The organism is Streptomyces sp. YIM 130001 (genome assembly GCF_003574445.1).
In the GTDB taxonomy this organism is placed as follows: Bacteria; Actinomycetota; Actinomycetes; order Streptomycetales; family Streptomycetaceae; genus Streptomyces.
Genome location: NZ_KZ984551.1, coordinates 189,007 through 301,522 on the forward strand (window position 1 = coordinate 189,007; position 112,516 = coordinate 301,522).

The following is a 112,516-nucleotide window of genomic DNA, read 5'->3' on the forward strand; positions in this document are numbered from 1 at the left end:
CGTCCCGCATGGTGTACGCACCCGGGATACCCGTACCCGGCTGCTCCACCGTGCCCGCGTCCTGAGGCAGTCCCTCGCCCGGGACCTGGCCGGTGTCGGTCATGCGTACCCCTCGCCCATTGGTCGTGCTCCACTTTCGGCCGACTCGCCCGGGGCGGCTCAGCGGCCACCCATGGACAAGAACGAGCGCGCGCGCCGTGCGGCACGAACAACCCGTCCGCAAGACGCCGAAGCGCCATGACGACAAAACGCCAAAACGCCGAGTCCATTGTCGTGGCCGCACTGGCATCACAACGGAAGATCCGTCACGACCCCGTTGTGGGCTGCGCCACGTTGCGCACCCGCCGGCCACTGCCGTACCACAGTCACCCCAAACCGGGCGCTCTTTCCGGGACATTGACGTACGAAACGACGAACGTCCGGGCGCAGTACAACGATCGGCCAGCCTACCGCGCGCACCCGTCGGGCAAGGGCACGGGGCGCATCGCCCCACCCGCACGAGGACGCGTCGCCGGCAGGGGCACAGGCGGCCGGAATCCGGTCAGGAGTCCGGTCGGTCCAGTTGGGCGGAGATCAGGAAGGCGACCGACCGGTCGCGTTCGGTCCAGACGCGGGTGTCCAGCTCGACGGACTGCAGCAGTGCGCACTCGACGACGTACCCGTGCTCGACCAGATCGCGGCCGATCAGCTCGGCCTGGTCCCGGGTCGCGGCATGCGTGACGATCCGCTCGGGACGCCGGTCGGCGACAGCTGCGACCACCGGAGCGCCGCCTCCGCCGATCCGTACGACATCCGGTTCCGGCAGGTCCTCGAGTACGTGCGGGGCGCTTCCGTGCACGACCTGCAGCTGCACCCCGAACCGGCGGGCGGACGCGGTGGTGCGGCCGCAGGCGTCGGCGTCCCGGTCGACGGCGATCACCGCGGCGCCGAACCGGGCGGCCTCGACGGCGTAGGCGCCGATTCCGCAGCCGATGTCCCAGACCAGGTCGCCCACTCGCGGTCCGAGGCGGGCGAGTTGGGCGGCGCGCAGCCGTTCGTTCTCGCCCTCGCCGGTGCCGCCGCCGTACGCCTCGACCGGCAGCGCCCAGCCGCGTGGTTTCGAGCCCGGGTCGCGTCCGGCGATCCAGCCGGTCTCGGCCGCCACCGGGCCGCCGATGACGATGACGACGTTGGGGTCGCGCCAGGAGCGGTCGGCCGCGTTGTCGGAGGTGATGACGCTGACCTCCTCGCGTTCCGTGCCGAGTTCCTCGCAGACCACGAAGGTGCGGTGCACCCCGGCGAGCAGCAGGGCGAGTTCGGCGGGGCCCGCGCCGGGCGAGGTGAGCACGGCGACCTTGCTGTGGGCTCGGCAGACGTTCACTGCGCGGCGCAGCGTGCGGCGGTGGGCCACGACGACCTGGGCGTCGTCCCACGGCATCCCGGCCCGGGCGAAGGCCTGGGCGACGGAGGAGACGGCGGGGACGACCTCGACCTCGAGGCCGTGCTCGGGCGCGCGCAGGGTCCGTACGACACCGAAGAAGCCGGGGTCGCCGTCGGCGATGACCACGGCCGTGCCGCGGTGTGCGGCGATTCGGCGGGCGGCGAGGCCGAGGCTGCCGAGCCGCACGCGCTCTGCGTGGGCGGGTACTTCGGGGAGTGCCAGATGGTGTGCGGCGCCCGCGACGAGAGTGGCGGCGCCGAGCGCGGCCCGTGCGGCCTCGGTCAGCGGTGGTCCGTCCCAGCCGATCACCGTCACGCGGTCGGCCATGGTCGTCAGTCTCCTGGTGGTTCTCGCCGGGCTTCCTGGGGGCTGCCGCACAGCCGACACCGGGAGCCTACCTGCCGGAACCGTTGCGGAACCCCGGGCCACCGTCGCACACCAGCTGCAACCAGGACGAACCCGCGGCGGGCCCAGGCGTCAGTTCCACTCCGGGAAGGACGTATACCCGGATGCCTCCGCGAACTGCTCACTGACGCCGTCGAGGTCCTCGGGCAGCAGGCTCCAGACGATGAGGTCGGTACGGAACTCGCTCCACACCCCGGCGCCGTCCCTGGCGCGCGCTATCCAGGCGCCCCTGAGCACTCCCTCACTGATGCAGCCGATCTTCTGCGCGACCTGCTGGGCAGCGGTGTTGTCGGCGGCGGTGCGCAGTTCGACGCGCTCGAAGCGCTGGTCGTCGAAGAGCCACTGCACGGCGGCGAGTGCGGCCTCGCTCGCGTACCCCTCACCGCGCGCCCAGGGGGCGACCAGATAGGAGAGTTCGGCGGAACGCACCCGCCAGTCGGTGTGGCTCAGGCTCACGACGCCGACCAGCCGCTGGGTGAGGAACTCGGTGACGGCGAAGACGATGCCGTGCCCCTGGGACCGCTCGGCGGGTGCCTGCCGGGTGATCCACGCCTGTGCGTCGTCCCGGGTGTAGGGCTGCGGGACCGTGGTCCAGGAGGTGATCAGCTCGTCGTTCATCATCTCGGTGCAGGCGTCGACGTCCACGTCCTCGAACGGTCGCAGCACCAGCCGATCGGTGCTGATGGAGATGTCCGGGAAGGTGGTCGTCATCGCGCCGCTCCGTCACTACAGGCTGCTGAAGTGCCCCAGCATGCAGCATGCACGCGTACAACTGCACCACGGGGCCCGCACCTTCGCCGGTGCGGACCCCGTGGTAGACGGCTTCGAAGTGAGCGGTGCGCGGGGCGCGTTCGGCCGCCGCGTACTCGGTGTCCGCTCAGAACGACGGGAGGATGGCGCCGTCGAACTCGTCGTCGATGTACTTCTTGACCTCGGGCGAGTTCAGCAGCTTGGCGAGCTTCTTCACGCGCGGGTCATCCTCGTTGCCCTTCTTGACGGCGAGGAGATTGGAGTACGGGTTGCCCTTCGCCTTCTCCTGGACGATCGCGTCCTTGGCGGGGCTGAGCTTGGCCTCGACCGCGTAGTTGCCGTTGATCACCGCGGCGTCGACGTCGCCGAGCGAGCGCGGGACCTGGGCCGCCTCGAGCTCCTTGAACTTGATGTTCTTCGGGTTCTTGGCGACGTCCTTCGGGGTGGCGGCGTTGCCGGCGCCCTCCTTGAGGGTGATGACGCCGTTGTCGTCGAGGAGCTGGAGGGCGCGGGCCTCGTTGGTGGTGTCGTTCGGGACGGCGACCGTGGCGCCCTTCTTGAGGCCGCCGAGGTCCTTGGTCTTCTGCGAGTACAGGCCGAGCGGCTCGAGGTGGACGTCGACGACGGGGACGATGTCCGTCTTGTTCTTCTTGTTGAAGTCGTCGAGGTACGGCTTGTGCTGGAAGAAGTTGGCGCCGACAGAGCCGTCCTGGGTGGCGGTGTTCGGCAGGACGTAGTCGGTGAACTCCTTGACCTCGAGGTCGAGGCCTTCCTTCTTCGCCAGGTTGTCCTTGACGTAGCCGAGGATCTTGGCGTGCGGGGTGGGGCTGGCTGCGACGATCAGCGGACCGTCCTTGTCGCCGGCGGCGGAGTCCGAACCGGAGTCGGAGCCGCAGGCGGTGAGCCCGAGGGTGAGGGCTCCGGCAGCGAGGACAGCGGTGGTGATCTTGGCGGTGTTACGCACGAAAAGTGCCTTTCTCCATGGGTGGTACGACCCCGAAACGGGTGTCGGGGCGTTTCAGGAAGCCTTGGTGGGCTCTGCGGCGGCCGGTGCGGGGGTGCGCAGCAGCCGCAGCCTGGGAGTGGTGGAGCCGCGTCCGCGCCGTGCGAGGGCGCGGGCCGCGAAGTCTCCGGCGAACTGGATGGCGGAGATGACCACGGCGAGCACCGCCACGGTGATCCACATCATCCCGGTCTCGAAGCGCTGGTAGCCGTAGCGGATGGCGATGTCGCCGAGTCCGCCCGCGCCGACGGTGCCGGCCATCGCGGAGTAGCCGATGAGCACGACGATCGTGGTGGTGGCGCTGGAGATCAGCGAGGGCAGCGACTCGGGGATCAGGACCTTGCGTACGACGGTCCAGGTGTTGCCGCCCATCGCCTGCACGGCCTCGACGAGCCCGTGGTCCACCTCGCGGACCGCCGTCTCGACCAGCCGGGCGAAGAAGGGGATGGCCCCGATGGCGAGCGGCACGATCGCGGCTTCGACGCCGATCGTGGTGCCGGTGATCCAGCGGGTGAACGACATCAGGGCGACCATCAGGATGATGAAGGGCATCGACCGCGCGATGTTCACGATCTGCCCGATCACCTTGTTGACGACCGTGTTCTGCAACTGGCCGCCCCGGTCGGTGAGGACCAGGAGCACGCCGAGCGGAAGGCCGCCGACGACGGCGATCAGGGTGGACCACCCGACCATGTACAGGGTGTCCCAACATGCCTGTTCGAGCAGGGGCTGCATCTCCGACCAGGTCACTTGGCGCCCTCCTTGACGAGCTGGGGTGCGGCTTCGCCGTCGCGGCCGGCCACCTCGACCTGGAGGCCCTGCTCGCGCAGGAAGCCGATCGGCACCACGTTCTCCTCGAAGCGTCCGGGCAGTTCGATGCGCATCCGCCCGACCTGCCGGCCGGCCACGGTGTCCATCGCCGCACCCAGGATCGAGATGTCGATGTTGTACGTACGGGAGAGCTGGGAGATGACCGGCTGGGTCGCGGCCTCGCCGTGGAAGGTCACGTCGACGACCGTCCGCTCCTCCCCGGACGCCTCGCCGCTGACCGGGAAGAGCGCAGCGGCCAGTTCGGAGCCGGGAGTGGCGAGCAGTTCGTCGACCGTTCCGGACTCCACGATCCGGCCGTGCTCCATCAGGGCCGCCGAGTCGCAGATGGTCTTCACGACGTCCATCTCGTGCGTGATGAGCAGGACGGTGAGACCGAGCTGGCGGTTGAGGTCGCGCAGGAGCTCCAGGATGGAGCGGGTGGTCTCCGGGTCGAGGGCGCTGGTCGCCTCGTCGGAGAGCAGCACCTTGGGGTCGCCGGCCAGCGCGCGGGCGATGCCGACGCGCTGCTTCTGGCCGCCGGAGAGCTGGCTCGGGTAGCTCTTCGCCTTGTCGGCGAGGCCGACCAGGTCGAGGAGCTCGAGTGCCTTGCGGCTGCGCTCGCGGCCGGTCTTCCCCAGAATCTCCAGGGGAAGTTCGACGTTGTCCTGCACGGTCCGCGAGGACAGCAGGTTGAAGTGCTGGAAGACCATGCCGATACGGCTGCGCGCCTCGCGCAGTTCCCGGCCGGCCCGGGGGCCGCGGCCGGCGAGCGCGGTGAGGTCGACGCCGTCCACGGTCACGGAGCCCGTGGTGGGCTTCTCCAGGAGGTTGACGCAGCGGATGAGCGAGGACTTGCCGGCGCCGCTCTGGCCGATGACGCCGTACACCTCGCCCTCCGGCACATGCAGGTCGACGCCGTCGAGGGCGGTGACCTCGCGGCCGCGAGAGCGGTAGACCTTGGTCAGGCCCGTAGTGGTGATCACTGGGTTTCCGTCACTGTCGAGTGCGCGGCGCAGAGTGCACCGGGCACGGGGGCGTTCGTCTTCTTCGGCGCAGGCGGAGTGCTCCCCGGGGTTCACGGCGGGGAAGGCGGTCGGCGCGCATGCGCGGGGCAGGCTCGGTCCGACGGGTGCTGCGGTCCGGACACGGCTCGCGTTCTCGCTTCGGGGCGCGAGGCGGTGGTGCGGGGGCCCTCAGAAGGCGCGCATTCGACACATACAACGAGCACCGGGCGCGGTGTACGCCTCGGTCGCAGGGATGCGGTTGCTCGTCGTGGTCATGTCCCCCAGTAAAACAGACAGCACGACGAGCCGATCAACGCTGTCCGCATAACGGACGCGAGGTGCCCGGCATCCGGACGCCCCGCTCGGAGCCTCAGGCCCCGGCGGTGATCTCCAGACCGTCGCCCGTGACCTGCACGGACACCGCGGACAGGTCGGGTACGACGACATCGGCGGTGAGCTGGTCCGCGCGGTGCGTTGTGGTCAAGGCCACGGTCCGCATCCCGGCCGCACGTCCCGAGGCGAGCCCCGCGGGAGCGTCCTCGAAGACCACGCAGCGCGCCGGGTCGACACCGAGACGCTCGGCGGCGAGCAGGAACGGCTCGGGGTCGGGCTTGCCGCGGGTGATGTCGTTGGCCGCGATCATCACCGGGAAGTCGATGCCGACCTCGTGCAGCCGGGCTGCGGCGAGCGGGCGGGTGGCGGAGGTGACGACGGCCCAGCGGTGGGCGGGCAGCGGCTGCAGGAGTTCCTTGGTCCCGGGCAGCAGCACGACGCCGCCGGGTACGTCCTCCACCTCGAGGCGCTCGATACGGGAAACGGCCTCGGGCACCTTGTCCACGGGGAGGACCTCGGCGAGGATCTCCGCGGCGGGGCGGCCGTGCAGATCGACCGAGGCCATGGCCTCGGTGACGCCGTACTCCTGCGCCAGACGGGTCCAGCAGCGGTAGACGGACTCCATGGAGGAGATCAGGGTGCCGTCGTTGTCGAACAGCAGGGCTTCGGCATGGATCTTCATGATGCTCGACCCTACGGGCAGCCCGAGGCCGCGCGCATCGGGCCATGTGTCCCGTAATAGGCTCACGGCATGCTTGCTGCCCTGACGTTCGCGACCGGTGTGGCCGCGCTCGTGCTCGCCGCGTGGTGCGGTTTCGCGGCCTACCGCGACCAGCCCACGAAGGACTGGCACTTCATCGGCATGGCCGTGGTGTCCCTGCTCGCTGTCGCGCAACTGATCGTGGGCATCGTGCAGTTGGCGCGGGGCGAGCAGCCGGAGCAGGGCACCGTGATCTTCGTCGCCTATCTCGTCGGATCCGCTGCGTGCATTCCGGCGGCGGGCTTTCTGTCGCTGGCCGAGCGCACCCGCTGGGGCTCGGTGACGGTGGCCGCGGGCGCCGTGGTGCTCGCCGTGCTCGAAGTCCGGCTGCACGACATCTGGGGAGCCTGAGATGACCGACGGACCGGCGGAGCCCGGTATGGCCGACGAATCGAACGTGGCGGGGGCGGCCGACGGCACGAGCCCGCAGGGTGAGGCCGACGGGCAGCGCGGCACCGGCCGCTCGCGGCTGATCACCGGCCCCGGTCTGCTGCTGCTCTGGCTGTACGGAGTGATGGTGGTCGGCGCCCTTTCACGCTCGGTGTACCAGATGTCCACCGAGCTCGACCGGGCGCCGCTCGCCTATTCGCTGTCCGCGCTCGCGGCCGTGGTCTACGCGTTCATCACGTACACCCTGGTCCGCGGCGGTGAGAAGGCCCGCAAGGCCGCCTTCGCGTGCTGTGCGGCGGAGCTGGCCGGGGTGCTGATCGTGGGCACCTGGACCCTGGTCGAGCCCTCCGCGTTCCCGGACGCCACGGTCTGGTCCGACTTCGGGATGGGGTACGTCTTCATCCCCGTCCTGCTGCCGGTGACCGCGATGTACTGGCTGCGGAAGGCCAGGAACCAGGCGCTCGCCGCCCAGGGCGGGCAGCACACCTGACGCTTCAGGCGCTCGCCGCGTACTCGGACGGAGCGGCCTCCTTGGCGAGCGTGATCAGGGTGAGGCGGCCACTGACGACCTCCGTGGAGACCGGGGCGTAGCCGTGCTTGCGGTACAGCTGCAGGTTGTTCTCGCTGCGGTGGCCGGTGAAGAGCTGGAAGCGCTTGACCGACGAGGAGCCGCCGAGGCGTGCCTCGATCGCGATCAGGAGCCGTCCGCCCAGGCCGTGCCGCTGCATCCGGGGATGGACGACCAACTTGTCGATCCGGGCGGTGCCGTCGGTATCGACGCTGCCGCGTACGGCGGCCACCACCTCGTCGCCGAGCCGGGCCACCAGCACACCGCCGGCGGCCAGTTCTCCCCTGATGGAGTCGAGCGGCTCGGTGAGCGGCTCGATCGTGTAGTCGCCGTACAGTTCCGCCTCGCTCTGGTAGCAGAGGAACTGCAGCTTCAGGATCTGCTCGGCGTCCTGCTCGGTCGCCGCAGAGATGGTCACGCTCATGCCCATGTGTGCATGCCTCTCGCTCACCTGTCCACGAATTGCCTATCTCGCACTGTTCCCCATGCATCGTGTGGCGCAACCTCCGCCGCCAGCATTCTGCGCAGGCATCCCAGGCACCGGGAACGTTCCGGCCCCAGACTGCCCTGTGACATTCCCAACTGCCCTGCGATTTCCCGGTAGGTGAGGTCCTCGGGGGACAGCAGGGCACCCAGGAGACGGGGGCAGCGACCGGGCAGGCGGCGTACGGCCGCCCGGATGACCCGGCCCTGCTCGGCGGCGAGCGCGAGCCGCTCGGGGCCTCCCCCTTCGGCCGGTGGTGCGGCCTGGCGCGGCACGTCTCCCACGGCGGGACCGGGGCGGCCGTACCGGTGTCCCGCGCGGGCGCCCGGCCCGTCGGCGTCGGGCCCTTCCTCCGCGTACGGCAGCTCCTCGGCGTACGGCACCTCGCGGCGGGCCCGGCGGCGGGCGATGCGGGCTTCGGCCCGTACGACGGCTCGCAGCCAGCGCGGCGGGTCGGTGACCGGATCGCCCGCGCCCGCGCGCTCGAACAGCCGCAGCCACACGGTCTGTTCGAGGTCGCCCGGGTCGATGCCGGCCGCGGCCGCTTCGGCCGCCGCCTCGGCTCTGAGCAGCGGGTGCAGACGTTCGACGGCGGCCGGGAGCAGGGATTTCACGCGGGTCATGCCGATCTTGACGAGCGAGTCGTGCTCCTGGTTTCCGGAAGCGGCCGACAGTCATCCCGAACGGTGAATCAGGGGCGGGACGGTGACGCCGCCGCGGTGCGGCGGCCTTCTTCCGTTGTCGTCCCGCCCCTGGTCACCGCGGCCTCAGCGGCCCTTGATCTCGGCGGCGGCGAGCAGCGCGGTGTCCGGATTGTCGGAGAAGATTCCGTCGATCCCGGTGTCGAGGTACGCCTTGAGCGCGCCGAACACGTCCCCGTAGGCGTTCGGATCCGTGCCGCGCCGGTAGTCGGCCGGCAGGAAGGTGTTCTCGTTGCGGAAGGTGTACGGGTGCAGGACCAGGTTCTGCGCGTGGGCGTCCCGCACCAGCGTGCTGGGCTCGAGGAGCTTGTCGTCCTTGTCCCGCGGGATGACCAGGTCGAGGGTCGGTCCGATGCCCTGCGCGAAGGAGGCGATCCACTTCAGGCCGTCGGGCTTGATCAGATCGGCGACCGTGCGCGGGTCGCCCGCCTCGACGAAGTCCCAGGGCTGCGAGGAGGCGGCACCGAGCAGCACCACGACCGGCCCGTCCACCAGCTTGCTCAGACGCTCGACGCTGGACGGCTCGAAGGACTGGAGGAACGTCGGCGAGTTCCTCTTGTGCCGGCCGTACTTGCGCAGCAGCTTGACGAGCGGTTCCTCGAGGCCGAGTCCGAGGCCGCGGAAGTACGTGGGGTGCTTGGTCTCGACGTGCAGCCAGATGCGGCGGCCGCGCTTCCTGCCCTCCTGCTCGGCCCACTGCAGGACCTCTTCGAAGGTGGGCACGGACCAGCGTCCGTCGAAGACGGTGTTGCGCTGGCGGGTCTCGGGGATCCGCTCCTTGGCCCGCAGCGTCCGCAGCTCGGCGAGCGTGAAGTCCTCGGTGAACCAGCCGGTCAGCGAGACGCCGTCCACCGACTTGGTGGCCTTGCGGTCGGCGAACTCCGGGTGGTCGGCGACATCGGTGGTGCCCGTGATGTCGTTCTCGTGACGGCATACGAGATGGCCGTCCTTGGTGGGCACCAGGTCCTGCTCGATGACGTGCGCGCCCATGTCCAGGGCGAGCTGGTACGAGCCGAGCGTGTGCTCGGGCCGGTAGCCGCTCGTCCCCCGGTGAGCGACGACCAGGGGCACCGGCAGGTCGTGGTGCGCGTGGTCGCGTCCGCGCTCGGCGGCTCTCGCCGTGCCGGGCAGCCCGAGGGCCGCGCCACCTGCACCGAGGACCGCCGCCCCCAGTAGTGCGCGCCGCCCCGGACCTGTGCCCGGCTGCTGCTCCTTCGTCCTGCCCTGCGTCATGGGACTCCTCCCGGATCGCTGTCCGCGGTGCCGACCGCGGTGTCCCGCACCTGTCAAAGCGGGTGCCCGATGCTAGGACGCTACGGATGACGGCGGGGAGACCCTTGAACAAACGCAGTGCAAAGGCGTGTCAACACTGCGTATCCGGTCCGTGAACCCGATGTGCAATCGGCGCCGACGCGCGAGTATCGTCGTCACCTGCACATACCTCATACCCGCTGCTTGACACCGGAGGGCTCGTTGTCCCGCTTTGCGTTCATCAAGGCAGTACTCGGACCGGTCCTGCGCCTGATGTTCCGACCACGGGTGGAGGGCATAGAGAAGATTCCCGCCACCGGTCCGGTGATCCTCGCGGGCAACCATCTGACGTTCATCGACTCGATGATCCTGCCGCTCTTCTGCAACCGGCAGGTCTTCTTCATCGGCAAGGACGAGTACGTCACCGGCAAGGGCATCAAGGGCCGCCTGATGGCCTGGTTCTTCACCGGCTGCGGCATGATCCCGGTGGACCGGGACGGCGGGCGCGGCGGGGCCGCCGCGCTGATGACCGGACGCCGAGTCCTCGAAGAGGGCAATGTGTTCAGCATCTACCCGGAGGGCACCCGCTCCCCCGACGGCCGGCTGTACCGCGGCCGTACCGGCATCGCGCGGCTGACCCTGATGACCGGCGCCCCGGTGGTGCCGTTCGCGATCATCGGTACGGACAAGCTTCAGCCGGGTGGCGCCGGGCTGCCGCGGCCGGGCCGGGTGACGGTCCGCTTCGGCGACCCGATGGAGTTCTCCCGCTACGACGGTATGGGCCGCGACCGCTACGTCCTGCGGGCCGTGACCGACTCGGTGATGAGCGAGGTCATGACCCTGTCCGGCCAGGAGTACGTGGACATGTACGCCACCAAGGCCAAGGCCGCCTGACGGCCTCCACCGGCTCGGGCCGGTGTGCACGACATGGATGGGGCGCCCCGATTCGGGGGCGCCCCATCCGCGTCTCAACTCCCGGCGCGTATACGGGTCATGGGTGCTCGACGCCGTCCTCGAGGCGGCTGTGGCGGAGCAGGAACCAGGCGGCGACCGCGGCGGCGAGCAGCACGGCGGCGCCCACTCCGGCCGCCACCCGGAGACCGTCCACGAAGGCGACCTGCGCGGTCCCGAGGAGCTCCGCGCCCTGCGCGGCGGGCAGCGCGTGCGCCGATTCCACCGCCCCGCCGAGGGATTCCCGGGCCGCGTCCACGGCTGAGCCCGGAATGCCGTCCGGAGCGGCGAAGTCGCGGTAGATGCCGGTCACGATGGAGCCGAGCAGGGCGATGCCGAGGGCCGTGCCGAGTTCGTACGCCGTCTCGGACACGGCCGATGCCGCACCGGCCTGTTCCTTGGGGACGCTGGAGAGAATCACGTCGGCCGTCACGGTGAAGGCGAAGCCGGCGCCGATGCCGACCACGAGCAGGACCGCACCGAGCAGCGGGTATCCCGTGGACCGGCTGAGCATCGTCAGTACGCCGAGTGAGAGGCCCACCGCCGCGAGTCCGCCGGCCACGACGAGACGTACCGAGTAGCGTCGCGCGGCCCGGCCGGCGAGCAGACCAGCGGTCACCGCGCCCACGGCGGCGGGCAGTTCGGCGAGGCCCGCCTCGAGCGGTGCGCGGCCCTGGACCAGCTGCAAGAACTGCGACAGGAAGAAGACCAGGCCGGACAGTCCGAGGATGGTGAGCAGGTCGGCGAGCACGGCCCCGGAGAAGCTCTTGTTGCGGAACAGTTCGACGTCGAGCAGCGGCGTATCGAGGGCCCGCTGCCGGCGTACGAACCAGACCAGGGCGACCACGCCGAGCACCGCCGTCGCGCCGACGTCCCAGCGGACTCCGTGCGCGGCGGCCTCCTTGATCGCGTAGACCACCGCGACCATGCCGATCAGGGACAGGCCGACGCTGGGCAGGTCCCAGGGACCGGGCGACGGGTTCTTCGACTCGGGCAGCAGCTTGACACCGACGACCACGAGGACCGCCATCACGGGCAGATTGATCAGGAAGACGCTGCCCCACCAGAAGTGCTCCAGCAGGAATCCGCCGACGACCGGGCCCACGGCCGCACCGGCCGATGCGGCCGCGCCCCAGATGCCGATCGCGAGCGAGCGCTCGCGCGGGTCGTGGAAGATGTTCCGGATCAGCGCGAGGGTGGACGGCATCAGAGTCGCACCGGCCACTCCGAGCAGTGCCCGCGCCAGGATCATCAGTGCGGGCGTGGTGGCGTACGCGTTCAGGATGGACAGCGCGCCGAAGGCCGCAGCGCCGGTGAGCAGCAGCTTCTTGCGCCCGACCCGGTCGCCGAGACTGCCCATGGACACCAGCAGGCCGGCGATGACGAACGAGTAGACGTCACCGATCCACAGGAGCTGGGTGCCCGAGGGCTTGAGGTCCTCGCTGATGTACGGGGTGGCGAGGGCCAGGACGGTCGCGTCCACCGCGACCAGGAGGACGGCAAGCACCAGCACGGCGAGTGCGAACCACCGTCCGGGGCGGCTCAGGGCCCCCTCGTCAGCGGTCGCCCGCTCCTTGATGCCGGTCATTTCTTCACGCTCCGTCTTGCTCCGCCGAGCAGCAACTCGACGATCATGTACTGGAAGTCCTTGGCGGCGAGCCGCCCGTCCTGCACCGCCCAGGCGCCCGAACTGATCAGCCCGTACAGGGCTTCGGTCAGCCAGGCGGGGGTGAGGTCGATCCGGAACTCGCCGGATTCCTGGCCCCGGCGGAACAGCGCCGCGACGCGGCCGTCGATCCGGGACCAGCCCTCGTTCATCTCCTCGGCCTCGAAGAGCTGGTTCTCGGTGATCAGGAAGGCGAGTACGCCCGCGACGGGTTCGGCCTCGGCGACCAGCCGGCGCAGCGCTTCGGAAGCCGCGTCCTCGTCGAGCCGGGCGGCGTCCAGTGCCTCCTCGAAGCGCCGCAGGCTCATGTCCTCGATCGCCCGCACCAAGGTGTCGCGCCCGGCGAAGAGACGGTGCAGTGTGGCCCGGCTGATACCGGCCGCCCGTGCGACCTCGTCCATCGTCGAGGTGGCCTTCCTGGTGAGGAGGGCGGCCGCGGACTCGAGTACCTGCTCTCGGTCGGTCGTCATGAGACGACCATAACCCGAATGAGACATGCACGTCTCATTCGAAGCAGAGTAGTTCCACAGCCGCGTGGGGCCGGCCGTGCGGTGGGGCGGTCAGAGCCGCGTGGCCGTGCGCACCAGGCCGGCGAGCGCGAGGGAGCGGCTGTGCGCGGGCCAGGCGATATGGGTGACGACGGTGGCCGCGTCGGACAGCGGTACGGCGGCGTGCTCGGCCCACAGCCAGGCGCGCGCCGAGTCCGGATAGACGGCCACGGTGCGCCCGAGGGCGATCAGTTGGGCCAACTGTGTCTGGTCGTGGATCTCCGGTCCCGGGCCTGGCGGGTAGACGCCGTGGCGGGACCAGCGTGCGAGCGGCAGATCCGGGATGCCGGTGACGTCGGCCAGGGTCAGCGTCCTGCGTGCCGCGAGGGGATGCGCGGCGGGCAGGATGGCGATCTGGCCCTCCGTCATCAGCTCCTCGCTGTCGAACCCGGCGAGGGAGTTGAAGGGCGCGTGCATGAGCGCCGCGTCGGCGCGTCCGTCCCGCAGCATCCCCTCCTGCTCGCAGGTGCCGCTCGGCAGTACCTCGATCTCCGCGGCGTCGGGCTCGGCGGCATAGGCGTCGAGGAGCTTGTGCAGCAGCTCGTGGGACGCGCCGGCCTTCACCGCCAGGACCAGGCGGTTCCGGTCACTGCCGTGGAGGCCGGCACGACGCGTGCGGCGAGCGGCGGCGGACGCCGCGTCCAGGGCCGCGCGGCCCTCGTGCAGCAGCATCTCTCCGGCCGTGGTCAGCGCGACACCGCGGCGGTCGCGGTCCAGGAGCGAGACGCCCAGGCGCCGCTCGATCCGCTGGATCGCCCGGGACAGCGGCGGCTGAGCCATCCCGAGACGCTCGGCGGCGCGACCGAAGTGCAGCTCCTCCGCCACAGCGAGGAAATACCTGAGTTCTCGGGTCTCCAGGGTCTCCATGGATCCAGCGTACGGCGGTGATACCCAGCGGGTATGAGACGGCACCGGATCGGTATTGGATGCCCGGCCCGTCCACGCGTGAGCATCGACGGCATGAACACGCACTCAGCGCCGCTGCCCGGCGGCACCTGGAATCTGGGCGACCGCGCCGTCACACGCTTCGGCTACGGCGCCATGCAGCTCGCCGGCCCCGGGGTCATGGGCCCGCCCGCCGACCACGACGGCGCGCTCGCCGTCCTGCGCGCGGCCGCCGACCTCGGGATCACCCATATCGACACCGCCTCCGCGTACGGACCGCAGGTCACCAACCGGCTGATCCGAGAAGCGCTGCACCCCTACCCCGCATCGCTGCGCATCGCCACGAAGGTCGGCGCGGTCCGTGACCAGCACGGCGGCTGGCCCCCTGCCCGTAAGCCCGAGGAGCTGCGCCGCGCGGTCCACGAGAACCTCGACGAGCTCGGCCTGGACACGCTCGACGTCGTCAACCTCCGGCTGGGCGACGCCCAGGGACCTCGACCGGGATCACTCGCCGAGCCCTTGGAAGCTCTCGCCGAACTCAAGGAGCAGGGCCTGATCCGGCACCTCGGCGTCAGCAACGCGACACACGAACAGGTCACCGAGGCTCAGACCGTCGCCCCGATCGTCTGCGTGCAGAACATGTACAACCTCGCCCACCGCCAGGACGACGAGCTCATCGACGACCTCGCCGGCAAGGGCATCGCCTACGTGCCCTTCTTCCCGCTCGGCGGCTTCACTCCGCTGCAGTCAAGCGCCCTTTCGGCCGTCGCCACCCGGCTGGACGCGAGCCCGATGGCGATCGCCCTGGCCTGGCTCCTGCGGCGGTCACCGAACATCCTCCTCATCCCCGGCACCTCTTCCGTGGCGCATCTGCGGGAGAACGCCGCCGGCGCGGGGCTCCCCCTCTCGGACGGGGACCTCGCCGAGCTGGACAGGATCGCCCCGTAGCGCGGGCCCCCACACACGGAACGCGCGAGGGCCCGGCCACCGTGACGGCGGCCGGGCCCTCGCAACCGACTGCTCCGGCTACTTCTCGGCCTCCGCCCAGGCCTTCTGCACGCCCAAGTCCTGCTTGACCTCGGCGAGTTGCGCCGCGACGGCCGAGGGAGCCGTGCCTCCGCGGCCGCTGCGCGAAGCGAGCGCGCCCTGCACGTTGAGCACGCCGCGCACCTCGGGGGTGAGATGCGGCGAGATCTTGGCGAACTGGTCGTCGGTGAGTTCGTCGAGCTCGATGCCGTGCGCCTCGCACTCCTTGACGCACTCCCCCGCGACCTCGTGCGCGACCCGGAACGGCACGCCCTGCTTGACCAGCCACTCGGCGATGTCGGTGGCGAGCGAGAAACCCGCGGGCGCCAGCTCCTGCATCCGCTCCCGGTTGACGGTGAGCGTCGCCATCATCCCGGTGAACGCGGGCAGCAGTACCTCGAGTTGGTCGCAGGAGTCGAAGACCGGCTCCTTGTCCTCCTGCAGATCCCGGTTGTACGCGAGGGGCAGGGCCTTGAGGGTGGCGAGCAGCCCGGTCAGATTGCCGATGAGGCGGCCCGACTTGCCTCGCGCAAGCTCGGCGATGTCGGGGTTCTTCTTCTGCGGCATGATCGACGAACCGGTGGAGAAGGCGTCGTGCAGGGTCACGAAGGAGAACTCCTTCGTGTTCCAGATGATCACCTCTTCGGCGATCCGCGAGAGGTTCACTCCGATCATGGCCGTGATGAAGGCGAACTCCGCGACGAAGTCCCGCGAGGCCGTGCCGTCGATCGAGTTGGCCGCCGATCCGTGCTCGAAGCCGAGGTCCTTGGCCACGGCTTCCGGGTCGAGCCCGAGCGAGGAGCCGGCGAGCGCCCCGGAGCCGTACGGCGAGACCGCGGTCCGCTCGTCCCACTGCCGCAGCCGCTCGGCGTCCCGGGACAGCGACTGGACGTGGGCGAGCACGTGGTGCGCGAAGAGCACGGGCTGGGCGTGCTGGAGGTGCGTGCGGCCGGGCATCGCGACGTCCGGATGGGCCTCGGCGAGGCCGACCAGTGCTTGCTGGAGCTCGGCGAGCAGCCCGCCGATGATCCGCGCGTGGTCGCGCAGGTACATCTTGAAGAGGGTCGCCACCTGGTCGTTGCGCGAACGTCCGGCCCGCAGCTTGCCGCCGAGGTCGGGGCCGAGACGCTCCAGGAGGCCCCGCTCGAGAGCGGTGTGGACGTCCTCGTCGGCGATGGTGCCGGTGAACGAGCCGTCCTCGACGTCCCGTTCGAGCCGGTCGAGTCCGGCGAGCATGCCGTCCAGCTCCTCGACCGTCAGGAGACCTGCTCCGTGCAGCACGCGCGCGTGGGCGCGGGAACCCGCGATGTCGTACGGGGCCAGACGCCAGTCGAAGTGGACGGACGCGGACAGTTTCGCCAGGGCCTCGGCGGGGCCGTCCGCGAAGCGGCCGCCCCAGAGCCGGACATCGCCGGTGTTGCTGCTCAACTCGTGCTCCTCGGGTGTGGATGTACGACCGCCGGACCGATGGTGTGCCCCTGCGGTGCAATCTCCGTCATGCATGAGTATGCATGACTCTGCATGACTCGTCAATCCGGAGGTCGCGGCGGGGAGACGGGGCGGCGAGGGGAGCCGAAGTCATTAGACAAGCGAAAGGTGAGCGTGGACAATCGTTAGCTGTGGGAAAGACTTACGAACGGATCGACGGCAGGCTGCGCACCTTTATAGAGGCCCAGCCCATGTTCTTCACCGCGACCGCCCCGCTCTCCGCGGACGGTACGGTCAACCTCTCGCCGAAGGGACTGACCGGGTCCTTCGCCGTACTCGACGAACTCACGGTCGCCTACCTGGACTTCGCCGGAAGCAACGCGGAGACGGTCGCACACCTACGGGAGAACGGCCGCATCACCCTGATGTGGTGCGCCTTCCAGGGCCCGCCCAACATCGTCCGGGTACACGGCCGCGGTGAGCCGGTCTTCCGCGACGACCCGCGCTTCGTGGAACTGCTCGGGCACTTCCCGGACATCGACCACACACAGCACGGCCTGCGCGCGATCATCGTCGTCAGCGCTGAACTGGTCCGCGACACCTGCGGATACGCCGTGCCGTTCATGTCCTACGACAGCGACCGCGATCTGCACAGCAGGCGCTTCGCGCGCGACGACGACGCCTCGCTCGACGCGTACTTCACCAAGAAGGACGACATCGCGACGAGCATCGACGGTCTGCCCGGCCTTCCCCTGCCGCTGCCTCCGACCCCCTGACATGCGACGGCCCGCCCCGCACATCCCTCCGGGGGTGTACGGGACGGGCCGGAGGCACAGGTCAGTGCGCGTCCTGTGCCAGGTGCAGCATGTGGTCGGCGAGCGCCTGGCCGCCGTCCGGCTCCCGGCTGATGAGCATGAGGGTGTCGTCGCCGGCGATGGTGCCGAGGATGTCGTGCAGTTCGGCCTGGTCGATGGCCGAGGCCAGGAACTGCGCGGCACCGGGCGGTGTCCGCAGGACCACGAGGTTCGCCGACGCCTCCGCGGAGATCAGCAGCTCCCCGGACAGCCGCCGCATCCGCTCCTCCTTCGCCGACTCCCCCAACGGGGCGCGCGGGGTGCGGAATCCGCCCTCGCTCGGCACCGCGTAGATGAGATCCCCGTCGTTGTTGCGGATCTTGACCGCGTTCAACTCGTCCAGGTCGCGCGAGAGCGTGGCCTGGGTGACGGTCAGCCCGTCGTCCGCGAGCAGCTTCGCCAACTGGCTCTGGGAGCGCACCGCCTGCCGGTTGAGGATGTCCACGATCCGGCGGTGGCGGGCGGTACGGGTCTGCGGCACGGCCGCTCCCGCTTGCTCGTTCTCCTGCAGACTCATCGTCGTCCCATTCTCCGGATCATCCTTCCCCGTCGGCCTGCTGGGCCCTCGCGGCCCGCTCGGCCCGGTCGAGGACGCCGGGCAGCGCCCGCAGCAGCGCGTCCACGTCGTCGTCGCCGATCGTCAGCGCCGGCATCAGCCGGACGATGTCGGGCGCTGCCACATTCACCAGGAACCCCGCGTCCTGAGCCGCCGCCCGCACCTGCTGTGCCAGCGGTTCGGTGAGCACGATACCCAGCAGCAGCCCTGCGCCACGGACTTGGCCGACGAGTGGGTGGCCGATCGACTCGATTCCACCGCGCAACCGCTCGCCGGCCCGCTTGACGTGGTCGAGCAGCCCTTCGCCGGCGATGGTGTCGAGCACGGCGAGACCTGCCGCGCAGGCGACCGGATTCCCGCCGAACGTCGTGCCGTGGTTGCCGGGCTTCAGCAGTTCGGCAGCGGCGCCGAAGGCGACGGTGGCGCCGATCGGCAGCCCGCCGCCGAGCCCCTTCGCGAGCGTCACGACGTCGGGCAGCACACCCTCGTGGGCCTGATGCTCGAACCAGTGCCCCGTCCTGCCGATGCCGGTCTGCACCTCGTCGAGCACCAGGAGGGTTCCGGTGGCCTCGGTGATCTCACGGGCCGCCCGCAGGTAGCCGGGCGGAGGCGGCAGCACACCGATCTCACCCTGGATCGGCTCGAGCACGACCAGGGCGGTGTCCTCGGTCACCGCGCCGCGCAGCGCCTCCACGTCGCCGTACGGCACATGCGTCACGTCACCCGGCAGCGGTACGAACGGAGCCCGCTTGTCGTCCTGCCCGGTCAGTGCGAGCGCGCCCATCGACCGGCCGTGGAATCCGCCCTGCGCCGCCACCATGTGCGAACGGCCGGTAAGGCGGCCGATCTTGAAGGCCGCCTCCATGGCCTCGGTGCCCGAGTTGCAGAAGAAGACCCGGCCCGCGCGGCCGAAGTGCTGGAGCAGCCGCTCGGCGAGTGCGACGACCGGCTCGGAGGCGAAGTAGTTGGAGATCTGGCCGAGCGTCGCGATCTGGTCGCTGACCGCACGGACGACCGCCGGGTGCGCATGTCCGAGGGCGTTGACCGCGATGCCGCCGACGAAGTCGGTGTACTCGGTGCCGTCGGCGTCCCACACCTTCGTGCCCTCGCCGCGCTCGAGGGAGAGCTGCGGGGTTCCGTAGGTGTTCATCAGGGAGTCCTGCCACCGCTTGGCGTACGTGCCGTTCTCGGTGGTCGTCATGCGTCCACACCTTTGCTCGTGGGGTCGGCATCGGGCACGACCATGGTGCCGATGCCCTCGTCGGTGAAGATCTCCAGCAGGATCGAGTGCTGCACCCGGCCGTCGATGACGCGCGCGGTGTGTACGCCGTTGCGCACGGCGTGCAGACAGCCCTCCATCTTCGGGACCATGCCGCTGGCCAGGTCCGGGAGCAGCTTCTCCAGTTCCTTGGCGGTGAGGCGGCTGATCACCTCGTCGCTGTTCGGCCAGTCCTCGTACAGCCCCTCGACGTCGGTCAGGACCATCAGCGTCTCGGCGTCGAGCGCCGCAGCGAGTGCCGCAGCCGCCGTATCAGCATTGACGTTGTAGACGTGTCCGTCGTCCTCGGAGCGGGCGATCGAGGAGACGACCGGGATACGGCCGTCGGCGAGCAGGGCCTCGATCGCGCCGGTGTCGATGCCGGTGATCTCACCGACCCGGCCGATGTCCACCAACTCGCCGTCGATACGCGGCTGATGCTTGGTCGCGGTGATGGTGTGCGCGTCCTCGCCGGTGAGACCGACGGCGAGCGGTCCGTGCTGGTTGAGCAGGCCGACCAGCTCGCGCTGCACCTGGCCGGCGAGCACCATGCGGACCACGTCCATGGCCTCGGGTGTGGTGACCCTCAGGCCCGCCTTGAACTCGCTGACCAGTCCGTGCCGGTCGAGCTGCGCGCTGATCTGCGGACCGCCGCCGTGCACGACGACCGGCTTCAGGCCGGCGTGCCGGAGGAAGACGACGTCCTGTGCGAAGGCCGCCTTCAGGTCCTCGTCGATCATGGCGTTGCCGCCGAACTTGATGACGACCGTCTTGCCGTGGTGGCGGGTGAGCCAGGGCAGCGCCTCGATGAGGGTCTGGGCCTTGGGCAGTGCCGTGTGCTTTCGCGTACTCATGAGCTGTACGCGCTGTTCTCGTGGACGTAGTCGGCGGTCAGGTCGTTGGCCCAGATGACCACCGGCTCGGTGTCTCCGGCGGCGAGGTCGGCGGTGATCCTGACCTCGCGGAAGCGCATGTCGACGCCGGTGCGGTCCTCGCCGACGGAGCCGTTCTTGCAGACCCATACGTCGTTGATGGCGACGCCCAGCCGGTCGGGGTCGAAGGCGGCGGACGTGGTGCCGATCGCGGACAGCACCCGGCCCCAGTTGGGGTCCTCGCCGTGGACCGCGCACTTGAGCAGGTTGTTGCGGGCGATGGAGCGGCCCACCTCGACGGCGTCGTCCTCGCTCGCGGCGTTCACCACCTCGATCCGGATGTCCTTGCTCGCGCCCTCGGCGTCGCCGATCAGCTGCCGGGCGAGGTCGGCGCAGACGGTACGGACGGCCTCGGCGAACTCGTCGTACTCCGGGGCGACTTCGGCCGCACCTGAGGCGAGCAGGAGGACGGTGTCGTTGGTGGACATACAGCCGTCGGAGTCGACCCGGTCGAAGGTGGTCCGGGTGGCGTCGCGCAGGGCGCGGTCCAGGGTGGCTGCCTCGACATCGGCGTCGGTGGTGAGGACGACGAGCATGGTGGCGAGACCGGGGGCGAGCATGCCCGCGCCCTTGGCCATGCCGCCGACGGTCCATCCCGCGCCGCCCGCCACCGCCGTCTTGTGCACGGTGTCGGTGGTCTTGATGGCCATGGCCGCCTTCTCGCCGCCGTGCGCGGACAGGGCCTCGGCGGCCTTCTCCACTCCCGGCAGGAGCTTGTCCATCGGCAGCAGTTCGCCGATGAGTCCGGTCGACGCGACGGCGACCTCGCCGGCGCTGTGACCCGGCAGGACGTCGGCGGTCTTCTCGGCGGTGGCGTGGGTGTCCTGGAAGCCCTGTGGTCCCGTACAGGCGTTGGCGCCACCGGAGTTGAGGATCACTGCGGAGATCCGACCGCCCTTGACGACCTGCTCGGACCACAGGACGGGCGCGGCCTTGACGCGGTTGGAGGTGAAGACGCCGGCGGCCTCCAGGCGGGGGCCGTTGTTGACCACGAGGGCCAGGTCCGGGTCCCCGCTCTGCTTGATGCCTGCTGCGATGCCGGAGGCGGTGAAGCCCCCTGCTGCCGTCACACTCACTGTGTCTCCTCGTTCACTTCCGCGTTCATGCTGGCGGGCGGCGCCGGTGTGGTGGTCGTGGCTCCGGGGGCGTTCACGGCGCCACGCCGGTGGCCGGCAGGGCGCTCTCCTCGGGCAGGCCGAGCGCGATGTTCATGCTCTGCACGGCGCCGCCCGCGGTGCCCTTGGTCAGGTTGTCGATGGCGCTGATCGCGATCACACGGCCCGCGCTCTCATCGAGTACGACCTGGATCTGGACCGCGTTGGAGCCGTACACAGCGGCGGTCGTGGGCCACTGCCCCTCGGGCAGCAGGTGGACGAACGGCTCGTCGGCGTAGGCCTTCTCGTAGGCGGCGCGTACGGACTCGGCCGTGACACCCTCCGTCGCCTTCGCACTGCAGGTGGCGAGGATGCCGCGGGGCATCGGGGCGAGCGTCGGCGTGAAGGAGACGGTGACCGGCTCCCCCGCGGCGGCACTCAGGTTCTGGATCATCTCCGGGGTGTGCCGGTGCACACCGCCCACGCCGTACGGGGACATCGAGCCCATCACCTCGGAGCCGAGAAGATGCGGCTTGAGCGCCTTGCCCGCGCCCGAGGTGCCGGTCGCGGCGACGATCACGGCCTCGGTCCCGGCGAGCCCCGACGCGTACGCCGGGTAGAGCGCGAGCGAGACCGCCGTCGGATAGCAACCGGGCACCGCGATGCGCTTGGACCCCTCCAGCGCGGCGCGGGCGCCCGGCAGTTCGGGAAGTCCGTAGGGCCAGGTGCCGGCGTGCGGCGAACCGTAGAACTTCTCCCAGTCCGCCGCGTCCTCGAGCCGGAAGTCCGCGCCCATGTCGACGACGAGGACGTCGGGGCCGAGCTCCGCGGCGACCGCGGCGGACTGTCCGTGCGGCAGTGCGAGGAAGACCACGTCGTGTCCGGCGAGGACCTCGGTGGTGGTCGGCTCCAGGACGCGGTCGGCGAGCGGCAGAAGGTGGGGCTGCAGTGCACCCAGGCGCTGTCCCGCGTTGGAGTGCCCGGTCAGGGCGCCGATCTCGACTCCCGGGTGCCCGAGCAGCAGGCGCAGGAGTTCCCCACCCGCGTATCCACTCGCTCCGGCCACTGCTGCACGTACCGCCATCGGATCCTCCTCATCGATGGCATGACTATACGCAAGCATGCAGTTTTATACAACGCGATACGGGGGCGCCGCCTCGCGCGCCCGGGAGGCAGCGTCCCAGGCCTCGGGGGCGCTCGCCAGGCGACGGATTCCGGGCACGCCGCGCGGCAGCCTCCCCGACGGCGACCTGGCCGTTCGGGACGAGCGCCCGGTCCGGGGCCCGCACCCCGCACCCCGCACCCGTGACGGAGGAAGACGAGAACGGCCGGACGGCCAGGTCGGAGGCAGTAAGGGCGGCGAGGTCTTCCTGCGCTGCCACCGATTGTCACGCACCTGTCCGGAATGGCGCGGCGACCCGATTCGCGACTTCCTCGTGACGGCTCGGGGCCAGTCGGTGCATGTCGAGACGACGGTGACGACCTGGGCCGGTGACCGTCCCGGCATCTTCCCTGCCGAGCCGGCGGAAGCGTTTCGAGGATGGACAGGCGCCCGGACATGGCGCGCCTGGAGGGCGACCTGACCCTGGCCAACGAGCACGCCGGGGCGCGCGTCCGGTTGCCGTGGGGGCTCCACGACCCCGTGCCCGCGGCCGTTTGGCGCTTGGCGCTTGGCGCTTGGCGCTTGGCGCTTGGCGCTTGGCGCTTGGCGCTTGGCGCTTGGCGCTTGGCGCTTCAACGTGATGACCACGCATGCCGCTGGGGATGACATGCGCCGTCTCACCGGACACATGCACGCCTTCCTGGAGTCCCGCCCACAGCAGCGAGCGGAGGCGGTTCGGCCGGCGGTCATCAGCTCACATCCGCTCAACCCACCGAGCGGGGCGGCCGGACACGCTGGATCACGTGACCGGCCGCCGGGTACCGAATTCAGAAAGCGGAATTCAGTGAGCGAAGTTCAGCGCGTGGAATTCAAGGAACTCAGAGCATGATGAGGAGACGGGTCTTCGGCTTGAGTTTCCGGTTCACCGAGCGGCTCTGGACGTAGACCTCGAGTTTCGGGTTGTTCCCCGCCTTGACCGAGACGGTGCCCTGGATTCCAGTGCCGAAAAGAAGGCTGCGGGCGGCGTCTCCGGTATAAGCGCGGTCGGTGTCCTTTTCCACCACGACGACTTCCTTGTTCGCCTGCACCTGGGCGCGCGCACCCAACTGGTAATAGCACGCGCCGCGTTCGTACGTGACGCCCGGGTGCGAGTCGACGAAGGGGCGGATCTCGGCCTCCTTGTCGACCTTCAGGAGCCGATAGCGGTCGGCGGGAATCGGTTCGAGATTCGCCCGCACCTCGTCCACCGATATGTCCTGGCCGACGGCGAACAGGTTCTTCGTCCCGCGCACGCCCTGTTCCCGCCCGCGCAGGAAGCTGGTGGCGGCGGCGCGCACGGTGCCGATCGCCTCCTCGACGCCCTCCTTGGAGTCCGCGTCCCAGATCGCGATGTTCCCCGCGGGGAAGCCGTAGTTCTGCGCGGTGCGCTTGGCCAGCGAATTCGGCACGAGGATCGCCGAGGTCCAGTGACCGGGCAGCGCACCCATCTTCGCCGCGATCCTGTCCAGCCAGGGGCCGAGGATCGCCATGTCACCGTCGTGCCGCCGGTCGCCTCCCGAGGCGTTCTCCTCGCCGTCCGTCACCACGATCTGGAGGAAGCTGTGCTCGCCGTACTCCTCCCATATGTGGCCCAGGTCGTCCAGGGACTTGAGTGATGCCTGAATCAGGGCCGTGGCGCCGTTGTCCACGTGGTACAGGCCGCGCATCGACGGCAGGTGTTTGACGTCCATGTCCCAGACCAGGTTTTCCACCCTGTGGTCGAAGGAATAGAGACTGATCCGGGTTTCGTGACCGAGACTGTCCGATTCCGCCTTGAGGCCCGCTACGAACTCGTCTACCACACGGACGAGTTGATCCTGGTGCGGGCGCATGGAACCCGAACAGTCCACTACCAGCGCTACGTGATTCACCTTGTGCTGGATCTTCTTGACGGACACGACTTGGCTCCCCCTCCGGAGTTCCCGAGTGACGTATTCACTCTATGCGGAGGCACTGACAACGGAGTTGGGAGCGAGAACCGCACCTCTCAACGGCCGCCGGACACCGATTCCGGCGGTGCAACCTCGCGCTCGAACCCGGACAGCAGCGCGCCGAGCGCGAAGTCGAAGCGCTCCGCGGCCGGCGCGGCACCCGACTCCTGCGCGGCTCGGACAAGAAGCGGATAGGTCTCCGCGTCCACGTCGGCGAGGTCGGCACTCTCCCCCTCGACGGCGCCCGCCTGCGTCGCGGCATGGCCGATCACGAAGCTCGTCACGGCGTACACCACGTCCAGCGCCCTGCGCAGGCTGAACCCCGCCCCGTACAACGCACCGACCACGTCCTCCATCAGTTGCAGATTGCGCGGCGTCACCGCGGGCCGGGACATCAGCAGGGGGACCACGTGCGGATGCTCGGCGAGTGCCGCCGTGAGTGACTCCGCGTAAGTACGCAGCCCCTCCTGCCAGTTGGCGGTCTCGAACCCTCCGGGCACCGCATCAGCCACCACCTGCTCGACCATGCCGTCCAGGAGCGCAGCCTTGTTCGGAACGTGGTGGTAGAGGGTCATCGCCTCCACGCCCAGTGCCTCGCCGAGCCGGCGCATCGACAGAGCCTTCAGGCCCTCGCGGTCGGCGAGAGCCAGCGCCGCCTCCAGAATCGCCTGCCGCGTGAGCCCTGCGCTGTGACCGCGCGCCCTCCTGGCCGCCATGTCACCGCCTCCTTCCGTGCTGGACGCACCGGCGCCGGGCGCCAGGGATCCAGGTTGACCATTCTTACGGCGTAAATATAACCTGGAGGCGAAATTTACGACGTAAGAATCCCTGTGACCCGAAGGGGCGACGACCGTGAACTCCCGTACCGTCATGCAACTGGGACTGGCCCTCACCGCCGCAGTGGCGGCGGTTCCGCTGGTCGACCTGGCCACCGCGGACAGCATCGCCGGTCACGTACGCGACGCCTATCCGAACTGGCCCGCCACGGAGGTGGCCAAGGACCGCACCGCGATCACCGTCTACCTGGGCACCGTCGGACTCCTCGGCATTCCCTGCTGGCTGTGGGCGATCCGCTCCGCGGGCCGCGGTTCACGCCGCGCTCCGGTGCTCGCAGGCACCCTGTTCACCGCGGGGATGTGCATGGCGCTTTTCGGCCTGACCTACGCCTCGGCGCCGTACGAGCGGGTACTGCCACTCCCCTATGGACTGCTCGGCCTGCTGCCCTGCCTGGCGGGGCTCGCCGCGGTGGTCCTGCTCCGCAGGGAACGCGCCGACACCCCGCCCTCCGTCACCGACGAGGCAACGGCGGGAGCCGGCCGGAGGGCACCATCGCGCACCTCCTAGCGCCTCGGCGCACGGCCGGATGGGCGCCCGGCAACTCGCCTGCGCCAAGCCGGAGTTGGCCAAGAGGGCTCCGTCAGCCCTCGGAGCTCGTGTGCGGGGCAGCGGCGGGCGGGACGCCCTCGGCCGTACGGCCGCGCTGCGCCGACTCGTCGGCGTCCGCGAGCCAGAACAGCACCGGGGACATCACCAACTCCAGCGCTCCCAAGGCGAGTTGGAACCAGTGCGGGCGCCCCTCCACGGCCAGCGAGAGCAGTCGGCCGAGCGCACCGAGAAAGAAGACCGCGGTCAGCAACCGCACCGCCGCAGCCGGAACGGTGGACTGCCGGCCCGCCCAGAGCCAGGCGATCCCGTACCCGGCGAAGATCGCGCCGAGGAACCGGCCGAGGCTGTCGACCGTGGCCCCCGCCGAGGTCGCGCCGGGGATCGCCAGATTTCCGCCCAGGACATGGAAGAGGCCGATCGCCACACAGGCGTACCCCATCACCGACGCGAGCAGTCGCAAAGCCCTGACCTTGGACATGACCGCCACACTCCTCGCTGGTTGACACGTGTCTATTAGCATAGGCGGCACTAGTAGACACGTGTCAAGTAGAGTGCGGACGTGCCTCCCCGCCAGCGACTGACCCCCGACGCCCGCCGTGACCAGATCCTCACCGTCGCCGCCCGGCTCTTCGCCGAACGGAGTTACGACGACGTCCTCATGGAGGACGTGGCCACCCGGGCGGGAATCTCCCGCGCGCTGCTCTACCGCCACTTCCCTGGCAAGCGCGAACTGTTCGCCGCGCTCTACCGGCAGGTGGCCGCGCAACTGCTCGAGCGGACCAGGCTCGATCCCGCGGACACCCTGGTCGAGCAGCTGACCCAGGGCCTCGACGCACACATCGAGTACTTCGCCGAGAACCGCAACACGGTGCTGGCCGCGAACCGTGTGCTCGCCGGCGACCGCGCCATCCAGACGATCATGACCGACGAGCTGGCCGCGCTCCGCGAGCGTCTGCTCGGCGCGCTGCCGCTGATGGACGACGGATCCCGCCGCGCGGTGTCGGGCGTGCTGAACGGCTGGCTGGTCTTCGTTCAGGTGCTGTGCGTCGACTGGCTGACCGAAGAGACCTGCACACGCGCCGAATTGCGCGATGTCTGCATCGGGGCGGTACTGGGCGCGATCCGGCCGCTCCTGGACGAGGATCCGGCGCCGGACTGGCCGCGATCGGGCATGCGGGCAGGTACGGATTCGGGGACGGGCTCCCCGGAGGCGTGACCCGGCCGCCGAGCGGCTCAGACCCGGTCGAGAGGCCGATGCGGTCCGGCCGGCAGTTCCGCCAGGATCTCGTCGCCCGGGCGCACCACGCCGCCCTCCACGACGACGCTCATGATCCCGGCCCTGCGTACGACGTTTCCGCTGTCGTCGCGACCGACGACCTGCTTCAGCAGCCCGTCGCGGAAGGCGTCGATCTGTACGCACGGATTGCGCAGCCCGGTGACCTCCACGACGGCCTCCGTGCCGATGCGCAGCAGCGTGCCGGCGGGCAGGCCGAGCAGGTCGATGCCGCGCGTGGTGACGTTCTCGCCGAGGGCTCCGGGTACGACGTCGAAGCCGGCGGCCCCGACCTCGGCGAAGAGCTCCTCGTGGATGAGGTGGACCTGCCGGAGGTTCGGCTGGGTGGGGTCCTGGGCGATGCGCGAGCGGTGCTTCACCGTCACGCCGGCGTGCACATCGCCCTCCACGCCGAGGCCGGTCAGCAGTCTGATCCACTCCCGGTTCGGCTTGGTGAACGAGTACTCGCCGTTGCTGCTGACCGCCGTGACTGTCCCGCCCATGTCCTACGCCCCCACGCCTCGACACACCCGATCACCGCCAACTCTAGGGCGTGTCCAGGGAGGTTGGTGACGCGGCAGGCTGGGGTGCGGCCTCGCCGGTGGCGCGTCCCGGTCAGCCGACCGGCGGCCTTGCGATGATCCCGAACGCGGTGCCGAGCGGGTCGACGATCTCGGCCGTGCGGCCGTACGGCGAGTCGGTGACCGCACTCACCTCGGCTCCCGCCGTGCGGGCGCGCTCCGCCGAACGGTCCGCGTCCGCCACTTCGAACACCGTGTGCCAGGCGGCCGTTCCGGCCTTCGGGTTCCCGAAGATGCCGCCGACCTCGTGCCCGTCCGGGCGGCGCAGGAAGGTGAAGTCGAAGTCCGGCAGATCGTCGTTGCGGTCCAGGGTGTAGGTGAAGACCTTTGGGTAGAACGCACGGGCGGGACCGGCGTCGGGGGTGACGAGGTCCTGGCGGACCAGGGTGTCCGGCTCGTTCACCAGCTCGCAGCCGGGCGAACGGCGCCCCTGCCACAGCCCGAACTCCGCGCCCTGAGGGTCCGCGACGAGCGCGTGGCGCCCGAGTTCGCCGGCCTCGTTGGGGCCCTCGGCGAGGCTGCCGCCGGCCGCGACGATACGGGCGGTCGCGGCGTCGCAGTCGTCGACCGCGAAGTACATGCGCCAACGGCGCGGCTCCGAAGGGGCGTTGAGACCTGCCGGACCGGATCCGTGCCCGGAGGCGCTCGGCCTGAGTCCCGCGACGGCCCGGCCCCGGAGCAGACAGATGACGTATCCGGCGCCCCGCTCGGGGCTCGTGCGGAACTCCCAGCCGAACAGGGAGCCGTAGAAGTCCTGGGCGCGTGCGGTCTCGTCGGTGAAGACATCGAGATCGGTCCAGGTGGGAGTGCCGTCGGGCTGGTTCACATCGATGACGCTCATGGGGATTGTCCTCTCACGGGGCCCTGGGTGGTCGTCGTCGCTGAACGGTAGGCATCATCTAGGCCAGTTCCCGTCCGCTTTGCCGATGGGTCGGCGCGCGTCGGCTGCGGGCCAGCAGGAGTGCTGCGCTCAGGGCCGCGAGCGTGTGAACGCCCGCCGCGGCGAGGAGCGCGCCGGGCAGCGAGCGGTCCGACAGCGGGCCGGCCGCGGCGGCGCCGCAGGCGTATCCGGCGAGCTTCAGGCTGGCGCCGGTGGTGAAGACCTGGGCGCGGAGCCCGGCGGGCGCGGCGCGGTGCCTGATCGCGAACAGGGCGGCGAGCTGGGGCCCTTCGGCCGCGCCGGCGAGCAGCATGGCCAGGACGACCACCAGCGGATCGAGTACGGCGGTCAGCATCACGGCCAGTGCGAGGACGAGCGGGGTGACGGTGAGGATCCGCTCGGGGTGCAGGAGTCGGGGTCTGCGGGCGAGCACCCCGTTGGCCGCCAGTGCGGGCAGGGCCGTGGCGGCGATGAGCAGTACGCCGTGCGGAGCCGCGCCGAACACCCGCTCACCGAGCACCGGAAGACTCGCGACGAACAGCCCCTCCGCGGCGCAGGACAGCGTCGTGGCCACGGTGGCCCCTGCCAGCACCCGGCTCCGGCCCACGGCCGCGAATCCGTCGCCGAGCTCCCGTACAAGGGCGCGCACCGAACGCCGCACCTCGCCGCCCGGACGCGCCGCCGCACGCCACCGCGAGGTCTCGCCGGGCCGCCTGCGCTTCTGACTGCCGTACCGGCGAAGGGAGTTGGCGCCTCCACCCGGGCCGGGCCACCGGGCCACCGACGCCGCGGCGCAGACGAGGGCCGCGGCCACCAGCAGACCCGGCGCCGCGCCGTGTCGGGCCGCCACGACGGCAGCGAGGGCGGGACCGGCGAGGGACGCCACGTGGAACGTCATGGCGTCCACCGTCGCGGCCCGGCCCAGACGTTTTTCCGGTACGACGTAGGGCAGTTGCGAGGTCCAGCCCCCGGACAGGGCGGGCCTGAGCAGCCCCGCACCGAAGGCAACGAGCACGGCGACCGCGTACGGGGCGGCCCCGAGGGCCGGGACGACCGCCGCGAGAGCCGCGCCCTGCCCCAGGACGGCCAGGCCGAGCAGCCGGCCCGGCGCGGGCGAGCGGTCGAGGAGAGCACCGAGCACCGGCCCTCCCACCGCGGCCGCCACCGTCGCGGCCGCGAGCAGCGCACCCGCGGCCGAGGCGGACCCCGAGACCGCGAGCCCGGCGAGGAGCAGGGCCGGCCCCGACATCTCGTCGCCCACGCGAGCGAGGGTGGCCCCCGTCACGTGACGCGGCCAGGCGTAACGCTGATTCATCTCGGAGACGTTACGAGCGCAACGGAAAGGTGCGCCACAAGCGTTACCTTGGCAGCATGCCCCCGCCCGGATCAGCCACCGGACCCACGCCCCATGCGCCGGAACCAGCGCCCGGCCCGGCGCGCCACGAGTGGTCCACCCGCCATTCCGTCCTCACCCTGGCCCGGCGCACCGTGGCCCTGCTGAACGCCCTCAGTCCCGAGGAGCCGCAGCCCGAGACCGTGGCGGCCGTGCTGTGCGAGTACGGCGAACCGGCGCCGGTCCGGTTGAGCACCGCGGATGTCGCCGATCTCCGGCTCGCGGCCGAGGAGCTGCGCGCGGTCTTCGAGGCCACCGACGTGGATCTCGCCGCGTCCCGCCTCAACCGGCTGCTCGCCCGCGGCACCGGTGCGCTGCGGCTGAGCTCGCACCACGGCGAGAGCCCCTGGCACCCGCACCTCGACAGCGACGACGAGGCGCCGTGGGGTGAGTGGCTGCTCGCCTCGTCCTGCCTCGCGCTGACCGTGCTCGTCTGGGACCGGCAGGAGCCGCCGGGCGGAGTGTGCGCCTCGCCGGTGTGCCGACATGTGTTCATCACCCGCGGCAGCGGCCCGGACCGGCGCTACTGTTCCCGCCGCTGCGCCACCCGCGAGCGCGTCGCCGCCCACCGCCGCAACCGCGCCGCGGCCGGCATCGGGCCGCGAGGCGAGGAGCGGGTCACCCCGCGTCGAGGCGCAGGCTCCAGCGGCCCGCCTGCCCCGTGAGACTCACCGTGGACAGCGGCCGGACGTCGATGTTCCAGTACGTCGCGGGCGGCGCCTTGAGGGCGTAGACGAGGGCGGCGCGCACCACGCCCGGTTCGGCGACGGCGATGATCCGGCTGCCGTCGTCCATCGGCCGGGTGTCAAGCCACCGGCCGACCCGCGAGATGAACGCGAGCAGGGATTCGCCGCCGTGCGGCGCCGAACGCGGGTTGCTCAGCCAGGCGTCCACCGCGGCCGGATCGCGGGCGGTGACGTCGGCCAGGGTGTAGCCGCGCCAGTGCCCCATGTCGCAGTCGCGCAGGGCGGGCTGTGCGAGGGGCGCGAAGCCGAGGGCGTCGCCGGTCGCCCTGCTGCGCGCCGACGGCGAGCAGTAGCGCAGCTCGGCGGCCCCGAGCGGGACGAGGGCGTGCGCTGCGAGCTGCACCTCGTGCCAGCCGGTCTGGTCGAGCGGCCGGTCGTCGTCGAAGCGCTCCGCGAGCAGCGAGGAGTTGCGCGCGGCGGCTATGAGCGTGACCCGAACGTGCATGCGGTGATCGTGGAGGCAGGCGCTCCGGTGGTCAAGGGGGCCCTCGGCCCGGCACCCGGTGCCGGGCCTGCCGGCGTGCGGGCTGCTGCGAGGCGGCGCCGACGGCACGTGGCTCGGCTCAGGCGAAGAAGTGCGCCATCCAGTTCTCCGGGTGGGCCAGCGGCTCGAAACCGACCTTCGCGTAGACCCCGTGCGCATCGTTCGTGGCGAGCAGGATGCGGCGTGGGTCGTACGGCTGCAGCTCGTCGCGGACGGCCGTGACCAGGGCCGTACCGAGACCGGTGCCGCGGGCGGCAGGGGCCACGTACACATCGCAGAGCCAGGCGAAGGACGCGAAGTCGGTGACCACGCGCGCGTACCCGATCTGGCTCCCGGTCGCCTTGTCGTACGCGCCGAAGTTCAGGGAGTTCGCGATGGCGCGGTCCTGCTTCTCGCGGCTGCGGCCGAGTGCCCAGTAGGCGTCGGTGGAGAGCCAGTGGTGGATGCGGGCCGGGTCGAGCCGGGCCGGGTCGGTGGAGATCTCGTACGCACTCATGGCGCGAAGATTTGCAGGCCACCGGATCGGCGGGCCACCGTATTTCACAGCGTGAGATCTGCCTCGGCCGTCACGGGAGCGTCTCGGCGCAGGCCGTGGCGAGGCGGCGTACGCCCTCGGTGATCTCCGCGACGGAGGCGAGGAAGGCATAGCTCAGCCGGACATGCCCTGCCGTGGGCTCCGCGCAGAAGTACGGCCGCCCGGGCGTGATCGCGACGCCGGTACGCAGGGCGGCGGAGACCAGGGCCGCCTCGTCCGCGCCGTCCGGCAGCCGCGCCCAGAGATGGAAGCCGCCGGAGGGCACCTGGGTGGGGGTGAGCTCCGGCAGGTCCCGGAGCAGGGCGGTGACCATGGTGTCCCGCCGCAGCCGCAGCTCACCTGCCACGTTCCGCAGGTGCCGGTCCCAGGCGGGTGATCCGACGAGTTCGACGGCCGCCTCCTGGAGCGGCCGCGGCACGAAGAACTGCTCGACGATGTGGATGGCCCGCAGCCGCTCGAGTACGGGTCCTCGGGCCACCAGGGCGCATACCCGGAAGCTCGGCGAGGTGGCTTTGGTGAGCGAGCAGACGTGCACCACCACCCCGTCGGGGTCCTCGGAGATCAGCGGCGGCGGCAGCGTACCCGCGTCCTCGTGGGCGAGCCGCCGCACGAAGTCGTCCTCGACGACGAAGGCACCGGCCGCTCGCGCGATCCGCACCACCTCGCGCCGCCGGTCCGCCGCGAGTACGGCACCGGTCGGGTTCTGGAAGAGCGGCTGGCACACGAACACCCGCGCCCCGGTGGCGCGGAAGGCGGACTCGAGCAGTTCGGGCCGTACGCCGTCGGCGTCCACCGGCACCGGCACCGGCCGCAGTCCGGCGGCCCGCGCGATGGCCAGCATGCCGGGGTAGGTGGGTGACTCGACGAGCACTTGCGCGCCGGGCGGCGCGAGGGCGCGCAGCGCGGTGGTGAGCGCGGACTGGCCGCCCGCCGTGATCAGCACCTCGGCCGCGGTGACGGCTCCGCCGCAGCCGCGTGCGAACCACTCGCGCAGTTCCGGGACGCCGTCGGTGGGCGGCCGCCCCCAGGCACCGGGCCGCCGGCCGGCGCGGGCGAGCGCGGTGGCCATGGCGCGTTCCGGCTGGAGTGCGGGGTGCAGATAACCGCCGTTGAACTCGATCACGCCGGTGGGCTGCGCGACCAGATTGACCATGACGCCGGTGGCGTCGACGGACCGCGGCGCCAGTTCGTTGCTGGAGTCGGCGCTCAAAGCCACCTCCTGCCAGGAGGTGTCCCCGGCCGGGTCCGCGGCGGTCCGCGGCTCGGCGCGGAAGGCTCCGGCCCCCGGCCGGGTGACGACAAGGCCTTCGGCGACCAGTTGCGCGAGCGCTCGCGAGACGGTGACGGGACTGACCCGGTACGTCTCCACCAAGGCCCTGCTCGATGGCAGTTTCCCGCCAGGTGAGTAGCGGTTCATCTCCATCCGCAGGCTCTGCGTCAACTGGGCCACGCTGCTACTCTGCTGCATGAGAGCACAGGATAGCGCTACCGGAGTCAGGTCGATAGCGGTCACGGATCGCGGACCGTCCGACGCACCGCACCCGCAACCCCGCAGACCGACCGCACGGGCAGCCACCGTCCAGGCCGCACTCGGTGTCACCGCCTTCTCCCTGACGTTCCCCGCCACGGCCTGGGGCCTGGAGGGCTTCGGCCCCTGGTCCCTGGTGACCGTGCGCAGCGTGCTGGCCGCCGTGATCGCGGGTACCTGTCTGCTCGCCCTGCGCGTCCCGCTGCCCGCTCGCGCGTACCGGGGCGGGCTCGCCATGGTCGCGGCAGGTGTCGTGCTCGGCTTCCCGATGCTGACGACCCTGGCCCTGCAGACCTCGACAACCTCCCATGCGGCGGTCGTCGTCGGGCTGCTGCCGCTGACAACGGCGGTGTTCGCCTCGCTGCGGACCGGCGCCCGGCCGTCGCGCACCTTCTGGTGTGCGGCGCTCGCGGGCGCGGCTGCCGTGATCGCGTTCACCGTCGGGCAGAGCGGGGGCGCGCTGAGCACGGCGGACCTGTACCTGTTCGCGGCGCTGCTGATCTGCGCGGCCGGATACACCGAGGGCGGGCGGCTGGCGAAGGTGATGCCGGGCTGGCAGGTCATCGGCTGGGCGCTGGTCGGCTGCCTTCCACTGGTGGTGCCGGGCGCGGTGATCGCGCTCTCCTTCGAACCGGTGCAGCTGACCGCGCACAGCGTGACCGGGCTGCTCTGGGTCGCCGCCGGATCGCAGTTCCTCGGCCTCGTCGTCTGGTACCGGGGTATGGCGACGATCGGTGTGCCACGTGCCAGCCAGCTGCAGCTGGCGCAGCCGCTGCTCACGCTGGTCTGGTCGGTGCTGCTGCTCGGCGAGGACCTGGGCCCGGCCGCTCCGCTGACCGCGCTCGCCGTCCTGGTGTGCATTGCGGTGACCCAGCGGTCGCGCAGCTGACCGCACGGACTCCGGCTCGCTGCGCAGCCCGGAAGGACCGCGTTCTCCCGGGTCCTTCCGGGCGGGGCGGTCGTAGAATTGCGGGCACGTACCGCTCTCCCCGTTCGAACGAGGAGGTCACGTCCCATGGAAGCAACAGTGGGCGACCAGCTCCTGGTGCACGGCCGCACCGTCGGACAGCACGACCGGATCGCGGAGGTCGTCGAAGTGCTCGGCGATCACGGCACTCCCCCGTACCGCATTCGCTACGAGGACGGCCACGAGTCGGTGATGTCTCCCGGGCCGGACACCGTGGTGACGCATCCGCGCTAGGCGTTCGGCCTGAAGCGTTGTTCACGCGGTGGTGCGTGAGTGGCCGCCGAGTGCGGTGGCTGTGCGGGTGGAGCACCTTCCGGCCGGAGCCGGATGGGCGCGGCCCCAGGCTGTCCAGCGCGGCAGATCGTAGAGGTGACGGCCGAGGCCCGGCGGGGCATGCCCGCCGGGCCGTCACGTCGTTCAGCGCGGTGGGCGCACCGGACTGCGGTAGTGGTCCGCCACCACCTTGGCCATCGCGCCGGTCGGGTCCTGGCGGATCTCCGTCCCCGAGAAGTACGCGTGTCCGCGCGCCTCGGGGAAGTCCCTGGCCAGGGTGAGGTGCCGGGAGAGTTCGGCCGGATCCTGCCAGGGCTCGGGCTGCGCGGGGTCGCCGGCCTTGTACAGCGCCTCGCCGACGATCAGCTGCACGTCGGTGCCGCGTACGGTCTCGGCCCACCAGGGCAGGAGCTTGGCGTAGTCGGCGTCCTGGAAGCCGATGTTCCAGTACAGCTGGGGCGCGATGTAGTCGATCCAGCCGTTCCGGATCCACTGGCGGGTGTCGGCGTGCAGATCGTCGTAGGTCTGGACGCCTGCGGCGGTGTCGGAGCCCTCGGGGTCGGTCGCCCTGTTCCGCCAGACGCCGAACGGGCTGATGCCGAAGCGCACGTCGCGGCGTACCTGCCGGATGCGCTCGGACATCTCGCACACCAGACGGTCCGTGTTGTCACGGCGCCAGGCTGCCTTGTCCGGGAAGTCCGCGCCGTAGCGCCGGTACGTCTCGTCGTCGTCGAAGACCTCGCCCTCGACGGGATACGGGTAGAAGTAGTCGTCCCAGTGCACCGCGTCGATCGGATAGCGGCGGACCGCGTCCAGCATCGCGTCCTGGACGAAGCGGCGGACCTCCGGGATCCCGGGGTTGTAGTAGAGCTTCCCGCCGTACGGCAGTACCCAGTCGGGGTGCAGGCGTGCGGGGTGGGACGGTGAGAGCTTGCCGGGGTCCGCGTGGATCGCGACACGGTAGGGGTTGAACCAGGCGTGCAGTTCGAGGCCTCGCCGGTGTGCCTCCTCGACGGCGGTACCGAGCGGGTCCCAGCCCGGGTCGCGGCCCTGGACGCCGGTGAGCACCTCGGACCAGGGCTCGTACGGCGAGGGCCACAGGGCGTCCGCGGTCGGGCGGGCCTGGAAGATCACCGTGTTGAGCCGGCGGTCCACCGCGGTGTCGAGGAACCCGATGAGCTCGGCACGCTGCTGCTCGGCGCTCTGCCCCGGAGTCGTCGGCCAGTCCCTGTTGTCGACACTGGCCACCCACATCCCGCGGTACTCCGGACGGCCGGTCGCCGGCCCCGGAGCCCCGGGCCTGCCGGGTGCGGCAGCCGCGTCCCCGGCCGTCGCGATCCCGGTGAGAGCGGCCGCCGCGGCTACCGTGAAGCCCCTGCGCGTCATATGCACCGAATGCACCCCCTTGCAACTTCTGTCAGCAGTGGTCCCGCACAGGATGCCCGCCCCCGTCACCGGATGCACAGAACCTCGGAGTACCGTCGTGGGCTCGAGGGGTGCCCCGAAGGTCTTTTGCGGCGCCCCCGGTAAGCGGTCCCGACCGGACCGAGGGCGGGAGACCAGCTCCGGAAGACGGGCGCCGCTCCTTGACGGCGCCGGTCGGCCCGAAGATCTGCGAGAGGCACGAGGTGACTGACCCCATGGGGGATATTGCACGCGTCGGAGTAGTCGGATGCGGCCAGATGGGTGCGGGGATCGCGGAGGTCTGCGCCCGCGCCGGTCTGGATGTGAAGGTCGCCGAAACCACCGGCGAGGCCCTCGAGTTCGGCCGTACCCGACTGCTCAGCTCCCTGACCAAGGCGGCCGAGCGCGGCAAGATCTCCGAGGAGGAGCGGGACGCCTCACACGCCCGGCTGAGCTTCACCACGGATCTCGGCGAGTTCGCCGACCGTGACCTGGTGATAGAGGCGGTGGTGGAGAACGAGGCGGTCAAGACCGAGATCTTCCAGGTTTTGGACCACGTCGTGACCCGCCCCGACGCGATCCTCGCGTCGAACACGTCGTCCATCCCGCTGGTGAAGCTGGCCGTCGCCACCTCGCGGCCGGATCACGTCATCGGCATCCACTTCTTCAACCCCGCCCCCGTGCAGCAGCTCGTCGAGCTGATTCCGGCACTGACCACCTCGGAGGGGACGATCAGCCGGGCCGAGGCCGTCGTCGAGAAGGTGCTCGGCAAGCACGCGATCCGCGCCCAGGACCGCTCGGGCTTCGTGGTCAACGCCCTGCTCATCCCGTATCTGCTCTCCGCGATCCGGATGTTCGAGTCGGGTATCGCGAGCCGCGAAGACATCGACAACGGCATGGAGATGGGCTGCGCGCACCCGATGGGTCCGCTGAAACTGGCCGATCTCATCGGCCTGGACACGGTCCACTCCGTCGCCGACTCGATGTACGAGGAGTACAAGGAGCCGCTCTACGCCGCTCCCCCGCTGCTGCAGCGCATGGTCGACGCCGGACGGCTCGGCCGTAAGTCCGGCTCGGGCTTCTACACGTACTCCTGATCCCCGGGTGCTCCTGATCCCCGGGAGTAAGAATTCGGTCGCTTCGCCGCGACCGCGCGAGGGCCACCACCCGGTTCACGAGTGGTGGCCCTCGGTGCGTGCCAGGGCCTCACGGGCCCTCGGGGCACGCCCTACTTGTCGTCGCGGAAGGAGTCGCGAGCGCCTTCGGCCTTGTCACGGGCGCTGTCCAGGCCCTCGCGCATCTTGCCCTTCGCCTGGTCGGCCTGGCCTTCGCCCTTCTTCCGGTCGTCGCCGGTGGCCTTGCCGACCATCTCCTTGGCCTTGCCCTTCGCCTTGTCCATGGCGCTGTCGCCCATGATCACTCCTTGTTCGGTGCGGCTGGGACGCTGCCACGCTATGGGCGGTTCGGGTGACGCGCATCTTGAGGATGCCGACGGGGCGCGCGGAGCACCGGCCGGTTCTCACCCCTCGATTCTCAGCCACGCTGGGTGAGGGGACCGAGAACGGGAATCGGCCACTCTGCGTATCGTTCCGGCCAGGAGATCGCCGTCCGGCGCCCTGAGCGCCCTGCCGCGCACACCGGGCGCCGCCGGTTCACACGGTGTGCGCGCCGCGGTACACGCATATGCCCCGCGCACACACTTCCGCCGCACCCACCAGCCGAGTTGACTGTGCGTGCGCCGGCGAACAGCGGTGCGTACGGCAGCAGGATCCCGACCCGAGAGGAGCACCCCCGTGACCGCCGACCCGGAGCATCCCGTGGTCCCGGAAGAACACGCAGAGTTGCGCCGCAGCCTCGATGTGGGACTCGCCCGCGTCGAGGGCCGACTCGCTCTGATCACTCAGCGCGACGACCGATGCGCCAAGGATCTGGAGGAGCTGAGCGCCCGGGTGGCCGCGCTGGAGCGAACTCGCTGGCCATTGCCCGCACTTGCGGTGCTCGCTGCGCTCGGCGCGCTCGTCGTTGCGGTATGGCAGGCCGCCGGGCACTGAAGTGCCGTCCTGTGCGCCGCTGTTGGGCGAGCACCGCAGGGCGCGCCGTCGATGGTCGGACGCCGACAGCCCCTAGCCGAGCCGCAGATGGTGCAGGAGCAGCAGAGCGGCAGCCATGTTGGCGGCCGGGACCTCCCCGCGGGCGATCATGTCGGGCACCAGCTTGAGCGGCACCCACTCGCGGCGCGACGACTCGAAGTCGTCCTCGGGAGGTCCGATGTAGTCGCCGTCCTCGGACCAGTAGATGTGGTGGCGCGCGTCCGTGAGCCCGTTGGACGGTTCGACGCTCATCAGGTGCCTGAGCGGTCCCGGCCGCCACCCGGTCTCCTCCTCCAGCTCGCGGGCGGCCGCGGTGGCGATGCCCTCACCGTCCTCGACGACCCCTGCCGCGAGTTCCCAGCCCCAGCTGTCGGTGATGAACCGGTGCCGCCACAGGAGCAGTACCTCGTTCGCCGGGTTCACCACCGTGGCCACCGCGACCGGGCGCAGGCGGATCACGAAATGATCGAGATGCCGCCCGTCGGGCAGCTCCACATCGGCGAGATTGACCTGGAACCAACGGTTCCCGTACACGTTCCGCTCGTCTCGCTTCGTCCACTGCACGGTTCTGCCCACCTTCCGCCGGGATACGGGCAATATCCCAGCAGGCGAGCGGTTCACAGCGGCACGCGCAGCGCTCCGTCGATGAGAGCGGCCGCCTGGTCGGTGCCCGCACAGCCGTTGCGCACCAGATGCTCGCGCACCGAACGCAGTCGGTCGCGCAGGCGCTGGGACTCCATCCCCCGTGCCTGTTCGGCCATTTCGACCGCGGTCGCCACCGCCAAGTCGGCCTCGCCCTGCCGCAGTTCGATCTGGGTGAGCATCGCCAGCCGGTGTACCCGCCCCCGGTCGTGAGCGGGAGTGTCCACCGCGGCCGCCGCGTGTTCCCGGGCCGCGATGAGGTCGCCGAGACTCAACAGCGCCTCCGCCACCTGCACATTGACCAGGCCCGGCTGCACGTAGCCGGTCTCGTCGGGCTCCCTGCTGCGGTGGATTCGGTCGGCGGCCGACTCGGCCCGCCTGATGCAGGCCAGCGCACTCGAACCGTCGCCGAGGTGGGCGTACGACTTGGCCTGCATCGCGTGCAGATCGGCGGCGAGTGCGGGCGTGATGTCCCGGCCCGCGGCCCTGAGTGCGGCCTCCGCGAAGGCCACCGCCTGCCGGAACTCCCGCTGGAACAAGGACTGGTTGACGAGCAGCGCGATGACGTACGCACCGAGCCCCCGGTCCGCACTGGCCTTGGCGAGCCGCAGCGCCTGGTGGAAGTAGCGCTGGGCCAGGCCGTGGGCGTCCGAGTCGTAGGCGCAGATGCCGGCGACCGCCACCAGGCCGCCCGTCGCACGGTGCAGATGGCGTCCGGTGTTGTCCGAGTAGCTGCCGCGCAGCAGCGGCGCGGTCTCGGCGTTCAGGAAGCGGATGATCCTGGCTCGGGTCGCCACGCCACCCGTCTTGCGGTACATCTGCTCGTAGTGGGCCCGCGCCGAACGGAGCATGGCGATATCGGACATGCTGACCTGCTGGCGTCCGCCGCGGGAGACGTCCACGTCCTCCGGCGGGTTCTCCCACTCCCACACCGGCATCACCGCGGGGGTGCCGGTGACGGCGGGGGCGCCCAGGATGTGCGGGCGCTGCTGCTCGTCGGACCGCCACAGGGCGGTGGCGCGCTCGACGAAACCGGACAGGCTGGAACCGCCCCCGTCCCACCGGCCCGCGGGACCTCCCGGTACGCCGAGGCCGATGTCGTCGAGGGTGACCGGGCGGTGCAGTCGCTCCGCGAGCACCTCGCAGATCAGGTCCGGCACCTGGCCGCGCGGGCGCTGCCCCTTCAACCAGCGGGCCACGGCGGTGTGTTCGTAGCGCAGCGGCAACCCGCGGCCTCGGCCTGCCTGGTTGACGTGGGCGGCGAGGCCGGCGTGCGAGATCCCGGCTTCGTCGAGGATGGCATCGAGCAAGGTGTTGGGCTGCATGCGGCCCTCCGGAGACTCGGTGCCAAGGAGCCTAGTCGACCCGCTTTCACACGGGGTGCGAACCAAGTGCCCGCGACCGGAGGGCTCACGCGCTGCCCTGCGGACCTCAGGGCCGGTTCACTTGGGAAACCTCGAAAATCCCCCCACCGTCCGGCTCCCCCGAGCCGGACCCGCCGGCCTCGTCAGAGGCGGCCGGGGCCGCCGGCTCCCCCTCGTACAGTGCGGCGGCCCACTCCACGTCGTCCGTCGGGCCGCCTGCCGATCTCCAACGCAGCCGACGGGCGACGCCGGCCGCGTCGGCGGGTGACCGGGGGCGGGCTTGCCGATGCCTCCATGACTGCGGCGGCCCGCCCCGGATCAGTACGCCTCGGGTCAGCGCGTCGCGCGACTCAGCCGCAACGTGACCAGCTCGAACGGCCGCAGGTCCAACGGCACGGCACCGTCAGACGGTTCGGGCACCTGGACGTCGGGGAGCGGCCGCTCCAACAGGTCGGTCGCCACCACCCCGGTGACCGGGAAGCCGGTGTTCAGCCGCACCCGTGCGCGGCCCCCGGTCGACTCGTAGAGCCGCACCACCACGTCACCGCTCGCGTCGTCCGCGAGCTTCACCGCGCTGACCACCACCGCGTCGTCGTCGACCGTCACCAGCGGGGCCACCTCGGAGCCACCGGACACCCGCCGCTCGGGCAGGTTCGTGCGGAAGCCCTCACGTACCGCATCCGAGATCGTCGCGCCCGGCACCAGGGCGTGCCGGAACCGGTGCAGCCCCTGGTCGGTCTCCGGGTCCGGGAAGCGGGGCGCGCGCAGCAGCGAGACCCGGACGGTCGTGGTCGTCCCCCGCCGCACCCCGGCGGCCGCGTCGGCGGCCCGCACGGTACGGGTCACATCGTGGCCGTACGTCGAGTCGTTGACGAGCGCCACGCCCCAGCCGGGCTCCTCCAGGTGTACGAAGCGGTGGTTGCAGGCCTCGAACTTGGCCGCCTCCCAACTGGTGTTGGTGTGGGTGGCCCGGTAGAAGTGCCCGAACTGCGTCTCGGAGGCGTACCGCTCGGCGTGCAGGTCGAGCGGGAAGGCGGCCTTGAGGAACTTCTCCGTCTCGTGCCAGTCGACCTCGGTGTCGATGTCCAGGCGCTTGACGCCGGACGGCAGCGCGAGCACCTGGGTGACCCGCGAGTCGCCGAAGGCACGCACGACACGGACCGCGGGTGTGCCGTCCGCGCCGGTGAGCGCGGTCATCTCGTCGAGGGCGGTGAGGTCGGTGACCGTGTTGCGGTAGAACTCGTCCACGTCCCAGGCGTCCCACATGTTCGGGAAGTCGGGGTGGATCTGGAGCAGGTTCGCGGCGCTGCCGGGTGCCACGGTCTCGCGCTCGTGCTCCTGGTCGTAGGCGGAGACGACGAGTCCGCGGGCGTCGATCTCGACACGCAGAAGTCCGTTGTCCAGGATGTGCCCGCCGCCGGGCCGGTCGGTGATCGCGCTCTCGCCGTCGACCGTGGCCGCCGCGGCGCCGCCCGCGGGGACTCCGGTGCGGGCATGCGGAGCGGAGTTGAAGGTGAGCGTGCGCGTGCCCTCCCCCGCGAGCGCGCACTGGGCGGCGTCCACGATGCCGTTCAGCTCCTCGGCCACCGCGGCGTACGTCCTCTCCGCCTCGCGGTGCACCCAGGCGATGGAGGAGCCGGGCAGGATGTCGTGGAACTGATGCAGCAGCACCGTCTTCCAGAGCCGGTCCAACTGCTCGTACGGGTAGGGGAACCCGGTCCGGACCGAGGCGGTCGCGGCCCACAGCTCGGCCTCGCGCAGCAGGTGCTCGCTGCGCCGGTTGCCCTGCTTGGTCCTCGCCTGGCTGGTGAGCGTGGCGCGGTGCAGTTCCAGGTACAGCTCGCCCACCCACACCGGCGGATTGACGTACTCGGCCTCGGCCTTGGTGAAGAACTCCTCGGGGGTCTCCCACTGCACGGTCGCCGAGCCCTCGAGGTTCCGCATCCGAGCGGCCTTGGCGACCATCTCCCGGGTGGTACCTCCGCCGCCGTCGCCCCAGCCGGTCGGGGCGAGGGAGTGCCGGGCGACGCCCTTGTCCTTGAAGTTCTTCGCCGCGTGGGCGATCTCGCTGCCCTTCATGGAGCAGTTGTAGGTGTCGACGGGCGGGAAGTGCGTGAAGATCCGGGTGCCGTCGATGCCCTCCCACTGGAAGGTGTGGTGCGGGAACTTGTTCGTCTGCGACCAGGAGATCTTCTGGGTGAGCAGCCACTTGGAGCCGGCCGCCTTGATGATCTGCGGGAGTCCGGCGGCGAATCCGAAGGTGTCGGGCAGCCACGCCTCGTCGTTCTCGATCCCGAACTCGTCGAGGAAGAACCGCTTGCCGTGCACGAACTGCCGCGCCATCGCCTCGGAACCCGGCATGTTCGTGTCCGACTCCACCCACATACCGCCGGCCGGCACGAAACGGCCCTCGGCGACAGCCGCCTTGACCTTCTCGTACACCTCCGGACGGTGCTCCTTGATCCAGGCGAACTGCTGCGCCTGCGACATCGCGAAGACGAAGTCCGGCTCGTCCTCCAGGAGCGCGGTCATGTTGGAGGTCGTACGGGCGACCTTGCGCACCGTCTCGCGCAGCGGCCACAGCCAGGCGGAGTCGATGTGCGCGTGACCGACCGCGCTGATGCGGTGCGCGGACGGCTGGGCGGGAGTGGTGAGCACCTCGGTGAGCTGCTCGCGCGCGGCGGCGGCGGTGCCGTTCACGTCCTGCAGGTCGACGGCGTCGAGGGCGCGGTCGACGGCGCGCAGCAGCTCCCAGCGCCGCGCACTGTCCACGGGTAGTTCCGCCATCAACTCGCCCAGGACTTCGAGGTCTTGGACGAGCTGCCAGACGGAGTCGTCGAAGACGGCGAGGTCCATCCGGGTCAGTTTGTACTGCGGGTCGCTGCCGGCGGTGTCCTTGTCGCCGAGCTGAGTGGGCAGGAAGGGGTGGTAGTCGAGGATGACCGGGTTGGAGGCGGCCTCGATGTGCAGGCGCACCTCCTCGCCGCCGTCGACGGGAGCGCCGATGCGTACCCACTGGTTGCGCGGGTTGAGGCCCTTCACCGGGCTGCCGTCGGGCCGGTAGACCAGCCCCTCGCACTGGAAGCCGGGCATGTTCTCGTCGAAGCCGAGGTCGAGGAGCGCCTCGACGGTGCGGCCCGCCCACTCGGCAGGCACGGTGCCGGTGACGCGGAACCAGCTGGTGCCCCACGGAGCACCCCACCGCTCGCCGACCGCGATCGGTTCGGGCACGGCGGCGAGGCCTTCGGCGACCGGCACGGGCTCGCCGGGCGCGTTCCACACGGCGACCTGGAGCGGGATCGAATCCGGGTACACGGCGGGGCGGATGCGCTCGTCGAGGACGCGCTCGAGTCGGGCCTCGACCAGGGTGCGGTCGTCATGCATGAGGGATGCTCCGGGGGTCGGTGGTGTCTGTCACCAGGGATGGACGGCGATGGTGGCGGGGGATGTGCCGTACAGCTCCCCCACCGTGCGCAGTTCGAACCGGGCCTCGTTCTCGCCCTGTTCGGGCGTGACGTCGGCAGCGAAGAAGGCCTGCTGGCAGGTGGCGCCGAGGAAGCGCCGGGTGCCGTCGGACAGGACGCGGTGCAGGGCGTCGTAGTGCCGTACCGGCCCGGTCGCGCCGCGCCAGGCGAAGCAGAGTCCGTCGCCGGCGGCCGGCTCGACGCGTAGTTCGGCGGGGGCTGCCGGTTCCTGCGGGTCGCCGCTTCGCATCGCGAGCGCGCCGAGCCGCCAGGCGACCGCTCCGCTGCCGGTGAGCCGCACGCCGAGCGCGTGCACCGTGCCTGTGAGGCCGGTAAGGCGCACGGTCGAGGTGGTCCAGTCGCCACCGGAGGTGTGCTCCACCGGCAGATACGTGTAGGGGTGGGGCTCGCCGGGGGCCTCGGGTTCGCCCGTGGCGACGGCGAGTTCGAGCGCGACGCGGCCCGTGTCGGTGCGGTGGGTGAGTTCGACGACCGTGCCCTCGGTGAGCGACAGGCGGGTGGCGTACAGGTCCAGCGTCACGGGTGCGTCGAGTGCGCCGTCGACGAGCAGGCTGCTGCCGCCGTGCCAGGCGTCGGCGAAGTCGAAGGCGGCCTCCGGACGGGTGCCTTCGGTACGCAGGACCCACTGGCGGGACGGCATGCGGTCCTGCAGGCCGAGATGGTTCCAGGGTGTCTTCGAGGTGATCTCGCCGTTCTCGTACCAGCGCAGCCCGTGGCCGGTGTTGAAGGCGGTGGCGAACGGCAGGGCGTCGACGGTGGACCGGTCGGCGACGGCGAGCGCGGGCGCGCGCCACGGGTCGTCGGTGTCGGGGCGTGACGGATCGAGTGAACGGCCGCTCCAGAAGCGGGCGTCGGCGGCGTGGAACTGCTCGGGAGTGCGGTCCTCGGGCAGGTGGTTGCGGGTCCACTCGGGCCGATAGAAGCCGAGGGACGCCGTGTGGTCCCTATCGGACGGCAGGAGGGCGTCCCAGTCGACGGACTTGTCCCAGCCGTCGCCCTCCACGTCGACTCCGGCCCACAACTCGTAGCGGCCGCGGTCGAGTCGTCCGGCGAGCCGGCCGGAGGAGGTGAGGTCCTGCGGCGTCCAGTTGAAGTTCAGGAACATGCTGCTCGCGGCCTCGAAGAACGGCTGGTTGCGGTCGTTGAGCGCATCCTGCCAGTTCACCGAGCCGTCGACGGTCATGGAGTCGTACCAGCACACCCGCCCGCCGTGTTCCGCGCCGAGCCGCTTCAGCTCGGCGACGAAGGCGGTCATGTCGGCGGCGAGCTCTTGGTCGCCGCCGTCGGTCTCCGCGTTGATGAACCAGCCGTCGAAGCCGTACGCGGCGGCGACGGCGGCCAGCCGGTCGGCGATCGGGAAGTGCCCCTCGGAGTCCTTCTGGACCAGGTCGCGGGTCCACTGCAGGTCGCCGTCGTACGCCACCGGGGGCAGGAACACCGAGCCGAGGACGGGCACCCCGTGCCGGTGGGCGGCGTCCACGACCGGCGCGTTGGGTGCGACGATCAGGCCCTCCGCGGACGAGCCGCCCCAGAAGACCAGTTCGTCGACGTAGCCCCAGTGGGTGGTGGCGTAGTAGTCGGCGGTGGGCGAGCCCTGGGCGGGGTTGGCCGCGGTGTCGGCGAACGAGACCAGGGACTGGATGCGGGCCTGGTCGGCACGGGCGGTGGGGTTCACCGGGGTCGGGGTGAAGCGCCGGGCGAGGGGCACGGCCGCGCGGTTCGAGGCCAGGTCCGGGTCGTCTTCCGCGCGCCATGTCTTCAGGCTCCGCCAGGTGATTCCGTCACCTGGGCTGCCGTCCGGCAGCGAGTCCGGGTACCAGTACGAGGCGTACGGCTGACCGGGCAGCGCGGCGCGAGCCCCGGGTGCCGCCGACGCGGCGGTGGGTACGAAGGGGGCGGTGAGGGCCGCGGCGGAGGCCACGAGGACGGTTCGTCTGCTGGGCCGGTGGGGCATGCGGGTGTGCTCCGTATCGTTCGTGGACGGCTTACGGTGCGGTGCGCAGGGGGCGCTGGGGCGCGGGTTCGTCGGTGGTGCGGGGCGAAACGTCGAGGGCGCCTGCCTGTTCGGGGGTGACCACCTCGGTGATGCCGCGGGCGGCCAGGTGGGCGGGGTCGGTGGCGCGGTCGGCGAGGACGGTGGTGGGCCGGGCACCGTCGGCGGTGAGGCGGGCGAAGGCCTCGAAGACGGCGCCGCCTGGAGCGCAGACCGAACGCCGAGGCGCGGCGCTCTCGTCGCCGGCGTCGACGATCAGGGCCGTGGTGCGGGGGGCGGCGATGTGCCGTCGGTCCCGCTGTTCCGCGACGAGATCCGCGATGGCCCGACCGGCCGGCTTGACCCGGCCGTCGTTGGTGAACAGGCCGAGGCTGTACTCGAGTTCGGGGAAGTCGGCCAGCGACCGTGACACGTCGTGCGAGCACCACCAGGTGACGCCCCACAGGTCCGGGCAGTCCAGGGCGGCCGTCACGGTCGCGGTGGTGAAGGTGGCGGCGTGCTCGGCGGAGATCAGCGGGGCCGGGGCGCCGACCTCCTGCAGCCAGACCGGGCGATCCGGCTCCAGGGCCCATGCCTTGGACAGCTCGACGAGATAGGCGGCGTGCTGTTCGGTGGCCACCCCGGTGCGCCCGTGCCGCTGGGCGGTGCCGTTGAACACCCAGGAGTGCACGGCCGTGAGCGCGCCGATCCTGGCAGCCTGGGCCGGTGTGAAGGGCTGGTCGTCCTGGTACCAGGCGGCGTCGTAGGCGGCATGCAGATGGAGGCGGCCAGGTGCGCCCTGCTCACAGGCGTCGAGCAGGGTGCGCAGCCAGTGCTCGGCCTGGTCCACCGTGATGCGGTCCGGGTCGGGGTGCGGTCCAGAGGCGAACTGGTTGACCTCGTTGCCGAGCGTCATTCCGAGGAAGTGGGGCCGGTCTGCGAGGGCCTCGGCGAGAGTGCGCAGGTACGCGGCCTGCCCGGAGACGACGTCCGGATCGGTGAAGAGGTTGCGCCGGTGCCAGGTCTGGGTCCATGCGGGCAGGAAGTCGAAGCTGGAGAGGTGGCCCTGAAGGCCGTCGACGTTCACGTCGAGGCCGCGTTCGGCGGCTGCGTCGACGAGCTGGACGAGCTGGTCGACGGCTGCGGGACGGATCAGGGTGCGGTTGGGCTGGAAGAGCGGCCAGAGCGGGAAGACCCGGATGTGGTCGAGGCCGAGCCCGGCGATCTGGTCCAGATCGGTGCGTACGGCGTCGAGGTCGAAGTCGAGCCAGTGGTGGAACCAGCCCTGGCTGGGCGTGTAGTTGACGCCGAAACGCGGCGCGGTGGAACTCATGGAGAAGTGGTGTCCCGAATCTCGTGGTGGTGGTCGGCGGGGCGGGGCCTGTACGTGCGGCGTCAGCCCTTCACCGCTCCCTCGCCGACGCCGCGGAAGAAGAACCGCTGCAGGCAGGCGAAGAGGACGATCAGCGGAAGCACGGCGATGATGGTGCCCGCCGCGACGAGGCGTTCGTCGTTGGCGAAGGTGCCGTGCAGATAGTTCAGTCCGATGGTCAGGGTGAAGTTCTCCGGGTCGGACAGCACGATCAGCGGCCACAGGAAGTCGTCCCAGGCGCCCATGAAGGAGAAGATCGCGACGACGGCGAGGGTGCCCTTGACCGCGGGCAGGGCGATACGGACGAAGCGCTGCCAGACGTTGGCGCCGTCCACGAAGGCCGCTTCCTCCACCTCCTGGGGCAGGTTGAGGAAGGCGTTGCGCATCAGCAGGACGTTGAGCGCGCTGACGCAGCCGGGCAGCAGTACGGCGATCAGGGTGTTGTTGAGGCCCAGGTCCCGCATGGTCGTGAACTGGGCGATGATGATGCCCTCCACGGGCACCAGCATCGCCAGGATGAAGGCGAGCAGCACGGCCTTGCGTCCGCGGTAGCGCATCCGGGCCAGGGCGTAGCCGGCGAGTGCGGCGCCGACGCAGTTGGTCAGCACGTTGGTGACGGCGACCTTCAGCGAGTTCAGGGCGTAGTCCCATACGGGGATGGTGTCGGCGACCCGGCCGTAGTTCCCGAAGGTCGGGTCGCTGGGCAGGAACTCGGGCGGCGAGCTGAAGATGTCCTCGTGCGGCCCCTTGAGCGATGTGGACAGCTGCCACAGGAACGGGCCGACCATCAGGGCGAGTACGGCGATCAGCAGCACGTAGCGCACGGCAAGCTGCCAGAGCGGGACCCGTTTGCCGTTCTCGTCGGTGATCCGCAGGACCCGGGGGGTGCGCCGCCGTTCGGTCGGCTCGGTGGCAGGGTGCGTGGGCGCGGTGGTCACGCGTCCTCCTTGCGGTCGGCGCGCAGGACGAGCAGCATCAGCGCGACGGTGACGACGAAGACGACGACGGAGATGGCGGAGGCGTAGCCGACCCGGCCGGAGAGCCCGGTGCCGACGCGCTGCACGAGCATCACGAGAGTGGTGTCCTCGCCGGCAGGGCCGCCGGTGGGCCCGGCCATCAGGTACACCTCGGAGAACACCTTGAAGGCGGCCACCGAGGCGAGCGCCCCGACCAGGACCATCGTGGAGCGGACCGCGGGCACGGTGACGGTGAGGAAGCGGCGTACCGCGCCCGCTCCGTCGACCGCGGCCGCTTCGTGCAGCTCACGCGGCACGTTCGCGAGCGCGGCCAGATAAATGATCATGTAGTAGCCGAGGCCCTTCCAGACCGTCACGCCCATCGCGCTGAACAGCAGCAGCCACTGGTCACTGAGGAAGCCGACCTTGCCGACACCGACCGCTTCCAGTACGGCGTTGACGAGCCCGCGGTCGTCCAGCATCCAGACCCAGATCAGGCCGACCACCACGATGGAGGCGACCACCGGGGTGTAGAACGCGGAGCGGAAGAAGGTGATGCCGGGGATGTGCTTCTGCACCAGCATGGCGAGCAGCAGCGGCAGCAGTACCAGGGCGGGGACGACGACGAGGACGTACAGGGTGCTGTTGCGCAGGCCGATCCAGAACATGTCGTCGTGCAGCAGTTCACGGAAGTTGGCGAGTCCGACGAACTCGCCGGGGATCAGGGTCCGCTTGTCCGTGAACGCGTTGACCAGGGTGCTCAGGAACGGATACAGGATGAACACGCCGATGACGAGCAGTCCGGGCGCCGCGAACAGCCAGGGGCTGGCCGGTAGTTGACGTCTGATCCGGCGCTCGGGACGGCCGCCCGTACTGTGCTGGGCAGAGTCCTCGGCGGTCGGGTCCGGGGAGGTCGCCCGGGTGGCGGTGGGGGTCTTCATGACGCGGCGGCTCAGCTCTGCTTCAGCAGGCGGTCACAGGTCTTGACAGCGTTGTCCAGTGCCGCCTTCGGGCTCTGCTTGCCCTGCAGGGCCTTGGCCACCTCGTTCTTGAGCTCGACCTTCATCTGCTCGCTGAACAGCACCGGTGTGTAGTTCTCCGCCGTCTTCAGGGACTCGGCGGCGGCGATCCTGACCTTTGTCTCGTCGGTGCCGTCCTGCTTGCTGAAGTACGGGTCGTCCAGGGAGCCACGGGTGCTCGGGAAGACGGCGACCTGCTCGGCGAACTGCATCTGCCGGGTCTTGTCCGTCACGAAGTGCGCGAAGGCGACGGACGCGGGCTTCTGCTTCGTCTGGGAGTTCACCATCACGCCCATGACGTACATGTTGGCCTTGCCGGTGCTGCTGATCTGGTCGGTGATGCCGATGTTCTTGTACAGACTCGGGGCGTCCTTCTTGAAGTTCTCCAGGTCGAGGGCGCTGCCCGGGTTCATCGCCACGGACTGGGTCAGGAACTTGTGGCCCGCCGACTCCGGGGTCGCGGTCAGCGCCTGCCCGTCGAGGCCCTTCGCGTCGTACAACTTCTTGTAGCGGGTGAGGAGTTCGACGCCCTTGGCGTCGTTGAAGGTGAAGCCGGTGCCTTCCTTGTTCATCAGCGGGACGCCGTAGCGGCCGAAGTCCTCGATGGCCGGGACGTTGGCGAGGGCGGCGACCTTGCCCTTGCTGTTCTTCGCCAGCTCGGTGCCCGCGTCGAAGACGTCGTCGTACGTCTTCGGGGGCTTGTCCGGGTCGAGTCCGGCGTCCTCGAAGAGCTTCTTGTTGTAGAAGACCGGGCCGGTGTTCAGGTACCAGGGGAAGGCGAACGTGCCGTCCGTGCCCGGTATTTGATGGCTCTTCCAGGCGCCGTCCAGGTACTCCTTGCGGTACTTCGACGCGGCCTCGTCGAGGTCGAGGGCGAGGCCGGCCTTGGCGAGCGGGGCGACCAGGTCCGGGGAGACGTTGACGACGTCGGGCAGGGTGCCGCCCGCCGCGTCGGCGCTGATCTTGTCGGCGTATCCCTCGGCCGGCCGGTCGACCCACTCCACCTCGGTGCCGGGGTTCTTCTTCTCGAAGTCGGCGATGACCCCGTTGAAGTAGTCCTTGAACTCCGCCTTCAGGTTCCAGGTCTGGAAGGTGATCTTGCCCTCGACCTTGCCGGAGGCGTCGCTCGACCCGGAGTCGGAACCGCCGCAGGCGCTGAGTGGCAGGACGGTGGCGAGTGCGGCGGCAGTGGCGAGGGCCCTGCGGGAGATACGCACGGTGAACGGCTCCTTAGTTCGGACCAGGCGTGCGGACGGAAGGGACGCCAGGGCGGTGACGAAGAACCGCCGACTGCGTTCGAAGCAGACCTTGCACGGCGGCCCGGGAGAAAGTCAACAGATTCACCGGCAAAAGCTTTACTGTCTGACACAACTGCAGGTCAGAGCAGCCGTTTTGCGGGATTGCCAGCTCTGACTAATGCGCTTTAGAGTCCCCGACTCAAGCGCATTAGTCAGACGGCGCACGCCTCTCGACCGGAGCCGCTCAAAGCCTTACGATGCGCAGGACCAACGGGGAAAGGGGCACGGGTGGCAGCGAACTCCCCGTCCGCCAGGGACATTCCGCCGTCCCGCCGCACCGCCGCGCGCAGGCCGACGATGAAGGACATAGCCCAGCGGGCCGGAGTCTCGGAGAGCGCAGTCTCGTTCGCGCTCAACGACCGCCCAGGGGTGTCCGAGGTAACCCGCGACCGAATCCGGCGCGTGGCCGCGCAGTTGGGCTGGCACCCGAGCACCGCCGCACGGGCGCTGTCCGGGGAGGGCTCGGCGACGGTCGGCCTCGTGGTGGCCAGACCCGCGCAGACACTCGGCGTCGATTCGTTCTTCCTGCAGTTGATCTCGGGGATCCAGGAGGTGCTCGCCGAACGCCGACTCGGCCTGCTCTTCCAGGTGGTGGACGACGTCGAGGCCGAGTGCGCGGTCTACCGGCGCTGGTGGGCCGAGCACCGCGTGGACGGCGTCCTGGTGGTCGATCCGCGGGTCGACGACCCGAGACCTGCCCTGCTCGCCGAACTCGCCCTGCCCGGGGTGGTCATCGGCGGCCTGCCGGGCGACGATCCGCATGCGGGTCTCTCCCAGATCCGCGCGGACGACGTCGGCGCCATGGCCGCCGTCGTCGGCAGGCTCTACGACCTCGGCCACCGCCGTATCGTGCACATCGCGGGCCTCGACTCACTCGCCCACACCGAGCGGCGTATCCGCACCCTGCGCGAGGAGGCCGGCCGCCGGGGACTGACCGGCGCCCGGTCGGTCACCACGGACTACTCCGACACCGAGGGCGCCACGGTGACCCGCCGCGTCCTGGAGGAGACCGACCCGCCCACCGCCCTGATCTACGACAACGACGTGATGGCCGCCGCCGGCGCCGCCGTCACCGCGGGGCTCGCCCGCGGCATCCCCACCGACGTGTCGATCGTGTCCTGGGAGGACTCCGTACTCTGCCGCATGGTCCACCCCTGGCTCACGGCGCTCTCCCGGGACACCCTCGCCTTCGGCCGCCTCGCCGCCCAGGAACTCACCGCCCTGCTCGACGGCGGCCCCGAGCGCACCGTCCAGGTCCCGCTGCCGGCACTGATCGAACGGGAGAGCACGGGGCTCGTCTCCGGCGGCGGGGGGCAGGCCCCTGCGACTCCCCCGGGTCAGCCGGACGCGTCGTAGCGGTCGGCGATCACGGCGGCGCGGTCACGCAACGAGGTGCGCAACCACGGCGGCTCCAGGACCTCCGCATCGGTGGCGAGCTGCCACAGTGCCCATTCGGCGTGCCTTCGGTCCTGGAAGCTCACCTCGAGCCGCAGCCGTCCGTCCGCTTCCCGTTCTTCGGCGTGCACGGCCAGTGCGGTACCCACCAGCTCCTCCCGCCGCGCCGCGTCCACCCGCACCAGCACGGTGACTTGGTCGCCGCCGGCCTTGAACCGGATGCTGCGTTCCTGCCAGACCCGGTCCAGATCGACCTCGCCCGGTCGCTCTGCCGGTTCGGTGAGCTCCTCGGCGGCCAGGACCCGGGACAGGCGGTACGTACGGTCCGCACCGGACCTGGTGGCCAGCAAGTAGCCCTGCTCGCGCACGGTGATCAGACCGATCGGGTCCAGGGTGCGCCACTTCGGCGGCTGGTCCACGGCCGCGTAGCGGATACGCAGTTTGTGTCCGGCCAGCACCGCGCCCCTGACCTCGCCCAGGACGGCGTCGGGCACCTCATCGGCGACAAGGCGGCGCGAGAGGAGGTCGGTCTCCGGGTCGACGAGCAAGCGTTGCGCCGCGCCCGCCGCGGAGTCCCGGTAGCTCTCGGGCAGCGCGTCGACGACCTTGAGCATCGCCGACGCCAGCGCCGAACCGAGACCGAACGCCTGCGCGCCGCGCCGCGATCCGGCGACCAGCAGGGCCAGCGCCTCTTCGTGGTTCAGACCGGTGAGCTCGGTGCGCAATCCTGGCAGCAAGGCGAAGCCGCCGTGCCGGCCACGCTCGGCGTAGACCGGGATGCCTGCTGCGGACAGCGCCTCGATGTCGCGCAGCACGGTCCGGGTCGACACCTCGAGCTCGCGGGCGAGCGCGGTCGCGGAGAGACGGCCATGCTGTCGCAGCAGCAGTACCAGCGAGACCAACCGGTCGGCGCGCATGCGAAAAACCTTACCGGGATACGTGACAGGAGGTGTCGTGTATGCGTTGCGAGGCTTACCGGCATGACAGAGAAGCAAGTGGCCACGGAGCCGAACGACTTGGGCAGGTACTTCATCGAGCGCGCCAATGCGGGCGACGTCGACGGACTGGTGGCGTTGTACGAACCGGACGCCGTGCTGGCCTTCCCGCCGGGCAACCTCGCGACCGGGCACGTAGAGATCCGCAAGGTGTACGAGCAGTTCGTCGCAGCCGCGCCGGTGCTCTCACCGGGCAGACAGCACCCGGCGCTGGTGGCCGGTGACTTGGCACTGACGGCTGCGACCCTGACCGACGGCGAAGTGACGGTCGAGATCGCCCGTCGCCAAGCGGACGGGTCGTGGCTGTGGGCCGCGGACCAGCCGTCACTGGTGTCGTAACAGGACGTCGCAACGGCCGAGTTCGGCCGGCCGGGACGCAGGCACAGCACCGTACGAGACGGCGCGGTGCCGGAACCCTCCACCGGGTTCCGGCACCACGCCGCTGTCACACTTTCCAGGGGTGTCCCCCGGCCCTTTACGCGCCCCGGAGTACCGCCCCGGTCCGCTCGCCCGCGAGGGCCGCCGCCGCGTCGCGGGCGGCGGTGGCCTCCTCGACCGTCAGCGTCCGGTCCTTGGCACGGAACCGCAGCGCGTACGCCAGGGACTTGTGCCCCTCGCCGACCTGTTCGCCGGTGAACAGGTCGAACAGCCGGATGGACTCGAGCAGTTCACCCGCGCCCTCGAGCAGGGCCGCCTCCACGTCTGCGGCAGGCACGTCCTGCGCGACGACGAGTGCGATGTCCTGCGTCGCCACCGGGAAGGTGGAGATGCTCGGCGCCCGGACGACGCCCTCGGACGCCTCCGCGATGAGGTCGAGGTCGAGCTCCATGGCGCTGGTGCGCTCGGGCAGGTGCAGTGCGCCGACCACCCTCGGGTGGAGTTCACCGGCGTGACCGACCAACGTCTGAGCACCGTCGACCGTGACGTACAGAGCGGCGCAGCGGCCCGGGTGCCACGGCGCGAACTGCGCCGCACGGACGGTCAGTTCGACCCCGGCCTCCCGGGCGACGAGCCGCGCGGACTCGACGGCGTCGGCCCAGTCCGCCGGACGGCCCTTGCCCCACCAGCCGGCCTGCTCGCGGGCTCCCGCGAGGACCACGGCGGCGTGCCGGGGCTGACGCGGCAGAGCCGCGTTCAGCGAGGCGATCTCCTCGTCCGTGGGCCGGCGGTCGACGGGCAGCACGACGGGGTGCGTCTCCGCGCCGGACGGGCGGAAGACCAGACCGGTCTCGAACAGCGCCAGATCGTGGCTGCCGCGGCCGTCGTTGCGCCGCAGCGATGCGAGAAGACCGGGCAGCAGCGTGGTGCGCAGCGCCGGCTCCTCGTCGGAGAGCGGATTGACGAGACGGACCACGCGACGGCGCTCGTCGTCCTTGTCGAGACCCAGCTGATCGAAGACCTGCTCGGACACGAACGGATAGTTCGGCGACTCGACCTGGCCCGACCCGGCGAGCACGCGGCCGACACGGCGGTGCAGCCGCTGGCGGGCGGTGAGGCCGCGGCCGGACGGCGGGGTCGGCAGTGTGGAGGGCAGGTTCTCGTAGCCCTCGAGGCGGATGACTTCCTCCGCCAGGTCGTTGGGCTCAGTGAGGTCCGGGCGCCACGACGGGACGGTGACCACGAGCTCGTCCTGGCCGTAGACGTCGCAGCCGACCTCCTGCAGGCGGCGTACGACGGTCTCGCGGCCGTAGGCGACGCCCGCGACCCTGTCCGGGTGGTCGGCAGGCATGGCCACCGTGCGCGGCGCGCTGGGCGCCACGAACTGGGTGACACCGGCCTCCGCCGTACCGCCCGCGAGCAGCACGAGCAGGTCGACGGTCCGCTGGGCCGCTGCGGCCGCGGCCTCGGGGTCGACACCCCGCTCGAAGCGCTTGGACGCCTCGGAGGAGAGCTTGTGCCGGCGCGCGGTACGGGCGATGGCGGTCGGCGCGAAGTGCGCGGCCTCGATGACGACTTCGGAGGTGCCGGTGACCCGGCCCGTCCCGGGGTCGGGTCGCGCGTCCGCGATCTCGGTGTTCGCGCCGCCCATCACGCCGGCGAGGCCGATCGGCCCGCTGTCGTCCGTGATGACGAGGTCCTCGGCGTCGAGGGTCCGCTTGGTCCCGTCGAGGGTGGTGAGCTTCTCGCCGGGCTCGGCTCGGCGCACGCCGATCGGGCCGCTGAGCCGGGACCGGTCGTAGGCGTGCAGGGGCTGACCGAGCTCCAGCATCACGTAGTTGGTGATGTCGACGGCGAGCGAGATCGGACGCATGCCGGCCTTCTGGAGCCGGCGCTGCAGCCAGATCGGCGAGTACATCTCGGCCTGCAGTCCGACGACGGTGCGCGCGGTGAAGCGGTCGCAGCCGGCCGGGTCGGCGACCTTGACCTCGTAGCCGTGCGCGTTCGGCGCGGGTACGTCGAGCAGGGCCGGGTCGCGCAGCGGCAGTCCGTAGGCAGTGGCCGCCTCACGGGCGACACCGCGCATCGACAGGGCGTAGCCGCGGTCCGGGGTGACGGCGATGTCGAGCACCTCGTCGACGAGCTCGAGCAGCTCGATGGCGTCGGTGCCGACCTCGTGCTCGGGCGGCAGCACGATGATGCCGCCCGTACCGTCATCGCCCATGCCGAGCTCGTCGCCGGAGCAGATCATGCCGTGCGACGTCTTGCCGTACGTCTTGCGCGCGGAGATCGCGAAGTCGCCCGGCAGGACGGCGCCGGGCAGCACCACGACGACCTTGTCGCCGACCGCGAAGTTCCGCGCACCGCACACGATTTCCTGCGGCTCGCCAGATCCGTTGGCGCTCCCGACGTCGACCGTGCAGAAGCGGATCGGCTTACGGAAGCCCTCGAGCTCCTCGATGGTCAGTACCTTGCCGACGACGAGCGGACCCTTGAGCCCGGTGCCGAGCTGCTCGACGGTCTCGACCTCGAGTCCGGCGGAGACGAGCCTGGCCTGTACGTCACGACCGGTCTCGGTGGCCGGCAGGTCGACGTACTCCCGCAGCCAAGAAAGCGGGACCCGCATCAGATCTCCATCCCGAACGGCCGGGTGAAGCGCACGTCACCCTCGACCATGTCTCGCATGTCTTCGACGTTGTGGCGGAACATCAGCATCCGTTCGATGCCGAACCCGAAGGCGAATCCGCTGTACTTGGTGGGGTCGACGCCGCAGGCGGTGAGCACCTTCGGGTTGACCATGCCGCAGCCGCCGAGCTCGATCCAGCCTTCGCTGGAGCAGGTGCGGCAGGGCTTGTCGGGGTTGCCGACGGACTCGCCGCGGCACACGTAGCAGACCATGTCCATCTCGGCGGACGGCTCGGTGAACGGGAAGAAGTTCGGCCGCAGCCGGGTCTTCATGCCCTCGCCGAACAGTGCCTGGACCATGTGGTCGAGGGTGCCCTTGAGGTCGGCCATGGTCAGGCCCTCGTCCACGGCTAGCAGCTCGACCTGGTGGAACACCGGGGTGTGCGTGGCGTCCAGCTCGTCGGTCCGGTACACGCGACCGGGGCAGATCACGTAGACCGGCGGCTCGCGGTCGATCAGCGAGCGGATCTGCACGGGCGAGGTGTGGGTACGCAGCACGACTCCGGAGTCGGCGGAGCCCTGGGCGTCCGCCACGAAGAACGTGTCGTGCTCGCCGCGCGCCGGGTGGTCCTGGCCGATGTTGAGCGCGTCGAAGTTGAACCACTCGGTCTCCACCTCGGGCCCCTCGGCCACCGCGTAGCCCATGGCCACGAAGATGTCCTCGATGCGCTCGGAGAGCGTGGTGAGCGGGTGCCGGGCGCCGGCCGGGGTGCGGTCGTAGGGCAGGGTGACGTCCACCGCCTCCTCGACCAGCACCCGGGCGTCACGCTCGGCCTCGAGCTCCGCCTGGCGGGCGGCGAACGCCTTGTTGACCGCGCCGCGGGCCTGGCCGACGCGCTTGCCCGCGTCCGCCTTGGCGTGCGGCGGCAGCGCACCGATCTCCCGGTTCGCGAGGGCGAGCGGCGAACGGTCGCCGGAGTGCGCGACCTTGGCCTCGCGGAGCTGGTCGAGATCGGCCGCGGCGGCGAAGGCGGCCAGTGCCTCGTCCCGCGTGCGCTCGATCTCCTCCGGTTTCAAGGCCTCGACCTCGACCGGGTCGTACGACTTATTCGGTGCCGACATCTCTTCCCGTACTTCCGATTGGCTTGTGAGGGGAACGCCCCGCGCCCCGGAACCGCGACCTGGCGCGGACTCCGACGCTCCCCCGGACTTCGTCCGAGGGCAGCCCCGACGGCCGAGTCTAACGGGGTACGGGGGGCGGGGATGCGGATGAGCCCGTGGGCCCGGCCGCCGGCCCGACAGGGGCGGCTTCCGGTGGCCGGTGCGACGGCGCCTAGGTCAGATAGGCGGGCGTCGCCACGGGCAACGTAAATCGGAACCTCGCGCCGCCACCGGGCGCCCGTCCGACCGTGATGCTCCCGCCGTGGGCCTCCACGATGCCCTTGACGATGTACAGGCCGAGGCCGGTCCCGCCGCGCTTGCTGCCCCGCCAGAAGCGAGTGAAGACGCGGCCCATCGAATCCTCCGGGATGCCCGGGCCCTCGTCGCTCACGGTGACCGCCGTCCCTTCCGCCTGATTCTTGAGGCGAGCCTCCCCGAGCCGGGCGGCCGCCACTTCGATGGTGACGGTTCCCTCGCCGTGCCGCACGGCATTTTCGAGGAGGTTGCTGAGCACCTGGTCGATCTTGTCCGGGTCGGCCCAGAGGTCGGGCAGCGGCTGCTCGACCCGTATGAGGAAACGGCCGGCCGGCTGCCCCGCGGCGATGTGCGCCTGCACATGGCGGCCGACGGCGGCGCCGATGTCGACGGGCTGGCGACGCACTTCGAGTCGCCCGGAGTCGATACGGGAGATGTCCAGGAGTTCGGCGATGAGACGGGTGACCCGGTTCGCGTCGGCGTCGACGGTCTCGAGCATCAACCGCTTCTGGTCGTCGGTGAAGCGCTCCCATTTGGCCAGCAGGGTGGCGGTGAAGCCCTTCACGGAGGTGAGCGGCGAGCGCAGCTCGTGCGCGACGGTCGCGATCAGCTCGGCGTGGCTGCGCTCGGTACGCCGGCGGGCCTCGGTGTCCCGCAGGCAGACGACCAGACGCCGTACGGGCCCGGTCGGCGCGGCCCGCACGTAGCGGGCGGAGACCAGGACCTCGCGGCCGCCGGGGAGCAGCAGATTGCGCTCGGGCTGGCGCACGCGGATGGCGAGGCCGCCGTAGGGGTCGGTGAGCTGCCACCAGCGTCTGCCCTCGAGGTCCTCGAGCGGCAGGGCGACCTCGAGCGGGCGGCCGATGGCGTCGGACGGTGCGGTGGCGGTGATCCGGGCGGCGGCGGCGTTGAAGCAGACGACGCGGCCGTGCTCGTTCGCCACGACGAGGCCGTCGGGCAGGTCATCCGGGTGCAGACCGGGGGTCTCTTCGCCGAGCCCCGGCTCCGCATGACCGTCGGCGGGCTCGTCGGACGTCCCGGTCCGGCGCGCACCACCGGACCTGCTCGCTCTCCTCGTGCCGACACTCATCCCCGTACCCCCACCCTCTCGACCGGCGCAGCGGGCCCCCGAGCAGGTCAGCCTACTAGGGGGTGTCGGACCTGCGACCGGGCGGTCGGGACACGGCCCGGGAACGGGGCGTGCGCTGCGCGCGGGCCGAGGCGTAGAGGCAAACGGCTGCGGCCGTCGCGAGGTTGAGGCTTTCGGCGCGGCCATGGATCGGTACCCGCACGACGGCGTCGGTGAGCGCGCGGGTCTCCTCGGGCAGGCCCCAGGCCTCGTTCCCGAAGAGCCAGGCGGTGGGGCCGCCCATGGTGCCGCGGTCCAGTTCCTCGTCGAGGTCGACGCTGCCCACTCCGTCGGCTGCGAGCACCCGCACCCCGGCGTCCCGCAGCCCTCCCACGGCCTGTTCGACGGGTACGCCGACGGCGACGGGCAGATGGAAGTGCGAACCGACGGACGCGCGTACGGCCTTGGGGTTGTAGAGGTCGACGGAGGCGTCGGTGAACACCACCGCGTCGGCCCCCGCGGCATCGGCGCAGCGCAGCACGGTGCCGGCGTTCCCGGGGTCGCGGACGTTCGCGAGTACGGCGATCAACTTGGGCCCCGCGGCGAGGATCTCGGCGAAGGGCGCGTCGAGGAAGCGGCAGACACCGACCAGGCCCTGAGGCGTGACCGTGGTCGAGATGTCCGCGATCACGGACTCGTCGGCGAGGTGCACTCGGGCGCCGGCGTCCCGTGCGGCGCCGACGATGTCGGCGTACCGGCCGGCCGCCTCGACGGTCGCGAACACCTCGACGAGGGTGGCCTCTGCGCCCCCACGATGTCCGGCTGCCTCTCGCACGGCCTGCGGCCCCTCCGCGAGGAACAGCCGTTCCTTCCCCCGAAAGTTCCGCCGAGCAAGCCGCCGCGCGGCCCCCACCCGCGTCGAACGCGGCGAAATCAACTCGGACTCACCCATCAATTCCTCTTTCCAGGGCGCGGGGAACGGCGCTTCTGTTCGGCGGCGCCGGGACCTTTACTGCCACTTCCGCCGGACGGCAACACGCATTCGGACCCGCAGGCCACCAGGCCTACGGGTCCGAACAACACACTCGGCGGAGCGCCGCGGTCACGCAGCCTTCGGCGCGTTCACATCGCTCGGCAGAGCCTTCTGCGCGACCTCGACGAGCGCGGCGAACGCGTTGGCGTCGTTCACGGCGAGCTCCGCGAGGATCTTGCGGTCCACCTCGATGTTGGCGGCCTTCAGACCCTGGATGAAGCGGTTGTAGGTGATGCCGTTGGCGCGGGCAGCAGCGTTGATGCGCTGGATCCACAGCTGACGGAAGTCGCCCTTGCGCTTCTTGCGGTCGTTGTAGTTGTAGACGAGGGAGTGGGTGACCTGCTCCTTCGCCTTGCGGTACAGGCGGGAGCGCTGGCCGCGGTAACCGCTGGCCTGCTCGAGGATCGCCCGGCGCTTCTTGTGGGCGTTGACTGCCCGCTTGACGCGTGCCACTTGTTGACTCCTTGTAGCGGGGCCGTGGTGGTCATCACACGGCCCGGTTCGATTGGGTCCCGGTCCTGGCGTCCGGCCCCCGGTAGTTCGGGGGCCGCGACGTCACTTGCCGAGAAGCTTCTTGATCTTCTTGGCGTCGCCCGGGGCCATCTCGGCGTTGCCGGTGAGGCGACGCGTCACGCGGGACGACTTGTGCTCGTTGTAGTGGCGCTTGCCGGCGCGCTCACGAAGCACCTTGCCGGAGCCGGTGATCTTGAAGCGCTTGCTGGAACCGCTGTGCGTCTTGTTCTTCGGCATAGCGCCGTTCTCTCCTCGTCAGTGGCCGCTCCCCCGGTGTGAACCGGCAGGCGGGAGCGACCCGTTGTTTCGGATGTCACCCAGGGGCGTGCGCCCTGGATCAGGCCTCGGCAGGCTCCTCGGCGGGTGCCTCGTCGGCCGCGGTCTCGCCGGCGACACGGTCGCGACGGCTCTCGACCGCAACTCCGGCAGCTTCCGCCTTGCGGACGGCCTGCGCCTCGCGGGCCTCGGCCATCGCCTCGGTCTTCTTCTTGTGCGGCCCGAGAACCATGATCATGTTTCGGCCGTCCTGCTTCGGGTTCGACTCGATGAACCCGAGGTCCTGGACGTCCTCCGCGAGACGCTGCAGCAGCCGGAAGCCGAGCTCCGGCCTGGACTGCTCACGGCCACGGAACATGATCGTGATCTTGACCTTGTCGCCCTGCTTGAGGAACCGAACGACGTGACCCTTCTTGGTGTCATAGTCGTGCGGGTCGATCTTCGGCCGGAGCTTCATCTCCTTGATGACCGTGTGCGCCTGGTTCTTGCGCGCCTCACGGGCCTTCATGGCCGACTCGTACTTGAACTTGCCGTAGTCCATGAGCTTGCAGACGGGCGGACGGGCATTCGCCGCCACCTCGACCAGGTCGAGGTCGTACTCCTGAGCAAGCTCAAGGGCCTTGGCAAGCGGAACAATCCCGACCTGCTCGCCGCTTGGACCGACAAGTCGCACTTCGGGAACGCGAATCCGGTCGTTGATGCGGGGCTCGGCGCTGATGGATCCTCCTCGGTAGCACCACGCGACGGTCTGGCGGACTGCCGCGTAACGTCTTGTTCGTTAAAAGACCTGACCGATCGGGACCATGAAAAATGCCCCGGACGATCACATGCGGGGCTCCATCGGTACCGGAACACCGCCGCGATCACGCGGGGCGCAGAGGGCTGCCGCTCGAAGCAGCTGCCTGACCGGTGACCCGCCACTCTCACGAGCGGCCAGGTGGGAGATCGGAGCCTCCACTTGTGGGCCGGGCACAGGGGTGTCCGACCGGTCGATGACCAAGCATACCAGCGTTCGGCAGTACAGCAGCCCGGCCAGGTGCGGCGCCTTCCGCGCGGCGGGCGGGGCGGTCCACCGGGCCCCGTCCAGGGGCGTCCGTACGGCGTGGCCCGGGCGCCCTTTACTCTGGACCGGCCGTCCACCGTACGCATCCCGTACGTGCCCCCAGGAACCCCCAGGAAGTAGACGCATGAGCGACGCGACCCCCGAGCCCGGTGCCACCGATTTCGACGCCATGACCCGCGACATCGCCGAGGTCCCCGCCGTCGAGGTGATCGTCACGGTCGCGGTGAACCTGATGAGCGCGGCCGCGGTCAAGCTCGGCCTCACCGAGGAGGGCGACCGGCACAAGGACCTCGACGAGGCCCGCAAGCTGGTGCACGCGCTCGGCGGTCTGCTCGACGCCAGCGCCACGGAGATCAGTTCCTTCCACGCGGCTCCGCTGCGGGACGGGCTCAAGTCGCTGCAGCTGGCCTTCCGCGAGGCCTCCGCGGTCGCCGACGAGCCCGGTCAGGGGCCGGGCGAGAAGTACACGGGGCCGGTCTTCGGCTGAGCCGCACTCCGGCCTGTTGCGACGGCCCTTCGCGGGGAGGTGTTCCTTCCGGCGGAGGGCCGTCGTCCATGCCGTGCCGGGTCCGCTGCGTGCGGGATGTCAGTCGCGTGCGTACAGCGGTTCGCCGGGGAGGGCCGCGGCGGCCGGGACCAGGGCCAGGTCGAGACCGTTCACCAGGCGTGCCCGGAGGGTGTCGTCCGCGGCGAGTGCCTCGGCGACGCGGCGGGCGGTCTCCGGTGCCACCGCGTCCTCGGCGAGAACGAGGGCCAGGGTGCCGTCGGCGGTGCCCGGCCCGAGGTGGGCCCTGACCACGGCGGGTTCGGCGGCGACCACCGCACGGACCGCGTCGGTGACCGCGGGATCGGCCAACGGATCGGTGGAGGCACGGCCCTCCGCGAGCGCACGCAGCGCGGGGCCGGGCAGTTCGAAGGGCACCGGGCCCGCCAGGTCGAGGACGATGGTGTCGGCGTTCTCGTGCGCGGCGGCCTGCAGCGCCTGGTGCAGCGGTACGGCTACGGGGCGGGCCTCCGGGTCCCACAGCGCGAGGGAGGCCGTCGAGCTGAAGGCGGGCAATGCGGTGCGGTCGCCGGCCTTGAGGGTCGGGACGGCCATGTCGCTGGTCTTCTCGCGCCGCAGTCCGTGCTCGTCCTCCTCGACCTCACCGAGTACGGCCACGACGGGTACGAGCAGCCGGGAGCCGGCGAGCGCCTGCAGCACGCGGCCGGTGGCCGCCTGGGAACGGTCCGCGGTCCAGGCGGCGAGCGCCTCGGCGAGCCGGGGGTCGGCCGTGCCGTCGTCGTCGGAGAAGCCGGGATCCGGAATGTTCTTGTCCACCACGGTCGTCGACCCTATCCGGGGTGGGTGGCATCCCCCGCGCACACCCTGCCCCCGAGCCCCGAGGACTGCCATGTCGACCGAAGAGCACCCCGCCGAGGCGCACCGCGCCGCCCCCGCTCCCCGCGCCTCGGTCGCAGCCGCCGAACAGGGCGGCCCCGCACGTACGTTCACCGCTCCGGACTCCCCCTACGTCACCGCGAGCCTCGCGAAGACCGGCATCCTCACCGCCCTGCTCCTGCGGGCGCAGGACGCCGGCCGTGCCCCGACCACCGCCGAGCTGGCCGCGGCGACCGAGATGATCACCACCAGCGACAACGCTGCCGCCGGCAGGTTGTGGCGGTCGATCGGCGGCGCCGACGGCTTCGATGCGGCGGCCCGACGGCTGGGCCTGACCGGCACCGAGGGCGGCGCCGACGGCTACTGGGGCTTGACGCGCACCACGGCGCGGGACCAACTCGCACTGCTGCAGGCGGTGTTCGACACCCAGCCGGCACCGGTGCCCGGAGCGGGGCTCAGCCGGGACTCACGTGCCGTCGTCCGTAGGCTGCTGCGAGGCGTGGTGCCGGACCAGCGCTGGGGCGTGTCCGCGGCCGGTGCGCAGGCGGAGCTCAAGAACGGCTGGCTGCCACGGAGCGCCACCGGGCTGTGGGTCGTCAACAGCGCGGGCCGGGTGACCCGGGACGGCCGCCGGTTCCTCGTCGCGGTGCTGTCGGACGGGCATCCGACGATGGAGTCCGGCGTCGAGGCGGTGGCCACCGCGGCACGCTCCGCGGTGGCCACCCTCACTGCCTGCGCTTCCTGAGACCGCCGCCGCACGACGGGCCGGAGCGCGCAACCGTCAGGCGTGCCGGTTGCGCCACAGCGCGACGGCGCCGACCAGGAGGAGTACGCCCGCGGTGCCGGCGGCCAGGCCGACCCAGCCGGACGGGCCGTCGTCGGACGTACTGCCGTCCGGGCCGGGACCGAAGTACTTCTCCCCGTACGCCGCGGAGCGCAGGCCGACGGGATCGAGACCGCCGCCCTTCTTCAGCGCCGCCGCCGGGTCGACGAAGCCGTGGCCGCGCGAGTCGTCCCGGCCGCTGCCGGGTTCGTCACGGGCGGTGTCCTCGAGCAGCTGCTTGATCTGGGCGGGGGTGAGATCGGGGTGTGCGGCGCGGACCAGGGCCACGGCTCCCGAGACGAAGGCGGCGGCCGCGCTGGTGCCCCAGCCCTGGTAGTACTTCCGGTCCGGGTCCGGGATCACGATGTCGACGCCGGGGGCGCTGACCGTGGCGTACCAGCGGCGGGTGGAGAACGCCGCCCGGGTGCCGTAGCGGTCGACGGCCGTCACGGCGATGACGCCGGGGTAGGCCGCGGGGAACGAGACGTGGTCGCCCTTCTCGCCGCCGTTGCCCGCGGAGGCGACGACGGCGACGCCCTTGCGCAGCGCGTACTGCACGGCGGCGTCCTCGGACGGCTCGGGATGGGCGGACTCGCTGTCGTCGCCCAGGGACATGTTGATCACGTCGGCGCCGTGGTCGGTGGCCCAACGGATGCCCTCCGCAAGAGCGTTGCCCCGAGTCTTGCGGGCCTTCTTGCGGGACTTGTCGCCGTCCTCGAGGATCACCCGGATCGGCATGATCTCGGCCTCGGGCGCGATGCCGATCACTCCGTCGCCGCGGCCCTGGCCATGGCCGTGACCGGCGATGATGCCGGCCATGGCGGTTCCGTGCCGGGCCCAGGGACGCTCGCCGCGGTCCGCGCCGAAGCCGACCATGTCCTTGCCCCGTCCGACGTTGTGCTCGATGTCCGGGTGGGTGGCGTCGACGCCGGTGTCGAGTACGGCGACCTTGATGCCCTTGCCCTTGGTGGTCTTCCAGGCCTGGGCGGTGTGCATGGCGTCGAGCCCCCACTGCTGGGCGCGGATCGAGTCCGCGTGCGCGGTGGTCGCCGGGAGCAGGGCGAGGGCCGCGGCGGCGAGCAGCGCCCCGGTCTTGCGGAACTTCACTGCGACTCCTCCGCGGCGCCGGTGACGGTCTTGCGCAGCTTGCGTTCCACCCGGTCCGCGATGCCCTTCGCCTCGTGGCCGAGGCCCGACTGTGCGGGCGCGGTGGTGGCGTCGGCCTCCAACGCCGCGGCGGCCGGCTGCGGATCGTCGACCGTACGGCCGTCGGCGAAGCCGGAGACGGCGTAGACGACGACGGGGGCGTCGGTCAGCACGGACACCGTCCAGGAGGCCCGCTGCCGGGCTCCGAAGTCCTGGGCGGCCGTGCCCTTGGCCGGCAGGGTGCGGGGCATCAGGTCGGTGCGGCGGTCGAGGCCCTCCTTGGCGAAACGGGTGCGCAGCTCGGCCATCGTCTCGGTGTCCGCCTTGGTGAACAGCATGCCGACGGTGGTGACATGACTGCGGGTGGCGTCGGCGTAGGTGGCCCGTATCAGGGTGCGACACCCGACCTGCTGCAGGGTCTTGGCGAGGAGCGGGTCGAGGGCGGCGGTGCACGAGTCGGCCTGCTCGACGGCGATACGCGTCCAACGCCGGTCGGCGCCGCCGGGTCCTGCCCCGTCGCCCTTGAGCGTGGCCGGGAAGAGGGAGTCGACCGGTTCGTTGCGCCAGGCGCTGCCCGCTGCGTCGTAGACACCCTGCGGGGTGGGGCTGGCGGCGGAGTCGCCGGTGAGCCAACTGCCGGTCGCGGCACCCCCGATGAGGCCCAGACCGAGTACGAGGCAGGCGGCGGCCGCCACCGTGCGCGATGCGCTGCGCGAGTCCCGTACGGGGCGCAGTGGGGCGGTGTCGTCGTCCTGCACGACGGGGCGGCCGAACACGATGGAACGGGGGCCGGGCAGGTGCGGCGGCGGGTTGGGCCCCGAGTCGGCGGAGCCGCGCGGTGTCCGGGTGGCCGAGGACGGGGTGGCGCGGTGCAGGCCGCGGGCCGAGGGGTCCGCGGCGGGGCGCCGTCCGGCCGGTGTCCGTTCATCCGTGTCGGGGCGCCGGCCGGCCGATGCGCGGCCACGCGGGCGGGGCGGCGGCATCGCCGGAGCCGGCGGCGCCGCGTCCGACAGGGCGGACGACGCGACCTTCGGCGGTGCGGAGGGCTGGGCGGGGACACGGATCCCCTCGGGGGGAGTCGGCTCCGTACGGGACGGCCGCTCGGGTCGCCGGGCGCTGCCACCGCGCCGTTCCGGAGGTGCAACCGGAACCGCAGGCGGAGACGTCGGCGGGGCCGGGGCGACCTCGGTGGCCGGAGTCTTGGGTGCGCCACTCGGCCGGTCGGGAACCGCCACTCCCCCGGCCGGTGTCGACACCGTGGCACCGGTGGCCGCGGGAGGCGGCCCCGAAGGGCGCGGAGGCGCGGCGGCCTGCCGCACCTGCCCGGTGGACGGCGGTGCCGAAGGACGCGGAGGCACGGAGGGCGCGGGAGGCACGACGGGCGCGGCCGGCTCCCGGTCCCGTCCACCGTCGCGGGTCCCGACCGCCCGGCCCGCCCCGGAGCGGGTACCCGAGGCCGAAGACTCAGCCCCCGTCGTCGGACCGGAGAGGGAACCGGAGCCAGAAGTGGTGGTCACGTCCGAGTCAGCGCCGCCGGCGTCGTCGGCCGCGGTCACCGGCTCGTCGGCCGCCGCAGGCGGCTTGTCCGGCAGCCTGGAGGACGCGGCCGGTGGCGGCGGGGTGTAGGGACGCGAGGGGGTGCGCCGCCCGTCCGTACCCATCAGCCCCCGCTCCTCGCTGCTCACGTGGATACCTACGCGCGCGAGCCCCCGTCGGCCGTACGCCACACGCGATCCGTGCCCCACCGGTTCGTGCCGGGGTGACCCCGCCCTGTCTGCGTGCGCGTCACTCTACGGGCTGACGCAGGTCGGACGGGAACCTGTGAGGAACCCCGCAGGCAATCTGTCCGGATCATCCCCCTACCCCTGAGTAGGACCGTCTGGCAGGCTGCGGACATGACTGCCCGAGCCCTGGACCACGCCCGGTACGACCGGGCGACCGCCCACCTCGACGCGCCGCTCGCCCTGGTCGACCTGGAGGCGTTCGACGCCAACGCCGACGATCTCGTGCGCCGGGCCGGCGGCAAGCCGATCCGGGTGGCGAGCAAGTCGGTGCGCTGCCGGGCCCTGCTCGAGCGGGTCGTCGCGCGCGAGGGGTTCTCCGGACTGATGTCCTTCACACTCGCGGAGTCGCTGTGGCTGGCCGAGTGCGGTTTCGACGACGTGCTTCTCGCCTACCCGTCGGCGGACCGGGCCGGATTCGCCCGGCTGACCTCGGACCCCAAGCTGGCCGGTTCGGTCACCGTGATGATCGACGACCCGGCCCAACTGCGCCTGATCGACGGGGCACGGGACGGTGGCCGCGAGGAGGTCAGGGTCTGTCTCGAGCTGGACACCGCGTGGAAGGTGCTCGGCGGCCGGATCCGGATCGGCGCCCGCCGCTCTCCCCTGCACACTCCGGCCCAACTCGCCGATGTGGCCCGGACGGTGGCGCAGACTTCCGGATTCCGCCTGGTCGGGATCATGGCGTACGAGGGTCATGTGGCCGGGGTCGGGGACGCGGTCGCGGGCAGTCCGGTGCGCTCCCGGGCGATCCGCCTCATGCAGACGGCAGCCCGGCGCGAGCTGGCGCCCCGCAGGGCCGAGGCGGTGCGCGCGGTACGTGCCGTCGCGCCCGACCTGCAGTTCGTCAACGGCGGCGGCACGGGAAGCGTCCAGCACACCGCGGCCGAGGCCGGCGTGACCGAGATCGCCGCGGGCTCCGGGCTCTATGTGCCGCGGCTCTTCGACAACTACACGTCGTTCACCGGGCGTCCGGCCGCCCTGTTCGCCCAGCCGGTGGTGCGCAGGCCCGGGGTGGGCGCGGTGACCGTGCTCGGCGGCGGCTATCCGGCGTCGGGCGTAGCCGGGGCGGACCGCTCGCCCGTTCCGTATCTCCCGGAGGGGCTGCGCTACGACCCGCAGGAGGGCGCCGGCGAGGTGCAGACGCCCCTGCTCGGCTCGGCCGCTGACGATCTGCTGATCGGCGACAAGGTGTGGTTCCGGCACGCGAAGGCGGGCGAGCTGTGCGAGCGGTTCGACACCCTGCAGCTGGTCGAGGGCGACCGGGTGACCGGCAGCGCCCCGACGTACCGAGGCGAGGGACACACGTTCCTGTAGGGGCCGTGGGTCGGATCAGCCTGGGGTCGCGACGCTGATCCGGCCGTCGAGCTCTCGGTCGCGCGCGGACCGGTCCGTCACTCGGGCCCGATGCTGCTGCCCGCGCCGCCGCTGCCCTCGGTGTCCCCGACGGCCCGGATGCCCTTGGTGGTCTTGTCGATGAGCCCGAGGTCGGGTCCGTCCTTCCCGGCGTCGAGGGCGTACCGAACGATGATCATCGCCTCGGTGCCGGACTTCGACGGGAACGCCAGGGACTGGACGTAGCCGCCCGGCCCCAGCTCGGTCGCGACCTTCCAGCGGACGAAGTATCCGGAGCGGCCCGCGACGACCACGGCGCCGGACTTCACCTCCTGGTGGGAGGTCATGCCGTTGAACGGCTCGCGGTCGAGGGCGTCGTGGTCGTACGCCTCCTCGGCGGCCTCGGAGATGTCCTTCTCGGCGATCTCCTTCGCGGTGCCGGACTCGGCGGCCGTGCGGCTGGTGACCTTGCCGTGGTGGCAGAACCCGCCGTCGCCCGGGCAGTCGTAGGTCTCCTCCGTCGTCATGACGGGGTTCTGCTCGGCCGAATAATCCGGCTTCTCCCAGCCTTCGGGCACCGGCAGGGTGATGCCGTTCAGCTGGTCGACGAGCAGGCCCGGGTTCTCGTCCGGAGGCGGGCCGGTGTCGGTCTGGGTGGGAGTGGGCGATTCGAGCGGAGCGCTGGTACCGCTGTTCCCACCCGGCTTGGGCTTCGACTTGGCCTCGGGCTCGCCGTCGTCCCCGGTGAGCAGCACCACGCCGGTCACGATGGACGCGACGAGGGCCACGCCGGCCACGCACAGAGCGATGATCTTCGCCCGGTTCCCACCGCCGTCGGGACCGCCCGGCTGTACGGGCCCGAAGCCCTGGGAATGCTGGAGTCCGGGCTGCTGTCCCGAGCCGAAGGGGTCCGCGGTGGGGTACGGGGACGCGCCCGCGGGTCCGCCGAACTGGCCGGAGGGCGCGCCGAACTGGCCCGAGGCCCCGAACTGCCCCGGCCCCGTTCCCGGTTGAACCGGAGTGTCGTACTGCCCCGGGCCGCCGGGCGCGGGCGTCGCCGGCATGGCGGGGGTCGGCGTACCCGCCTGTGTGGCTCTGGTGTGCGGGGTCCATGCGGTCCCGTCCCACCAGCGCTCGAGGGACGAGACCGACGGATCCGGGTACCAGCCCGGCGGTGTGGACATGCTCATCAGGTCAGCCTAAGCGGTCCGATTCCGGGAATGCACCGGGTCCGCCCGCACGCAGGGTGACTACAGCGGGGTGACGTAGGCACCGGCGATTCCGCCGTCGACCACGAAGTCCGTGGCGTTCACGAAAGAGGAATCGTCGCTGGCCAGAAAGGCGACGGCGGCGGCCACCTCGTCCGCCTCGGCGAAACGGCCGACCGGAATGTGCACCAGGCGGCGGGCCGCGCGCTCCGGATCCTTGGCGAACAGCTCCTGCAGGAGCGGGGTGTTCACCGGCCCCGGGCACAGGGCGTTGACGCGGATGCCCTCGCGGGCGAACTGGACGCCGAGTTCGCGGGACATCGCGAGCACGCCGCCCTTCGACGCGGTGTAGGAGATCTGCGAGGTCGCGGCTCCCATGAGGGCCACGAAGGAGGCGGTGTTGATGATGGAGCCGCGTCCCTGGCGGCGCATGTAGGGGATGGCGGCCTTGCAGCACAGGTACACGGAGGTGAGGTTGACCTCCTGGACGCGCCGCCAGGCCTCGAGTCCGGTGTCCAGGATGGAGTCGTCGTCGGGCGGTGAGATACCCGCGTTGTTGAAGGCGATGTCGACGCTTTTGCAGGTGCGGTGTGCGGTCTCGAAGAGTGCCTCGACCTGCTCGGGGTCGGTGACGTCGACGCGTACGAAGGTGCCGCCGACCTCGTCGGCCGCGGCCTTGCCGGCCTGTTCGTCGATGTCGGCGCAGACCACATGGGCGCCTTCGGAGGCGAGCCGGCGGGCGGTGGCGAGGCCGATGCCACTGCCGGCGCCGGTGATGACGGCGCCGCGGCCCACGAGCCTGCGGCACACGACCGCGTCCGCGGCGGCCTCGGGTGTCTGTGCGGTCATGGGGATCAGGCCTCCGTACTGAGGAAGACGTTCTTGGTTTCGGTGAAGGCGGTCAGTGCGTCGGGGCCGAGTTCGCGGCCGAGTCCGGACTGTCCGTAGCCGCCGAAGGGTGTCGCGTACCGCACGGCCGAGTGCGAGTTGACGGAGAGGTTGCCGGCGGCGACGGCGCGGGCGACGCGCACCGCGCGTCCGGTGTCACGGGTCCACAGGGAACCGGCCAGGCCGTAGTCGGTGGCGTTCGCGAGGCGTACGGCGTCGGCCTCGTCCTCGAACGGCAGCACCACGGCGACCGGCCCGAAGACCTCCTCGACGGCCACCGGTGCCCCGGGGTCGATGCCGGCGAGCACTGTCGGCGGGCACCAGAACCCCGGCCCCTGCGGTGCGGTCCCTCTCAGCGTCACCAGGCCGTCGCGGCCGTCGGTGTACGGGGCGAGGTAGGAGCGCACGCGGTCCAGTTGGGCGCTCGAGATCAGCGGGCCCATCTGGTTCTTCTCGTCGGCGGGGTCACCGACGGCCACCGACTCCACGGCGGGCTGGAGCAGTTCGAGGAACCGTTCGTAGACCGGCCGCTGGACGAGGATGCGACTGCGCGCGCAGCAGTCCTGCCCCGAGTTGTCGAGGAAGGACATCGGGGCCGCAGCGGCGGCCGTCTCCAGATCGGCGTCCGCGAAGACGATGTTGGGGCTCTTGCCGCCGAGTTCGAGCGTCACGCGCTTCACGCGCTCCGCGCAGCGGGCCATGATCCGCTTGCCGACCGGGACCGAGCCGGTGAAGACGATCTTCGCGACGCCCGGGTGCTCGACCAGGGCGTCGCCGGTCACCGCTCCGGCGCCGGGCAGGACCTGCAGCAGGCCCTCGGGAAGGCCTGCCTCCAGGCCGAGTTCGGCCAGCCGCAGGGCGGTGAGCGGAGTGGTCTCCGCCGGTTTCAGGAGCACGGCGTTGCCGGCCGCCAGGGCGGGTGCCGCACCCCAGGCGGCGATCGGCAGGGGGAAGTTCCAGGGGACGATGACGCCCACGACGCCCAGCGGTTCGAGGAAGGTGACGTCGAGGCCGCCCGCGACCGGGATCTGCCGGCCGTTGAGGCGTTCCACTCCCCCGGCCGCGTAGTCGAGCAGATCGCGCGCGTTTCCCGCCTCCCAGCGGGCGTTGCCGATCGGGTGACCGGCCTCGCGCACCTCGAGCGCGGCGAGCTCCTCGACGTGGCTGTCCACGACGGAGGCGAACCGGCGAAGGAGCCGGGCACGGTCCGCGGGAGCGAGCGCCGCCCACCGCTCCTGTGCCACCGCGGCCCGCAGGACGGCGGCGTCGACCTCGGCGGGAGTGGTGGCGGTGACGGTGGCGAGGAGTTCCCCGGTCGCCGGATTCAGTACGCGGTGCTCGTGCGGTACGTCCGACGCGTCGTGCGGTGCGGGCGTGGGTTCGTGCGGTACGGACAAGGAACGGTCCTCACATGCGTTCGAAGGAGCGGCGGAGCTCCCAGTCGGTCACCGCGGCGTCGAAGGCTTCGATCTCGACCCGCGCCATGTTGCGGTAGTGGGCGACCACCTCGTCGCCGAAGGCGCCCTTCGCCACCGGGCTGCTCGCCCAGAGTTCGGCGGCCTCGCGCAGGGTGGCGGGCACATGCTCGTACTCGCCGGTGTAGGCGTTGCCCTCGCAGGGCTCGGGCAGTTCGAGCCGCTGCTCGATGCCGTGCAGTCCGGCCGCGATCAGGCCGGCGACGGCCAGGTGCGGGTTGACGTCGCCGCCCGGCAGCCGGTTCTCGAAGCGCAGCGAGCGGCCGTGGCCGACGACCCGCAGCGCACAGGTGCGGTTGTCGTGGCCCCAGGCGACGGCGGTGGGTGCGAACGATCCTGGGGTGAACCGCTTGTACGAGTTGATGTTGGGTGCGTAGAGCAGCGAGAAGTCACGCAGGGCGGCGAGTTGGCCGGCGAGGAAGTGGCGCATCACCTCGGACATCCCGTGCTCCGAGTCGCCCGGCATCACATTGCTGCCGTCGCGGTCGGCGAGCGAGAGGTGGATGTGGCAGGAGTTGCCCTCGCGTTCGTTGAACTTCGCCATGAAGGTGAGCGAGACGCCTTCCTGGGCGGCGATCTCCTTGGAGCCGGTCTTGTAGACGGCGTGCTGGTCGCAGGTGACGAGCGCCTCGTCGTAGCGGAAGGCGATCTCGTGCTGGCCGGGATTGCACTCCCCTTTCGCCGACTCGACGACGAGGCCAGCGCCTGCCATCTCGTTGCGGATGCGGCGCAGCAGGGGCTCGATCCGTCCGGTGCCGAGGATCGAGTAGTCGATGTTGTACTGGTTCACCGGGGTCAGCCGGCGGTAGTCGTTGTCCCAGGCTTCCTCGTAGCTGTCCTTGAAGACGATGAACTCCAGCTCGGTGCCGACCATCGCGGTCAGTCCGTGCTCCGCGAGGCGGTCCAGCTGACGGCGCAGGATCTGCCGGGGCGCGGCGACGACCGGGGAGCCGTCGCTCCAGGCGAGGTCGGCGACGAGCAGGGCGGTGCCCTCGTTCCAGGGGACGCGGCGCAACGTCGTGAGGTCGGGGTGCATGGCGAAGTCCCCGTAGCCGCGGTCCCAGGAGGACATCTCGTAGCCGTCGACCGTGTTCATCTCGGCGTCCACGGCGAGCAGGTAGTTGCAGCCCTCCGTCCCGTGCTCGAGCACCTCGGCGAGGAAGAAGCCGGCGTCGAATCGCTTGCCCTGCAGGCGCCCCTGCATGTCGGGAAAGGCCAGGACCACGGTGTCGATCTCGCCGTCGGCGACGAGGGCACGCAGCTCCTCGACGTCCAGCGGGGCTGTTCGGTCGGCCACAGGGACTCCTCCTTCGGCACTCCGGGAGGCTTAAGGTATTCCTGACGACCTTTGCTTGGGAAGGGGGAATCGCGGTATGGCGGATTTCGCGGACGGCGCACGCCTGGCGCGTGCGCTCCGGCCGGTGCGCGCGGGCAACGGCTTCGAGGAGGCCCTGGAGCAGATCCTCCAGGTGGTCCGCCTCGGCCTGGTCCCGGCCGGTGAACGCCTCCCTGCCGAAAGGGAGTTGGCCGAACTGCTCGGGATCAGCCGGGTGACCCTGCGCGAGGTGCTCAAGGTGCTCCAGGACCAGGGCCTGGTGGAGAGCAGGCGCGGCCGCTACGGCGGCACGTTCGTCCGCCCCCGTACCGAAGGCGCCACCAAGGAGGGCGAGTTGCTCCGCAGGCTGCGCGACGTCGACGTCGCGGACGCACTGCGCTTTAGGTCGGTCCTGGAGTGCGGCGCCGCCGAGCTCTGCGCGGAACGCGGCCTCGACGAGGGCGAGCGGGCGCGGCTGGTGGCCGCGCTCGCCGGGACCAGGGACGCACCGCTCGCCGAGTACCGGCGCCGTGACACCCTGCTGCACCTCACCCTCGCCGAACTCTCCGGATCAGCCACGCTCACCGCCCAGTACGCGGCCGTACGCGCGACCGTGAACGACCTCCTGGACCGCATCCCGCTCCTGGTGCGGAACCTGGAACACTCCCAGGACCAGCACACGGAGATCGTCGACGCGGTGCTCGCCGGCGATCCGGAGCATGCCAGGCGGGCCGCACGGGAACACTGCGAGGGGTCCGCCTCACTGCTGCGCGGATTCCTCACCTGACGACCGGGACAGCCTCGGACCCGACCGGACAGCGGTAACCCGAAAGTAACGCAGAGGTCTTGCCTCCCGACCGCGCACGGCGCAAAGGTATGGAGCCATTCCATTGAGGAGGTCCGGATCCCGTGCGCGGCATCCGGGCTCATGAGCCATCAGCCCACACGCGGGAGCACTGCCATGACCTCAGCACGGACCGAGAGCGGCACCACGCCGGAACCCGACGGCTCAGGCGGCGGGGGCGGCGCGGACGCCGGCGACGGCTACCTGGAACGCCGCGCGCTGCGCCGGGGCAGCGCAGGCTGGCTGCTGCTCACCGGGCTCGGCGTGGCCTATGTGGTCTCCGGCGACTTCTCCGGCTGGAACTACGGCCTGGCCGAAGGCGGCTTCGGCGGACTCGCCATCGCCATGGTCCTGATGGGCCTGATGTACACCTGCATGGTCTTCTCGCTGGCCGAGCTGTCGTCCATCCTGCCGACGGCGGGCGGTGGTTACGGCTTCGCCCGGCGCGCGCTCGGCCCCTGGGGCGGGTTCCTCACCGGCACCGCGATCCTCATCGAGTACGTGCTGGCGCCCGCGGCGATCTCGCTGTTCATCGGTGACTACGTCGAGTCCCTCGGCCTGTTCGGACTCGAGTCGGGCTGGCCGCTCATCCTGGCCTGCTTCGTCCTCTTCATCGGCATCCACCTGTGGGGAGTCGGCGAAGCGCTGCGGTTCAGCTTCGTGGTGACCGGCATCGCGGTGGTGGCGCTCCTCGTCTTCGCGGTGGGCGCGTTCACCGAGTTCGACGCCTCGGGCCTGAACGACATCCCGGTCGACGGGGAGGCTCTCGGCTCGAACTCCTGGCTGCCGTTCGGACTGCTGGGCATCTGGGCCGCGTTCCCGTTCGGCATGTGGTTCTTCCTCGGGGTGGAGGGGGTGCCGCTGGCCGCCGAGGAGACCAGGGACCCTGCCCGTACGCTGCCGAAGGCCATCCGCTGGTCGCTGCTCGTCCTGGTACTGCTCGCCCTGCTCACGTTCTTCGCCTCCGCGGGTGCGCGCGGTTCGGCGGCGATCCAGGACGCGGGCAACCCGCTGGTCGAGGCGCTGCAGCCGGGCGGCGAGGCGACCACGCTCAGCCGCATCATCAACTACGCCGGACTCGCCGGCCTGGTGGCATCGTTCTTCTCCCTGATCTACGCCGGCTCCCGCCAGTTGTTCGCCCTCTCCCGGGCGGGCTATCTGCCGCGCTTCCTGTCCCTGACCAGCCGGCGCAAGGCCCCCTACCTGGGCCTTCTGGTGCCCGGCGCGATCGGCTTCGGCCTGGCCGCGGGCAGCGGCGACGGCGCCCGGATGCTGAACGTCGCGGTCTTCGGCGCCACCATCTCCTACGCGCTGATGTCGCTCTCGCACCTGGTACTGCGCCGCCGCGAGCCGGAGCTGCCGCGGCCGTACCGGACGCCGGGCGGCGTGCTGACCTCGTCCGTCGCGCTGTTCCTCGCCTGCGCGGCACTCGTCGCGACGTTCCTGGTGGATGTGACGGCCGCGTTCATCGCACTCGGCGTGTACGTGTTCGCCCTGGCCTACTTCGGTCTGTACAGCCGGAAGCATCTGGTGGCCAAGGCACCGGAGGAGGAGTTCGCTGCACTGGCGGCGGCCGAGGCAGAGTTGGACCGCACATGACCGGTGTACGAGGGAGCACGTGGTGAACAGGCCGTTGGTCGGGGTCAGTACGTATCTGGAGTCAGAGGTGCGCTGGGGGGTGTGGGAGCTGCCCGCGGCGCTGCTGCCGGCCGGCTACCCGCGCCTCGTACAGGCCGCGGGCGGCCTCGCGGCAATGGTGCCGCCGGACGCGCCGGAGCTGGCCGGGGCGGTGGTGTCCCGGCTCGACGCGGTGGTGATCGCCGGCGGCCCGGACGTCGACCCGGCGCGCTACGGCGCCGAGCGGGACGCCCGGTCCGGTCCCCCGGCGCCGGAGCGGGACGCCTGGGAACTCGCCCTGATCCGGGCCGCGTTGGCGGCCGGAACCCCGCTGCTCGGCATCTGCCGCGGTATGCAGCTGCTCAATGTGGCGCTCGGCGGCACGCTCGTGCAGCACCTCGACGGGCACTCCGGGGGCCAGGTGGGCAGCTTCGGCAAGCACCGGGTCCTGCCCGTGCCAGGCACCCGTTACGCCGCCGCCGTACCGGACCCGGAGGACGTCCCGACCTACCACCATCAGGCGCTGGACCGGCTCGGCCAGGGCTTGCTGCCCGCCGCGCACGCCCTGGACGGGACCGTGGAAGCGGTCGAACTCCCGGGCGCCGGCTGGGTTCTCGGCGTGCAGTGGCACCCGGAGATGGGCGACGATCACCGGGTGATGGAGGCCCTGGTGCGGGCCACGCACGGCTCCGCGTAGAGCCCGTACGGTGCGCGTGCCCGATCACCCGTCCGCCGGGCCGGCCTCCGCACCGTCCCGGCCGGGCGAACGGCGGGTCAGGGACAGCAGATCGCGGGCTGGACCGGTCGGCCGGTGACCGCTCGGCCAGACCGCCCGCAGGTCGCGCCGCAGCCGTACCCCTTCGACGGGGACCTTGACCAGGCGGCGGGCGGCCAGCTCATCGCTCACCGCCAGTTCGCTCAGCACCGACGGTCCCGCACCGCTCACCACCGCGGCCTTCACCGCCGTCGTGGAGGCCAGTTCCAGCAGGGGCGCGGCGAGGCCGCCGTACGGGGCGAGTGCCGCGTCGAGGACCTGCCGGGTACCCGAGCCCTCCTCACGCAGGATCAGCCCGGTGGCCGCGAGTTCGTCCGCCGGCACCGGACGGCGTCGCCTCGCCCACGGGTGGCCCGAGCCGACCACGACGACCAGGCGGTCCTGCGCGATGACCGCCGCACCGAGCCCCTGCGGAACCCCGGGCCCCTCGACGAACCCGAGATCCGCCTCGTGCGCGAGCAGCCGGTCGGCGACCATCGTCGAGTTGCCGGCCTGCAACGACACGGCGGTGTCCGGGCGTTCGCGGCGCAGGGCGATCAGCCAGCCCGGCAGCAGATACTCGGCGATGGTCAGACTCGCGGCCACCCGCAGCCGTGAGTCACGCCGGCCGCGCAGCGCCTCGGCCCCCGCGTCGAACGCCTCCGCGGCCTCCACGATGCGCCGCGCCCAGTCGGTGACCAGGGCCCCCGTCTCGGTCAGACGGGATCCGCGCGGCGAACGGTCCACCAGGGCGAGCCCGAGCCGCTGCTCCATGGAGCGGATACGGCCGCTGGCGGCGGGCTGCGAGATGCCCAGCTCCCTGGCCGCCCGGCCGAGACTGCCGAGCCTGGCCACGGCGAGCAGCAACTGCAGAGCGGCCAGATCCGGCACCCGGTCACCGAGCCGCGCCGTCACCACCGTCGCCGCCGCCGCGCCCCGCGCCGCCCGCTGCGCACCCTGCTCACTCATCAGCCCAGCTTATGCCCCCATAGCCAGGAACCCCCTGGTGAGCCCCCGACGCCGAGGGGACGCTGACTGTCATGGCCACCTACGCGCAACCGCGGCACCTGCCCGCCCGCACTCGTACCGCCCGCCCGGTCACCCCGCTGCGGTGGCTCGGCCCCAACTGGTACGCGGCCGTGATGGGCACCGCGATCGTCGCGTCCGCAGGACTCGCCCTGCCCCGGCCGATACCCCGCCCGGCCGCCGTGGCCGTCTGGGCGTTGTCCGCGGCCGCCCTCGCCGTACTCCTGGCCGGCCGCACCCTGCACTGGCGGCGCCACCGGGACCAGGCCCGGGCACACCTGCTCGATCCCGCGGTCGCACCCTTCTACGGCTGCCTGTCGATGGCGCTGCTCGCCGTCGGCGGCGGCACCCTGGTCGCGGGCAGGGACCTGATCGGGACCAGGGCCGCGGTGGCCGTCGACGCCGTCCTGTTCACCGCGGGCACGCTCACCGGCCTGCTCGCCGCGGCCGCCGTCCCGTATCTGATGACCACGCGGCACCAGGTGACGGCGAGCGGCGCAACTCCCGTATGGCTGCTGCCCGTTGTCGCCCCCATGGTCTCCGCCGCGCAGGGTCCGCTGCTGCTCCCTCATCTGCCGGCGGGCCAGTGGCGCGAGGCGATGCTGCTCGGCAGCTACGCCCTGTTCGGTCTGAGCCTGCTCGCCACCCTGCTGATGCTGCCGATGATCTTCGGACGTCTCCTCCTGCACGGCCCGCTCCCGCTCGCCCTCACGCCCACCCTGTTCCTGGTGCTCGGCCCGCTCGGCCAGTCGTCCACCGCGGTCAACGCGCTCGCCGACGTGGCACCCGGTGCGATCGGCCCCGCGTACTCCTCGGCGTTCGCCGCCTTCGCCGTGGTCTACGGGGTGCCGGTGATGGGCTTCGCCCTGCTGTGGCTGGCGTTCGCCGGGGCCATGGTGGTGCGTGCGGCGCGGCAGGGCATGCGCTTCTCGATGACCTGGTGGGGCTTCACGTTCCCGGTCGGCACGTGCGTCACGGGGGCGGCCGGGCTGGCCCGGCACACCGGACTTGCCGCGTTCGGCTGGCTGGCGGTGGCCCTCTTCGGCTTCCTGCTGACCGCCTGGGCGGTCGCGGCGTTGCGTACGCTGCGCGGGCTGTTCAGCGGAGCGCTGCTCGCAGCGCCGCGCTGAGCCTGCCGGGCGCCTCGGTCAACGACGGTCCGTACCAGGTCAGTCGACGACCGTCGACGAGGGCGGCCGGTAGCGGCCCGAACGCCTCGGGCCCGTCGTCCGCGGTGAAGCGGTACGGCTCGTCGGGCAGCACCACGAGATCGGGCGAGGCGGCGTTGAGCTCGTCGACCGGGATGCGCGGATAGCGCTCGGGATGGTCCGCGTAGACGTTCTCGACGCCGAGCCTGGCCAGCAGGTCACCGGCGAAGGTGTCACGGCCGAGGACCATCCAGGGCCGGCGCCAGATCGGCACCACGGCCCGCAACCCCGTGCCTACCGGGGTGAGCGACTCCCAGGCCTCGCGGGCTTCGTCGAGCCAGCCGGGCCGGGGCAGTCCGCAGCCGTCGACCAGCACGCGCTCGAGTTCGCGCAGGGCCTCGGGGAGCGTACGGATCTCGGTGACCAGGACGTCCTGACCGGCGGCGCGCAGTGCGTCCAGATCGGCGGGCCGGTTCTCCTCCTCGTTGGCGATGACGAGGTCGGGGGCGAGCTGCACGATCGCGGCGACGTCCGGATTCTTGGTGCCTTTGATGCGCAGGACCCCGTGGGCGTCCAGGTCCGGCGGGTGGGTGCACCAGTCGGTGACCCCGACGAGAAGTCCGGGGTCGCTCGCGGCCACCGCCTCGGTGAGCGACGGCACCAGCGAGACGACTCTCACTCGGACTCGGCCTTGATGTGCTCCGCCACGGCGACCACCAGGACCCGAGTGTCCGCAACTGCCGCCCGCCACCGGTGCCGCACCCCGCCGGACAGGAACAAGGTGTCTCCGCGGCCGAGCCGGTAGGCGCGGCCCTCGGCCTCCACCTCCACGGCGCCCTCGGTCACGTACAGCAGTTCGTCGTTGCGGTGCTGGAACTCGCCGCTCTCGTTGGGGTCGCCCGAGAACTCCAGGGCGTGCAGCTGGTGCCGTCCCTTGACCAGGCGCCGTATGCCGGGAGCCTCGGCGGAGTGGTCGGCGCGCACCACCTCGACGGTGCGCTGGGCGTCGGCGGCGCAGAGCAGCTCGACGGCGGTCGTGCCGAGCGCGTCCGCCACTCGTTCCAGTGAAGCGCGGCTCGGGCGGGCGCGTTCGTTCTCCACCTGGCTGAGGAAGGGCACGGACAGGCCGCTGCGGCCCGCGACCACCGCGAGCGTGAGACTCAGTCCCCTGCGGCGGCGGCGAATCGCCGCGCCGACGCGGACGTTTTCCTTGTCGTCCATGGTCCGGCCCCCCTCGTGTGTGCGGTCCGACCCGTGCTGCCTGCACCCTACGCAAGGCGCGGCGCCCGCGCCCCGTCAACGACTCTCCTGCTCCCCGTGCCCCGTTCGGGTGTCGGCCGAAACGCCTCGGGTGACCGAAGCCGCTCGAGCAGTACAACCCGAGCAGCACAAAAGGGCGGGGCCCGCCGCGGCCGGAAAGACCTGCGGCGGGCCCCACCCCTCTTGCGAGCGTGGTGAACCGACTCTGCGGCGTCAGCCCTTGACGGGCGCCAGCTTGTCGATCACCTCGGGGTTGGCGTCCATCCAGCGGCGGGCGGACTCCTTCTCCTTGCCCGCGCCACCCTTCTGGATCTCGGCCTCCAGCTTGCCCAGCTGGTCCTCGGACAGCTTGAAGTCCTTGAACCAGCGGGTCAGCTCGGGGAAGTCCTTGGTGAAGGACTTCTTGCCGATGGTGCGGATCTGGTCACCCTTGCCCCAGGCACCCTTCGGGTCCTTGAGCTTCTTCAGGTCGTGGGTGGCATACGCCCAGTGCGGCGACCAGAGAGTGACGACGACCGGCTCCTTCTTCTTGATGGAGCGGTCCAGCTCGGCCAGCATCGAGGAGGTGCTGGAGGAGACGATCTCGTACTCGCCCTCCAGGCCGTACTCCTTGACGATCTTCTCCTTGAGGAGCTTCATCTCACCGGCGCTGGACTCGATGCCGATGATCTTGCCGTTGAACTTCTTGCCCTGGCCCTTGAGGTCCGCGAGCGAGTCGATGCCCTTCACATAGCTGGGCACCGACAGTTCGAGCGAGGTCGGGCCGTACCAGGAGCCGAGATCGGACAGATTGTTCTTGTATCTGTCCCAGTACTCCTTGTGCGTGGTCGGCAGCCAGGCGTCGAACTGGACGTCCATCTGCCCCTGCGCCAGCGAGGTGTAGAGCGGGCCCGGGTCGAGCTGCTTCACGGACGGCTTGTAGCCGCGGTCCTCGAGGATGTTCTGCCACAGGTAGGTGGTGGCGATGGCCTCGTCCCACGGGAAGTAGCCCATGTTGACGGCCTTGCCGGCTTCCTTGCCCTGCTTCTTCTCGCCGCCGGGGACCGGGGCGAGCTTGTCGACCACACCGGGGTTCTTCTTGAGCCAGGCCTTGACGCCTTCCTGCTCCTTGCCCTCGCCGGCGCTCTTGATCTCGTTCTCGAGGCTGGTGAGCTGCTTCTCGGTGAACTTGAAGTCCTTGAGCCACTTCGCGACGGTCGGGTCCTTCTTGGAGAAGCCCTTGTGCGCGGCGATGTGGATCTGCTCGCCCTTGCCCCAGGCGCCCTTCGGGTCCTTGAGCTTCTTCAGGTCGTTGGCGCCGTAGGCCCAGTGCGGGGACCACAGGGTGGTGACGACCGGCTCCTTCTTCTGGATGGAGCGCTCGAGCTCGGCCAGCATCGAGGAGGTGCTGGAGGAGACGACCTCGTACTCGCCCTCCAGGCCGTACTTCTTGAGCACCTTGCTCTTGAGGGTCTTCATCATCCCGGCACTGGCCTCGATGCCGACGATCTTGCCCTTGAACTTCTTGCCCTGGCCCTTGAGGTCCTCGAGCGAGTCGATGCCCTTGACGTAGCTGGGGACGGTCAGCTCGAGCGAGGTCGGGCCGTACCAGGAACCGAGGTCCTCGAGGTTCTTGGCGTTCTTGTCCCAGTAGTCCTTGTGCGTGGAGGGCAGCCAGGCGTCCGTCTGGAAGTCGATGTCACCGCGGGCGACACCGGAGTAGAGCGGGCCGGCGTCGAGCTGCTTGACGTCGGTCTCGTAGCCGCGCTGCTCGAGGACCTCCTTCCACAGGAACGTGGAGGCGATGCCCTCGTCCCAGGGGATGTACCCCATGGAGATCTTCTTGCCCTTGCCGACGTCGGTGCCCGCCGCGGCAGGAGCCTTGTCGTCGGAGCCGGCCAGGTTCAGTCCGCCGGCGACGAGGGCGAGGACGACCACACCGACGGTGGCGACGGCGGTGCCGGGCCGGTAGTGCGCGAACTTCAGCCTGCCCGCGGCGGCTTGTGCCTTGGCCGCGGCGCGGCGGCCGAGGGGCGAGACACGCTGGTTGAGCGCACCGGTCATACGGTCCAGGTACATGGCGAGGATGACCACCGCGACGCCGCTCTCGGCGGCGAGGCCGACCTGCAGCTGGGTGATCGCCGCGTAGACCTCTTCACCGAGGCCGCCGGCGCCGGCCATACCGCCGATGACGACCATGGAGAGCGCGAGCATGATGACCTGGTTGACACCGGCCATGATCGTCGGCAGCGCGAGCGGCAGCTGCACCCGGGTCAGGGTGTGCTTCGGACTGGTGCCGAAGGCCTCTGCGGCCTCGACCAGTTCACCGTCGACCTGGCGGATACCGAGCTCGGTCATGCGTACGCCGGGCGGCATCGCGAAGACGATGGTGGCGATGACACCGGGGGTGACGCCGACGCCGAAGAACATCACGCCGGGGATCAGGTACACGAACGCCGGCATGGTCTGCATGACGTCCAGGACCGGCCGGATCGTGGCACTGACCTTGCTGTTCTTCGCGGCCCAGATACCCATCGGCACCGCGATCACGATGGTGATCACGGCGGCCACGACGACGAGCGACAGCGTGGCCATCGCATCGTCCCAGAGCCCGAGACTGTCGATGAGCGCGAAGCCCACGAAGGCGAGCACTCCGGGCAGCAGACCGCGCAGCCAGATGGCCACGACTCCGAAGATGGCCGCTATGAGCAGCGGCTCACCGCCGCTGAGTACCGCATAGACACCGTCGTACATGCCGCCGAGCACGGCCTTGACGGCGTCGAAGAGCCAGGCGAGGTGCGTCTGCAGCCACTTGACCGCGTCCTCGACCCAGTTGCCGAACTGAAGCCTAGGCACCGGACTTCACCACCTTGGCGTCCTTCGGCTCCGGAACTCCACCCTCGAGCTCGTCGAAGCGCGGGTCCTCGGCCAGGACGGAGAGCAGGCGGTCCCGCGGTACGACACCGATGAGCTCACCGTTCTCGCCGGTGACCTCGATCTCGCTGCTGCCGTCCGAGAGGGGGCCGAAGAGCTCGGCCACCGGGGTCTCGGCGGTGACGCTCGCACTGTCGTTGTCACCGGACTTGTCGAGGGTCCGGCCGGCCTTCGCCTTCTCCATGATGGAGCCCGCGGTGAGCACACGGGTGCGGTCCACGTCCTCGACGAAGCGGCGCACGTAGTCGTTGGCCGGGCGGACGAGGATGTCCTCGCCGGTGCCGGTCTGGACGATACGGCCGTCACGCATCACGGCGATCTGGTCGCCGAGCCGCATGGCCTCGTTCAGGTCGTGGGTGATGAAGACGATGGTCTTCTTCAGGGTCTTCTGCAGTTCGAGCAGCTGGTCCTGCATGTCGCGCCGGATCAGCGGGTCGAGCGCGCTGAAGGACTCGTCCATGAGCAGCATGTCGGCGTCTGTGGCGAGCGCACGGGCCAGGCCCACACGCTGCTGCATACCGCCCGACAGCTCGTCGGGCCAGGAGTCCTCCCAGCCGCCGAGGCCGCAGAGCTGGAGTGCCTCGTTCGCGCGGCGGGTGCGCTCCTCGCGCTCGATGCCCTGGACCTCGAGCCCGTAGGCAGCGTTGTCACGGACACTGCGGTGCGGGAACAGCGCGAAGTGCTGGAAGACCATGCTGATCTTCCGCGAACGCACCGCGCGCAGATCACGCGGGTTGAGTGCGGTCAGATTCTGGTCGTCGAACATGACGCGCCCGGCCGTGGGCTCCAGGAGTCCGTTCAGCATGCGCAGCAGGGTGGACTTTCCGGAACCGGAGAGACCCATGACGACGAAGATCTGCCCCGGCTCGACGGTGAACGACGCGTCGATCACCGCAGCGGTCGTGCCTTCGGCTCGCAGCTCGTCGCGGTCGGCACCGCCCTCGAGCTTGCGTACGCCGTCTTCGGGTTGTCTCCCGAACACCTTGTACAGGTGTTCAGCTTGAAGCCTGGACACATATACCTCTCGTGTCGAACGTGGACGGCCCGCCTCCCCCGCCGGCGGGCCGTGGAGCGGACGGGGTCGGCCCGTCTCCGCCCGATTCCGGTTAGTTGAAACCGCAATCGGGTTCGCTCCGAGTTCGCTCCTGCCCGGGCTTATGCACAACAAACGCAAGAGTGTTCCAGCTCACATTGCGCCCACGTTTACCCACCGTTCCACGTGATCCATCCCAGGTGGTTCACGGTACGTACGGATCGCGAAGACCCCTTCACCCGCGTACGCCGGAAGCCCTGCCGCGGTGGGGCCACTGTCGGTGGGCTGCGGCATGATGCCCGTGTGACTCAGCAAACACGGCGGCTCATGCTGCTCGACACCGCGTCCCTGTACTTCCGGGCCTACTTCGGCGTCCCCGACTCCGTGAAGGCCCCGGACGGCACCCCGGTCAACGCGGTGCGCGGTCTGCTCGAGTTCATCACCCGCCTCGTCCTCGACCACCGCCCCGACGACCTCGTGGCCTGCATGGACGCCGACTGGCGCCCTCAATGGCGGGTCGACCTCATCCCGTCGTACAAGGCCCACCGGGTCGCCGAGGAATCCCCGCAGGGCGCGGGGGACCCCGACGAGGAGGAGATCCCCGACACCCTCTCCCCCCAGGTCCCGATCATCGAGGACGTACTGGACGCCCTCGGCATCGCCCGCATCGGCGTCCCCGGATACGAGGCCGACGACGTCATCGGCACCCTCACCGGCCTGGCCCCCGGCCCCGTCGACATCGTCACCGGCGACCGGGACCTCTTCCAGCTCGTCGACGACGCCCGCTCGATCCGCGTCCTGTACCCGCTGCGCGGCGTCGGCACCCTGCAGATCACCGACGAGGCCCTGCTCCGCGAGAAGTACGCGGTGGACGGCCCGGGTTACGCGGACCTGGCCCTGCTCCGCGGCGACCCGAGCGACGGCCTGCCGGGCGTCCCCGGCATCGGCGAGAAGACAGCGGCGAAGCTCCTCGCCGAATACGGCGACCTGGCGGGCATCATGGCCGCGGTCGACGACCGCACGTCGAAACTCACTCCCTCCCAGCGCCGCCGCCTGGACGAGTCCCGGCCCTACATCGCGGTGGCCCCCAAGGTGATCAAGGTCGCCGGTGACGTACCGGTCCCGGAGATCGACCACGCCCTGCCCCGCGAGCCGTACGATCCGGCCGCTCTCGACGAGCTGGCGGAGCGCTGGGGCCTGGGCGGATCCCTGCGCCGCCTGCTCTCCATTCTGCAGGGATGAAGTGTTAGCTTAGGTTTACCTAAGCTAACTCATGGTCAGGGAGGCCTCCGTGGCGGAACGTCCGGAACGCAAGAAGCCGAAGGCGCACCTCGGGGAGGTCCTGCGCACCGAAACGCTCACCCCGCACATGCAGCGGGTCACCCTCGGCGGCGACGGCCTGTCAGAGTTCCAGGCGGGAGACTGCACCGACCACTACGTCAAACTGCTCTTCCCGCCGGAGGGCGTGAGCTACCCCGAGCCGTTCGACATCCAGCAGATCCGCGCGGAACTCCCGCGCGATCAGTGGCCCACCACGCGCACCTACACCGTGCGCAGCTGGGACCCGGAGAGCCGCGAGCTCGTGATCGACTTCGTGGTGCACGGCGACGAGGGCCTGGCCGGCCCCTGGGCGGCGAATGTGAAGCCGGGCGAGACCCTGCGCTTCCAGGGTCCCGGCGGCGGTTACGCCCCCGGGGGCGACGCCGACTGGCACCTGCTCGTCGGTGACGAGAGCGCGCTGCCCGCGGTCGCGGCAGCGATCGAGCGGATGCCCGCCGGAGCCCTGGTGCACGCGTTCGTCGAGGTGTCGGGCCCCGAGGAGGAGCAGCAGGTCACCGGCCCCGAGGGCGTGGAGATCGTCTATCTGCACCGGGGGCGGCGGCCCGTCGGCCAGCTCCTGGTCGAGACCGTCTCCAGACTCGACTTCCCGGCCGGCCGGGTCCAGGCCTTCGTACACGGCGAAGCGGGCTTCGTGAAGGAGATCCGCCGCCAGTTGCGGGTCGACCGCGAGATCCCGCGCGAGGACCTCTCCATCTCCGGCTACTGGCGCCTCGGCCACAACGAGGACGGCTGGCAGGCCTCCAAGCGCGACTGGAACGCCACCGTGGAGGCGGAGCAGGAAGCGGACACCGCTGTGCCGCAGGCTCCCGCCCAAGCCTGAACCCGGCTCCCGGGACTCGATCGCCGGACGGACTGTTCGCCAGTACGTCCGGCGATCTCTGTTCCCGTGGGGGGAGTTCGCGACCGGGCGGTGGGGCGCTGATCGGCGCAGGGTCGCGACACCCGGCCCGAAGCGGGACCGCGCCCGATGGACCAACCGGGCCCACACGCCCCATACCCTGGCCCGATGGCCAGACGGAAACGACAGCGGACCCCGCCCGCCCCCTTGCAGCAGCGCAGCGGTATCGACCCGATGCGGTTGCGTATGCCCGCGGACGGCGACTGGCCGACCCTCCGTGACCACCTGGTCGACCGGCTCCCTGCGGACGCCCCGACCGTGGATGCGATGATCCGGCGCGGCGAGGTGGTGGACAAGGACGGTCGGGCCATCGACGCCCGCACGCCGTTCACTCCGGGCGCCCATGTGTGGTTCCACCGTGATCTGCCGGCGGAGCCCCTGGTGCCGTTCCCGATCCGCGTCGTGTACCGCGACGAGCAGGTGCTGGTCGCCGACAAGCCCCATTTCCTGGCCACCACTCCGCGCGGCCGGCACGTCGCCCAGACCGCGCTCGCACGCCTGAGGCACGAGCTGGATCTCCCCGGGCTGTCACCCGCCCACCGTCTGGACCGCCTCACGGCCGGCCTGGTGATGTTCACCGTCCGCCCGGAGGTACGCGGCGCCTACCAGCTCCTCTTCCAGCAGCACCGCGTCCACAAGGAGTACGCGGCGGTGGCCCCGTACCGCCCGGACTTGGAACTCCCGTGCACCGTACGCAGCCACATCGAGAAGATCCCCGGCATCATCGCGGCCCGTGAACTGCCCGACCGCCCCGTCAACAGCGAGAGCCGCATCGAACTGCTCGACCATCGGCCGCCCGAGCACCTGGGGCTGCCCGAGCACCGGTACGGAACAGCCCGCTACCGGCTGCTCCCCCGCACCGGCCGCACCCACCAGCTGCGGGTGCACATGAACAGACTCGGCGTCCCGATCCTCGGCGATCCGGTCTACCCGGAGGTCGGAGACCCGGACCGGGCCGACTTCACCCGGCCGCTGCAACTCCTGGCCCGTGTCCTGGAGTTCACCGATCCGATCACCGGCGTCCGGCACCACTTCGAGACGTCCAGGACCCTCGAGGCCTGGGACGACCCCGCCGCCTGGGCGGGACAAGCGCCCCCGCCCGACGGACCACCGGCGGAGCCGGACCCGGCCGCGGCATGACCACCGCCCGCCGTCAGCCCACCGACGAGTAGGCGACCACTCCGCGCCGCAGTGCGTCCACGGCCTTGCGCGCGTTCTTGCCGACCGTGCTGTCCTCGGTCGGTGCGGCCGCCGAGATCTGCCCCAGGACGTCGATGACCTGCTTGCACCAGCGCACGAAGTCGCCGGCGGGCATCTCGGCCTCGCGCAGCACCTCGTCAAGGCCCTTGTCGGACGCCCACATGTACGCCGCCCAGGCGAAGCCCAGATCCGGTTCACGCTGGCCGACGCCCTCCGCCTGGCTGATCCGGAAGTCCTCCTCCAGCGCATCGAGCCGGCCCCAGATCCGCACCATCTCGCCGAGTGCCGCCTTGGCCTGCCCGGACGGCAGCTTCGGCGCGATGGCGTCGTCGGCCGCACGCGCCTCGTACACCAACGCGGAGACGCAGGCGGCCAGTTCGGCCGGGCTGAGGCCCTCCCAGACGCGCTCGCGCAGACATTCGCTGGCCAGCAGGTCCAGTTCGCCGTAGAGCCGGGCGAGACGCTTGCCGTGCTCGGTGACCTCGTCCCCGCGCAGGTAGTCCAGTTCGCCGAGCAGTTTGACGATCCGGTCGAAGGTCCGCGCGATGGTGTTCGTACGACCTTCGATGCGGCGCTCCAACTGCTTGGTGTCCCGCTGCAGTCGGGTGTACCGCTCGCCCCAGCGGGCGTGGTCCTCGCGCTCGTCGCAGCCGTGGCAGGGATGCGCCTTGATGGCGGCACGCAGCCGCGCGATCTCGCGGTCGTCCACGGCGGCCGAGCGTCCGCGCCGGTGCTTCTCGGGCCGCACGTGCCCCGCCTTGGTCCGCAGCGCGGAGGCCAGGTCCCGACGGGACTGCGGGGAGCGGGGGTTGAAGGACTTGGGGATCCGCATCCGCTCCAACGCCTCCACCGGCACCGGGAAGTCCATCGCCGCGAGCCGCTTGACCTGGCGCTCCGCGGTGAGGACCAGCGGGCGCGGGCCGTCCACCTGGTCGAACCCACGGTGGCCGTTCGACCGCCCCGCGGAAAGGCCCGGGTCGAGGACCAGGGCGAGACCGGCGAACTTGCCCGTCGGCACATGGATCACGTCACCGGGCTTGAGCTTCTCGAGTGCGGTGGCCGCGGCCGCCCTGCGCTGCACGGCTCCCTGCTTGGCCAGGTCGTTCTCCCGGTCCTTCAGGTCGCGGCGCAGTCCGGCGTACTCCTCGAAGTCGCCGAGGTGGCAGGTCATGGAGGCCTTGTAGCCGGCCAGTCCCTCCTCGTTGCGCTGGACCTGGCGGGAGATGCCGACCACCGCACGGTCCGCCTGGAACTGCGCGAAGGACGTCTCCAGCAGTTCCCGCGAGCGATGCCGCCCGAACTGCTGGACCAGGTTCACCGCCATGTTGTACGAGGGCCGGAAGCTGGAGCGCAGCGGGTAGGTACGTGTCCCGGCGAGGCCGGCCAACGCCTCCGGGTTCATGCCACGCTGCCAGAGCACCACGGCGTGCCCCTCGACGTCGATTCCTCGGCGCCCCGCGCGACCGGTGAGCTGGGTGTACTCGCCGGGGGTGATGTCGGCGTGCTGTTCGCCGTTCCACTTGACGAGCTTCTCCAACACCACCGAACGGGCGGGCATGTTGATGCCGAGGGCCAGGGTCTCGGTGGCGAACACGGCCTTGACCAGGCCGTGCAGGAAGAGCTCCTCGACGACCTCCTTGAACGTCGGCAGCATGCCCGCGTGATGGGCCGCGATACCGCGCTCGAGGGCCTCTATCCACTCGAAGTACCCGAGGACGTGCAGGTCTTCGTCCGGAATGGCCGCCGTGCGCTCCTCGACGATCTCCCGCACCCGGCGTCGACCGGCCTCGTCGTTGAGCCGCAGGCCGGCGTAGAGGCACTGCTGGACGGCGGACTCGCAGCCGGCCCGGCTGAAGATGAAGGTGATCGCCGGCAGCAGGTCCTCTGCGTCGAGCCGCTCGATGACCTCGGCGCGCCCGGGTGTCCAGATTCTCGACCGCTGACGGCGCTCCCGCTCGCGGTCGGCCTCGCGCATGTTCCGCCCGCGGCGCCGGTCACGGCCGTGCACCGGTCGACTGGCCTCCATCCGGGCCATCCGCGTGAGGTCGGGATTGACCTCGCGCTTCTTGGCCGAGGACTCCTCCTCGAACAGGTCGTACATCCGCCGCCCCGCGAGCACGTGCTGGAACAGCGGGACGGGCCGGTGCTCGGAGACGATCACCGCGGTGTCACCGCGGACGGTGTCGAGCCAGTCGCCGAACTCCTCCGCGTTCGACACGGTGGCCGAGAGGGAGACCAGGGTCACCGACTCGGGAAGGTGAATGATCACCTCCTCCCAGACGGCACCGCGGAAGCGGTCGGAGAGGTAGTGGACCTCGTCCATCACCACGTACCCGAGGCCGAGCAGCGACCGGGATCCCGCGTAGAGCATGTTCCGCAGGACCTCGGTGGTCATGACGACCACCGGAGCGTCGGAGTTGACGCTGTTGTCCCCGGTGAGGAGGCCGACCTTGTCCGAGCCGTAACGGCGGGCCAGATCCGCGTACTTCTGGTTCGAGAGCGCCTTGATCGGCGTGGTGTAGAAACACTTCTTGCCCTGGCTCAGGGCCAGGTGCACGGCGAATTCGCCGACGATCGTCTTGCCCGATCCGGTGGGGGCGGCGACCAGCACGCCCTTGCCCGATTCGAGTGCCTGGCAGGACTCGATCTGGAACGGGTCCAGACCGAAGTCGTACATCTCGCGGAAGGACGCGAGTGCGGTGGCCTGCTCGACAGCGCGCTTACGTGCTGCCTCGTACCGCTCGGCCGGTGAGAGGTCCTCTGTCATCTTGTCGTCGAGCCTACCCGCCACCACTGACACAGGTCGTGGTCTTATCCACGCACCGGCCGGACCGGGCCCGGCCCCGTCAGGTGCTACGGGACCAGCACGGTCACCGCCCGGGGCACGCACTCGGCGGTCAGCGGCAGCGGGCCGAGCGGCTCTCCGTCCGCATACCCGGTGGTCGCGGCCGCTTCCAGGGAGATCTTCGAGACCCGGTGCACGGTGACCTTCGGGTGGCTGAGATGCGTGCCCTTGTAGACGCGCGGAAAGACCTTCAGGAGCGTCGCGCGGCTGCAGTCCCCGACGATCGTGACGTCGAAGAGCCCGTCGTCCATCTCCGCGCCGGCGCAGATCCGCATGCCCCCGCCGTACGAGGTCCCGTTCCCCACCGCGATCAGCGTGGCCTCGATCTCGCGCGCCGGGCCGTCGTCGAGTGCGATACGGAACGGGGTCGGCCGGAACGCGGCGAGTTCGGCCAGGATCGCCAGGTCGTACTTGAAGCGGCCACGCGGCCACCGCATGCGGTTGCCCCGGTCGTTCACCCGTGAGTCGAAGCCTGTCGCGAGCACCGAGCCGAACCAGCGCTCGCCTGCCCGCCCGAGGTCCAGCTCGCGCAGTCGGGCACCCTTGAGCGCCTCGGCCGCGGCCCGTCCCGCCTCCTCGGGGGCGAGCACCGGCAGACCGAGCGCGCGGGCGTAGTCGTTGCCGGTGCCGACGGCGACCAGGCCGAGCGGGGTGCGGGTGCCGGCCACCGCCTGCAGCGCCAGATTCGCCATTCCGTCGCCGCCGACGGCTATCAGGGCCCCGGTCCCCGCGTCCACCGCCTCGCGGGCTCGGGCCAGGGCGTCGGCGGCGTCGGCCCCGAGCACCGTACGCACGGAGAATCCGGCCTTCCGCAACGCCGAAGCGGCCGGCTGCGCCGCGCGGGCGCCCCGGCCGCGTCCCGCGGTGGGATTGACGAAAAGGGTGACGTCGCTGGTCACTGAGGGTCCCCCCGTCCGGAACAGGTGCGCGAGGACCCTACAAGATCAGGTGACGTCGTCGAAACCGTTCAGCCGCCGGTCCTTGTCCGTGCTCGCTGAGCTCGCCTGCTCCGGCAGCGCCCGGGCGGACGGTACGGCCGCCACCTCGTCGACGCCCGCGGGGGTCAGGTCGATGTCGGAGGCCTCGTCGTCGTCGAGCTCGGCGTCCGGGTTGTTGCGCAGCCGGCGACGGTCGTTGATCAGCGAGAAGGCGACGGCGATGAAGTAGAGCACGATGATCGGCCCGGCCAGCGCGATCATGCCGACGGGGTCGGTGGTAGGTGTCACCACGGCGCCGAAGACGAAGACACCCATCACGACGCCGCGCCACCAGCCGACCATGCGACGACCGGTCACCACACCGGTCATGTTCAGCATGATCAGAAGCAGCGGCAGCTCGAAGGAGATCCCGAAGACGAGCACCATGCGGACGGTGAAGTCGAGCAGGTCGTCCAGGGCGAGGATGTTCGCCGAGCCGTCGGGGGTGATGCCGAGCAGGACCTTCATGCTGATCGGCAGGATCACGTAGGCGAGGTAGGCACCCCCCGCGAACAGCGGGACGGCCGCGCCGACGAAGGCGTAGGTGTACCGCCTCTCGCTCTTGTGCAGGCCCGGCGCGACGAACGCCCAGAGCTGGTACAGCCACACCGGGCTGGCCACGATGATGCCGGCCATGAGGCTGACCTTGACGGTCGTCGTGAAGGGGGAAAGCAGGGTGTTGAAGGAGACCACGGCACAGCTGCCGCCGGTGCTCTCGCCCAGACCGCCCTCACAGCGCGGCACCGGGTCGGAGAGGAACCGCATCAGGTCCTCGCTGTAGAACGCGGCCACGATCGTGACCACGGTGATGGCGAGCAGCCCTTTGGCCAGCCGGTTACGGAGTTCGCGCAAGTGGTCCGCGAGCGGCATCCGGCCCTCGGGGTCCTTCTCCAACTTGCGGGCAGACTTGGGCAACCCACGTCCTCATCTCGTGCGGCAGGCCTGCCTGGGCCTGCTCCGGATCAGCGCTGCGTCGTACGGTCGGTCGGCTCGTTCACGGGGCGTGAGGTGCTCACGTCACCGGGCGAGGCCTGGATCGTACGGGGAGCGGCCTGGTCCGTCGCCGCGTCCTCGTTCGGCGGGTCGGCCGGGGTGTTCTGCGGCTCGTCCTTCTTCATCTGCTTGGCCTCGCTCTTGAGGATGCGCGCGGACTTGCCGAGCGAACGGGCCATGTCCGGAAGCTTCTTGGCTCCGAACAGCAGGATGACGACGACGAGGATCAGGATGATCTCGGTGGTGCCGAGCCTACCCATAGCTGAATACCTTCTTCACCGAGACGACAGGTGTCATGTGCGGTGGCCGGACGTACGTCCGACCCCGGGGCTTGGCAGCGATCGTAACCCGCAGGAGTAAACGCAGGGCAATGCCTGTGCATACTCCCCGTTGCGCTCCCACCTCGTCCCGGGACCACTGTTCTTGCAGCGTACTCGCCAGGGTGCCGGAGGTGACAGGGTCCGTACCGGAGTCGGACGCATCGGCTCCGGTGACCGGTCAGACGGTGTCGTGCCCCGCGCGGGCCGCATCGGTCGCCGCCCGCTCCAGTTCCTCGGCCGCCTGGTTGATCTTCACGGCGGTGGCGGAAACCTGCCGGCCCAGGCGCCTGACCTCCAGGAACACCCGCATCGCGAGGACTCCGAGCAGGGCGAGACCGCAGAACCCCAGGGCGATCGCGAGCATGGGCCAGAACATGCGCGCCACCCTAGACGGTGGAGTGCAGCTTCAAGGTCCGCACCCCGCCCCCGGTGAGAAGTTCGACGATCCGCTCTCCGGCCGGCTTACGCACCGATACGCCGCATTCCGGGCAGGTGAACGAGTAGAACGTGGTGCGCCGGCTGGCCCCGATCGCAAGCCGCAGCGCGCCCGCGGAGAGTTCGAAGTGCGCACGGCAGTCGGGGCAGGCCGCACGGAAGACAACCGGGACGCGCGTGGCCCCGGCCACGGTCGACACCACCGTCATACCGGCTCCCCCTGCTCCTCGTAGGCGGCGAGCGCCTCGGCCGCGGCCCGCCGCGCGCTCACCGCGAGTTCCGGCGGCGACACGATCCGTCCGTCCCGGCCGAGCCGCAGCGCAAGACGCCGCAGTGACGCCGGGTCGGGCGTGCGAAGTGCGATGCGCAGCCCGCCGTCCGCGGTGTCCTCCGCGCTGTCGTGCGGATAGTACTCGGCGACCCAGCGGCCGGACGGGCCCACCTCGATGACGACCTCCGGGTCGTCCGCGGACGGCTGCACCAGACCTTCAGAGAGATCCCGAAGCTCCAGCTCGGGCGGCGCGGCAGCCTCGTCGAGGATCCGGATCTCGGCCACCCGGTCGAGCCGGAAGGTACGCCGCGCCTCGGAGCGCAGGCACCAAGCCTCCATGTACGTGTGGCCGAGGGCGAAGAGACGGATCGGGTCGACCTCGCGCTCGGCCAGCTCGTCACGGGCCGGCGAGTAGTACTTCAGCCAGAGCCTGCGCCGCTCCGAGATGGCCCGGTCGACCTCGGCGAACACGCCGCCCTCCGACTCGAAGGTCACCGAGAGTCGGTCGCTGGCCCCGGCGACCTCGCCGGCTGCGGCCTCCAGCTTGGCCGTGGCCCGTACCAGCGCCTCCCGGTCGCTCTCGCGCAGACCCGGCAGTGTGGCCACCGCCCGGGCCGCGACGAGCAGTGCCGTCGCCTCGTCCGCCGCGAGCCGCAGCGGGGCGGCCACGTCGTCCGGGTTGTGCCACCAGATCCGCTCACCGTCGGTGTCGATGTCGAGCAGGTCACCGCCGCGGAAGCTGGTCCCGCACAGCGGCAGTACGTCGAGGTCGGAGATCAGCTCGTCCTCGGTGACACCGAAGGCGCGGGCGACGTCCCCCACCCGGGCGCCGGGGCGCTCGCGCAGATAGGTCACCAGGGACAGCATCCGCCTGGTCTGGTCGATCGCGTTCGCAGCCATGTGCGCTCGGTCTCCCCCTCAGTCCTTGGCCACGGCGCGCAGCCGGTCCACCACTTCGGCCCGCAGCTCCGCGGGTTCGAGCACCACTACGTCCGGCCCGAACTCCACCAGCCAGGCGTCCAGGCCGTGCCCGTACGGGATCTCCAACTCGTCCCAGCCGTCCCCGAGTTCCCGCTGAGTCGTGGCCTTCGCCCGCAGCGGGTAGCCGGCCTCCGAGCGCAGCCGGATCCGTGCGGAACGCTCGGCGATCTCCCCGGCCCAACTCGCCACCGTCTCCCGCACGGTCACCACGTCGGGTACCGCGGCGGAGAACTTCCCGGCCTTCGACCGGACCCGGCCGGTGATCCGGGACAGCCGGAAGACCCGCTCCGCGGCGCGGTCGGTGTCCCAGCCCGCCAGATACCAGTGGCCGCGCCAGCACTCGAGCGCCCAGGGCTCCACATGCCGGGTGGCGGGCCGTGCGGCGGTGGCCTTGCGGTAGTCGAAGACGACGGGACGGCGATCGCGGCAGGCGAGCATCAGCGGCTCGAACGCGGCCTCGTGCACGGGAATGCGGGGCTCGAGGGCGCTGTGCGTCTCGCGGGGCTCAGCGGCCTCCTCGGGCATCCCGGCCGCTCGCAGCTTCTGCAGTGCGCCGCTCGCCGCGCCCGCGAGGCGCGCCTGCTGCCACACCTTCGCAGCGAGGCCCAGTGCCGCCGCCTCCTCGGCGTCGAGGGTGACGGGCGGCAGCCGGTTGCTGTCGCGGCGGGCCAGATAACCGGTGTCTCCGTCCAGGTTGTCGACCGTCTCGATGACCAGGCCGAGCTCGCGCAGATCGTCCTTGTCCCGCTCGAACATCCGGTTGAAGGCGTCGTCCGACGCGGCCTCCAGGTAAGCCTCGATCGACCCGCGCAACTCGCGTTTGCTGAGCGGCCGTCGCGTACCGAGCAGGCACAGCGCCAGATTCATCAGCCGCTCGGCCTTGGCAATCGCCATCGACGACCTACACCTTCCCCAAAGAGCGCTCCTGGACCGTCGACCGTACCGCCCCGGGGTGTCGCGGCAAAAGCCGAGGGCCCCCGCCGACAGGCAGGGGCCCTCGCCGGGGACCGCACAGGCGGCCCCGGGCGCTCACCGGACGGGCCGCCCATCGGCGGACCCGTCGGGGATCAGACGGAGACCAGGTCGCAGACGAAGATCAGCGTCTCGCCCGGAGCGATCCGGCCGCCGCCGGCACCCCGGTCGCCGTACGCCAGGTGCGCCGGGATGGTCAGCTGGCGGCGACCGCCCACCTTCATGCCCTGAACGCCCTGGTCCCAGCCGGAGATGACCTGGCCGGCACCGAGCTGGAAGGCCAGCGGGGTGCCGCGGTTCCAGCTGGCGTCGAACTCCTCGCCGGAGGAGAAGGAGACACCCACGTAGTGGACCTGGACGGTGTCGCCCGCCTTGGCCACGGGGCCGTCGCCTTCCCAGATGTCCTTGATCTCGAGGTCGGCCGGGGGCTCACCGCCGGGGAAGTCGACCTCAGGCTTGTCGATGCTCACACGTGCTCCTGTGCTGTTCTGCGGATGGGCAACCGGGACAGTCTTACAGAACGGCCAGGATGTCGACGGAGAAGACGAGCGTGGAATTGGCCGGGATGCCCTGCTGCTTCTTGTCGCCGTAGCCGAGGTCCGGCGGCACCACGATCATCACGCGGCTGCCCGCCTTCTTCCCCTTGAGGCCCTGCGACCAGCCCTTGACGACCTGCGACAGCATGAACTGGGCCAGCTCGCTGCGCTTGTAGGTCGAGTCGAACTCCTTGCCGCCGTCCCACAGCACGCCCTTGTACTGGACCAGGACGCCGTCGGACTCCTTGAGCTCCGGGCCGTCCCCCTCGATGACGTAGCTGGACACCAGCTTCTTGGGGGCGTCCTTCTCGGGAACCTTGATGGACGGGGCCTTGCCGTCAGTGTTCGTCCCGATCTTCGGCAGGTCCATGTTGCTCTGCGCCACGTCCTTGCCCTTGGCGGAGCTCTTGCCGTTGAAGGTGCCGACGATGTCGACCACGAACACCAGGGTGTCCGTGCCCTTGATGCCACCCTGCGGGTTGCCCTGCTTGCCGTAGCCGAGGGCCGGCGGGATGGCCAGCTGCACCCGGCTGCCGATCTGCTTGCCGACCAGCGCCTGGTCCCAGCCCGGGATGACCTTGCCGGTCCCGATCGGGAACGCGGCCGGCTTGCCCCGGTCGTAGGAGTTGTCGAACACCTTGGCCGTGTCCCAGATCTGGCCCAGGTAGTCGGCCTGCAGATAGTCGCCCTTGACGACCTTGCCGCCCTTGCCCGCGACCAGCGTCTTCACCGCGAGGTCCTTCGACGGCTTGCCGGAACCCTTCGCCACGGTCGGCTTGTCACCGAACTTCGTGCCCTTGGTGACCTCCGGCAGCGGCCCGTCCACAATCTTCGCGTTGGGCGCCTGGGACTCGGAAGGGCTCTTGCTGGACTTGGCCTTGGACTTGTCGGCCTCGTCGTCACCGCAGCCGGCAAGCGTGAGCAGTCCTGCGGGAACGGCGAGAAGTAGGGAACGTCGGCGCACGGGGGCCTCATCATCGGTCGATCGTCGTGGTCGGGTGCGCGCAACTCTACGACGTGGAGAAGGCGCCGTACGAGCAACGTACGGCGCCTCGCGTTGCGTTCCGCATCAGAGCAACACACCCGTGACACGGACCGCGCTGCTTGCCTCCCGGCTCACCTACCGCCTCACATACCGGCGATCAACTTCTCCACCCGGTCGTCCACCGACCGGAACGGGTCCTTGCACAACACCGTGCGCTGCGCCTGGTCATTGAGCTTCAGGTGCACCCAGTCGACGGTGAAGTCCCGGCGCTGCTCCTGCGCACGCCGGATGAAATCGCCGCGCAGCCGGGCCCGAGTGGTCTGCGGCGGCACCGACTTGCCCTCGAAGATCTTCAAGTCGTTGCAGATACGCGCCGCTTGCCCCTTCTTCTCCAAGAGGTAGTAAAGACCCCGACGACGGTGAATGTCGTGATACGCGAGGTCTATCTGCGCGACCCGGGGATGCGACATGGTCATGTTGTTCTTCGCCCGGTACCGCTCGATGAGCTTGTACTTCATGACCCAGTCGATCTCGGTGTCGATCCGGTCCAGGTCCTCGTCCCGGATCGCCTCCAGAGCACGGCCCCACAGCTCCAGAACCCGCTCCACCGTCCCGGTACGGATCCCGCGCCGCTCGCAGAAGTCCACGGCCTTCTCGTAGTACTCCTGCTGCACCTCGAGCGCCGAGGCCTCACGGCCACTGGCAAGACGCACCTTGCGCCGCCCCGTGATGTCGTGACTCACCTCCCGGATCGCCCGGATCGGGTTCTCCAGCGTCAGGTCACGCATCACCGTGCCGGCCTCGATCATGCGCAGCACCAGGTCGGTCGCCCCGACCTTCAGCATCATCGTCGTCTCGGACATGTTGGAGTCGCCGACGATCACGTGCAGACGGCGATAGCGCTCCGCATCCGCATGCGGCTCGTCCCGGGTGTTGATGATGGGCCGGGACCGGGTGGTCGCCGAACTGACACCCTCCCAGATGTGCTCGGCCCGCTGACTGACGCAGTAGACCGCACCCCGCGGGGTCTGCAGCACCTTGCCCGCACCGCACAGCAGCTGACGGGTGACCAGGAACGGAATCAGGATGTCCGCCAGCCGGGAGAACTCCCCGTGCCGGGCCACCAGATAGTTCTCGTGGCAGCCGTAGGAGTTGCCGGCCGAATCGGTGTTGTTCTTGAAGAGGTACACGTCGCCCGCGATTCCCTCCTCGTGCAGGCGGCGTTCGGCGTCGACGAGGAGGCCTTCCAGGATGCGTTCCCCGGCTTTGTCGTGGGTGACCAGCTCGGTCACGTTGTCACATTCCGGGGTGGCGTACTCCGGATGGGAACCCACGTCGAGGTAGAGGCGGGCGCCGTTCCGCAGAAACACATTGCTGCTGCGGCCCCATGACACGACTCGGCGGAAGAGGTAGCGCGCCACTTCGTCAGGCGACAGACGGCGCTGTCCCCTGAACGTGCACGTGACGCCGTACTCGTTCTCCAGCCCGAAAATGCGGCGGTCCATGACTGAACATTACGCCTGATGACCCGCGCTGAAACCGTGTTCGGCCGCACCGTTTCGATCACTTTCCGACGCACCGCCAGTACCCGTACCACGCCCGGGAACTGCGAGGACCCGACTCGTCGCCACCAGAACGAGCAACGCCGCCACTCCCCCGGCCCCCGCCACGACGAACCCCCACGCCGTCCCACCGACCTCGACAGCCGGTCCCGCAACGCCCGTTCCCAGCGCCGCACCCACCCCGAACGTCGTCACCAGCCAGGAGAACGCCTCGGTCACCGTGCCCACCGGAGCATGCCGGTCCACCACGATGAACGCACACGCCAGCGACGGCGCCAGGAACAACCCCGACACCACGGCGAGCAGACACATCGCCACCACACCAGGAGTGAGCGCCAACGGCAGATAGCCCAACGCGAGCAGCCCCACCAGAATCCGCAGCCGCCGCTCCGGCACACCGGCCCACTGCCGCGCCCCGTACAGCGCACCACCCACCAGGGCGCCCAGACCCAGCGCCGCCATCAGCCAGCCGTACACCGACTCACGGCCGTGATCGTCCGCGTACGCCACCCCCGCCACCGTGATCGACCCCAGCGCAAGCCCCACGAAGAAGAACGAACCGAGCAGCGCCAACAGCCCCGGCGACCTCAACGCCCCCAGCCAGTGCGCCTCACGCGCCGCCGACCGCCAGGCGCGCGACGGCTCCGACACCACCACCGACAGAGCGCCGACCACACCGATCACATTGATCACCAAGAGCGCCGCGCCCGCCGACCAGAGCGACACCACCAAGGTCACCAGCAGCGGGCCGACGGTGAACATCACCTCCTGCGCCACCGCATCCAGCGCATACGCCGCGTGCACCCGCTCCGAGCGGCCGAGCACACTGGGCCACAGCGCCCGCAGACCGCCCTCGAGCGGCGGCGTGAACACACCGGCCATCGCCACCGCCGCATACGCGAGCGGCAGCGCATCGATCCCCACCAGGGCGAACGCCGCCATCCCGAGCCCCGAGAGCAGCGCAGCCGGCAGCATCACCCGCGGCTGCCCCCGCAGATCCACCGCACGCCCGAGCAGCGGCTGCCCCACCGCCGTAGCGATCCCGTACACCGCCGCGAGGGCACCCGCCAGGCTGTAACTGCCGCCCTCCGCACGCACGAACAGCACGATCGCGATGTGCCCGGTGGCATTGGGCAACCGGCCCACCAACGTCCCCGCGAGCAACCGCGCCGCATGCCGGGTGCGCAGCAGATCCAGATATCCCGAGGCCATGGCCCGCCCTTCGACCCCATCAAGTTTTACGTATAACGTTCGGGGCCATACGTACCATGAACGCCAACCACAGGTCCACCGCACGGACCCGGACCACCGCCCCGCAGACACACCCGGCGACCCCGCCCCACGGAGACACTCGTGACCACACCCGCCGCGAGCACCCGCCCCACCGGCAAGGACGTCGCCCGCGCCGCCGGCGTCTCCCAAGCCGCCGTCTCCCTCGTCCTCGCCGACAAATGGCACGGCCGCGTCTCCCCCGACACCGCACAACGCGTCCGCGACGCCGCCCACCGCCTCGGCTACCGCCCCAACGTCGCCGCCCGCAACCTCCGCCTGGGCACCACCCGCACCGCCCTCCTCGTCGTACCGGCCCTCACCAACGACTTCTTCGCCCGCGTCTACACCGGCGCCGCCGACATCGCCGCCCAACACGACTTCGGCGTCGTCGTCTACCCCTCACCCACCGGCATCGGCCCCGCCAAAGACCCCTTCTCCTCCGCACGCTCCGCCCTCGACGGCGTCATCGCCTCCTCCATGGCCGCCACCTCGCTCACCGCCATCCGCGGCGCCGCGCTCCCCCTCGTCATGCTCGACAGCGACCCCGACGACCCACTACCCGCCACCCACGTCAACCTCGCCCTCGCCGAGGGCATGCGCCAGGTCGCCCACCACCTCACCGCACTCGGGCACCGGCACATCCTCCACCTCGCCGCCGACATCGACTCCTGGACCTTCGCCGTACGCGCCCGCGCCCTGGCCGCCGCACTCCGCACCACCCCCGGAACGCACCTGAGAACCGCCCCCACCCCCCTCACCGTCCACGGCGCCCTGAACACCACCCTCCACGCCCTCGACACCACCGGCCCACGCCCCACCGCACTCGTCTGCGACGACGACCTCATCGCCGCCGGCGCCTGCAAAGCCGCCCGCCGACTCGGTCTCCACATCCCTCAGGACCTCTCCATCACCGGATTCGACGACCTCACCCTCGCCACCGCACTCGAACCCGAACTCACCACCGTCCACCTCCCCGCCGAACAAGTCGGCGAACGCGGCATGCAAGCCCTCCTAGCCCTCCTGGACGGCCACACCCCCCGCACCGACCCACTCCCCACCACCCTCGTCGTACGCGACTCCACCGCCCCGCCCCCCGACTGACCCACCCCTGGACAGCACTGCGCCCCCGCACCGCAGAAGCAGCACGAGGGCGCAACGGACCGACACAAGCCGGCGACTACTCCTCAGCGTCTCCCGAGGACGACGACTCCGAAGCGTCACCCTCCGCCTCATCAGCCCCCGCACCCGAATCCGGCACGAGCAACCCCGACAACTGCTCCCCCACGATCCGCCGGAACTTCCGCTGCTGCGGCCGCGTACGGTCAAGAACCGCCACCTCGAGGCGCTCCGCAGGAATCTCCCGCTCACCGCCGTTCGGCTCCCGCGACAACGCCTTCACCGCAAGCTGCAACGCCTCGGCCAACGTCATCCCGTCCCGATGGCGCTGATCAAGGAAATTACTGATCATCTCCGAATTGCCACCCACGGCCACCGAACCGTGCTCATCCACGATCGACCCGTCGTGCGGCAACCGATAAATCTGATCACCCTCGGCCTCACTACCGACCTCGGCAACCACCAACTCCACCTCGTACGGCTTCTCCGCATTGCTCGAGAAGATCGTGCCGAGGGTCTGCGCGTACACGTTCGCCAGACCGCGCGCCGTCACATCACCACGGTCATAGGTGTAACCCCGCAGATCCGCATAGCGCACACCACCGATCCGCAGATTCTCGTACTCGTTGTACTTGCCGGCGGCCGCGAAACCGATCCGGTCATAGATCTCGCTGAACTTGTGCAGCGCACGGGACGGATTCTCGCCGACGAACACAATGCCGTCGGCAAACTGCAGCACAACCAGGCTGCGACCGCGCGCAATACCCTTCCGGGCATACTCCGCCCGGTCGGCCATGGCCTGCTGAGGTGAGACATAGAACGGCGTCGACACCGGCTACCCGTCCCTTCCTGTCAGTGACGTGAACAACCCCTCCGGCAACCCGGCGGGCAACTGAAGAACCGCTACCGCAACCGCCACGTCAGAGCAGCTCCGCACGCGGACCGTCCGGCTGCTGCATACGACGATCCGTGATCGCCCGAGCCAGCTCCTGCGACTCCTGCTCACCCAGCCGCCGGAAACCACTCTCCGTGATCACCGTGACCACCGGATAGATCCGCCGAGCCAGATCCGGACCACCTGTCGCCGAATCGTCGTCCGCCGCGTCGTACAGGGCCTGCACCACGAGCGTCGTCGCCTGCTCCTCCGACAGATCCTCCCGGAACAGCTTCTTCATCGACCCACGGGCGAACACCGAACCCGAACCCGTCGCCGCGAAGCCCGTCTCCTCCGACCGGCCACCGGCCACGTCGTACGAGAAGATCCGGCCCCTGCCCCGATCCACGTCGAAACCCGCGAACAACGGCACCACAGCAAGACCCTGCATCGCCATGCCCAGATTCGACCGGATCATCGTCGACAGACGATTCGCCTTGCCCTCGAGCGAGAGCTGCGCACCCTCCACCTTCTCGAAGTGCTCCAGCTCCAGCTGGAACAGCTTCACCATCTCCACAGCCAGGCCGGCCGTACCCGCGATACCCACCGCCGAGTACTCGTCGGCCGGGAACACCTTCTCGATGTCCCGCTGCGCGATCATGTTCCCCATCGTCGCCCGACGGTCACCGGCGAGCACCACGCCCCCGGGGAAAGTCGTCGCCACGATCGTCGTGCCGTGCGGCGCCTCCACCATGCCCTTCACAGGCGGCAGTTGACGATTGCCCGGCAACATCTCCGGCTGATGATCCGACAGGAAGTCCACGAACGACGAGGACCCCGGCGTCAGGAAGGCAGCTGGTAGACGCCCGGTGCTACGAGGATTGGCTTCCACGAGTTTCCTTCCAGATATGCGGCCGCGCGCCTTATGGCGTCCGGTCGATCCTTGAACTGCCCCAGCGCAGCGTTGCAGCTGAAGCACAACATGCCACGGACCCTACCCGTCTCGTGGTCGTGATCCACATGTTCGGCAGGAGCCGAGAGACAGATGCAGCAGACGCCGTGCTGCTCCGCGAGCAGGGCCTCCAACTCCTCGGGCTTCAAGCCGTACTTGCGCTGGAAGTAGGCGACGCGATTGCGCTCAGCACGGCAGCTGCGGCAGTAACTCGCCCACCCGTCCGAGGACGACTTGTTCCGCTCCCACTCGGAGTGGGGCTTGGTCTGCTCGCACTGGGGGCAACGCTTGTGGCCCTCCGGGACGTAGACCTTGACCCGGACGGTCTTCCCCTGAGCCTCCTGACGGCGCCGGTAGTACTCGGCGGCACATTCACGGCAATTGACCTGCAGGCCGTCCGGCCGGGACTTGTTCTTCGCGAAAGCCCCGACCGGTAGCACCTGCTGACATGCCGAGCACTTCTTCCCGTTCATATACGTGGTTATTGTCCACCCTTTTGAACGAATGACCTCACGAAGTCCTCGGCGTTCTCCTCCAAGACATCGTCGATCTCGTCCAGAACCGAGTCCACGTCATCGTCCAGCTTCTCCTGGCGTTCCTTGAGGTCCTCGGAGACGGCCGCGTCCTCGACCTGCTCCTCGGTCTCCTCGGTGGAACGCGTCGCCTTCTGCTGTCCGCCGCCGGTGTCCTTGGTCGCCATGTACCTCACCCCGCTCGGTGTCGACGTTTCTTGATCAGACCCTATAGCCGGGGTCCGACATCGGCCTCGCACTTTCTCAACGTGCGAGGCCCACCTCTGTGATTCCCCCGCCGGCCGGCTTTCAGCCGCCGGAGAGCACGCGGACCAGCTCTTCCGCTGTCCTGCAGCGGTCGAGCAGGGCCTTCACGTGGTTACGCGTTCCGCGTAGCGGTTCGAGGGTCGGTACTCGTTGGAGGGAGTCGCGGCCGGGGAGGTCGAAGATGACCGAGTCCCAGGAAGCTGCTGCGACGTCGTCGGCGTACTGCTCGAGGCAGCGGCCGCGGAAGTAGGCCCGAGTGTCCTCGGGCGGCTTGCTCTGGGCCCGCTGAACGGTTTCCTCGTCGAGGAGGCGCTGCATCTTGCCGCGGGCGGCGAGGCGGTTGTAGAGGCCCTTGTCGGGGCGTACGTCGGCGTACTGGAGGTCGACGAGGTGGAGGCGCGGGGCGTCCCATTCGAGGTTGTCGCGACGCCGGTAGCCCTCCATGAGTTCGCGTTTGGCGACCCAGTCGAGTTCGCCCGACAGGCTCATGGGGTCGGTTTCGAGGCGGGTGAGGACGTCTTCCCAGCGGTGGAGTACGTCTCGGGTCTGTTCGTCCGCGTCGGCTCCGTAGCGTTCCTCGACGTATTTGCGGGCGAGCTCGTAGTACTCCATCTGGAGTTGGACGGCGGTGAGGGTGCGTCCGCTACGGAGGGTGATGAGGTGGTGGAGGCTGGGGTCGTGGGAGACCTCGTGGAGGGTGCGGACGGGCTGGTCGACCGCGAGGTCCACGTTGATGAAGCCGTCCTCGATCATGGAGAGGACGAGGGCGGTGGTGCCGAGTTTGAGGTAGGTGGAGAGCTCGGAGAGGTTGGCGTCGCCGATGATCACGTGGAGGCGTCGGTATTTCTCCGCGTCCGAGTGGGGTTCGTCGCGGGTGTTGATGATGGGGCGTTTGAGGGTGGTCTCCAGGCCTACTTCGACTTCGAAGTAGTCGGCGCGCTGGCTGATCTGGAAGCCGTGCTCCTTGCCGTCCTGGCCGAGGCCGACGCGGCCCGCGCCGGTGACGACCTGGCGGGAGACGAAGAAGGGGGTGAGGTGGCGCACGATGTCGGAGAAGGGGGTTTCCCGCTTCATCAGGTAGTTCTCGTGCGTGCCGTAGGAGGCGCCCTTGTTGTCGGTGTTGTTCTTGTAGAGGTGGATGGGCTGAGCGCCGGGGAGTTGTGCGGCCCGTTCGGCGGCTTCGGCCATGATGCGTTCGCCGGCCTTGTCCCAGAGGACGGCGTCGCGGGGGTTGGTGACTTCTGGGGAGCTGTACTCGGGGTGGGCGTGGTCGACGTAGAGGCGTGCGCCGTTGGTGAGGATGACGTTGGCGAGGCCGATGTCTTCGTCGGTGAGTTGGCTGGAGTCGGCGGTTTCGCGTGCGAGGTCGAAGCCGCGGGCGTCCCGGAGCGGATTCTCTTCCTCGAAGTCCCATCGGGCGCGTCGTGCCCGATGCATCGCCGCCGCGTAGGCGTTGACGATCTGGGATGAGGTGAGCATGGCATTGGCGTTGGGGTGTCCGGGTACGGAGATGCCGTACTCGGTCTCGATGCCCATTACTCGCCGTACGGTCATGCGGCCCTCCTTGCCCGGCGGCGCTCCTGTTCGGGAGCGGCGCTCAAGTACCGCTGGTTCTCCGGTGCGTGTGCGGTGCCCGTCCCCGCACTGCGCGACTCGGCGGTAGGGATGAGCCTAGAACGGCTTTGCGCTGGTGGGCAGGTCAATTCAGTCATTGCTGCGGCTCTGGTCGGTCCCGGAAAGCAGTGGGCTGCGGGTGCCCGCCGGGGGCACCCGCAGCCGCCCTGTGTTTTACAGGTACTGGCCGGTGTTGGCCACGGTGTCGATGGAGCGTCCGGTGTCTGCGCCCTGTTTTCCGGTGACGAGGGTACGGATGTAGACGATCCGTTCGCCCTTCTTGCCGGAGATGCGGGCCCAGTCGTCGGGGTTGGTGGTGTTGGGGAGGTCCTCGTTCTCCTTGAATTCGTCGACGCACGCCTGGAGGAGGTGCGCGACGCGGAGGCCCTTCTGGTTCTGCTCGAGGAAGGCCTTGATGGCCATCTTCTTGGCGCGGCCGACGATGTTTTCGATCATGGCGCCGGAGTTGAAGTCCTTGAAGTAGAGGACTTCCTTGTCGCCGTTGGCGTACGTGACTTCGAGGAAGCGGTTCTCCTCGGATTCGGCGTACATCTGCTCGACGACGGACTGGATCATCGCCTGGGAGGTGGAGTCGCGGTCGCCCGCGTGCTCCGCCAGGTCGTCGGAGTGGAGGGGCAGGGACGACTTCAGGTACTTGGTGAAGATGTCCTTGGCCGCTTCGGCGTCGGGGCGCTCGATCTTGATCTTGACGTCGAGTCGGCCGGGCCTGAGGATCGCGGGGTCGATCATGTCCTCGCGGTTGGAGGCGCCGATGACGATGACGTTCTCGAGGCCTTCGACGCCGTCGATCTCGGCGAGCAGCTGCGGGACGATGGTGTTCTCGACATCCGAGCTGACGCCGGATCCGCGGGTGCGGAAGAGGGATTCCATCTCGTCGAAGAAGACGATGACGGGGGTTCCTTCGCTGGCCTTCTCGCGTGCGCGCTGGAAGACGAGGCGGATGTGCCGCTCGGTTTCGCCGACGTATTTGTTGAGGAGCTCGGGTCCCTTGATGTTCAGGAAGTAGCTCTTGCCTGCGGGCTGTCCGGTGACTTCTGCGACCTTCTTCGCCAGGGAGTTGGCGACGGCTTTGGCGATGAGTGTCTTGCCGCAGCCGGGCGGGCCGTAGAGGAGGACGCCCTTGGGGGGCCGGAGTTCGTGCTCTTTGAAAAGGTCTGGGTAGAGGTAGGGGAGTTCGACGGCGTCCCGGATGAGTTCGATCTGGTTGCCGAGGCCGCCGATCTTGTTGTAGTCGATGTCGGGGACCTCTTCGAGGACCAGTTCTTCGACTTCGCTCTTGGGTACGACCTCGTAGACGTAGCCGGAGCGGGGTTCGAGCAGGAGGGCGTCGCCGGGGCGGATGGTGACGTCGCGGAGTGGTTCGGCGAGGCGGACCACTCGTTCTTCGTCGGTGTGTCCGACGACCAGGGCTCGTTCGCCGTCCTCGAGGATCTCCTTGAGGGTGACGATGTCTCCGACGCTCTCGTACTCCATGGCCTCGACCACGTTGAGCGCCTCGTTGAGCATGACTTCCTGGCCACGCCTGAGGTCGGGGAGCTCGACGCTCGGGCTGACGTTGACGCGGAGTTTGCGGCCGCCGGTGAAGATGTCGGCGGTGCCGTCCTCGTTGGCGGTGAGGAAGACGCCGAAGCCGGCGGGCGGCTGCGCGAGCCGGTCGACTTCTTCCTTGAGGGCCACGATCTGGTCGCGGGCCTCACGGAGTGTGTTCGCCAGTCTTTCGTTCTGGGCGGACACTCCGGCCAGGTTGGTCTGCAGCTCGACGATCCGCTCTTCGAGAATCCTCGTGTGTCGCGGAGAGTCGGCGAGCTTGCGTCGCAGGACGGCGATCTCCTGCTCGAGATAGGCAATCTGACCGGCAGGGTCTTCGGACCCTCGACCCGGGCGGATGCCGCGGTTCATGTCGTCGTCGTGGGCTGCCACGGTCCTCACCTCCTCCAAGGGGAGCTGGACGCTTCCTGACCCTACCTGGGCCGGTGCTGATTGAAACCCCTAGATCAAAAACAGGGACGGGCTGTGTCCGATCTTCACCCTTGCGTAGCCCCTCCTGCCAGCTCAATACCCACCGAACAACATCCGAAAGCGGGCGGTTGTATCGTCGGAACGTTCAACACCCGTCAGGGCTGGCCCGACTTGTACCGTGTCGGTGTCGCACGACGTGAGAAATGGCAGGAGACATGACCGTGACGCACGAGGCCTCTTCCGGCGAGACCGGTGAGGAACTGGAGGTCTGGATCGACCAGGACCTCTGCACCGGCGACGGCATCTGTGCGCAGTACGCGCCGGAGGTCTTCGAGCTCGATATCGATGGCTTGGCGTATGTGAAGAGTGGCGACGACGAGCTGTTGCAGGATCCGGGTGCCACGACTCGGGTGCCGCTTCCGTTGTTGCGTGATGTGGCGGATTCTGCGAAGGAGTGCCCGGGGGACTGTATTCATGTCCGGCGCATTTCGGACAGTGTCGAGGTCTACGGGCCGGACGCTCCGTAGGTTCGCGTCCGGGTCGCGGGCCTCTGGTCCGGGACGCCGTGTAGGTGTGCGAAGGGCCCGGTTCCCTGCTCCTGGCGGAGTGGGGAGCCGGGCCCTTCGGCTGTGTGCGGGTGGGTCAGACGCTTTTGGCGGCGGACTGCTGCGACCGTACGAAGGACTGGTCCTTCCACTGCCATCCGGCCTTTTCGCGGGTGTCCGGGCAGCAGCTGGGCACGGTGGGTGCGGAGTAGCCGAGGAGGGTGGCCTCGACGGTGCCGTCGTGGACCTCGAAGTCGGTGACGGTGAGGCGTTCTTTCGGGTCTACGAGGGTGGCGACGATGCGGGGTTCGCCGGTGTGCGGCTGGGTGATCACGTAGATGCCGTGGGGCGGGGTGCCGGAGCCGGCTTTGCAGCGGACGACGGCGACGGTTTCCGGCCGCTGGTCGCCGTCGAGGTCTCCGGTGGCCCGGTCGGTGATCTCGGGTTCGGCGGTGCCGCACTCGAGTGGGTAGTGGACGCTGTCGGCGTCGGGTGCGGCGGCGGCCGGGGCCGGTGCGGCGGCCGTTTCGGGGCTGCCGCTCTGAGCCGCGGTGGCGTCGCGGGGTTGTACGAAGGAGGAGGCCGCGACGACGGCGGCCACGGCGACGGCTGTCGCGAGCCAGTGGATGGGGCGGGTACGGGTGTGGGCGAGCTCCGGGACGGCGGGGTGCTGCACGAGGAGGGTCTCCTGTGAGGGCTGTGCCGGTGGGGGTGGCCAGCATCGTGCCATACCTCACATCGAGGTGGAACGTTGGGGTCCGGGTTCGCAACGAAAAGCCGCCGTCGCGGAGTTCTCGCTGTGGGGCGAGAACTGCGCGGCGGCGGCCGGGCGTTGAGTGAGCCGGTTGTTGTGGGGTCAGGTGCTCCGGGGGGTGCCGCCGTCGGCGTTCGGACCGGAGTAGTCCTCGCCGTAGGCGCCCTTGGAGGGGCGGCGGCGGCGCATGGGCGGCTCGACGCCGTCGGCGAGGCGGCGTGCGGTGAGCAGGAAGCCGGTGTGCCCGATCATGCGGTGGTCGGGGCGGACGGCGAGGCCCTCGATGTGCCAGTTCCTGATCATCGATTCCCAGGCGTTCGGCTCGTTGAAGCAGCCGATCTCGCGGATGGACTCGACGGTCCTGGCGAGCTGGGTGGTGGTGGCGACGTAGCAGCAGACGATGCCGCCGGGCACGAGCGCCTTGGAGACCGCTTCGAGGCATTCCCAGGGGGCGAGCATGTCGAGGATGACGCGGTCGACCTCGGTGTCGCTGAGGTTGTCCTGGAGGTCTCCGACGGTGAGCTGCCAGGCGGGGTGGGGGGCGCCGAAGTACCGCTGGACGTTCTGTTCGGCGATGTCCGCGAAGTCCTGGCGGCGCTCGTAGCTGTGCAGCATGCCGTGGTCGCCGATGGCCCTGAGCAGGAAGCTGCTGAGGGATCCGGAGCCCACTCCCGCTTCGACGACGCGTGCGCCGGGGAAGATGTCGGCGAAGGCCAGGATCTGGCCTGCGTCCTTGGGGTAGACCACGGCGGCGCCGCGGGGCATGGACAGGACGTAGTCGGGGAGCAGGGGGCGCAGGGCCAGGTAGGCCACGTTCCCGGTGGTTCGGACAACACTGCCCTCGGGAGCACCGATCAGCTCGTCGTGCGGGAAGGAACCCTTGTGGGTGTGGAAGTTCTTCCCTGCTTCGAGCGTGAACGTGTAGTGGCGTCCCTTGGGGTCGGTGAGCTGGACCTGGTCCCCGACCTTGAAGGGCCCGCGGCGGCGGGCGGCGCCGGTCGGTTCGGACATGGCGTCCAGCCTACCGGCCCTGTGCCGGGGCTCCGACCACGTGGGGTGGGGGCGGCTCGGGGCGGTTGCGGGTCAGCCGTTTCGGGCCATGGCCTTGACGAAGGCGCGTTCCACGTCGGCGGTGGAGAGTACGCCGTAGATCTGGCCGGTGGCCTCGATGACGAGGTATTCGGTGGCGGGGTTGGCTCTGAGGGTGTCGAGGAGTTCCTCGCCGGCCAGTTCGGCCGAGACCTTCATGCCGTCGGTGAGGTCCTGGGCGAGGCCGCTGACGGCGACCCAGGGCCTGCGGTGTTCGGGTACGCCGACGATGGCTGCTTCGCGTACGAGGGAGAGGGGGTCGCCGTGGGGGTCGACGACGACGAGGGCGCGGGCACCGGCGTCGTTGGCGCGGCGGAGGGCTTCGGAGAGAGGGGTGGCGGCTTCGACGGGGACGGCCCGGCGGGTGAGGGTGCGGGCGCGGAGTTCGGGGAGGTGTTCGCGGAGCCGGGCCATGCGCAGGCTGTTGCCGGCGCCGGTCCAGATGATGGCGGCGAGGATCGCGGCAAGTAGGGCGTCGGTGATGGTGTCCATGCCGACGCCGTCCATGGCGTCGGCGCCGATCTTGCCGGACTGGGTGAGCAGGGGCAGGCCGATGAGGACGCTGATGGCGAGGGCGCGGCCGACCCAGGCGGCGGCGATGGTGCCGGTCATGGGCTTGCCGGTGATTTTCCAGACGACGGCGCGGAGCATGCGGCCGCCGTCGAGGGGCAGGCCGGGCAGAAGGTTGAACGCGGCCACGATGAGGTTGGAGAACATCAGGCTGGCGAGCAGGACGCCGGGGACGGTGCCGGGTTCGACGGCTTGCATGCCGAGGTAGAAGAGGCCCGAGAGTACGAGGGAGAGCAGCGGGCCGACGAAGGCGAGGATGAACTCCCGGCCGGGGGTCTCGGATTCCTTCTCGATCTCGGACACGCCGCCGATGAACTGGAGTTGGATGCGGCGGACCGGGAGCTTGAAGCGGAGGGCCGCGACGGTGTGGGCGAGTTCGTGGACGAGTACGGAGGCGTAGAAGGCGACGGCGAAGAACAGGGAGATGAGGTAACGGACGGCGCCGAGTTCGGGCAGGATGCGCTCGAGTTGTACGCCGAAGACCCAGGTGATGAGGGCGGCGACCACGAACCAGCTGGGTGCGACGTAGATGGGGACGCCGAAGGGGCGGCCCATGAGGAAGCCGCCGCCGGGGTCGCGGCGCTTGGCTTTGGGGTTGGGCCCGGGCTGCTGGTTCGGGTTCTCGTCGGCCGCCTGGGGGTTGTCGTGGTGCTGGTCGCCCGGGGCCTGGGGGTTCGGCGCTGCCCGGTCGTGGGGCGGGTGGGCCGCCGGCTCTTCGGTGGGCCCGGTGTGCTGGTCGTGCGCCGGTGGCTGTGCCGGGTCCCGGTCGGGGGCCCGGTCGTGCGGCTGCTCCGGCGTCGCCTCCTCGGTGGTGACCGGGTCGGCTTCGCCGGTGCCGGACTGCGGCTGTCCGCTCCCGCCGCGTTCGTCCACGATGTCCCCTCGTTCGATGCTTCCCCCGCCGCCGGGCGCACGCGCGGGCGCGTGACCCGGTGCGAGGGGGTCTGCCGTCGATGGTATGCGGCTGGTGTCAGTGGCGGGTCGTAGGGTCTTCCGCATGAACACCAGCACCGACGCCGCGCTGGGCGCCGCGCGCCCGGCGTCCCTGTCTCCGTCGCGCGCGGGCGACTTCATGCAGTGTCCGCTGCTCTACCGCTTCCGTGTGATCGACAAACTTCCGGAGAAGCCGAGCGAGGCGGCCACGCGGGGCACGCTGGTGCATGCGGTCCTGGAGAGGCTGTTCGACGCGCCTGCCGGTGAGCGGACGGCTCCGCACGCGAAGGCGTTGATCCCGGGGCAGTGGGAGCGGCTGCGCGAGGCTCGTCCCGAGCTGGCGGAGCTGTTCGCCGAGGAGGCTGCGGACGGTGAGGGCGCGGCGGAGGGCGGCGGCGAGAAGTCGGGGGCGGATCCGGGTGAGCGGCTTGCGCGCTGGCTGGGGCAGGCGGAGTCGTTGGTGGAGCGTTGGTTCACGCTGGAGGATCCGACGCGGCTGGAGCCGGCGGAGCGTGAGTTGTTCGTCGAGGCGGAGCTGGATTCGGGTCTGCGGTTGCGCGGCGTCATCGACCGGGTCGATGTGGCGCCGACGGGCGAGGTCCGGATCGTGGACTACAAGACGGGCAAGGCGCCGCGGCCGGAGTACGCGGAGGGCGCGCTGTTCCAGATGAAGTTCTACGCCTTGGTGGTGTGGCGCCTGAAGGGTGTGGTGCCGCGTCGGCTGCAGCTGGTGTATCTAGGCAGCGGTGATGTGCTGACGTACGACCCGCGGGTGGAGGATCTGGAGCGGGTGGAGCGGAAGTTGCTGGCGTTGTGGGACGCGATCCGGGTGGCGACGGAGACGGGTGACTGGCGGCCGCGGCGCACCAAGTTGTGCGGCTGGTGCGATCATCGCGCGGTTTGTCCCGAGTTCGGCGGGACTCCCCCGCCGTATCCGCTTCCGGTCGGGCCGCCCGAGTCCGCGGGAGGGGCCCAGGGCAGAATGGGGCCGGTCTAGCGAAGGAGATTGTCGTGGCGATCCGCGTCCTGCTGGTCGACGACCAGCCGCTGCTGCGTACCGGCTTCCGGATGATCCTGGAGGCCGAGCAGGATCTTGCGGTCGTCGGTGAGGCGGGGGACGGTCTGCAGGCGCTCGATCAGGTCCGTGCGCTGCAGCCAGATGTGGTCCTGATGGATATCCGTATGCCTCGGATGGACGGAGTGGAGGCGACCCGGCAGATCACGGGTCCCGGCCGGGACGGTCCGGCGAAGGTCCTCGTGCTGACCACGTTCGATCTGGACGAGTACGTGGTGGAGGCGCTGAAGGCGGGGGCCAGTGGTTTCCTTCTGAAGGACGCGCCCGCGCACGAGCTGGTGCAGGCGATCCGGGTGGTGGCGTCGGGCGAGGCGATGCTGGCTCCCAGCATCACGCGCCGGCTGCTCGACAAGTACGCGGGCCATCTGCCGTCCGGCGAGGAGCCGGTGCCGGACACTCTGCACACCTTGACCGAGCGTGAGGTCGAGGTGCTGAAGCTGGTGGCGCGCGGCCTGTCCAATGCGGAGATCGCGGCGGATCTGTTCGTGAGTGAGACGACGGTCAAGACGCATGTGGGCCATGTGCTGACGAAGCTCGGCCTGCGGGACCGGGTGCAGGCGGCCGTGTACGCGTACGAGAGTGGCCTGGTGCGTCCTGGCGCCCAGTGACGGCGCCGGGCCGGGGCGTACCGTCGCCGGCCCGGTCGCCGCAGCAGTGGCATGACGAGGAGGGCCGGCCCCGTTGGACGGGGCCGGCCCTCCTCGTGCGTTCGGCGCGATGCGCCGCCGGGTCACTCTCCGACGCCGCGTCCCAGCTCCCAGAGCTGCAGGTTTGACGAGGAGTTGAGGGCCCACTCGACACCGGTGATGTCGTCGCGGGCGGCGACGTACTGCTTGCCCTGCCAGAGCGGGAGCACCGGCACGTCCTCGGCGACAATGTCCTGCGCCCGCTCGATGTCCTTGGAGGCGGCCAGTCGGTCGGCCTCGCGGCGCGAAGAGGGGATCAGCTGCTCACGGACGGTGTCGTTCCGGTACGGCGAGACGAGGAAGTTCTCCTTGTCGAGGAAGGGCGCGATGAAGTTGTCCGCGTCGGGGAAGTCGGGGAACCAGCCCATGCCGTAGACGTCGTACTTGCCTTCGGTCTGCGCGGGACGGAACTTGTCCCACTTGGTGCCCTTGATGCTGACGTCGAACAGTCCGCTGTCGTTGAGCTGCTTCTGCAGAACCTCGAACTCCTGCTTGGTGGCCGCGCCGTAGTGGTCGGTCGTGTAGTTCAGGGTGAGCTCGACCGGGCTGTCGATGCCCGCCTTCTGCAGGAGGCCGGCGGCCTTGGCCTTGGAGGGCTCCTGGTACTTGTTGCTGAAGGAGTTGGTGTGCCCGGTGACCGTGGAGGGGACCAGGGACTGCAGCGGCTCGGCGGCGTTGCCGTACACCTTGGAGGCGAGTTCTCCGCGGTCGATGAGCTGGGCCATCGCCTGGCGGACCGCCTTGTTCTTCACCGTGGGTGCGGTGGTGGTGAAGCCGAGGTAGCGGATCTCGAGGCCGGGCATCTCGACGAGGTCGATCTTCTCGTCGCTGCTGTTGCCCAGCTGCTCGATCTGCTTCGGCGTCATGGTGCGCGTCATCAGGTCGATGTCGCCCTTCTTGAGCGCCTTGCCCATGGCATCGGCGTCCGCGAAGGGGCGGATCTCGATCTTGTCGCTCTTCGGCTTCAGGTTGCCCTTGTAGTGCGGGTTCTCCGTGAAGACGGCCTTGACCAACTCGTTGTCCTTGACCTCGGCCTCGACGGTGTACGGGCCCGAGCCGTCGACCTGGAAGCCGGAACGGAGCTTGTCCTTGTCGTAGACGTCGGGGTCGACGATGCCGGCGGCCGGAGTGGCCAGCTTGTGCGGGAAGGTCGCGTCGGGCGACTTCAGGTGGAAGGCCACGGTGCGGTCGCCCTCGACCTCGACGGTGTCGATGTTGGCGAGGAGGTTGCTGGGGCCGTTCTGGTCCCGGATCTTGAGCACCCGCTCGATCGAGAACTTGACGTCCTCGGCGGTGACTTCGGTGTTGTCCGAGAACTTCAGGTCTTTGCGCAGGGTGCATTCGTAACGCTGGCTGCGCTCGTCGGTGAAGGAGCAGCGCTCCGCGGCCTCGGGCTCGGGCAGGCCTCCGCCGCGGGGCTGGGTCATCAGGGTCTGCACGGTCTGGCGCAGGAT

Annotated in this window: 108 protein-coding genes (1 of these 108 cut by a window edge); 29 read left to right on the forward strand and 79 right to left on the reverse strand. The window is 70.4% G+C overall.

Translation table 11 applies throughout. From position 1 onward, the window contains the following. Window positions 1-541: 541 nt before the first annotated feature. The 6 genes from cbiE to DSC45_RS08665 form a co-directional block, all read right to left on the reverse strand. Window positions 542-1,747 carry a precorrin-6y C5,15-methyltransferase (decarboxylating) subunit CbiE gene (gene cbiE / locus DSC45_RS08640; protein WP_119288753.1) on the reverse strand — a complete coding sequence of 402 codons (1,206 nt, stop codon included), beginning with the start codon at window positions 1,745-1,747 and terminating at the stop codon, window positions 542-544. A gap of 150 nt (window positions 1,748-1,897) precedes the next feature. After that, window positions 1,898-2,536: a GNAT family N-acetyltransferase gene (locus DSC45_RS08645; RefSeq protein WP_119288755.1), complete on the reverse strand. Its 639-nt coding sequence runs from the start codon at window positions 2,534-2,536 to the stop codon at window positions 1,898-1,900. Between the two features lie 166 nt (window positions 2,537-2,702). Then, window positions 2,703-3,539 carry a MetQ/NlpA family ABC transporter substrate-binding protein gene (locus DSC45_RS08650; RefSeq protein WP_119288757.1) on the reverse strand — a complete coding sequence of 279 codons (837 nt, stop codon included), beginning with the start codon at window positions 3,537-3,539 and terminating at the stop codon, window positions 2,703-2,705. Between the two features lie 54 nt (window positions 3,540-3,593). Continuing rightward, on the reverse strand, window positions 3,594-4,328 hold the full coding sequence (locus tag DSC45_RS08655; protein WP_119288759.1) for a methionine ABC transporter permease: 735 nt from the start codon (window positions 4,326-4,328) through the stop codon (window positions 3,594-3,596). Then, window positions 4,325-5,371 (reverse strand): methionine ABC transporter ATP-binding protein, encoded by a 1,047-nt coding sequence (locus DSC45_RS08660; protein WP_119288761.1) that lies wholly within the window; start codon window positions 5,369-5,371, stop codon window positions 4,325-4,327. The genes DSC45_RS08655 and DSC45_RS08660 overlap by 4 nt, the downstream gene beginning before the upstream one ends. A 391-nt stretch (window positions 5,372-5,762) precedes the next feature. Then, window positions 5,763-6,407 carry an HAD family hydrolase gene (locus DSC45_RS08665; protein WP_119288763.1) on the reverse strand — a complete coding sequence of 215 codons (645 nt, stop codon included), beginning with the start codon at window positions 6,405-6,407 and terminating at the stop codon, window positions 5,763-5,765. 69 nt (window positions 6,408-6,476) lie between these two features. On the opposite strand from DSC45_RS08665, the gene DSC45_RS08670 reads away from it, so the two are divergent. Both DSC45_RS08670 and DSC45_RS08675 read left to right on the forward strand, forming a co-directional pair. Further along, window positions 6,477-6,836: a hypothetical protein gene (locus DSC45_RS08670; RefSeq protein WP_119288765.1), complete on the forward strand. Its 360-nt coding sequence runs from the start codon at window positions 6,477-6,479 to the stop codon at window positions 6,834-6,836. A gap of 1 nt (window position 6,837) precedes the next feature. After that, window positions 6,838-7,365, forward strand: a complete 528-nt coding sequence (locus DSC45_RS08675; RefSeq protein ID WP_240434539.1) for a hypothetical protein — start codon at window positions 6,838-6,840, stop codon at window positions 7,363-7,365. Between the two features lie 4 nt (window positions 7,366-7,369). Here the strand turns inward: DSC45_RS08675 and DSC45_RS08680 are convergent, their stop codons facing one another. The 3 genes from DSC45_RS08680 to DSC45_RS08690 all read right to left on the reverse strand — a co-directional run bounded on the left by DSC45_RS08680 (window position 7,370) and on the right by DSC45_RS08690 (window position 9,861). Then, window positions 7,370-7,873: a GNAT family N-acetyltransferase gene (locus DSC45_RS08680; RefSeq protein WP_119288767.1), complete on the reverse strand. Its 504-nt coding sequence runs from the start codon at window positions 7,871-7,873 to the stop codon at window positions 7,370-7,372. Window positions 7,874-7,890: 17 nt separating this feature from the next. Next, entirely contained in the window at window positions 7,891-8,550 is a 660-nt protein-coding gene (locus DSC45_RS08685; protein WP_119288768.1) for a sigma-70 family RNA polymerase sigma factor, read from the reverse strand. A 144-nt stretch (window positions 8,551-8,694) separates the two neighbouring features. Then, a complete protein-coding gene (locus tag DSC45_RS08690) occupies window positions 8,695-9,861 on the reverse strand; it encodes a glycerophosphodiester phosphodiesterase (protein ID WP_119288770.1) in 1,167 nt (388 codons plus the stop codon). 240 nt (window positions 9,862-10,101) lie between these two features. Between DSC45_RS08690 and DSC45_RS08695 the strand changes: the two genes are divergently transcribed. Next, window positions 10,102-10,773: a lysophospholipid acyltransferase family protein gene (locus DSC45_RS08695; RefSeq protein ID WP_240434540.1), complete on the forward strand. Its 672-nt coding sequence runs from the start codon at window positions 10,102-10,104 to the stop codon at window positions 10,771-10,773. A gap of 97 nt (window positions 10,774-10,870) precedes the next feature. On the opposite strand, the gene DSC45_RS08700 is transcribed toward DSC45_RS08695, so the two are convergent. The 3 genes from DSC45_RS08700 to DSC45_RS08710 all read right to left on the reverse strand — a co-directional run bounded on the left by DSC45_RS08700 (window position 10,871) and on the right by DSC45_RS08710 (window position 13,911). Beyond that, entirely contained in the window at window positions 10,871-12,418 is a 1,548-nt protein-coding gene (locus DSC45_RS08700) for an MFS transporter (RefSeq protein WP_119288774.1), read from the reverse strand. Next, window positions 12,415-12,966 carry a TetR/AcrR family transcriptional regulator gene (locus DSC45_RS08705; RefSeq protein ID WP_119288776.1) on the reverse strand — a complete coding sequence of 184 codons (552 nt, stop codon included), beginning with the start codon at window positions 12,964-12,966 and terminating at the stop codon, window positions 12,415-12,417. The genes DSC45_RS08700 and DSC45_RS08705 overlap by 4 nt, the downstream gene beginning before the upstream one ends. Before the next feature lie 90 nt (window positions 12,967-13,056). After that, a complete protein-coding gene (locus DSC45_RS08710) occupies window positions 13,057-13,911 on the reverse strand; it encodes a LysR family transcriptional regulator (RefSeq protein WP_119288778.1) in 855 nt (284 codons plus the stop codon). Between the two features lie 93 nt (window positions 13,912-14,004). Here DSC45_RS08710 and DSC45_RS08715 point away from each other — a divergent pair, with 93 nt between their 5' ends. Beyond that, entirely contained in the window at window positions 14,005-14,877 is an 873-nt protein-coding gene (locus tag DSC45_RS08715; RefSeq protein WP_119289207.1) for an aldo/keto reductase family oxidoreductase, read from the forward strand. 78 nt (window positions 14,878-14,955) lie between these two features. On the opposite strand, the gene argH is transcribed toward DSC45_RS08715, so the two are convergent. Beyond that, window positions 14,956-16,383 (reverse strand): argininosuccinate lyase, encoded by a 1,428-nt coding sequence (gene argH / locus DSC45_RS08720; protein ID WP_119288780.1) that lies wholly within the window; start codon window positions 16,381-16,383, stop codon window positions 14,956-14,958. A 191-nt stretch (window positions 16,384-16,574) separates the two neighbouring features. Here argH and DSC45_RS08725 point away from each other — a divergent pair, with 191 nt between their 5' ends. Further along, window positions 16,575-17,159 carry a pyridoxamine 5'-phosphate oxidase family protein gene (locus tag DSC45_RS08725; protein ID WP_119288781.1) on the forward strand — a complete coding sequence of 195 codons (585 nt, stop codon included), beginning with the start codon at window positions 16,575-16,577 and terminating at the stop codon, window positions 17,157-17,159. 61 nt (window positions 17,160-17,220) lie between these two features. Here the strand turns inward: DSC45_RS08725 and DSC45_RS08730 are convergent, their stop codons facing one another. The 5 genes from DSC45_RS08730 to argC form a co-directional block, all read right to left on the reverse strand. Continuing rightward, window positions 17,221-17,754: an arginine repressor gene (locus DSC45_RS08730; protein ID WP_119288783.1), complete on the reverse strand. Its 534-nt coding sequence runs from the start codon at window positions 17,752-17,754 to the stop codon at window positions 17,221-17,223. Window positions 17,755-17,773: 19 nt separating this feature from the next. Further along, window positions 17,774-18,994: an acetylornithine transaminase gene (locus DSC45_RS08735; protein WP_119288785.1), complete on the reverse strand. Its 1,221-nt coding sequence runs from the start codon at window positions 18,992-18,994 to the stop codon at window positions 17,774-17,776. After that, the gene (gene argB, locus DSC45_RS08740) at window positions 18,991-19,905 is read right to left on the reverse strand and encodes an acetylglutamate kinase (RefSeq protein WP_119288787.1); all 915 of its coding nucleotides are present in this window, start codon (window positions 19,903-19,905) and stop codon (window positions 18,991-18,993) included. The genes DSC45_RS08735 and argB overlap by 4 nt, the downstream gene beginning before the upstream one ends. Beyond that, entirely contained in the window at window positions 19,902-21,059 is a 1,158-nt protein-coding gene (gene argJ / locus DSC45_RS08745; protein ID WP_119288788.1) for a bifunctional glutamate N-acetyltransferase/amino-acid acetyltransferase ArgJ, read from the reverse strand. Before argJ ends, argB begins: the two co-directional genes overlap by 4 nt. 73 nt (window positions 21,060-21,132) lie before the next feature. After that, window positions 21,133-22,161 (reverse strand): N-acetyl-gamma-glutamyl-phosphate reductase, encoded by a 1,029-nt coding sequence (gene argC, locus DSC45_RS08750; RefSeq protein ID WP_119288790.1) that lies wholly within the window; start codon window positions 22,159-22,161, stop codon window positions 21,133-21,135. A 37-nt stretch (window positions 22,162-22,198) separates the two neighbouring features. On the opposite strand from argC, the gene DSC45_RS36280 reads away from it, so the two are divergent. Beyond that, window positions 22,199-22,660 (forward strand): DUF6228 family protein, encoded by a 462-nt coding sequence (locus tag DSC45_RS36280; RefSeq protein WP_240434541.1) that lies wholly within the window; start codon window positions 22,199-22,201, stop codon window positions 22,658-22,660. A 397-nt stretch (window positions 22,661-23,057) separates the two neighbouring features. On the opposite strand, the gene DSC45_RS08755 is transcribed toward DSC45_RS36280, so the two are convergent. Both DSC45_RS08755 and DSC45_RS08760 read right to left on the reverse strand, forming a co-directional pair. After that, on the reverse strand, window positions 23,058-24,116 hold the full coding sequence (locus tag DSC45_RS08755) for a vWA domain-containing protein (RefSeq protein ID WP_119288792.1): 1,059 nt from the start codon (window positions 24,114-24,116) through the stop codon (window positions 23,058-23,060). A gap of 89 nt (window positions 24,117-24,205) precedes the next feature. Beyond that, window positions 24,206-24,865, reverse strand: a complete 660-nt coding sequence (locus tag DSC45_RS08760; protein ID WP_119288794.1) for a TetR/AcrR family transcriptional regulator C-terminal domain-containing protein — start codon at window positions 24,863-24,865, stop codon at window positions 24,206-24,208. 136 nt (window positions 24,866-25,001) lie between these two features. On the opposite strand from DSC45_RS08760, the gene DSC45_RS08765 reads away from it, so the two are divergent. Continuing rightward, entirely contained in the window at window positions 25,002-25,493 is a 492-nt protein-coding gene (locus DSC45_RS08765) for a hypothetical protein (RefSeq protein WP_205571282.1), read from the forward strand. A gap of 73 nt (window positions 25,494-25,566) precedes the next feature. Here DSC45_RS08765 and DSC45_RS08770 read toward each other — a convergent pair whose 3' ends face one another. Further along, window positions 25,567-26,013 carry a DUF4345 domain-containing protein gene (locus tag DSC45_RS08770; RefSeq protein ID WP_119288796.1) on the reverse strand — a complete coding sequence of 149 codons (447 nt, stop codon included), beginning with the start codon at window positions 26,011-26,013 and terminating at the stop codon, window positions 25,567-25,569. An 81-nt stretch (window positions 26,014-26,094) separates the two neighbouring features. On the opposite strand from DSC45_RS08770, the gene DSC45_RS08775 reads away from it, so the two are divergent. Further along, entirely contained in the window at window positions 26,095-26,751 is a 657-nt protein-coding gene (locus tag DSC45_RS08775) for a TetR/AcrR family transcriptional regulator (protein WP_119288797.1), read from the forward strand. Between the two features lie 17 nt (window positions 26,752-26,768). Here DSC45_RS08775 and DSC45_RS08780 read toward each other — a convergent pair whose 3' ends face one another. The 3 genes from DSC45_RS08780 to DSC45_RS08790 form a co-directional block, all read right to left on the reverse strand. Beyond that, window positions 26,769-27,311, reverse strand: coding sequence for an MOSC domain-containing protein (locus DSC45_RS08780; RefSeq protein WP_119288799.1), 543 nt, complete (start codon window positions 27,309-27,311; stop codon window positions 26,769-26,771). Between the two features lie 112 nt (window positions 27,312-27,423). After that, the gene (locus tag DSC45_RS08785; RefSeq protein ID WP_119288801.1) at window positions 27,424-28,230 is read right to left on the reverse strand and encodes a VOC family protein; all 807 of its coding nucleotides are present in this window, start codon (window positions 28,228-28,230) and stop codon (window positions 27,424-27,426) included. A gap of 58 nt (window positions 28,231-28,288) precedes the next feature. Then, the gene (locus DSC45_RS08790) at window positions 28,289-29,584 is read right to left on the reverse strand and encodes an MFS transporter (protein WP_119288803.1); all 1,296 of its coding nucleotides are present in this window, start codon (window positions 29,582-29,584) and stop codon (window positions 28,289-28,291) included. A 158-nt stretch (window positions 29,585-29,742) separates the two neighbouring features. Between DSC45_RS08790 and DSC45_RS08795 the strand changes: the two genes are divergently transcribed. Further along, a complete protein-coding gene (locus DSC45_RS08795) occupies window positions 29,743-30,327 on the forward strand; it encodes a CGNR zinc finger domain-containing protein (RefSeq protein WP_119289209.1) in 585 nt (194 codons plus the stop codon). On the opposite strand, the gene DSC45_RS08800 is transcribed toward DSC45_RS08795, so the two are convergent. From DSC45_RS08800 to DSC45_RS08810, 3 genes are all read right to left on the reverse strand, one after another. Continuing rightward, window positions 30,281-30,853, reverse strand: coding sequence for a histidine phosphatase family protein (locus DSC45_RS08800; RefSeq protein WP_119288804.1), 573 nt, complete (start codon window positions 30,851-30,853; stop codon window positions 30,281-30,283). The genes DSC45_RS08795 and DSC45_RS08800 overlap by 47 nt on opposite strands. A 118-nt stretch (window positions 30,854-30,971) precedes the next feature. After that, window positions 30,972-31,388, reverse strand: coding sequence for a GNAT family N-acetyltransferase (locus tag DSC45_RS08805; protein ID WP_119288806.1), 417 nt, complete (start codon window positions 31,386-31,388; stop codon window positions 30,972-30,974). 70 nt (window positions 31,389-31,458) lie between these two features. After that, window positions 31,459-32,895, reverse strand: a complete 1,437-nt coding sequence (locus DSC45_RS08810) for an aminotransferase-like domain-containing protein (protein ID WP_119288808.1) — start codon at window positions 32,893-32,895, stop codon at window positions 31,459-31,461. Here DSC45_RS08810 and DSC45_RS08815 point away from each other — a divergent pair. Further along, entirely contained in the window at window positions 32,894-33,844 is a 951-nt protein-coding gene (locus tag DSC45_RS08815; RefSeq protein ID WP_119288810.1) for a DMT family transporter, read from the forward strand. The genes DSC45_RS08810 and DSC45_RS08815 overlap by 2 nt on opposite strands. A 126-nt stretch (window positions 33,845-33,970) precedes the next feature. Beyond that, entirely contained in the window at window positions 33,971-34,156 is a 186-nt protein-coding gene (locus DSC45_RS08820; RefSeq protein ID WP_119288812.1) for a DUF1918 domain-containing protein, read from the forward strand. Between the two features lie 183 nt (window positions 34,157-34,339). On the opposite strand, the gene DSC45_RS08825 is transcribed toward DSC45_RS08820, so the two are convergent. Continuing rightward, complete coding sequence (locus DSC45_RS08825) at window positions 34,340-35,581, reverse strand: glycoside hydrolase family 10-like protein (RefSeq protein WP_119288813.1); 1,242 nt, start codon at window positions 35,579-35,581, stop codon at window positions 34,340-34,342. 254 nt (window positions 35,582-35,835) lie between these two features. On the opposite strand from DSC45_RS08825, the gene DSC45_RS08830 reads away from it, so the two are divergent. Next, window positions 35,836-36,696 carry a 3-hydroxybutyryl-CoA dehydrogenase gene (locus tag DSC45_RS08830; RefSeq protein ID WP_119288815.1) on the forward strand — a complete coding sequence of 287 codons (861 nt, stop codon included), beginning with the start codon at window positions 35,836-35,838 and terminating at the stop codon, window positions 36,694-36,696. Between the two features lie 131 nt (window positions 36,697-36,827). On the opposite strand, the gene DSC45_RS08835 is transcribed toward DSC45_RS08830, so the two are convergent. Next, window positions 36,828-37,013, reverse strand: coding sequence for a CsbD family protein (locus DSC45_RS08835; RefSeq protein WP_119288817.1), 186 nt, complete (start codon window positions 37,011-37,013; stop codon window positions 36,828-36,830). 379 nt (window positions 37,014-37,392) lie between these two features. Between DSC45_RS08835 and DSC45_RS08840 the strand changes: the two genes are divergently transcribed. Further along, entirely contained in the window at window positions 37,393-37,650 is a 258-nt protein-coding gene (locus tag DSC45_RS08840; RefSeq protein ID WP_119288819.1) for a hypothetical protein, read from the forward strand. 72 nt (window positions 37,651-37,722) lie between these two features. Here the strand turns inward: DSC45_RS08840 and DSC45_RS08845 are convergent, their stop codons facing one another. From DSC45_RS08845 to DSC45_RS08880, 8 genes are all read right to left on the reverse strand, one after another. Further along, on the reverse strand, window positions 37,723-38,253 hold the full coding sequence (locus tag DSC45_RS08845; RefSeq protein WP_119288821.1) for an NUDIX hydrolase: 531 nt from the start codon (window positions 38,251-38,253) through the stop codon (window positions 37,723-37,725). Between the two features lie 53 nt (window positions 38,254-38,306). Further along, complete coding sequence (locus tag DSC45_RS08850; RefSeq protein ID WP_119288823.1) at window positions 38,307-39,656, reverse strand: NsdA family TPR-like regulatory protein; 1,350 nt, start codon at window positions 39,654-39,656, stop codon at window positions 38,307-38,309. 372 nt (window positions 39,657-40,028) lie between these two features. Continuing rightward, window positions 40,029-43,079 (reverse strand): alpha-mannosidase, encoded by a 3,051-nt coding sequence (locus tag DSC45_RS08855; protein ID WP_119288825.1) that lies wholly within the window; start codon window positions 43,077-43,079, stop codon window positions 40,029-40,031. A 30-nt stretch (window positions 43,080-43,109) separates the two neighbouring features. After that, window positions 43,110-45,134: an endo-beta-N-acetylglucosaminidase gene (locus DSC45_RS08860; protein WP_119288826.1), complete on the reverse strand. Its 2,025-nt coding sequence runs from the start codon at window positions 45,132-45,134 to the stop codon at window positions 43,110-43,112. Window positions 45,135-45,165: 31 nt separating this feature from the next. Then, a complete protein-coding gene (locus DSC45_RS08865; protein ID WP_240434542.1) occupies window positions 45,166-46,485 on the reverse strand; it encodes a glycoside hydrolase 5 family protein in 1,320 nt (439 codons plus the stop codon). A gap of 62 nt (window positions 46,486-46,547) precedes the next feature. Next, complete coding sequence (locus DSC45_RS08870) at window positions 46,548-47,399, reverse strand: carbohydrate ABC transporter permease (protein WP_240434564.1); 852 nt, start codon at window positions 47,397-47,399, stop codon at window positions 46,548-46,550. A 59-nt stretch (window positions 47,400-47,458) separates the two neighbouring features. Beyond that, a complete protein-coding gene (locus DSC45_RS08875; RefSeq protein ID WP_240434543.1) occupies window positions 47,459-48,421 on the reverse strand; it encodes a carbohydrate ABC transporter permease in 963 nt (320 codons plus the stop codon). A gap of 11 nt (window positions 48,422-48,432) precedes the next feature. Then, window positions 48,433-49,716 carry an ABC transporter substrate-binding protein gene (locus DSC45_RS08880; RefSeq protein WP_119288830.1) on the reverse strand — a complete coding sequence of 428 codons (1,284 nt, stop codon included), beginning with the start codon at window positions 49,714-49,716 and terminating at the stop codon, window positions 48,433-48,435. Between the two features lie 378 nt (window positions 49,717-50,094). On the opposite strand from DSC45_RS08880, the gene DSC45_RS08885 reads away from it, so the two are divergent. Then, window positions 50,095-51,153 carry a LacI family DNA-binding transcriptional regulator gene (locus DSC45_RS08885; RefSeq protein WP_119289212.1) on the forward strand — a complete coding sequence of 353 codons (1,059 nt, stop codon included), beginning with the start codon at window positions 50,095-50,097 and terminating at the stop codon, window positions 51,151-51,153. On the opposite strand, the gene DSC45_RS08890 is transcribed toward DSC45_RS08885, so the two are convergent. After that, window positions 51,135-52,109, reverse strand: coding sequence for a helix-turn-helix transcriptional regulator (locus DSC45_RS08890; protein WP_119288831.1), 975 nt, complete (start codon window positions 52,107-52,109; stop codon window positions 51,135-51,137). The genes DSC45_RS08885 and DSC45_RS08890 overlap by 19 nt on opposite strands. Window positions 52,110-52,172: 63 nt before the next feature. On the opposite strand from DSC45_RS08890, the gene DSC45_RS08895 reads away from it, so the two are divergent. Further along, the gene (locus tag DSC45_RS08895) at window positions 52,173-52,526 is read left to right on the forward strand and encodes a YybH family protein (protein ID WP_205571284.1); all 354 of its coding nucleotides are present in this window, start codon (window positions 52,173-52,175) and stop codon (window positions 52,524-52,526) included. Window positions 52,527-52,662: 136 nt separating this feature from the next. Here DSC45_RS08895 and pheT read toward each other — a convergent pair whose 3' ends face one another. The 7 genes from pheT to infC form a co-directional block, all read right to left on the reverse strand. After that, window positions 52,663-55,191, reverse strand: coding sequence for a phenylalanine--tRNA ligase subunit beta (pheT, locus tag DSC45_RS08900; RefSeq protein ID WP_119288833.1), 2,529 nt, complete (start codon window positions 55,189-55,191; stop codon window positions 52,663-52,665). Further along, on the reverse strand, window positions 55,191-56,312 hold the full coding sequence (gene pheS, locus DSC45_RS08905; protein WP_119288835.1) for a phenylalanine--tRNA ligase subunit alpha: 1,122 nt from the start codon (window positions 56,310-56,312) through the stop codon (window positions 55,191-55,193). The genes pheT and pheS overlap by 1 nt, the downstream gene beginning before the upstream one ends. A gap of 211 nt (window positions 56,313-56,523) precedes the next feature. Continuing rightward, window positions 56,524-57,696, reverse strand: coding sequence for a sensor histidine kinase (locus tag DSC45_RS08910; protein WP_119288837.1), 1,173 nt, complete (start codon window positions 57,694-57,696; stop codon window positions 56,524-56,526). A 55-nt stretch (window positions 57,697-57,751) separates the two neighbouring features. Then, the gene (locus tag DSC45_RS08915) at window positions 57,752-58,627 is read right to left on the reverse strand and encodes a TrmH family RNA methyltransferase (RefSeq protein ID WP_119288839.1); all 876 of its coding nucleotides are present in this window, start codon (window positions 58,625-58,627) and stop codon (window positions 57,752-57,754) included. Between the two features lie 150 nt (window positions 58,628-58,777). Beyond that, window positions 58,778-59,161 (reverse strand): 50S ribosomal protein L20, encoded by a 384-nt coding sequence (gene rplT, locus DSC45_RS08920; protein ID WP_016642495.1) that lies wholly within the window; start codon window positions 59,159-59,161, stop codon window positions 58,778-58,780. 102 nt (window positions 59,162-59,263) lie between these two features. Beyond that, the gene (gene rpmI / locus DSC45_RS08925) at window positions 59,264-59,458 is read right to left on the reverse strand and encodes a 50S ribosomal protein L35 (protein ID WP_119288841.1); all 195 of its coding nucleotides are present in this window, start codon (window positions 59,456-59,458) and stop codon (window positions 59,264-59,266) included. Window positions 59,459-59,558: 100 nt separating this feature from the next. Next, window positions 59,559-60,215 (reverse strand): translation initiation factor IF-3, encoded by a 657-nt coding sequence (infC, locus tag DSC45_RS08930; protein ID WP_119288843.1) that lies wholly within the window; start codon window positions 60,213-60,215, stop codon window positions 59,559-59,561. 469 nt (window positions 60,216-60,684) lie between these two features. Here infC and DSC45_RS08940 point away from each other — a divergent pair, with 469 nt between their 5' ends. Continuing rightward, on the forward strand, window positions 60,685-61,047 hold the full coding sequence (locus DSC45_RS08940; RefSeq protein WP_119288845.1) for a DUF1844 domain-containing protein: 363 nt from the start codon (window positions 60,685-60,687) through the stop codon (window positions 61,045-61,047). Window positions 61,048-61,146: 99 nt separating this feature from the next. On the opposite strand, the gene DSC45_RS08945 is transcribed toward DSC45_RS08940, so the two are convergent. After that, window positions 61,147-61,884, reverse strand: a complete 738-nt coding sequence (locus DSC45_RS08945; RefSeq protein ID WP_119288847.1) for an SseB family protein — start codon at window positions 61,882-61,884, stop codon at window positions 61,147-61,149. Window positions 61,885-61,954: 70 nt separating this feature from the next. On the opposite strand from DSC45_RS08945, the gene DSC45_RS08950 reads away from it, so the two are divergent. Then, complete coding sequence (locus DSC45_RS08950) at window positions 61,955-62,686, forward strand: serine hydrolase (RefSeq protein ID WP_240434544.1); 732 nt, start codon at window positions 61,955-61,957, stop codon at window positions 62,684-62,686. 36 nt (window positions 62,687-62,722) lie between these two features. Here the strand turns inward: DSC45_RS08950 and mycP are convergent, their stop codons facing one another. After that, window positions 62,723-63,871, reverse strand: a complete 1,149-nt coding sequence (gene mycP / locus DSC45_RS08955) for a type VII secretion-associated serine protease mycosin (protein WP_119288852.1) — start codon at window positions 63,869-63,871, stop codon at window positions 62,723-62,725. Next, complete coding sequence (locus tag DSC45_RS08960) at window positions 63,868-64,893, reverse strand: hypothetical protein (protein WP_240434545.1); 1,026 nt, start codon at window positions 64,891-64,893, stop codon at window positions 63,868-63,870. The genes mycP and DSC45_RS08960 overlap by 4 nt, the downstream gene beginning before the upstream one ends. Before the next feature lie 912 nt (window positions 64,894-65,805). On the opposite strand from DSC45_RS08960, the gene DSC45_RS08970 reads away from it, so the two are divergent. Beyond that, the gene (locus tag DSC45_RS08970; protein WP_119288856.1) at window positions 65,806-67,008 is read left to right on the forward strand and encodes an amino acid deaminase/aldolase; all 1,203 of its coding nucleotides are present in this window, start codon (window positions 65,806-65,808) and stop codon (window positions 67,006-67,008) included. Window positions 67,009-67,085: 77 nt separating this feature from the next. Here DSC45_RS08970 and DSC45_RS08975 read toward each other — a convergent pair whose 3' ends face one another. The 4 genes from DSC45_RS08975 to DSC45_RS08990 form a co-directional block, all read right to left on the reverse strand. Next, window positions 67,086-68,210: a DUF2510 domain-containing protein gene (locus DSC45_RS08975; protein WP_119289219.1), complete on the reverse strand. Its 1,125-nt coding sequence runs from the start codon at window positions 68,208-68,210 to the stop codon at window positions 67,086-67,088. A gap of 66 nt (window positions 68,211-68,276) precedes the next feature. Further along, complete coding sequence (locus DSC45_RS08980) at window positions 68,277-69,083, reverse strand: 3-oxoacyl-ACP reductase (RefSeq protein WP_119288858.1); 807 nt, start codon at window positions 69,081-69,083, stop codon at window positions 68,277-68,279. Window positions 69,084-69,088: 5 nt separating this feature from the next. Next, window positions 69,089-70,450 (reverse strand): aldehyde dehydrogenase family protein, encoded by a 1,362-nt coding sequence (locus tag DSC45_RS08985; protein WP_240434565.1) that lies wholly within the window; start codon window positions 70,448-70,450, stop codon window positions 69,089-69,091. A gap of 79 nt (window positions 70,451-70,529) precedes the next feature. Then, on the reverse strand, window positions 70,530-71,894 hold the full coding sequence (locus DSC45_RS08990) for a glutamine synthetase family protein (RefSeq protein ID WP_119288862.1): 1,365 nt from the start codon (window positions 71,892-71,894) through the stop codon (window positions 70,530-70,532). Between the two features lie 76 nt (window positions 71,895-71,970). On the opposite strand from DSC45_RS08990, the gene DSC45_RS08995 reads away from it, so the two are divergent. The 3 genes from DSC45_RS08995 to DSC45_RS09005 all read left to right on the forward strand — a co-directional run bounded on the left by DSC45_RS08995 (window position 71,971) and on the right by DSC45_RS09005 (window position 75,070). Next, a complete protein-coding gene (locus DSC45_RS08995) occupies window positions 71,971-72,699 on the forward strand; it encodes a FadR/GntR family transcriptional regulator (RefSeq protein WP_119288863.1) in 729 nt (242 codons plus the stop codon). Window positions 72,700-72,873: 174 nt separating this feature from the next. Next, complete coding sequence (gene eat, locus DSC45_RS09000; RefSeq protein ID WP_240434546.1) at window positions 72,874-74,355, forward strand: ethanolamine permease; 1,482 nt, start codon at window positions 72,874-72,876, stop codon at window positions 74,353-74,355. 19 nt (window positions 74,356-74,374) lie between these two features. Beyond that, on the forward strand, window positions 74,375-75,070 hold the full coding sequence (locus tag DSC45_RS09005) for a gamma-glutamyl-gamma-aminobutyrate hydrolase family protein (protein ID WP_119288865.1): 696 nt from the start codon (window positions 74,375-74,377) through the stop codon (window positions 75,068-75,070). A gap of 24 nt (window positions 75,071-75,094) precedes the next feature. On the opposite strand, the gene DSC45_RS09010 is transcribed toward DSC45_RS09005, so the two are convergent. Beyond that, on the reverse strand, window positions 75,095-76,096 hold the full coding sequence (locus tag DSC45_RS09010) for a LysR family transcriptional regulator (RefSeq protein ID WP_119288867.1): 1,002 nt from the start codon (window positions 76,094-76,096) through the stop codon (window positions 75,095-75,097). 71 nt (window positions 76,097-76,167) lie between these two features. Here DSC45_RS09010 and DSC45_RS09015 point away from each other — a divergent pair, with 71 nt between their 5' ends. Further along, window positions 76,168-77,283, forward strand: a complete 1,116-nt coding sequence (locus DSC45_RS09015; RefSeq protein ID WP_119288868.1) for a TDT family transporter — start codon at window positions 76,168-76,170, stop codon at window positions 77,281-77,283. On the opposite strand, the gene DSC45_RS09020 is transcribed toward DSC45_RS09015, so the two are convergent. The 4 genes from DSC45_RS09020 to DSC45_RS09035 form a co-directional block, all read right to left on the reverse strand. After that, the gene (locus DSC45_RS09020) at window positions 77,252-77,980 is read right to left on the reverse strand and encodes a helical backbone metal receptor (protein ID WP_119288870.1); all 729 of its coding nucleotides are present in this window, start codon (window positions 77,978-77,980) and stop codon (window positions 77,252-77,254) included. The genes DSC45_RS09015 and DSC45_RS09020 overlap by 32 nt on opposite strands. After that, complete coding sequence (locus tag DSC45_RS09025; RefSeq protein ID WP_119288872.1) at window positions 77,977-78,522, reverse strand: helix-turn-helix domain-containing protein; 546 nt, start codon at window positions 78,520-78,522, stop codon at window positions 77,977-77,979. Before DSC45_RS09025 ends, DSC45_RS09020 begins: the two co-directional genes overlap by 4 nt. A 252-nt stretch (window positions 78,523-78,774) precedes the next feature. After that, window positions 78,775-81,396, reverse strand: coding sequence for an ABC transporter permease/substrate binding protein (locus DSC45_RS09030; RefSeq protein WP_119288874.1), 2,622 nt, complete (start codon window positions 81,394-81,396; stop codon window positions 78,775-78,777). Beyond that, window positions 81,389-82,489: a quaternary amine ABC transporter ATP-binding protein gene (locus DSC45_RS09035; RefSeq protein ID WP_119288876.1), complete on the reverse strand. Its 1,101-nt coding sequence runs from the start codon at window positions 82,487-82,489 to the stop codon at window positions 81,389-81,391. Before DSC45_RS09035 ends, DSC45_RS09030 begins: the two co-directional genes overlap by 8 nt. 345 nt (window positions 82,490-82,834) lie before the next feature. On the opposite strand from DSC45_RS09035, the gene DSC45_RS09040 reads away from it, so the two are divergent. The 3 genes from DSC45_RS09040 to DSC45_RS09050 all read left to right on the forward strand — a co-directional run bounded on the left by DSC45_RS09040 (window position 82,835) and on the right by DSC45_RS09050 (window position 85,886). Then, entirely contained in the window at window positions 82,835-83,749 is a 915-nt protein-coding gene (locus tag DSC45_RS09040) for a 5'-3' exonuclease (protein WP_119288878.1), read from the forward strand. Between the two features lie 49 nt (window positions 83,750-83,798). Continuing rightward, window positions 83,799-84,668: a siderophore-interacting protein gene (locus DSC45_RS09045; RefSeq protein WP_119289223.1), complete on the forward strand. Its 870-nt coding sequence runs from the start codon at window positions 83,799-83,801 to the stop codon at window positions 84,666-84,668. Between the two features lie 186 nt (window positions 84,669-84,854). Continuing rightward, window positions 84,855-85,886 carry a pseudouridine synthase gene (locus DSC45_RS09050; protein ID WP_119288880.1) on the forward strand — a complete coding sequence of 344 codons (1,032 nt, stop codon included), beginning with the start codon at window positions 84,855-84,857 and terminating at the stop codon, window positions 85,884-85,886. Window positions 85,887-85,899: 13 nt separating this feature from the next. Here DSC45_RS09050 and DSC45_RS09055 read toward each other — a convergent pair whose 3' ends face one another. The 12 genes from DSC45_RS09055 to DSC45_RS09110 form a co-directional block, all read right to left on the reverse strand. Beyond that, on the reverse strand, window positions 85,900-88,713 hold the full coding sequence (locus DSC45_RS09055; RefSeq protein ID WP_119289225.1) for a DEAD/DEAH box helicase: 2,814 nt from the start codon (window positions 88,711-88,713) through the stop codon (window positions 85,900-85,902). An 86-nt stretch (window positions 88,714-88,799) separates the two neighbouring features. Beyond that, window positions 88,800-89,690: a diacylglycerol kinase gene (locus DSC45_RS09060; protein WP_119288882.1), complete on the reverse strand. Its 891-nt coding sequence runs from the start codon at window positions 89,688-89,690 to the stop codon at window positions 88,800-88,802. A gap of 45 nt (window positions 89,691-89,735) precedes the next feature. Continuing rightward, the gene (gene tatC, locus DSC45_RS09065) at window positions 89,736-90,638 is read right to left on the reverse strand and encodes a twin-arginine translocase subunit TatC (RefSeq protein WP_119289227.1); all 903 of its coding nucleotides are present in this window, start codon (window positions 90,636-90,638) and stop codon (window positions 89,736-89,738) included. Window positions 90,639-90,730: 92 nt separating this feature from the next. Continuing rightward, a complete protein-coding gene (tatA, locus tag DSC45_RS09070) occupies window positions 90,731-91,021 on the reverse strand; it encodes a Sec-independent protein translocase subunit TatA (protein ID WP_119288884.1) in 291 nt (96 codons plus the stop codon). A 238-nt stretch (window positions 91,022-91,259) separates the two neighbouring features. Next, complete coding sequence (locus tag DSC45_RS09075; RefSeq protein ID WP_119289228.1) at window positions 91,260-91,457, reverse strand: hypothetical protein; 198 nt, start codon at window positions 91,455-91,457, stop codon at window positions 91,260-91,262. 10 nt (window positions 91,458-91,467) lie between these two features. After that, a complete protein-coding gene (locus DSC45_RS09080) occupies window positions 91,468-91,725 on the reverse strand; it encodes a hypothetical protein (RefSeq protein WP_119288886.1) in 258 nt (85 codons plus the stop codon). Then, complete coding sequence (locus DSC45_RS09085) at window positions 91,722-92,687, reverse strand: helix-turn-helix transcriptional regulator (protein WP_119288888.1); 966 nt, start codon at window positions 92,685-92,687, stop codon at window positions 91,722-91,724. Before DSC45_RS09085 ends, DSC45_RS09080 begins: the two co-directional genes overlap by 4 nt. Before the next feature lie 18 nt (window positions 92,688-92,705). Further along, on the reverse strand, window positions 92,706-93,662 hold the full coding sequence (locus DSC45_RS09090; protein ID WP_119288890.1) for a helix-turn-helix transcriptional regulator: 957 nt from the start codon (window positions 93,660-93,662) through the stop codon (window positions 92,706-92,708). Window positions 93,663-93,835: 173 nt separating this feature from the next. After that, window positions 93,836-94,210 carry an FKBP-type peptidyl-prolyl cis-trans isomerase gene (locus DSC45_RS09095; RefSeq protein ID WP_119288892.1) on the reverse strand — a complete coding sequence of 125 codons (375 nt, stop codon included), beginning with the start codon at window positions 94,208-94,210 and terminating at the stop codon, window positions 93,836-93,838. 43 nt (window positions 94,211-94,253) lie between these two features. Then, window positions 94,254-95,240 carry an FKBP-type peptidyl-prolyl cis-trans isomerase gene (locus DSC45_RS09100; RefSeq protein WP_119288893.1) on the reverse strand — a complete coding sequence of 329 codons (987 nt, stop codon included), beginning with the start codon at window positions 95,238-95,240 and terminating at the stop codon, window positions 94,254-94,256. Window positions 95,241-95,404: 164 nt separating this feature from the next. Then, the gene (gene pafA, locus DSC45_RS09105) at window positions 95,405-96,766 is read right to left on the reverse strand and encodes a Pup--protein ligase (protein ID WP_119288896.1); all 1,362 of its coding nucleotides are present in this window, start codon (window positions 96,764-96,766) and stop codon (window positions 95,405-95,407) included. A 9-nt stretch (window positions 96,767-96,775) separates the two neighbouring features. After that, window positions 96,776-98,035, reverse strand: coding sequence for an MFS transporter (locus DSC45_RS09110; RefSeq protein ID WP_119288898.1), 1,260 nt, complete (start codon window positions 98,033-98,035; stop codon window positions 96,776-96,778). A gap of 141 nt (window positions 98,036-98,176) precedes the next feature. On the opposite strand from DSC45_RS09110, the gene DSC45_RS09115 reads away from it, so the two are divergent. Beyond that, on the forward strand, window positions 98,177-99,196 hold the full coding sequence (locus tag DSC45_RS09115; RefSeq protein ID WP_119288900.1) for a LacI family DNA-binding transcriptional regulator: 1,020 nt from the start codon (window positions 98,177-98,179) through the stop codon (window positions 99,194-99,196). Between the two features lie 76 nt (window positions 99,197-99,272). Here the strand turns inward: DSC45_RS09115 and prcA are convergent, their stop codons facing one another. From prcA to arc, 6 genes are all read right to left on the reverse strand, one after another. After that, window positions 99,273-100,043: a proteasome subunit alpha gene (gene prcA, locus DSC45_RS09120; protein ID WP_119288901.1), complete on the reverse strand. Its 771-nt coding sequence runs from the start codon at window positions 100,041-100,043 to the stop codon at window positions 99,273-99,275. 88 nt (window positions 100,044-100,131) lie between these two features. Next, complete coding sequence (prcB, locus tag DSC45_RS09125; RefSeq protein ID WP_119288903.1) at window positions 100,132-100,977, reverse strand: proteasome subunit beta; 846 nt, start codon at window positions 100,975-100,977, stop codon at window positions 100,132-100,134. Continuing rightward, the gene (locus DSC45_RS09130; protein ID WP_119288905.1) at window positions 100,929-101,510 is read right to left on the reverse strand and encodes an endonuclease VII domain-containing protein; all 582 of its coding nucleotides are present in this window, start codon (window positions 101,508-101,510) and stop codon (window positions 100,929-100,931) included. Before DSC45_RS09130 ends, prcB begins: the two co-directional genes overlap by 49 nt. A gap of 8 nt (window positions 101,511-101,518) precedes the next feature. Then, entirely contained in the window at window positions 101,519-101,737 is a 219-nt protein-coding gene (locus tag DSC45_RS09135) for a ubiquitin-like protein Pup (RefSeq protein WP_119288907.1), read from the reverse strand. A 121-nt stretch (window positions 101,738-101,858) separates the two neighbouring features. Then, window positions 101,859-103,370 (reverse strand): depupylase/deamidase Dop, encoded by a 1,512-nt coding sequence (gene dop, locus DSC45_RS09140; RefSeq protein WP_119288908.1) that lies wholly within the window; start codon window positions 103,368-103,370, stop codon window positions 101,859-101,861. Window positions 103,371-103,604: 234 nt separating this feature from the next. Then, a complete protein-coding gene (arc, locus tag DSC45_RS09145) occupies window positions 103,605-105,371 on the reverse strand; it encodes a proteasome ATPase (protein WP_119288910.1) in 1,767 nt (588 codons plus the stop codon). Between the two features lie 254 nt (window positions 105,372-105,625). On the opposite strand from arc, the gene DSC45_RS09155 reads away from it, so the two are divergent. After that, entirely contained in the window at window positions 105,626-105,937 is a 312-nt protein-coding gene (locus DSC45_RS09155; RefSeq protein ID WP_119288912.1) for a ferredoxin, read from the forward strand. Window positions 105,938-106,052: 115 nt separating this feature from the next. Here the strand turns inward: DSC45_RS09155 and DSC45_RS09160 are convergent, their stop codons facing one another. From DSC45_RS09160 to DSC45_RS09170, 3 genes are all read right to left on the reverse strand, one after another. Further along, window positions 106,053-106,631: a hypothetical protein gene (locus DSC45_RS09160; RefSeq protein WP_119288913.1), complete on the reverse strand. Its 579-nt coding sequence runs from the start codon at window positions 106,629-106,631 to the stop codon at window positions 106,053-106,055. Between the two features lie 180 nt (window positions 106,632-106,811). Continuing rightward, a complete protein-coding gene (locus tag DSC45_RS09165) occupies window positions 106,812-107,720 on the reverse strand; it encodes a tRNA (adenine-N1)-methyltransferase (RefSeq protein ID WP_119288915.1) in 909 nt (302 codons plus the stop codon). A gap of 72 nt (window positions 107,721-107,792) precedes the next feature. Further along, a complete protein-coding gene (locus tag DSC45_RS09170; RefSeq protein ID WP_119288917.1) occupies window positions 107,793-109,241 on the reverse strand; it encodes a site-2 protease family protein in 1,449 nt (482 codons plus the stop codon). 124 nt (window positions 109,242-109,365) lie between these two features. Here DSC45_RS09170 and DSC45_RS09175 point away from each other — a divergent pair, with 124 nt between their 5' ends. Both DSC45_RS09175 and DSC45_RS09180 read left to right on the forward strand, forming a co-directional pair. Continuing rightward, window positions 109,366-110,298: a RecB family exonuclease gene (locus DSC45_RS09175; protein ID WP_205571285.1), complete on the forward strand. Its 933-nt coding sequence runs from the start codon at window positions 109,366-109,368 to the stop codon at window positions 110,296-110,298. Between the two features lie 14 nt (window positions 110,299-110,312). Beyond that, window positions 110,313-110,984, forward strand: a complete 672-nt coding sequence (locus DSC45_RS09180) for a response regulator (protein ID WP_119288921.1) — start codon at window positions 110,313-110,315, stop codon at window positions 110,982-110,984. A gap of 122 nt (window positions 110,985-111,106) precedes the next feature. Here the strand turns inward: DSC45_RS09180 and DSC45_RS09185 are convergent, their stop codons facing one another. Next, a protein-coding gene (locus DSC45_RS09185; protein WP_119288922.1) for an ABC transporter substrate-binding protein crosses the window boundary here: on the reverse strand, window positions 111,107-112,516 show its 3' portion. It continues 195 nt past the right edge of the window; 1,410 of the gene's 1,605 nt are visible here — the last part of the coding sequence; its start codon lies beyond the right edge, outside the window; it ends in the stop codon at window positions 111,107-111,109.

Coding starts and splice junctions, on each gene's coding strand:
- DSC45_RS08895 (WP_205571284.1), top strand. CDS start 52,173: ATGACAGAGAAGCAAGTGGCCACGGAGCCGAACGACTTGGGCAGGTAC.
- DSC45_RS08810 (WP_119288808.1), bottom strand. CDS start 32,895: ATGCAGCAGAGTAGCAGCGTGGCCCAGTTGACGCAGAGCCTGCGGATG.
- DSC45_RS09025 (WP_119288872.1), bottom strand. CDS start 78,522: ATGGACGACAAGGAAAACGTCCGCGTCGGCGCGGCGATTCGCCGCCGC.
- pheT (WP_119288833.1), bottom strand. CDS start 55,191: ATGCGGGTCCCGCTTTCTTGGCTGCGGGAGTACGTCGACCTGCCGGCC.
- DSC45_RS08910 (WP_119288837.1), bottom strand. CDS start 57,696: ATGAGTGTCGGCACGAGGAGAGCGAGCAGGTCCGGTGGTGCGCGCCGG.
- DSC45_RS08865 (WP_240434542.1), bottom strand. CDS start 46,485: ATGAGTTCCACCGCGCCGCGTTTCGGCGTCAACTACACGCCCAGCCAG.
- DSC45_RS08970 (WP_119288856.1), top strand. CDS start 65,806: ATGACTGCCCGAGCCCTGGACCACGCCCGGTACGACCGGGCGACCGCC.
- pafA (WP_119288896.1), bottom strand. CDS start 96,766: ATGGACCGCCGCATTTTCGGGCTGGAGAACGAGTACGGCGTCACGTGC.
- argC (WP_119288790.1), bottom strand. CDS start 22,161: ATGGCGGTACGTGCAGCAGTGGCCGGAGCGAGTGGATACGCGGGTGGG.
- DSC45_RS08915 (WP_119288839.1), bottom strand. CDS start 58,627: ATGGGTGAGTCCGAGTTGATTTCGCCGCGTTCGACGCGGGTGGGGGCC.
- DSC45_RS09080 (WP_119288886.1), bottom strand. CDS start 91,725: ATGACGGTGGTGTCGACCGTGGCCGGGGCCACGCGCGTCCCGGTTGTC.
- DSC45_RS08890 (WP_119288831.1), bottom strand. CDS start 52,109: ATGCGCGCCGACCGGTTGGTCTCGCTGGTACTGCTGCTGCGACAGCAT.
- DSC45_RS36280 (WP_240434541.1), top strand. CDS start 22,199: ATGCAGTTTTATACAACGCGATACGGGGGCGCCGCCTCGCGCGCCCGG.
- DSC45_RS08705 (WP_119288776.1), bottom strand. CDS start 12,966: ATGACGACCGACCGAGAGCAGGTACTCGAGTCCGCGGCCGCCCTCCTC.
- rpmI (WP_119288841.1), bottom strand. CDS start 59,458: ATGCCGAAGAACAAGACGCACAGCGGTTCCAGCAAGCGCTTCAAGATC.
- tatA (WP_119288884.1), bottom strand. CDS start 91,021: ATGGGTAGGCTCGGCACCACCGAGATCATCCTGATCCTCGTCGTCGTC.
- DSC45_RS09075 (WP_119289228.1), bottom strand. CDS start 91,457: ATGTTCTGGCCCATGCTCGCGATCGCCCTGGGGTTCTGCGGTCTCGCC.
- DSC45_RS09110 (WP_119288898.1), bottom strand. CDS start 98,035: ATGGCCTCGGGATATCTGGATCTGCTGCGCACCCGGCATGCGGCGCGG.
- DSC45_RS08680 (WP_119288767.1), bottom strand. CDS start 7,873: ATGGGCATGAGCGTGACCATCTCTGCGGCGACCGAGCAGGACGCCGAG.
- DSC45_RS08735 (WP_119288785.1), bottom strand. CDS start 18,994: ATGACGACCACCGAGAACGGCACGTACGCCAAGCGGTGGCAGGACTCC.
- DSC45_RS08665 (WP_119288763.1), bottom strand. CDS start 6,407: ATGAAGATCCATGCCGAAGCCCTGCTGTTCGACAACGACGGCACCCTG.
- DSC45_RS08885 (WP_119289212.1), top strand. CDS start 50,095: ATGAAGGACATAGCCCAGCGGGCCGGAGTCTCGGAGAGCGCAGTCTCG.
- DSC45_RS08820 (WP_119288812.1), top strand. CDS start 33,971: ATGGAAGCAACAGTGGGCGACCAGCTCCTGGTGCACGGCCGCACCGTC.
- DSC45_RS08805 (WP_119288806.1), bottom strand. CDS start 31,388: ATGAGTGCGTACGAGATCTCCACCGACCCGGCCCGGCTCGACCCGGCC.
- DSC45_RS09130 (WP_119288905.1), bottom strand. CDS start 101,510: ATGAACGGGAAGAAGTGCTCGGCATGTCAGCAGGTGCTACCGGTCGGG.
- DSC45_RS09165 (WP_119288915.1), bottom strand. CDS start 107,720: ATGTCCGAACCGACCGGCGCCGCCCGCCGCCGCGGGCCCTTCAAGGTC.
- DSC45_RS08940 (WP_119288845.1), top strand. CDS start 60,685: ATGAGCGACGCGACCCCCGAGCCCGGTGCCACCGATTTCGACGCCATG.
- DSC45_RS08690 (WP_119288770.1), bottom strand. CDS start 9,861: ATGACGCAGGGCAGGACGAAGGAGCAGCAGCCGGGCACAGGTCCGGGG.
- argB (WP_119288787.1), bottom strand. CDS start 19,905: ATGAGTACGCGAAAGCACACGGCACTGCCCAAGGCCCAGACCCTCATC.
- tatC (WP_119289227.1), bottom strand. CDS start 90,638: ATGCCGCTCGCGGACCACTTGCGCGAACTCCGTAACCGGCTGGCCAAA.
- DSC45_RS09090 (WP_119288890.1), bottom strand. CDS start 93,662: ATGGCGATTGCCAAGGCCGAGCGGCTGATGAATCTGGCGCTGTGCCTG.
- DSC45_RS08670 (WP_119288765.1), top strand. CDS start 6,477: ATGCTTGCTGCCCTGACGTTCGCGACCGGTGTGGCCGCGCTCGTGCTC.
- DSC45_RS08710 (WP_119288778.1), bottom strand. CDS start 13,911: ATGGAGACCCTGGAGACCCGAGAACTCAGGTATTTCCTCGCTGTGGCG.
- DSC45_RS09050 (WP_119288880.1), top strand. CDS start 84,855: ATGGCCAGACGGAAACGACAGCGGACCCCGCCCGCCCCCTTGCAGCAG.
- DSC45_RS08675 (WP_240434539.1), top strand. CDS start 6,838: ATGACCGACGGACCGGCGGAGCCCGGTATGGCCGACGAATCGAACGTG.
- DSC45_RS08790 (WP_119288803.1), bottom strand. CDS start 29,584: ATGAATCAGCGTTACGCCTGGCCGCGTCACGTGACGGGGGCCACCCTC.
- DSC45_RS08835 (WP_119288817.1), bottom strand. CDS start 37,013: ATGGGCGACAGCGCCATGGACAAGGCGAAGGGCAAGGCCAAGGAGATG.
- DSC45_RS08730 (WP_119288783.1), bottom strand. CDS start 17,754: ATGAGTCTGCAGGAGAACGAGCAAGCGGGAGCGGCCGTGCCGCAGACC.
- DSC45_RS08950 (WP_240434544.1), top strand. CDS start 61,955: ATGTCGACCGAAGAGCACCCCGCCGAGGCGCACCGCGCCGCCCCCGCT.
- DSC45_RS08825 (WP_119288813.1), bottom strand. CDS start 35,581: ATGACGCGCAGGGGCTTCACGGTAGCCGCGGCGGCCGCTCTCACCGGG.
- DSC45_RS09040 (WP_119288878.1), top strand. CDS start 82,835: ATGCTGCTCGACACCGCGTCCCTGTACTTCCGGGCCTACTTCGGCGTC.
- DSC45_RS09135 (WP_119288907.1), bottom strand. CDS start 101,737: ATGGCGACCAAGGACACCGGCGGCGGACAGCAGAAGGCGACGCGTTCC.
- DSC45_RS08975 (WP_119289219.1), bottom strand. CDS start 68,210: ATGTCCACACCGCCGGGCTGGTACCCGGATCCGTCGGTCTCGTCCCTC.
- DSC45_RS08860 (WP_119288826.1), bottom strand. CDS start 45,134: ATGCCCCACCGGCCCAGCAGACGAACCGTCCTCGTGGCCTCCGCCGCG.
- DSC45_RS09010 (WP_119288867.1), bottom strand. CDS start 76,096: ATGAGTGAGCAGGGTGCGCAGCGGGCGGCGCGGGGCGCGGCGGCGGCG.
- DSC45_RS08850 (WP_119288823.1), bottom strand. CDS start 39,656: ATGCAGCCCAACACCTTGCTCGATGCCATCCTCGACGAAGCCGGGATC.
- DSC45_RS08830 (WP_119288815.1), top strand. CDS start 35,836: ATGGGGGATATTGCACGCGTCGGAGTAGTCGGATGCGGCCAGATGGGT.
- DSC45_RS08780 (WP_119288799.1), bottom strand. CDS start 27,311: ATGGGCGGGACAGTCACGGCGGTCAGCAGCAACGGCGAGTACTCGTTC.
- DSC45_RS08960 (WP_240434545.1), bottom strand. CDS start 64,893: ATGCCGCCGCCCCGCCCGCGTGGCCGCGCATCGGCCGGCCGGCGCCCC.
- DSC45_RS08800 (WP_119288804.1), bottom strand. CDS start 30,853: ATGCACGTTCGGGTCACGCTCATAGCCGCCGCGCGCAACTCCTCGCTG.
- DSC45_RS08760 (WP_119288794.1), bottom strand. CDS start 24,865: ATGGCGGCCAGGAGGGCGCGCGGTCACAGCGCAGGGCTCACGCGGCAG.
- DSC45_RS09175 (WP_205571285.1), top strand. CDS start 109,366: ATGAACACCAGCACCGACGCCGCGCTGGGCGCCGCGCGCCCGGCGTCC.
- DSC45_RS08770 (WP_119288796.1), bottom strand. CDS start 26,013: ATGTCCAAGGTCAGGGCTTTGCGACTGCTCGCGTCGGTGATGGGGTAC.
- cbiE (WP_119288753.1), bottom strand. CDS start 1,747: ATGGCCGACCGCGTGACGGTGATCGGCTGGGACGGACCACCGCTGACC.
- DSC45_RS08815 (WP_119288810.1), top strand. CDS start 32,894: ATGAGAGCACAGGATAGCGCTACCGGAGTCAGGTCGATAGCGGTCACG.
- DSC45_RS09085 (WP_119288888.1), bottom strand. CDS start 92,687: ATGGCTGCGAACGCGATCGACCAGACCAGGCGGATGCTGTCCCTGGTG.
- DSC45_RS08995 (WP_119288863.1), top strand. CDS start 71,971: ATGGCGGATTTCGCGGACGGCGCACGCCTGGCGCGTGCGCTCCGGCCG.
- DSC45_RS09055 (WP_119289225.1), bottom strand. CDS start 88,713: ATGACAGAGGACCTCTCACCGGCCGAGCGGTACGAGGCAGCACGTAAG.
- pheS (WP_119288835.1), bottom strand. CDS start 56,312: ATGTCGGCACCGAATAAGTCGTACGACCCGGTCGAGGTCGAGGCCTTG.
- DSC45_RS08700 (WP_119288774.1), bottom strand. CDS start 12,418: ATGACCGGCATCAAGGAGCGGGCGACCGCTGACGAGGGGGCCCTGAGC.
- DSC45_RS08855 (WP_119288825.1), bottom strand. CDS start 43,079: ATGCATGACGACCGCACCCTGGTCGAGGCCCGACTCGAGCGCGTCCTC.
- DSC45_RS08785 (WP_119288801.1), bottom strand. CDS start 28,230: ATGAGCGTCATCGATGTGAACCAGCCCGACGGCACTCCCACCTGGACC.
- dop (WP_119288908.1), bottom strand. CDS start 103,370: ATGACCGTACGGCGAGTAATGGGCATCGAGACCGAGTACGGCATCTCC.
- DSC45_RS08685 (WP_119288768.1), bottom strand. CDS start 8,550: ATGACCCGCGTGAAATCCCTGCTCCCGGCCGCCGTCGAACGTCTGCAC.
- DSC45_RS08980 (WP_119288858.1), bottom strand. CDS start 69,083: ATGACCGCACAGACACCCGAGGCCGCCGCGGACGCGGTCGTGTGCCGC.
- DSC45_RS09015 (WP_119288868.1), top strand. CDS start 76,168: ATGGCCACCTACGCGCAACCGCGGCACCTGCCCGCCCGCACTCGTACC.
- DSC45_RS08645 (WP_119288755.1), bottom strand. CDS start 2,536: ATGACGACCACCTTCCCGGACATCTCCATCAGCACCGATCGGCTGGTG.
- DSC45_RS09155 (WP_119288912.1), top strand. CDS start 105,626: ATGACCGTGACGCACGAGGCCTCTTCCGGCGAGACCGGTGAGGAACTG.
- DSC45_RS08875 (WP_240434543.1), bottom strand. CDS start 48,421: ATGAAGACCCCCACCGCCACCCGGGCGACCTCCCCGGACCCGACCGCC.
- DSC45_RS08715 (WP_119289207.1), top strand. CDS start 14,005: ATGAACACGCACTCAGCGCCGCTGCCCGGCGGCACCTGGAATCTGGGC.
- eat (WP_240434546.1), top strand. CDS start 72,874: ATGACCTCAGCACGGACCGAGAGCGGCACCACGCCGGAACCCGACGGC.